At 71.9% G+C, this 102,289-nt stretch carries 81 protein-coding genes, 4 tRNA genes and 1 CRISPR repeat array (1 of these 86 running past the window's edge); of the genes, 41 read left to right on the top strand and 44 right to left on the bottom strand.

The window, feature by feature from the left end; all coding sequences use genetic code 11:
• The 3 genes from ABZX96_RS13330 to ABZX96_RS13340 form a co-directional block, all read left to right on the top strand.
• Window positions 1-606 carry the 3' portion of an ROK family transcriptional regulator gene (locus ABZX96_RS13330; protein ID WP_355542649.1) on the top strand. The gene continues 549 nt to the left of window position 1, outside the view, so 606 of the gene's 1,155 nt are visible here — the last part of the coding sequence; the start codon falls outside the window, past its left edge; the stop codon is at window positions 604-606.
• A gap of 435 nt (window positions 607-1,041) precedes the next feature.
• Window positions 1,042-2,007, top strand: coding sequence for a hypothetical protein (locus ABZX96_RS13335; protein ID WP_355542652.1), 966 nt, complete (start codon window positions 1,042-1,044; stop codon window positions 2,005-2,007).
• 124 nt (window positions 2,008-2,131) lie between these two features.
• The gene (locus tag ABZX96_RS13340; RefSeq protein WP_355542655.1) at window positions 2,132-2,920 is read left to right on the top strand and encodes a GntR family transcriptional regulator; all 789 of its coding nucleotides are present in this window, start codon (window positions 2,132-2,134) and stop codon (window positions 2,918-2,920) included.
• 165 nt (window positions 2,921-3,085) lie between these two features.
• Here the strand turns inward: ABZX96_RS13340 and ABZX96_RS13345 are convergent, their stop codons facing one another.
• Window positions 3,086-3,979 carry an aminoglycoside phosphotransferase family protein gene (locus ABZX96_RS13345; RefSeq protein ID WP_355542871.1) on the bottom strand — a complete coding sequence of 298 codons (894 nt, stop codon included), beginning with the start codon at window positions 3,977-3,979 and terminating at the stop codon, window positions 3,086-3,088.
• Window positions 3,980-4,256: 277 nt separating this feature from the next.
• On the opposite strand from ABZX96_RS13345, the gene ABZX96_RS13350 reads away from it, so the two are divergent.
• Genes ABZX96_RS13350 through ABZX96_RS13375 form a run of 6 tightly spaced genes read left to right on the top strand, consistent with a single transcriptional unit; the run spans window position 4,257 to window position 10,627 of the window.
• Complete coding sequence (locus ABZX96_RS13350; RefSeq protein WP_355542658.1) at window positions 4,257-5,378, top strand: TIGR03364 family FAD-dependent oxidoreductase; 1,122 nt, start codon at window positions 4,257-4,259, stop codon at window positions 5,376-5,378.
• Between the two features lie 41 nt (window positions 5,379-5,419).
• The gene (locus ABZX96_RS13355) at window positions 5,420-6,271 is read left to right on the top strand and encodes a phosphonatase-like hydrolase (protein WP_355542661.1); all 852 of its coding nucleotides are present in this window, start codon (window positions 5,420-5,422) and stop codon (window positions 6,269-6,271) included.
• Entirely contained in the window at window positions 6,268-7,593 is a 1,326-nt protein-coding gene (locus tag ABZX96_RS13360) for an ABC transporter ATP-binding protein (RefSeq protein WP_355542664.1), read from the top strand. Before ABZX96_RS13355 ends, ABZX96_RS13360 begins: the two co-directional genes overlap by 4 nt.
• Window positions 7,586-8,716 carry a 2-aminoethylphosphonate ABC transporter permease subunit gene (locus ABZX96_RS13365; protein ID WP_355542667.1) on the top strand — a complete coding sequence of 377 codons (1,131 nt, stop codon included), beginning with the start codon at window positions 7,586-7,588 and terminating at the stop codon, window positions 8,714-8,716. The genes ABZX96_RS13360 and ABZX96_RS13365 overlap by 8 nt, the downstream gene beginning before the upstream one ends.
• Window positions 8,703-9,500: an ABC transporter permease subunit gene (locus tag ABZX96_RS13370; RefSeq protein WP_355542670.1), complete on the top strand. Its 798-nt coding sequence runs from the start codon at window positions 8,703-8,705 to the stop codon at window positions 9,498-9,500. Before ABZX96_RS13365 ends, ABZX96_RS13370 begins: the two co-directional genes overlap by 14 nt.
• A gap of 44 nt (window positions 9,501-9,544) precedes the next feature.
• Window positions 9,545-10,627, top strand: coding sequence for a 2-aminoethylphosphonate ABC transporter substrate-binding protein (locus tag ABZX96_RS13375; protein ID WP_355542673.1), 1,083 nt, complete (start codon window positions 9,545-9,547; stop codon window positions 10,625-10,627).
• Between the two features lie 548 nt (window positions 10,628-11,175).
• Here the strand turns inward: ABZX96_RS13375 and ABZX96_RS13380 are convergent.
• Window positions 11,176-12,252 carry a hypothetical protein gene (locus tag ABZX96_RS13380; RefSeq protein ID WP_355542676.1) on the bottom strand — a complete coding sequence of 359 codons (1,077 nt, stop codon included), beginning with the start codon at window positions 12,250-12,252 and terminating at the stop codon, window positions 11,176-11,178.
• A 520-nt stretch (window positions 12,253-12,772) separates the two neighbouring features.
• Here ABZX96_RS13380 and ABZX96_RS13385 point away from each other — a divergent pair.
• From ABZX96_RS13385 to ABZX96_RS13400, 4 genes are all read left to right on the top strand, one after another.
• The gene (locus ABZX96_RS13385) at window positions 12,773-14,290 is read left to right on the top strand and encodes an alkaline phosphatase family protein (protein ID WP_355542679.1); all 1,518 of its coding nucleotides are present in this window, start codon (window positions 12,773-12,775) and stop codon (window positions 14,288-14,290) included.
• Between the two features lie 253 nt (window positions 14,291-14,543).
• On the top strand, window positions 14,544-15,323 hold the full coding sequence (locus ABZX96_RS13390) for an HAD-IIA family hydrolase (protein ID WP_355542682.1): 780 nt from the start codon (window positions 14,544-14,546) through the stop codon (window positions 15,321-15,323).
• Between the two features lie 724 nt (window positions 15,324-16,047).
• Window positions 16,048-16,413 (top strand): hypothetical protein, encoded by a 366-nt coding sequence (locus ABZX96_RS13395; protein ID WP_355542685.1) that lies wholly within the window; start codon window positions 16,048-16,050, stop codon window positions 16,411-16,413.
• Between the two features lie 398 nt (window positions 16,414-16,811).
• Entirely contained in the window at window positions 16,812-17,843 is a 1,032-nt protein-coding gene (locus ABZX96_RS13400) for a glycoside hydrolase family 6 protein (RefSeq protein ID WP_355542688.1), read from the top strand.
• Between the two features lie 297 nt (window positions 17,844-18,140).
• Here the strand turns inward: ABZX96_RS13400 and ABZX96_RS13405 are convergent, their stop codons facing one another.
• From ABZX96_RS13405 to ABZX96_RS13430, 6 genes are all read right to left on the bottom strand, one after another.
• Window positions 18,141-19,286, bottom strand: coding sequence for a DUF6596 domain-containing protein (locus ABZX96_RS13405; RefSeq protein ID WP_355542874.1), 1,146 nt, complete (start codon window positions 19,284-19,286; stop codon window positions 18,141-18,143).
• An 8-nt stretch (window positions 19,287-19,294) separates the two neighbouring features.
• Window positions 19,295-19,702 (bottom strand): YciI family protein, encoded by a 408-nt coding sequence (locus ABZX96_RS13410; RefSeq protein WP_355542876.1) that lies wholly within the window; start codon window positions 19,700-19,702, stop codon window positions 19,295-19,297.
• A gap of 184 nt (window positions 19,703-19,886) precedes the next feature.
• On the bottom strand, window positions 19,887-21,845 hold the full coding sequence (locus ABZX96_RS13415) for a kelch motif-containing protein (protein WP_355542691.1): 1,959 nt from the start codon (window positions 21,843-21,845) through the stop codon (window positions 19,887-19,889).
• Entirely contained in the window at window positions 21,842-23,878 is a 2,037-nt protein-coding gene (locus ABZX96_RS13420; protein ID WP_355542694.1) for a cellulose synthase catalytic subunit, read from the bottom strand. Before ABZX96_RS13420 ends, ABZX96_RS13415 begins: the two co-directional genes overlap by 4 nt.
• A 342-nt stretch (window positions 23,879-24,220) precedes the next feature.
• Window positions 24,221-24,901: a FadR/GntR family transcriptional regulator gene (locus tag ABZX96_RS13425; protein ID WP_355542697.1), complete on the bottom strand. Its 681-nt coding sequence runs from the start codon at window positions 24,899-24,901 to the stop codon at window positions 24,221-24,223.
• Between the two features lie 128 nt (window positions 24,902-25,029).
• Window positions 25,030-25,103, bottom strand: a tRNA-Lys gene (locus ABZX96_RS13430).
• Window positions 25,104-25,437: 334 nt separating this feature from the next.
• On the opposite strand from ABZX96_RS13430, the gene ABZX96_RS13435 reads away from it, so the two are divergent.
• The gene (locus ABZX96_RS13435; RefSeq protein WP_355542700.1) at window positions 25,438-26,031 is read left to right on the top strand and encodes a lytic polysaccharide monooxygenase auxiliary activity family 9 protein; all 594 of its coding nucleotides are present in this window, start codon (window positions 25,438-25,440) and stop codon (window positions 26,029-26,031) included.
• A 423-nt stretch (window positions 26,032-26,454) separates the two neighbouring features.
• The gene (locus ABZX96_RS13440; protein WP_355542703.1) at window positions 26,455-27,045 is read left to right on the top strand and encodes a lytic polysaccharide monooxygenase; all 591 of its coding nucleotides are present in this window, start codon (window positions 26,455-26,457) and stop codon (window positions 27,043-27,045) included.
• Between the two features lie 223 nt (window positions 27,046-27,268).
• On the opposite strand, the gene ABZX96_RS13445 is transcribed toward ABZX96_RS13440, so the two are convergent.
• Together ABZX96_RS13445 and ABZX96_RS13450 are read right to left on the bottom strand one after the other, a co-directional pair.
• A tRNA-Lys gene (locus ABZX96_RS13445) sits at window positions 27,269-27,342 on the bottom strand.
• A gap of 75 nt (window positions 27,343-27,417) precedes the next feature.
• Window positions 27,418-28,176, bottom strand: a complete 759-nt coding sequence (locus ABZX96_RS13450) for an IclR family transcriptional regulator C-terminal domain-containing protein (RefSeq protein ID WP_355542706.1) — start codon at window positions 28,174-28,176, stop codon at window positions 27,418-27,420.
• 356 nt (window positions 28,177-28,532) lie between these two features.
• Between ABZX96_RS13450 and ABZX96_RS13455 the strand changes: the two genes are divergently transcribed.
• The gene (locus ABZX96_RS13455) at window positions 28,533-29,627 is read left to right on the top strand and encodes an LLM class flavin-dependent oxidoreductase (protein ID WP_355542709.1); all 1,095 of its coding nucleotides are present in this window, start codon (window positions 28,533-28,535) and stop codon (window positions 29,625-29,627) included.
• Between the two features lie 172 nt (window positions 29,628-29,799).
• Here the strand turns inward: ABZX96_RS13455 and ABZX96_RS13460 are convergent, their stop codons facing one another.
• The gene (locus ABZX96_RS13460) at window positions 29,800-31,818 is read right to left on the bottom strand and encodes an EAL domain-containing protein (RefSeq protein WP_355542712.1); all 2,019 of its coding nucleotides are present in this window, start codon (window positions 31,816-31,818) and stop codon (window positions 29,800-29,802) included.
• A gap of 291 nt (window positions 31,819-32,109) precedes the next feature.
• On the opposite strand from ABZX96_RS13460, the gene ABZX96_RS13465 reads away from it, so the two are divergent.
• Entirely contained in the window at window positions 32,110-33,345 is a 1,236-nt protein-coding gene (locus tag ABZX96_RS13465; protein WP_355542715.1) for a M6 family metalloprotease domain-containing protein, read from the top strand.
• Window positions 33,346-33,440: 95 nt separating this feature from the next.
• Here the strand turns inward: ABZX96_RS13465 and ABZX96_RS13470 are convergent.
• From ABZX96_RS13470 to ABZX96_RS13500, 7 genes are all read right to left on the bottom strand, one after another.
• Window positions 33,441-33,514: transfer RNA gene (locus tag ABZX96_RS13470), tRNA-Lys, on the bottom strand.
• A gap of 325 nt (window positions 33,515-33,839) precedes the next feature.
• Complete coding sequence (locus ABZX96_RS13475; protein WP_355542718.1) at window positions 33,840-34,388, bottom strand: bifunctional DNA primase/polymerase; 549 nt, start codon at window positions 34,386-34,388, stop codon at window positions 33,840-33,842.
• A 365-nt stretch (window positions 34,389-34,753) separates the two neighbouring features.
• Window positions 34,754-35,137, bottom strand: a complete 384-nt coding sequence (locus ABZX96_RS13480; RefSeq protein WP_355542721.1) for a hypothetical protein — start codon at window positions 35,135-35,137, stop codon at window positions 34,754-34,756.
• Between the two features lie 392 nt (window positions 35,138-35,529).
• Window positions 35,530-36,897, bottom strand: a complete 1,368-nt coding sequence (locus ABZX96_RS13485; protein ID WP_355542879.1) for an AAA domain-containing protein — start codon at window positions 36,895-36,897, stop codon at window positions 35,530-35,532.
• A gap of 5 nt (window positions 36,898-36,902) precedes the next feature.
• Window positions 36,903-38,597: a hypothetical protein gene (locus ABZX96_RS13490; RefSeq protein WP_355542724.1), complete on the bottom strand. Its 1,695-nt coding sequence runs from the start codon at window positions 38,595-38,597 to the stop codon at window positions 36,903-36,905.
• Window positions 38,588-40,078, bottom strand: a complete 1,491-nt coding sequence (locus tag ABZX96_RS13495) for a hypothetical protein (protein WP_355542727.1) — start codon at window positions 40,076-40,078, stop codon at window positions 38,588-38,590. Before ABZX96_RS13495 ends, ABZX96_RS13490 begins: the two co-directional genes overlap by 10 nt.
• The gene (locus ABZX96_RS13500; RefSeq protein ID WP_355542730.1) at window positions 39,987-41,186 is read right to left on the bottom strand and encodes a phosphatase PAP2 family protein; all 1,200 of its coding nucleotides are present in this window, start codon (window positions 41,184-41,186) and stop codon (window positions 39,987-39,989) included. Before ABZX96_RS13500 ends, ABZX96_RS13495 begins: the two co-directional genes overlap by 92 nt.
• Before the next feature lie 232 nt (window positions 41,187-41,418).
• On the opposite strand from ABZX96_RS13500, the gene ABZX96_RS13505 reads away from it, so the two are divergent.
• Window positions 41,419-42,012 carry a histidine phosphatase family protein gene (locus tag ABZX96_RS13505; protein ID WP_355542733.1) on the top strand — a complete coding sequence of 198 codons (594 nt, stop codon included), beginning with the start codon at window positions 41,419-41,421 and terminating at the stop codon, window positions 42,010-42,012.
• Window positions 42,013-42,176: 164 nt separating this feature from the next.
• On the opposite strand, the gene ABZX96_RS13510 is transcribed toward ABZX96_RS13505, so the two are convergent.
• Complete coding sequence (locus ABZX96_RS13510) at window positions 42,177-43,865, bottom strand: tetratricopeptide repeat protein (protein WP_355542735.1); 1,689 nt, start codon at window positions 43,863-43,865, stop codon at window positions 42,177-42,179.
• A 231-nt stretch (window positions 43,866-44,096) separates the two neighbouring features.
• Between ABZX96_RS13510 and ABZX96_RS13515 the strand changes: the two genes are divergently transcribed.
• Together ABZX96_RS13515 and ABZX96_RS13520 are read left to right on the top strand one after the other, a co-directional pair.
• Window positions 44,097-44,654, top strand: coding sequence for a hypothetical protein (locus tag ABZX96_RS13515; RefSeq protein WP_355542738.1), 558 nt, complete (start codon window positions 44,097-44,099; stop codon window positions 44,652-44,654).
• Between the two features lie 56 nt (window positions 44,655-44,710).
• A complete protein-coding gene (locus ABZX96_RS13520; RefSeq protein WP_355542741.1) occupies window positions 44,711-45,571 on the top strand; it encodes a fused MFS/spermidine synthase in 861 nt (286 codons plus the stop codon).
• Between the two features lie 329 nt (window positions 45,572-45,900).
• Here ABZX96_RS13520 and ABZX96_RS13525 read toward each other — a convergent pair whose 3' ends face one another.
• Entirely contained in the window at window positions 45,901-46,491 is a 591-nt protein-coding gene (locus ABZX96_RS13525; protein WP_355542744.1) for a hypothetical protein, read from the bottom strand.
• A gap of 171 nt (window positions 46,492-46,662) precedes the next feature.
• Here ABZX96_RS13525 and ABZX96_RS13530 point away from each other — a divergent pair, with 171 nt between their 5' ends.
• On the top strand, window positions 46,663-47,355 hold the full coding sequence (locus ABZX96_RS13530; RefSeq protein WP_355542746.1) for a response regulator transcription factor: 693 nt from the start codon (window positions 46,663-46,665) through the stop codon (window positions 47,353-47,355).
• Entirely contained in the window at window positions 47,352-48,764 is a 1,413-nt protein-coding gene (locus tag ABZX96_RS13535) for a HAMP domain-containing sensor histidine kinase (protein WP_355542749.1), read from the top strand. The genes ABZX96_RS13530 and ABZX96_RS13535 overlap by 4 nt, the downstream gene beginning before the upstream one ends.
• Window positions 48,765-48,871: 107 nt before the next feature.
• On the opposite strand, the gene ABZX96_RS13540 is transcribed toward ABZX96_RS13535, so the two are convergent.
• The 4 genes from ABZX96_RS13540 to ABZX96_RS13555 form a co-directional block, all read right to left on the bottom strand.
• Window positions 48,872-50,314, bottom strand: coding sequence for a GH1 family beta-glucosidase (locus ABZX96_RS13540; RefSeq protein ID WP_355542882.1), 1,443 nt, complete (start codon window positions 50,312-50,314; stop codon window positions 48,872-48,874).
• Between the two features lie 483 nt (window positions 50,315-50,797).
• Window positions 50,798-51,610 carry a carbohydrate ABC transporter permease gene (locus ABZX96_RS13545; RefSeq protein ID WP_355542885.1) on the bottom strand — a complete coding sequence of 271 codons (813 nt, stop codon included), beginning with the start codon at window positions 51,608-51,610 and terminating at the stop codon, window positions 50,798-50,800.
• Window positions 51,611-51,931: 321 nt separating this feature from the next.
• Window positions 51,932-52,906 (bottom strand): sugar ABC transporter permease, encoded by a 975-nt coding sequence (locus ABZX96_RS13550; RefSeq protein WP_355542752.1) that lies wholly within the window; start codon window positions 52,904-52,906, stop codon window positions 51,932-51,934.
• Window positions 52,903-54,234 (bottom strand): extracellular solute-binding protein, encoded by a 1,332-nt coding sequence (locus ABZX96_RS13555; RefSeq protein WP_355542754.1) that lies wholly within the window; start codon window positions 54,232-54,234, stop codon window positions 52,903-52,905. Before ABZX96_RS13555 ends, ABZX96_RS13550 begins: the two co-directional genes overlap by 4 nt.
• Window positions 54,235-54,675: 441 nt before the next feature.
• Here ABZX96_RS13555 and ABZX96_RS13560 point away from each other — a divergent pair, with 441 nt between their 5' ends.
• Window positions 54,676-55,713, top strand: a complete 1,038-nt coding sequence (locus ABZX96_RS13560; RefSeq protein ID WP_355542757.1) for a LacI family DNA-binding transcriptional regulator — start codon at window positions 54,676-54,678, stop codon at window positions 55,711-55,713.
• Window positions 55,714-55,873: 160 nt separating this feature from the next.
• Here the strand turns inward: ABZX96_RS13560 and ABZX96_RS13565 are convergent, their stop codons facing one another.
• Entirely contained in the window at window positions 55,874-56,803 is a 930-nt protein-coding gene (locus ABZX96_RS13565; RefSeq protein ID WP_355542760.1) for an AraC family transcriptional regulator, read from the bottom strand.
• Between the two features lie 226 nt (window positions 56,804-57,029).
• Between ABZX96_RS13565 and ABZX96_RS13570 the strand changes: the two genes are divergently transcribed.
• Window positions 57,030-57,680: an NAD(P)H-binding protein gene (locus ABZX96_RS13570; protein WP_355542763.1), complete on the top strand. Its 651-nt coding sequence runs from the start codon at window positions 57,030-57,032 to the stop codon at window positions 57,678-57,680.
• A gap of 194 nt (window positions 57,681-57,874) precedes the next feature.
• On the opposite strand, the gene ABZX96_RS13575 is transcribed toward ABZX96_RS13570, so the two are convergent.
• From ABZX96_RS13575 to ABZX96_RS13590, 4 genes are all read right to left on the bottom strand, one after another.
• Window positions 57,875-57,947: transfer RNA gene (locus tag ABZX96_RS13575), tRNA-His, on the bottom strand.
• Window positions 57,948-58,057: 110 nt separating this feature from the next.
• Entirely contained in the window at window positions 58,058-58,675 is a 618-nt protein-coding gene (orn, locus tag ABZX96_RS13580) for an oligoribonuclease (RefSeq protein WP_355542766.1), read from the bottom strand.
• A 5-nt stretch (window positions 58,676-58,680) separates the two neighbouring features.
• A complete protein-coding gene (locus tag ABZX96_RS13585; RefSeq protein ID WP_355542769.1) occupies window positions 58,681-60,129 on the bottom strand; it encodes a helix-turn-helix domain-containing protein in 1,449 nt (482 codons plus the stop codon).
• Between the two features lie 348 nt (window positions 60,130-60,477).
• On the bottom strand, window positions 60,478-60,783 hold the full coding sequence (locus ABZX96_RS13590) for a hypothetical protein (RefSeq protein WP_355542772.1): 306 nt from the start codon (window positions 60,781-60,783) through the stop codon (window positions 60,478-60,480).
• A gap of 371 nt (window positions 60,784-61,154) precedes the next feature.
• Between ABZX96_RS13590 and ABZX96_RS13595 the strand changes: the two genes are divergently transcribed.
• Complete coding sequence (locus ABZX96_RS13595) at window positions 61,155-61,676, top strand: universal stress protein (protein ID WP_355542775.1); 522 nt, start codon at window positions 61,155-61,157, stop codon at window positions 61,674-61,676.
• Between the two features lie 520 nt (window positions 61,677-62,196).
• On the opposite strand, the gene glmS is transcribed toward ABZX96_RS13595, so the two are convergent.
• Both glmS and ABZX96_RS13605 read right to left on the bottom strand, forming a co-directional pair.
• The gene (gene glmS / locus ABZX96_RS13600; RefSeq protein ID WP_355542778.1) at window positions 62,197-64,026 is read right to left on the bottom strand and encodes a glutamine--fructose-6-phosphate transaminase (isomerizing); all 1,830 of its coding nucleotides are present in this window, start codon (window positions 64,024-64,026) and stop codon (window positions 62,197-62,199) included.
• A 255-nt stretch (window positions 64,027-64,281) separates the two neighbouring features.
• Window positions 64,282-64,581, bottom strand: coding sequence for a hypothetical protein (locus tag ABZX96_RS13605; protein WP_355542781.1), 300 nt, complete (start codon window positions 64,579-64,581; stop codon window positions 64,282-64,284).
• A gap of 220 nt (window positions 64,582-64,801) precedes the next feature.
• On the opposite strand from ABZX96_RS13605, the gene ABZX96_RS13610 reads away from it, so the two are divergent.
• Window positions 64,802-66,421: a beta-N-acetylhexosaminidase gene (locus ABZX96_RS13610; protein ID WP_355542784.1), complete on the top strand. Its 1,620-nt coding sequence runs from the start codon at window positions 64,802-64,804 to the stop codon at window positions 66,419-66,421.
• A 119-nt stretch (window positions 66,422-66,540) separates the two neighbouring features.
• Here the strand turns inward: ABZX96_RS13610 and ABZX96_RS13615 are convergent, their stop codons facing one another.
• The 4 genes from ABZX96_RS13615 to ABZX96_RS13630 form a co-directional block, all read right to left on the bottom strand.
• Window positions 66,541-67,701: an acyl-CoA dehydrogenase family protein gene (locus ABZX96_RS13615; RefSeq protein ID WP_355542787.1), complete on the bottom strand. Its 1,161-nt coding sequence runs from the start codon at window positions 67,699-67,701 to the stop codon at window positions 66,541-66,543.
• A 3-nt stretch (window positions 67,702-67,704) separates the two neighbouring features.
• Window positions 67,705-68,628, bottom strand: coding sequence for a hydroxymethylglutaryl-CoA lyase (locus tag ABZX96_RS13620; protein ID WP_355542888.1), 924 nt, complete (start codon window positions 68,626-68,628; stop codon window positions 67,705-67,707).
• Between the two features lie 122 nt (window positions 68,629-68,750).
• Window positions 68,751-70,907 (bottom strand): biotin carboxylase N-terminal domain-containing protein, encoded by a 2,157-nt coding sequence (locus tag ABZX96_RS13625; RefSeq protein WP_355542790.1) that lies wholly within the window; start codon window positions 70,905-70,907, stop codon window positions 68,751-68,753.
• 25 nt (window positions 70,908-70,932) lie between these two features.
• Complete coding sequence (locus tag ABZX96_RS13630) at window positions 70,933-72,594, bottom strand: carboxyl transferase domain-containing protein (RefSeq protein ID WP_355542793.1); 1,662 nt, start codon at window positions 72,592-72,594, stop codon at window positions 70,933-70,935.
• A 606-nt stretch (window positions 72,595-73,200) separates the two neighbouring features.
• On the opposite strand from ABZX96_RS13630, the gene ABZX96_RS13635 reads away from it, so the two are divergent.
• From ABZX96_RS13635 to ABZX96_RS13645, 3 genes are all read left to right on the top strand, one after another.
• Entirely contained in the window at window positions 73,201-73,803 is a 603-nt protein-coding gene (locus ABZX96_RS13635) for a TetR/AcrR family transcriptional regulator (protein ID WP_355542796.1), read from the top strand.
• A gap of 107 nt (window positions 73,804-73,910) precedes the next feature.
• Window positions 73,911-74,427: a CRISPR direct-repeat array (repeat unit 29 nt; unit sequence GTGAGCCCCGCGCGTGCGGGGGTGGTCCC).
• Between the two features lie 238 nt (window positions 74,428-74,665).
• Window positions 74,666-75,823: an acyl-CoA dehydrogenase family protein gene (locus ABZX96_RS13640; protein ID WP_355542799.1), complete on the top strand. Its 1,158-nt coding sequence runs from the start codon at window positions 74,666-74,668 to the stop codon at window positions 75,821-75,823.
• A 66-nt stretch (window positions 75,824-75,889) separates the two neighbouring features.
• A complete protein-coding gene (locus tag ABZX96_RS13645) occupies window positions 75,890-76,786 on the top strand; it encodes an acyl-CoA thioesterase II (protein ID WP_355542802.1) in 897 nt (298 codons plus the stop codon).
• Window positions 76,787-76,873: 87 nt separating this feature from the next.
• On the opposite strand, the gene ABZX96_RS13650 is transcribed toward ABZX96_RS13645, so the two are convergent.
• Both ABZX96_RS13650 and ABZX96_RS13655 read right to left on the bottom strand, forming a co-directional pair.
• Window positions 76,874-77,776 carry a DUF72 domain-containing protein gene (locus ABZX96_RS13650; protein WP_355542805.1) on the bottom strand — a complete coding sequence of 301 codons (903 nt, stop codon included), beginning with the start codon at window positions 77,774-77,776 and terminating at the stop codon, window positions 76,874-76,876.
• A gap of 273 nt (window positions 77,777-78,049) precedes the next feature.
• The gene (locus ABZX96_RS13655; RefSeq protein WP_355542808.1) at window positions 78,050-78,841 is read right to left on the bottom strand and encodes a phosphatase; all 792 of its coding nucleotides are present in this window, start codon (window positions 78,839-78,841) and stop codon (window positions 78,050-78,052) included.
• Between the two features lie 111 nt (window positions 78,842-78,952).
• Here ABZX96_RS13655 and speB point away from each other — a divergent pair, with 111 nt between their 5' ends.
• Window positions 78,953-79,954, top strand: a complete 1,002-nt coding sequence (gene speB / locus ABZX96_RS13660) for an agmatinase (protein WP_355542811.1) — start codon at window positions 78,953-78,955, stop codon at window positions 79,952-79,954.
• Window positions 79,955-80,554: 600 nt separating this feature from the next.
• Window positions 80,555-83,272: a M4 family metallopeptidase gene (locus tag ABZX96_RS13665; RefSeq protein WP_355542813.1), complete on the top strand. Its 2,718-nt coding sequence runs from the start codon at window positions 80,555-80,557 to the stop codon at window positions 83,270-83,272.
• A 152-nt stretch (window positions 83,273-83,424) separates the two neighbouring features.
• Here ABZX96_RS13665 and ABZX96_RS13670 read toward each other — a convergent pair whose 3' ends face one another.
• Entirely contained in the window at window positions 83,425-83,781 is a 357-nt protein-coding gene (locus ABZX96_RS13670) for a hypothetical protein (protein WP_355542897.1), read from the bottom strand.
• On the opposite strand from ABZX96_RS13670, the gene ABZX96_RS13675 reads away from it, so the two are divergent.
• A complete protein-coding gene (locus ABZX96_RS13675) occupies window positions 83,704-84,474 on the top strand; it encodes a phytanoyl-CoA dioxygenase family protein (protein ID WP_355542891.1) in 771 nt (256 codons plus the stop codon). The two genes, ABZX96_RS13670 and ABZX96_RS13675, sit on opposite strands and share 78 nt — an antisense overlap.
• 18 nt (window positions 84,475-84,492) lie before the next feature.
• On the opposite strand, the gene ABZX96_RS13680 is transcribed toward ABZX96_RS13675, so the two are convergent.
• Window positions 84,493-85,425: a methyltransferase domain-containing protein gene (locus ABZX96_RS13680; protein WP_355542816.1), complete on the bottom strand. Its 933-nt coding sequence runs from the start codon at window positions 85,423-85,425 to the stop codon at window positions 84,493-84,495.
• A gap of 39 nt (window positions 85,426-85,464) precedes the next feature.
• A complete protein-coding gene (locus ABZX96_RS13685; protein ID WP_355542819.1) occupies window positions 85,465-85,941 on the bottom strand; it encodes a hypothetical protein in 477 nt (158 codons plus the stop codon).
• Between the two features lie 270 nt (window positions 85,942-86,211).
• Between ABZX96_RS13685 and ABZX96_RS13690 the strand changes: the two genes are divergently transcribed.
• Window positions 86,212-86,829, top strand: a complete 618-nt coding sequence (locus ABZX96_RS13690; protein WP_355542822.1) for a DUF3995 domain-containing protein — start codon at window positions 86,212-86,214, stop codon at window positions 86,827-86,829.
• Between the two features lie 54 nt (window positions 86,830-86,883).
• Here the strand turns inward: ABZX96_RS13690 and ABZX96_RS13695 are convergent, their stop codons facing one another.
• On the bottom strand, window positions 86,884-87,324 hold the full coding sequence (locus tag ABZX96_RS13695) for an ATP-binding protein (RefSeq protein WP_355542825.1): 441 nt from the start codon (window positions 87,322-87,324) through the stop codon (window positions 86,884-86,886).
• 179 nt (window positions 87,325-87,503) lie between these two features.
• On the opposite strand from ABZX96_RS13695, the gene ABZX96_RS13700 reads away from it, so the two are divergent.
• Genes ABZX96_RS13700 through ABZX96_RS13715 form a run of 4 tightly spaced genes read left to right on the top strand, consistent with a single transcriptional unit; the run spans window position 87,504 to window position 89,018 of the window.
• Complete coding sequence (locus tag ABZX96_RS13700; RefSeq protein WP_355542828.1) at window positions 87,504-88,358, top strand: helix-turn-helix transcriptional regulator; 855 nt, start codon at window positions 87,504-87,506, stop codon at window positions 88,356-88,358.
• An 11-nt stretch (window positions 88,359-88,369) separates the two neighbouring features.
• Window positions 88,370-88,564: a DUF397 domain-containing protein gene (locus tag ABZX96_RS13705; protein ID WP_355542831.1), complete on the top strand. Its 195-nt coding sequence runs from the start codon at window positions 88,370-88,372 to the stop codon at window positions 88,562-88,564.
• Entirely contained in the window at window positions 88,552-88,800 is a 249-nt protein-coding gene (locus ABZX96_RS13710; RefSeq protein ID WP_355542834.1) for a DUF397 domain-containing protein, read from the top strand. Before ABZX96_RS13705 ends, ABZX96_RS13710 begins: the two co-directional genes overlap by 13 nt.
• An 8-nt stretch (window positions 88,801-88,808) precedes the next feature.
• Window positions 88,809-89,018, top strand: coding sequence for a DUF397 domain-containing protein (locus tag ABZX96_RS13715; protein ID WP_355542894.1), 210 nt, complete (start codon window positions 88,809-88,811; stop codon window positions 89,016-89,018).
• 63 nt (window positions 89,019-89,081) lie between these two features.
• Here the strand turns inward: ABZX96_RS13715 and ABZX96_RS13720 are convergent, their stop codons facing one another.
• Together ABZX96_RS13720 and ABZX96_RS13725 are read right to left on the bottom strand one after the other, a co-directional pair.
• Window positions 89,082-91,412 carry a YhgE/Pip domain-containing protein gene (locus ABZX96_RS13720; protein ID WP_355542837.1) on the bottom strand — a complete coding sequence of 777 codons (2,331 nt, stop codon included), beginning with the start codon at window positions 91,410-91,412 and terminating at the stop codon, window positions 89,082-89,084.
• Window positions 91,413-91,460: 48 nt separating this feature from the next.
• Window positions 91,461-92,258: an ATP-binding cassette domain-containing protein gene (locus tag ABZX96_RS13725; RefSeq protein ID WP_355542840.1), complete on the bottom strand. Its 798-nt coding sequence runs from the start codon at window positions 92,256-92,258 to the stop codon at window positions 91,461-91,463.
• Between the two features lie 499 nt (window positions 92,259-92,757).
• On the opposite strand from ABZX96_RS13725, the gene ABZX96_RS13730 reads away from it, so the two are divergent.
• A complete protein-coding gene (locus tag ABZX96_RS13730) occupies window positions 92,758-94,410 on the top strand; it encodes a penicillin-binding transpeptidase domain-containing protein (RefSeq protein WP_355542843.1) in 1,653 nt (550 codons plus the stop codon).
• 578 nt (window positions 94,411-94,988) lie between these two features.
• Window positions 94,989-96,275 (top strand): esterase-like activity of phytase family protein, encoded by a 1,287-nt coding sequence (locus ABZX96_RS13735; RefSeq protein WP_355542846.1) that lies wholly within the window; start codon window positions 94,989-94,991, stop codon window positions 96,273-96,275.
• Here the strand turns inward: ABZX96_RS13735 and ABZX96_RS13740 are convergent.
• Complete coding sequence (locus tag ABZX96_RS13740) at window positions 96,235-96,501, bottom strand: hypothetical protein (protein ID WP_355542848.1); 267 nt, start codon at window positions 96,499-96,501, stop codon at window positions 96,235-96,237. The genes ABZX96_RS13735 and ABZX96_RS13740 overlap by 41 nt on opposite strands.
• A 486-nt stretch (window positions 96,502-96,987) precedes the next feature.
• On the opposite strand from ABZX96_RS13740, the gene ABZX96_RS13745 reads away from it, so the two are divergent.
• Both ABZX96_RS13745 and ABZX96_RS13750 read left to right on the top strand, forming a co-directional pair.
• Complete coding sequence (locus ABZX96_RS13745) at window positions 96,988-97,593, top strand: TetR family transcriptional regulator (RefSeq protein WP_355542850.1); 606 nt, start codon at window positions 96,988-96,990, stop codon at window positions 97,591-97,593.
• A 358-nt stretch (window positions 97,594-97,951) separates the two neighbouring features.
• Window positions 97,952-102,097 carry an ABC transporter transmembrane domain-containing protein gene (locus tag ABZX96_RS13750; protein WP_355542853.1) on the top strand — a complete coding sequence of 1,382 codons (4,146 nt, stop codon included), beginning with the start codon at window positions 97,952-97,954 and terminating at the stop codon, window positions 102,095-102,097.
• Window positions 102,098-102,289: the final 192 nt, after the last annotated feature.

The following is a 102,289-nucleotide window of genomic DNA, read 5'->3' on the forward strand; positions in this document are numbered from 1 at the left end:
GCGGCCCTCGCCGAACGCCTCGCCCTCCCCGTCGTCCTCGACAAGGACACCAACGCGGCGGCCCTGGTCCCCGCCCGCGCCGCCGGCTCCTTCGCCTACCTGCACCTGGGAACGGGGCTCGGCGCCGGGCTGGTGCTCGACGGGACGCTGTACCGGGGCCCCCGGACGGGCGCGGGCGAGTTCGGCCATCAGGTCCTGCACCTGGACGGGCCGCCCTGCCACTGCGGCAAGCGCGGCTGCGTCGAGGCGTTGTGCCTGGCCGCGATGGACCGGGGCGCGCCGGACGAGGCCGCCCGCCTCCTCGGTGTCGCGGCGGCCAACCTGGTCGAACTGCTCGATATCGATCGGGTGCTGCTGGGGGGCCGGACCGTGCTGGGGCACCCGGAGGTGTTCCTGCGCGGGGTGTCGGACGCGTTGGACGCACGCATACGACTCCGCGGGGCTTCCGCGCCGGTCGGCCCGTCCGACCCGTCGTCCGAGGGGAGCGGCTCGGTGCCGGTGTCCCTGCTCCCGGGCGGGGCGCGCGCGGTGGCCGACGGGGCGGCGGAACTGGTACTGGGCGAGGTGTTCGGGGCGGGGAGGCTGGCGGCGGGGCGGAGCACGTAGGGAAGGCGGCGTCACGAACACGTAGGGAGGCGTGGGGCGGGCGCTGGTGGGGCTGCGGCGGATGGGCGCACGCATGCGTCCGGACGGGGGTGGTGCCCGGAGCGTCGCGCGGGCGGGGGCGCGCGGGCGTGGCAACGTGCGGTGCGTGTGTGCGTGCCCGTGTGCGTGCCCGTGTGCGGCGTGCGGGGTCGCGTGCGGTGTGCGGTGTACGAGGTTGTGTGCGGCGTACGGGGTTGAGCGCGGCGTGCGAGTGCGTGCGGTGCCTATGACTCCGCGTGCGGTGTACGGGCGCGGGCGTGCGTACGGATGCGCGGGGCCGCGAACCTGTGGAGCCCGTTATCGCGCGAGGCGTCACCGCGTCACGTCCGGGCGCCGTACGAGCCGGGAAGGCTCCGGCCGAGTGCGTCGGCCAAGCCGGGAAGGACTCAATCCGCCATGCGTCGTCGTCCGTACCGTGCCCTGACCCCACTCGTCGCCGCGGTCGGCCTGCTGTCCGGCGCGCCCGGCACCGGGCCCGCGGCAGCGGCCGGACCGGGAACCCCGCCCGCCCCCGCCTGCGGACGCCCCGACAGCAAGGACTTCCCGCTCGCGGCCCGGCTGCGCGGCGGCCCGGCCGACTTCGCCCCCGGCGGCGCCTGGCGCACGTGGTACCTCGACCTGCGCAACACCACCCAGGCCCCGTGCCGCGACGTGCACCCCGTCATGGTCCTGACCGACCAGCGGCACGCCCTGGCGCCCCGCCACATCCGGTTGCAGTACCGCGACCCGGAACGACGCACATGGAACCCCGTCCCGTTCGAATCGACCGACCACGACGAGCAGATCGGAGTCTTCGGCAAGGAGGAAGGCGGCGCGGAAGGCGGGGCGGAAGGCAGGGCGGAAGGCGGGGCGGAACGCAAGGAGGAAGGAAGGACGGATGAAAGCGGCACACACCCCGGAAAGGTCGGCACCGGCGGCCTGACCGTGCCCGCCGACCGCACGCTCACCGTGCCGCTGCGGATGCGCTTCACCGCCGACGCCCCACGGGACCGGGTCACCGCCGGCGTCACCACCGTCCAGCGCCGGGCCGCGGACGGCGAGTGGATCGGCCAGAGCGGCGACCACACCTTCGCCATCCGGGGCGGCGCCCCCACCCCCGCTCCCGCTCCCGCGGATACCGCCACCGCCATGCGACCGGACCCCGCCGGGCCCTGGCCGTCCTCAGGCCGCTCGTCCCCAGGCCGCTCGTCCGCACCCTCTCCCCGTACGACCGACCCCGGGACCGATCCCGGGACCGCCCCCTCCCCACCCCAACTGGCCGCGACGGGCGCCACCCCGCTGTACCCGCTCGGGTACGCGGCGGGGGCGCTCATCCTGGGTGGCGCGGCCCTGCTCCTGCTCTCGCGCCGTCTGACGCGCTGACCAGGCGACCGGCTCCGTCCGGCACCGCCAGGCCCCGCCCCCGACACCTTCCGTACGCCCTGTCGTTCCCTCCCCGCAGGCGCCGACCCCGTCCCCGGCCACCTCGTGGTGCGAGGATCGCGCCGTGGACTACCCGAACGACCGGACGACCCCGGGCGCGCCCGTCCGCGCCGGTATCCCCGAGCACGGACGCATCCCCAAGTACTACGCGGCGAAAGTCCGTCTCGCCGCCCTGATCGAGGAGTTGGGCGAGGGCGAGGTGCTGCCCGCCGAACGCGAGCTGGCCCTGCGCTTCGAAGTCTCCCGGGAGACGCTGCGCCAGGCGCTGCGCGAACTCGTCCTCGAAGGGCGGCTGCGGCGGCTTGGCCGCGGCACGGTCGTGGCGGGCCCCAAGCTGGAGCAGCCGCTCGCGCTGGCGAGCTACACCGAGGGCGTACGGAAACAGGGCCGGCGGCCGGGCCGCCACCTGGTCGGCCTCGAACGCTTTCCCTGCCCGCCGGTTCTCGCCGCCGAACTGGCCCTGAACGCGGGCGAACCCGTATGGCACATGGAACGCGTCCTGCTCGCCGACGACGAACGGGTCGGCCTGGAGAGCACCTATGTGGCGGTGGCCCGGGTGCCGCGGCTGGACACCGACTTCGAACCCGACTCGTCCTTCTACGCCTACCTCCACGACCGGTTGGGCATCGGCTTCGGCGACGCGGACGAACGCCTGGAAACCGTCCTGGCCACCCCGCGCGAGGGTCTGCTGATCGGCACACCGGGCGCCCTGCCGATGCTGCTGATCCACCGCCTGTCCCGGGACACCCGCGGCCGTCCCCTGGAACGCGTCCGCACCCTCTTCCGCGGCGACCGCTTCTCGTTCACGGCGCATCTGGGCGACGCGTCCGGACGGCGAGCGTCGGGACAGTAAGCGACCGGACGGCAACTGCTCGGACGGCGAGTGCCCAGTCGATCAGTCACCGATCAGCAACCGCCCGACCCGCCACCGCAGTTGTACGGTCCGCGACCGCGACCGCAACCACAGCCGCCCGACCCGCAACCACAACCGCAGCCGCAAACCCGCAACTGAGGCTGCTCACCCCGCAACCACACCGCTCCCAAGCACCTCCCGAAGGACGTACCGAGCATTAGCCGAAATAACCGGATTGGTCTCCCGGTAATACGGCAGCTGAATCACCGCCATGGACAGCGCCCACCCCCGCCCCCGGGCCCAGGTGGCGTCGTCCACCTCCACCGCCTCGCGGTACGCCCGCCGTGCCGAGGCGGGCAGCAGGTTCCAGGCGGGGATGAGGTCGGTGGCCGGTTCGCCCATGCCCACGGTGCCGAAGTCGAGGACCGCCGAGACTCGGTCGCCGTCGAGCAGCAGGTTGCTCGGCATGAGGTCGGAGTGCGTCCAGCAGGCCGGGCCCGTCCACGGCGGTACGGCGAGGGCTTCTTCCCAGGCCGCGGTGATCTCGTCGGCGTCGAAGGGTTCGTCGGTGCGGCGCAGCGCCTCGATCGCCGCCCGCACTTCCTCGTCTTCGGTGATCAGCGGCGCGCCCCGGTGGGCGGGCGGGCCGCCGGGGAGGTCGATCGCGCGCAGGGCGCCCGCGAACGCCGCGAGGTCCCGGGCCACGATCTCGGGCTCGGCCAGGTCGCCCTCGACCGGGGTGCGGCCTTCGATCCACCGGTGCACCGCCCAGGTCATGGGGTACCCCTCCCCGGGGACGCCGGTCGCGACCACCTCCGGGATCGGCAGCGGGAGCAGCGGCGCCAGCCGGGGGAGCAGGTCCGCCTCCATCGCGATGGCCTTGGCGCCACTGGGGCGCAGCGGCAGCCGGACGGTCAGGGCCTCGCCGAGCCGGTAGATCGCGTTGACCGTGCCTCCGGAGGCGAGCCGGGCGATCGGCAGGTCCGCCCACCGGGGGAACTGGGCGCGCAGCAGCCGCCGGACCAGTCCGGCGTCGGTCTCCGCCTCGTCCGCGTGCATCGTGCCCATGCGCCGCCCCCCGCCAGGTCTCCCGGTTCCTGCCGGGATCGTCGCACGACCGGTTCGCGGGCCCGAAGTCTTTTTCCACCGCGCCGCATTGACCGCAGCAACGACGGCGGTAGAACTCGGACCGGCACGAACGAAAGCAACGCATCCCCCCTCCCTGATCACAAAATCACGGAAACATAACGGGTCTAGGCCAACCTTGTCGGCCCGTTCACCATCCCGTAGCCGTCCGGACCGACCCGGTACACCCGTTCCGACGAGCGTTCGGGCCATGCGAGTCATAGTTGTCGGGGCCGGGGTGCTGGGGACCATGCACGCCTGGCAGGCCATCGAGCGCGGCCACGAGGTCGTGCACATCGAGCGCGAGACCGAGGCGCGCGGCGCCTCGGTGCGCAACTTCGGGCAGATCTGGGTCAGCGGCCGTGCGGGCGGCGAGGAGTTGACGACCGCGCTGCGCGCCCGGGAGCTGTGGGAGGGCATCGGCGCCCGGGTGCCCGGCATCGGCTTCCGCGCCATCGGCTCGCTCACCGTTGTCAAGAACCCGGCCGAGCGCGCCGTCGCCGAGGCCGCCACCCGCCGCCCCGACGCCGCCGCCCGCGGCTACAAGCTGCTGGACGCCGACGAGGCGCGCGCCGTGAACCCGGCGCTGCGCGGCGACTTCCTCGGCGCCCTGTGGTGCGAACGCGACGCCGCCGTGGAACCCCGCGTGGCCCAGCCCGCCCTGCGCCAGGCGCTGCTGGCGTCCGGCCGGTACACCTTCCTCGGCGGACGCGAGGTGCGCGAGGTCGTGGGGGAGCGCTCCGTACGCGACGACCACGGCGACGTGCACGAGGGCGACGCCGTCGTCCTGTGCACCGGCGCCTGGCTCGGCGGCCTGGTCCGCGAACTGGTCCCGGACCTGCCGGTGCGCCGCGTCCGCCTCCAGATGATGCAGACCGACCCGCTCGGCGAGCCGCTGACCACCTCCGTCGCCGACGCCGACAGCTTCCGCTACTACCCGGCGTACGCGAGCGAGGCCCTGGACGCGCTGGCCGCCGAGCAGCCGCAGACCCCGACCGCTGCCGCCCACAAGATGCAGCTCCTGATGGTGCAGCGGCTCGACGGCGGGCTGACGATCGGCGACACCCACGAGTACGAGACCCCGTTCGGCTTCGACGTCGTCGAGGACCCGTACGAGCACCTGACCGGCGTCGTGGAGTCGATCCTCGGCCGCCCGCTGCCCACCGTGCGCCGCCGCTGGGCGGGCGTGTACGCGCAGTGCGTCGACACCTCCCGGGTGGTGCACCGGCAGCGGGTCCGCGAGGGCGTCTGGCTGGTCACCGGCCCCGGCGGACGCGGCATGACCTGCTCCCCGGCGATCGCCGAGGACACCGCGAACGAACTGGGCTGGTGAGGAAGTTGACACAGCAGTTGACGCAACAGACGACGCACCGGATGACACAGCAGTCGACGCAACAGATGACGCAGCACGAACCGACCGCACCGACCGCACCGACTGCACCGACCCACCAGCCCCCCATCACCCTCGCCGTCCTCGACATGGCCGGCACCACCGTCGCCGACGGCGGCCTGGTGGAGCAGGCGTTCGACGCCGCCGCCCGGCGGATGGGCGTCGAGCCGGGCAGCGCCGACCACGCCGAGAAGCTGGCCTACGTCCGCGCCACCATGGGCGAGTCGAAGATCTCGGTCTTCCGCCACCTCTTCGGCGACGAGGACGCGGCCCAGCGCGCCAACACCGCCTTCGAGGAGGCGTACGGCGAGCTGGTGGACGGCGGGCGGATCGCCCCGGTGCCCGGCGCCCGGGAGGCCATCGAGGCACTCCAGTCGGCCGGGGTGACGGTGGTGCTGACCACCGGCTTCGCCCGCGTCACCCAGGACGCCATCCTCGACGCGCTCGGCTGGCGCGACCTGGTGACGCTCACCCTCTGCCCGGCCGACGCCGGCGGACGCGGGCGCCCCTACCCGGACATGGTGCTCGCCGCACTGCTGCGCACCGGCGCCGCCGACTCCGTCCAGAGCATCGCGGTCGCGGGCGACACCTCCTACGACATGCTCTCCGGCCGCCGCGCCGGCGCCTCCGTGGTGGCGGGCGTCCTGACCGGGGCGCACGATGACGCCGCCCTGCGCGGGGCGGGCGCCACGCACGTCCTGAACTCGGTGGCCGACCTGCCGAACCTGCTGACGACGGCGGGGGACCGGCCAGGCCTGCCGACGGTGGAGGACCGGCCGAACCTGTCGGCGGCGGGGGACCGGGACGCACCACTCCCTCCAGGACTCACCCGATGACCGCCCCCGCGAGCCGGAACCGGACGAATCCCCGGGCAGCGGCACGGACACAGACCCCCGACGCCCCCTCCCCCCACAGCGGCATCCGCTTCGAGAACGTCACCGTCGCCTACGACGGGAACGTCGTTCTGGACTCCCTCGACCTCACCGTTGAACCGGGCGAGGTGATGGCGCTGCTCGGCCCGTCCGGCTCCGGCAAGACCACCGCGCTGCGGGCGGTCGCCGGGTTCGTCCGGCCCGCCTCCGGACGCGTCCTGATCGGCGGCCGGGACATGACCGGCCTGCCGCCGTACCGGCGCGGCATCGGCATGGTCGTCCAGCAGTACGCGCTCTTCCCGCACCTGCGCGTCGAGGAGAACGTGGCGTTCGGGCTGCGTGCCCAGAAGGCGCCGCGCGGCGAGATCGCCGCACGGGTGGCCGAGGCGCTGGAGATGACCGGCATGGCCGGGTACGCCAAGCGCTACCCGCGCGAACTCTCCGGCGGCCAGCAGCAGCGCGTCGCCATCGCCCGGGCGCTGGCCATCCGGCCGGGCGTGCTCCTCCTGGACGAGCCGCTGTCCGCGCTCGACGCCCGCCTCCGCTCCGAAATGCTCTCCGAACTGGCGCGCCTGCACCGCGAACTCCCCGACGTCTCGATGCTGTACGTCACCCACGACCAGATCGAGGCCCTGACCCTGGCCGACCGGATCGCCGTCATGGACCGCGCCCGCCTCCAGGACTGCGGCACCCCGCAGGACCTCTACCGCCGCCCGCGCACGGAGTTCACCGCGTCCTTCGTCGGCAACGCCAACCTGCTGCCGGTGACCGTGGGCGCGCACCCGGGCGAGGTGGAGTTCGCCGGGACGCGCCTCACCGTCGCCGCGGACGGCCCCGCGGCACCCGGCGCGGGCGCCACCCTCTGCGTCCGGCCGCACCTGGTCGGCCTCGGCGAGGGCCCCAACGCCCTGCGCGGCAAGATCGCCGAGGTCCAGTGGCGCGGCGCCACCCACCGCCTGTACGTGGACGTGGCCGGCCACCGCGTCAAGGCCGACCTGCGCGAACTCCGGGTCACCCCGGCCCTCGGCGACGAGGTGACGCTGCACTTCGCGCCGCGGGACGCCGTGCTGCTCCCGGCGGGGACGCACGGGGACCCGGCGGCCCCTTCAGGCGCGGCCGGTGCGTACGGGAATACCGGCGCGTACGAGGACGACAGGGCGTACGAGGACAACAGGGCGTACGAGGACGACAGGGCGTACAAGGACGACAAGGCATACGAGGACGACAAGGCGTACGAGCACAACAAGGCAGCGTACGGAGGTTACGGAGGCGCGGCCGATGGCTAGCAGCGCGACACCTTCATCCGTCGGCACCGTCCATGCCGCGCCCACCCCCTCGAACACCACGCCCCGCCGCTCCCGTTCCGCGGCCCCCCGCCCGCTCTCCCGCCTCCTCTGGGCGCTGCCCCCCATCGCCGCCCTCGGCATCGTCTTCCTCTACCCCCTGGCCCTCGTCGTACGGCAGTCCTTCACCCCGGACGGGGAAGGCGGCCACTCGACCGCCCCGTACGCGGACGTCTTCGGACAGGCGGTCTTCCGGGACGCGCTGCTCAACACCGTCCTGATCGCCGTCGGCGCGACCGTCGGCGCCCTGCTGCTCGGCTTCGTCCTGGCGCTGATCATCGCCTTCGTGCCGTTCCCCGGCGGGCGGGCGCTGAGCCGGTTCATCGACATCTTCCTCGCCTTCCCGTCCTTCCTGATCACCCTCGCGCTGCTGTTCGTCTACGGCACGACGGGCATGGCCAACGGCCTGTGGACGGACCTGACGGGCGCGCGCGAGGGCCCCCTCGACTTCCTGCACACCCCGTGGGGCGTCCTCCTCGCCGAGATCACCTACTTCACCCCGTTCGTGATGCGCCCGCTGCTCGCCGCCTTCTCGCAGGTGGAGACCGGCCAGCTGGAAGCCGCCTCGTCCCTCGGCGCCCGCCCGGCGCGGATCGTCCGGCAGGTGATCCTGCCGGAGGCGCTGCCGGCGCTGGCGGCGGGCGGGGCGCTCGTCCTGGTCATGGGCCTGAACGAGTTCGGCATCGTCCTGTTCACCGGCGCCAAGGACGTGGTGACGCTGCCGATGCTCGTCTACACCAAGGCGATGCTGGACGGCGACTACACCGGCGCCTGCGTCGTCGCCGTCGTCAACATCGTCCTCTCCGTCCTCCTCTACGCCCTCTACCGGTCCGTCGTGGCCCGCACGGGCGCCGGACGAACGCGAACGAAGAGGGCCCCGGCGGCGACGAAACGAGCCCCCAGGCCAACGACCGGCACCGCAAAGGCACAGGCGCACCGTGCCGCGACCGGAAAGGCCCATCCCGCCGCGACCGGAAGGGCACAGGCGCACCGTGCCGCGACCGGAAAGGCAAAGGCCCACCCCGCCGCGACCGGAAAGGCACAGGCGAACCGTGCTGGTACATAGCAAAGCCGCCCGCTGGACGCTCTGGGCGCTCTTCTTCGTCCTCTTCCTCCCCCTCTTCGCGCTGCCGTTCGCGGTGATCGTGGCCGCGTCCTTCGCGACGAGCTGGAGCGGCGCCCTGCCCTCCGGTCCGACCCTCGCCCACTACCAGGACATCGCCCGGGGCGACTCACCGGACGCGCTGGTCACCAGCCTCGTCACCGCGCTCGCCGCGAGCCTCGTCGCGCTCGCGGCCGGCACGTGGGCGGCCCTCGCCGCCGAACGGCTGCGCGCCCGGGGCCGCCGCGTCGTCGACGCCCTGTTCATGCTCCCGGTGGCCGTCCCCTCCGTCGTCGTCGGCCTCTCCCTCCTCGTCGCCTTCTCGCAGCCGCCCCTGCTGCTCAACGGCACCCCGCAGATCGTCGTGATCGCGCACGCGATCCTGGTCACGGCGTTCGCGTACCAGTCCGTCACCGCCGCGTTGGCCCGCCTCGACCCGGCGTACGAACAGAGCGCCGCGAGCCTGGGCGCCCGCCCGGCCTACGTCCTGTGGCGGGTCAAACTCCCCCTCCTGCTGCCCTCGCTGACCGCGGCCGTGGGGCTGTGCTTCGCCCTGTCCATGGGCGAGGTGAGCGCCACGATGATGATCTACCCGCCCGACTGGATGCCGCTCCCGGTGCAGATCTTCGCGACCACCGACCGGGGTTCCCTCTTCGGCGGCGCCGCGCTCGCCGTCGCCCTGATGGTGGCGACGCTGATCGTCCTGCTCGGCGTCTCCCGCATCCGTACGAGGGCCTCCTACCGCTGACCCTCCCCACCGCCTGACCACCCCTCCAAGGAGACCGGCTCACCATGCCCGCTTCCCACCGCCTGCCCCGCCCCTTGCGCTCTCTCGCCGCCGGCGCCGGCGTCCTGGCGCTCGCCGCCCCGCTGACCGCCTGCGGCGGCACCGCGGGCGCCGACAGCGACGCCAAGGAACTCACCGTCTACAGCGCCGACGGCCTCAAGAGCGAAAAGGGCGACGGTTTCTACGACAAGGTCTTCAAGGACTTCCAGGCGCAGACCGGCATCAAGGTCAACCTCGTCGAAAGCGGCTCCGGCGCCGCCGTCCAGCGCCTCCAGCGCGAAAAGGCCAACACCAAGGCGGACGTCCTCGTCACCCTTCCGCCCTTCATCCAGCAGGCCGACGGAAAGAACCTCCTCGACACCTACCGCCCCAAGGGCTCGGAAAAGGTCCCCGCCAAGGACAAGGATCCCAACGGCAAATGGACGTCCATCGTCAACAACTACTTCTGCTTCATCTACAACAAGAAGGAACTGAAGCAGCCCCCCAAAACCTGGCAGGACCTGCTCGCCCCCACCTTCAAGAACAAAATCCAGTACTCCACCCCCGGCGTCGCCGGTGACGGCACCGCCGTCCTCATCAAGGCCATGCACGACCTCGGCGGCAAGCAACCCGCCCTCGACTACCTGAAGAAACTCCAGTCCAACAACGTCGGCCCCTCCTCCTCCACCGGCCAACTCGCCCCCAAAACCGACAAGGGCGAACTCCTCGTAGCCAACGGCGACGTCCAAATGAACTACGCCAACACCAAGTCCATGCCCAACCAAGGCATCTTCTTCCCCGCCCCCAAACCCGGCGCCAAACCCACCACCTTCGCCCTCCCCTACGCCGCCGCCCTGGTCAAGAACTCCCCCCACACCGAAAACGCCAAGAAGTTCCTGGACTTCCTCCTGAGCGAGGACGTACAAAAGCAGGTCTCCTCGGCAGGCGGCGGCTTCGCGGCCCGCACCGACATCAAGGCTGACGACGCCAACGCGAAGGCGCTGGCACACATCATGGCGGGCGTCGAAATCTTCGAGCCGGACTGGAAGGACATCGACGCCAACCTGAACACATACGTGAGCGCTTGGCGGGAGGCTACGGGGAGCTGAGCGCCGACTGCTGGGAGGGAGAGGAAGGCCGGGCGCGAACCCGGGGCTACCTACGAGAGGCGAGGCCCCTTTCGGGCCAGGTGCCTTCTAAGCACTTGGCCGAAGGCCCGAGTCCTGCCGGTGGGCTTCGTCTGTCCCCGTCTCCCTGGAGGAGTGTTTTCGGGTCAGGCAGGTAAGTCGCACGCAGGACAGCGCCGGACCATCCCTGGCTATCGCAGGGATGGTCCGGCGCTGTCCGATTCCTTGATCACTCGCGCCGAGCAGCTCCGACCCAAGTCACTCCGCCGACCTTACGCCGAGGGACGGATTCCGGTGCAGCCGCTATCGCGTTTTCTTTTGTCGTGAAGGTCCCGAGGAATCCGGCTCACAAAATGCGGACACTTGAAGAGACGCCACGAGTTCTCGGCAGAGCAGGGAACGCTCCTTTGATGGACAGCCGTCCATCATAGCTCGAATGTGGCGCACGATTATCACATCGCGAAAGAGTGAAAGGATAGGAGTCGATGAACGCAGAAGGACACCGAGAAGCAAACCGATAGTCAGCATCATCAGGTGTACCTCCCGCGAATCAACTCTCGGATATATTCTGCAGGGTTCTGTGGGATGTTGCACTTTGAAGGGTAAAGGCGCCGCACATGGGCTCGCCCTGATCCAAAGTAGATCGTATCGGCGTGCATGAAACCTGGTTCGGGGTTTACATCGAGACCCGGTGGCGGTGTCACCAGTCCACTTCTCAAGAGCTTCGATTTCACATACTGGGGATCTTCTCCGCAACACCACTCAATGACGACATCTTCGTAGCCGTGTGTATATGTATTGGCCCATCCGTGGGATGTTCCGGCCAGGTTGGCAATGGCAACTCTGCGCAGAATCCTGCTAAGTAGCCAATCTCGCTCAATGGCATTCCTTCTGCGCGAAGAGTCGCCCATGTTCCAGTATGTCAGTTCCTCTGCTTCCAATGCAGTCAGGTTTTTCTCTGACCGCCATAGTTGACGGACCTCCTGATCATCCTCTCCATTGTCGGTCCTGTCGCCAGGAGCCACGTCTTCAGGGAGTGTGGGCCGCCAGTCCGCCCTCTCGCTCATGAAGCGAATCCGTGCTTTTGTCCCGACCAGGCGGAGATCCAGGCCGCCCTCGGGAGGAAAGGAAGGGCGCATACCGGGAACTCCTTTAATGCCTCCGTGCGACGCTGAAAACCTGGGTAGGACTGCGGAGACGACCGCGTCGGCCATGTCAGGGTGGAGGTAGAAAACGGGGAATGACGGTAGGGGTACGAGACGAGTCATACCGAAGACAGCGCTGTCCAGTTGCACGTCCCTGAGTGCATTGGCCAGCACATGGACTACGAATGCCTCAAGGTGGCGCTGCTGTGCGCTCGACGCATCAGGAACCGGGAGAGCGGCCGAGATGAATCCCTGCTCCGCCCACTTTAGACAGTCTTCCTTCTGCCACCCAGTCGCATCCGCGCACAATTCGGCAACGCTCTTGGGGGAGTCGCCGCAGCGTTTCGGAAACGGGCGGCGGAGGGAGATGAATCCCTGTACGGCCCAACTGCGAGATGTCTTGTAGGGGGCGCCCGTAGCCTCCGAGTAAGCCTTGGCGGCCCGGCCGTGGTTGTCCCTCATGGACATACTCCACCCTCCTCCGTGCTGTTACCGGCCCCAGCGTTGAAAGAGAGTTCTGTACATCCATGGCGGTGCTACTGCACGCACGGGAACTACGGGAGAGTCCTTTGCCTCAACCAGGAAGACCGGTTCCCGGCTCTGAGGACATGCCGCCGTGACGACCCTCAAGAGGGTAGCGAGCAAGCTCGGACGCGGACAAGGCACCCCGCATAGGAGCCTGTGCGCTCGTGGGCTTGCAAGAGGAATCCGGCGAGGCTTCCGTTCTCACTCGCCCCCGCATCCGTGACCCCACCCCCACCCGTCCAACCCCCCGCCACCACCCCGCCCCCCTCAATTCACGCCACCCCCCTGGCTCCCCACCTCCGATCGCGAAAAGGTAACGGGTCTGGGCCAACGGCCGTGCGCGTCCAAGGGCGTTGGCCGCAGGCACCCGTTCGTACACGCGGAGACCGGCACGCATCCGCCCCAGCCGCCGCAGCTCTCCCCGTGTCCACCGCCCTCGCACCGGAGGAACGCCGAAATGACATCACCCTCCCCCCGCCTCACCCGCCGCCAACTCCTCGCCGCCGCCGCGGCCGGCACCGCGGGCGTCGCCCTCGCCGCCGGGCCGCTGGCGGGGATAGCCGCCGCTGCGCCCCGGACGCCCAAGGTGCTCGTCATCGGGCTCGACGGAGCCGGACTCCTCGACCGGATCAAGGACGCGGACGCGCCTCACCTCGACGCCCTCATGGCCGGTGGGGTCACCGCTCCCAGCAGCCTCTACACCAGCCCCATGGCCCGTACGGAGTCCGCGCCCGGCTGGTCGACGATCATCACGGGCGTGTGGCCGGACAAGCACGGCGTGAAGGACAACGGCTTCGCCGGGTCCAAGTACGGCGCCTACCCGGACTTCCTCACCCGCGTCGAGGCCGCCAGACCCGCCCTGAACACGTACGCCGTGTCATCCTGGGCCCCGATCACCGACCGGATCTTCTCCGCGAAGGTGGACGCGCGGGTCTCCACGCCCGGCGCCGAGTACGACACCGGCACCGCCGCCCGCGCCGTCGCGCAGCTCAGGGACCACGACCCGGACGCGCTCTTCCTCCAGCTCGACAACGTCGATCACGCGGGGCACTCCTCCGGGGCCGCCAGCCGCGCGTACCTGGACGCCATCCACGGCGTGGACGCGCAGGTCGGCGAGCTGCTCGCGGCGATCAAGGCCCGGCCGACCTACGACCGGGAGGACTGGCTGGTCCTGGTGACCGCCGATCACGGGCACACCGACGCGGGCGGGCACGGCGGGACGAGCTGGGCCGAGCGGCAGACGTTCGTCATCGCGTACGGGGGTGGGTTGCCGGCCGGTACGACGCGTCACGACGTGAAGATCGTGGACATCGTCCCCACCGCCCTCGCCCACCTGGGCGTGGCCATCGACCCGGCCTGGGGGCTGGACGGCCGGCCGCTCCAGCAGCCGGCCGGTGACGACTTCGACGCGCTGCGCCCCCAGCTCGCCCCGGCCGTCGACGAGACCGGCATCGGCGCGTCCGTCCTCGGCTTCACCCACACCCCGCCTCCGGGCTGGCGGGTGGACAACGCGCGGATGGGCGGCGGCGGGGTCACGGAGTGGCGCGGCTGGACCTTCACGACGGACGAGTTCTGGACGAAGACCGAACGCGGCCAGCAGCGCGAACTCAACGTGCGGGCGCGCGGCGTCTTCGCGGTGGCCGACGGGGACGAGTGGTCCGACAAGTCCGTCACCGGCGGCTTCGACTCCACGCTGATCAGCCCGGCCTGGCCGGTCACCGGCGGCACCACCGTCACGCTCGCCTTCACCTCCCACTACCGCCAGGAGGCGGCCCAGCGGGGCGAGGTGCTGGTCGCGTACGACGGCGGCGCTCCGACGGTCGTCAAGACGTACACCGCCGACGCGATCGCCGCCGTCGAGCGGATCGCGCTCAAGGTCCCGGCGGGGGCGCGCACCGCCGAGGTCCGTTTCCGGTACACCGCCGGGAACAACTGGTTCTGGGCGGTGGACGACGTCCGGATCGTCCGCCAGTGAGACGGTGACGAGGGCGGGGCGGCCCGTTACCCGGTCAGTCCCGATCGACCGGATACCGGCCGCCGCGCACCGAAAGCCGGACGGCGATGAGGCCGGGGCCATTGACGTGGGCATGAACACAACCAAGATCACGGATGGCTGATTAGGCTGGAGGCGTCGGCCGTACGTACGAGACACACGACACGCCTGTGGCGTGTGCGACGTAGGGAACGCGCCGGCGCCCCTGGCAAACACGCACGGCAGGAGTCCGGCAGTGGCAGAGCGCAAGCCGATCGAGTCATGGCTCACCGACATGGACGGGGTGCTGATGCACGAGGGCATCCCGGTCCCCGGGGCCGACACCTTCATCAAGCGCCTGCGCGAATCGGGCAAGCCCTTCCTCGTCCTGACCAACAACTCCATCTACACCCCGCGTGACCTGCAGGCACGGCTGTCCCGCATCGGCCTGGACGTGCCGACCGAGGCCATCTGGACCTCCGCGCTGGCCACCGCGCAGTTCCTGGACGACCAGCGGCCCGGCGGCACCGCCTACGTCATCGGCGAGGCGGGGCTGACCACCGCCCTGCACGACATCGGTTACGTTCTGACCGATCACGATCCGGATTACGTCGTTCTCGGCGAAACCCGGACGTACAGCTTCGAAGCGCTCACCAAGGCCATCCGGCTGATCAACAACGGCGCGCGCTTCATCGCCACCAACCCGGACGAGACCGGCCCCTCCGCGCAGGGCGCGCTGCCCGCCACCGGCTCGGTCGCCGCGCTGATCACCAAGGCCACCGGCGTGGACCCGTACTTCGTCGGCAAGCCCAACCCGCTGATGATGCGACACGGCCTGAACGTCATCGGCGCGCACTCCGAGACCTCCGCGATGATCGGCGACCGCATGGACACCGACGTGCTCGCCGGTCTGGAGGCGGGCATGGAGACCTTCCTCGTCCTGACCGGCCTGACCCGCCCGTCGGACATCGAACGGCACCCCTTCCGCCCGTCCCGCGTCGTGGACTCGATCGCGGATCTGGTGGATCTGGTGTAGTCATCTGGGCTTGGTGTTGTCATCTGGGTCTGGTGTAGTCGTCTGGGCCTGGTGCAGTCATATGGGGCTGGTGTAGCCACCGGTCCCTGCGGGCGCGCCGGGCGGAAACCGGGCATACGCCGACCCGGTGACGACGCCGAGACGGATCCCGCGCTCACCTGTACGGCGCAGCCGCCGCGCGGTCCCGGATGCGGGCGCCGCCCACCCGGCGGACCTTCGAAGGTGTTCGGAGGTGTCCGCCATGCACTCAGGAGGGCCGGCCGTCTGCGCCGCACTCGCGGCCTGCGCGCTGACGGCCACCCCCGCGCACGCCTACGGGCCCGCGCCGCCCGTACGGGCAGCGGTCCTGCGGGGTGGCGACGGACCCGTGCACGGGGACGGACCTCCGTACGGGAACAAACCTCCGTACGGGAACGGACCTCCGTACGCCGACAACGGACCTCCGTACGCCGACGCCAACGCCGCAGCCCGGCCCGGTGGATCTCCCGCCCCCTCGTCCCGCGCCCCGACCGGGACGGTGGCCGTCAGCCCGGCGGCCGTGGCCCCCGGCGGACGGGTGACCCTGCGGGTCACGCGCTGCCCGGGCGAGCCGGGGACAGCGGTGTCCGACGCGTTCGCCGGGGGAGCGGGGAGACCTGGGGGACCCGTGGAAGCTGGGAAACCCAGGAAAGCTGGGGAACCCGGGGAAGCCGGGGAACCCAGGAAAGCCGGGGAAACCGGGAACGTGACGGTGGGGAAGTCGGCCACCCCAACCACCGCGAAGACCGGCCGGCCGCCCGAGATCCCGCTCGCCGGCTCCGCCGCGGGTCCGGTCGGCGACGCCCAAGTCGGCCGGGCGGCTCCGCCGGGCCTGCACCGCGTCACCGTCCGGTGCGCCCACACGGGTACGCGCGCCACGGGCACCGTCAAGGTCACCCCCGCCACCCCGGCCGTCCCGGTACGGGCCGACGAAGGCCCCCCGGACGGCAGCGGCGAACTCGACCGCCCGGCGGCGGTAGGCCTGGTGCTGATGGGCGGCGCCGGACTGGCGCTCGCCGGCGGGCTCCTCCGTCTGCTGCGCCGGCACCGCACGCAGCCGAGAGACCGATAAGCGAGGGACGGATAAGCGAGGGACCAATAAGCGAGAGACCGATAAGCGAGGGGCCGATAAGGAATTAAGAAAAACCCTGACCCGCCGCCACGACGCCCCCGCCTCGACCGTGCCCGGTCGGCGACCCGCTCCCCCCTGGACCGCCGACCGGTCGGTCCTCGACCGCCGGCGTACCGGGCTGCGGGAGGGGCCCTACCACCGGCGGGAGGCGTTATATACGCGTTCCGTACCGTGGCCGGGGGCTGGGGCCAGTGCCCCTCACTGTAGGACGCCGGGGCGCCTTCGGATAGAGGGCTTGACGGGTGGCTGTAACGGCTTGTCGACACGGCGACCTCGGTCCGCGAGCCTGTGTCAGGATGGATCGACCGGTTTTGTCGCATGCTCCGAGGGGGGAGTGGATGTACGGCAGTCACACCGGCCAGAGGCGGAGGGTGTTCGGGGCGGCATCGGTGGTGGCGGCACTGCTGATGCTGACCGGGTGCTTCTCCTCGCCCGGCGACAGCAAGCCCGAGGACGAGGCCCCGCCCACACCACGCCAGCAGCCCAAGGCGATGGCCCCGTTCTGGGTCAACCCGGACGGCAAGGCGGCCCGGCAGGTCGCCACGTTCGGCAAGGACGGCAAGACCTCCGACGCCGACCTGTTGCGGAAGATCTCCGAGCAGCCCGTCGCCGAATGGATCGGCGTGGAGGACCCACGAGGAGAGGCGCGCGGATTCACCGAGGCGGCGGCGAAGGCCGACCGCGAGGCGCTGCTGGTGCTCTACAACATCCCGCACCGCGACTGCGGCAACTACTCCAAGGGCGGCGCGGCCGACGGCAACGCGTACCGCGCCTGGCTGGACGGCGTGATCGAGGGCATCGGCGACCGCGCCACCACGGTGATCCTGGAGCCGGACGCGCTGCCGCACATCGAGGACAAGTGCACTCCGCAGCAGTTCCACGAGGAGCGGTACGCGCTCCTGACGGAGGCGGTGGACAAGCTGAAGAAACTGCCGCGCACCAAAGTCTACTTGGACGCGGGCAACCCGCACTGGATCAAAGACCCGGGCCGCATGGTCGAGCCGTTGAAGCGGGCGGGCATCGACCGCGCGGACGGCTTCGCGCTGAACATCTCCAACTACCAGACGACAGAAGAGAACAAGAAGTACGGCAAGCAGTTGTCCGCGATGGTCGGCGGCAAGCACTTCGTGATCGACACCAGTCGCAACGGCAACGGCCCGGCGCCCGGTGGCGACGACCCGGAGAACTGGTGCAACCCACCCGGCCGCGCCCTCGGCACCCCGCCCACGGTCAAGACCGGCGACCCGCTGGTGGACGCGTACCTGTGGATCAAGCGCCCGGGGGAGTCGGACGGTACGTGCAAGGGCGGCCCGAAAGCGGGCGAATGGTGGCCGAAGTACGCCTTGGAGTTGGCGCGCAACGCCCAATAAGGGCAACCGTCGGCCGGAAGCGAAACCAAATCCGCCAGCCGAAAGCAAAACCAGAACGTCGACCGGAAGCGAAAGCGAAATCAAAAGCACCGGCCGGGAGCGAAAACAAAGCTCGGCTCGCCACCGAACCGCCACACACAACGAACAAGGCCGGGTGACGCGGACTCCGTCACCCGGCCTTCACCTCGCCCCAGCGCCGCAGGCTCACCCGATCGCCCCGCCCCCCGGCCTTTCCCGGGCGCCACCTCACCCCGTCACCCGGCCTCCACCTCACCCGGTCAACCCTCCGACCGGCATTCACCCCCTCCGACCGGCATTCAACCGCCCCGCCTGCCGCATCAGATGCTCACGCTCGGCCAGATTGGCCGCCTTCTGGGCCGCCTCCGCATACAGCCGGGCCGCCCTCGCCGAATCCCCGTCCCGCTCATGGAGGTACGCCGCAACCGCGGTGTAGCGCGGCAGCGAGGCGTCCAGCTCCGCCAATTCCGCCAGTCCGGCGCGCGGTCCGTCCGCCTCGCCGACGGCGACCGCGCGGTTGAGCCGGACGACGGGGCTGTCGGTCAGCCGCGTGAGCTCGTCGTACCACTCGACGATCTGCACCCAGTCGGTCTCCCCGGCGGTGGGCGCGTCGGCGTGCAGCGCCGCGATGGCGGCCTGGGCCTGGAACTCGCCCAGCCGGTCGCGGGCGAGGGCCGCCTGAAGGATGGCGACGCCCTCGGCGATCGCCGAGGTGTCCCACCGGCCGCGGTCCTGCTCGGCGAGCGGTACCAGGCTGCCGTCGGGCGCGGTCCGGGCGGCCCGCCGGGCGTGGTGGAGCAGCATGAGGGCGAGCAGGCCCGCCACCTCGGGGTGGTCGACCCGGGCCGCGAGCTGCCGGGTGAGCCGGATGGCCTCGGCGGCGAGGTCGACGTCGCCGGAGTAGCCCTCGTTGAAGACGAGGTAGAGGACGCGCAGCACGGTCGCGACATCCCCGGGCCGGTCGAACCGGACCTTGGACACCGTCCGCTTCGCCCGGCTGATCCTCTGCGCCATGGTCGCCTCGGGCACCAGATAGGCCCGGGCGATCTGGCGGGTGGTCAGCCCGCCCACCGCCCGCAGCGTGAGCGCGACGGCGGACGACGGGGTCAGCGACGGGTGGGCGCACAGGAAGTAGAGCTGGAGCGTGTCGTCCACCGCGGGCGCGGGCCCGGGCGCCGGCTCCTCCTCGACGAGGCCCTCGCGCCGGCGGCGGGCCGCGTCCGCCCGGGCCGCGTCGAGGAACTTGCGCCAGGCCACGGTGACCAGCCAGCCCTTGAGGTCCCGCGGTTGGCCGGTGGACGAGTGGCGGACCGCCTCGACCAGCGCCTCCTGCACCGCGTCCTCGGCCGCCGCGAAGTCGGCTCCGCGGCGGACGAGGATGGCGAGCACGTTCGGAGTGAGGCTCCGGATCAGGGCCTCGTCCATCAGAGAGGTCACTCCGTGATGGTGGGCGGTGTGGTCAGGAACGGGCGGACCTCAAGCCACTCGTGGATCGGCTTCCCGCCGGCGCCCGGGGCGGCGGACAGTTCCCCGGCCAGTTCGACGGCGCGCTCGTGGCTGTCGACGTCGATCACCATCCACCCGGCGATGAGGTCCTTCGTCTCGGCGAACGGGCCGTCGGTGACCGGCGGGCGCCCCTCGCCGTCGTACCGGACCCAGGACCCCTCGGGGGCGAGCGCCTGGGCGTCGACGAACTCGCCGGTCTTCTCCAGCCGGTCCGCGAAGTCCTGCATGTACTGCATGTGGGCCGAGATCTCCTCGGGCTTCCACTGCTCCATCGGCACGTTGTTGACCGGGTCAGGGGCGCCTCGGTAGTGCTTGAGCAGCAGGTACTTGGCCATGGTGTTCTCCTCGCTGATGCGGCCGTGCGGCCGTGCGTCCACGCGACCCCTTGTGGTCGCGTCCGGGGCGGGGACGGAGCCGGCCGCCGATTCTCGACATCGCCGGCCGCGTCATTTTCGGCCCCGCGGACGAGCCCCGCCCAGCCCCCGTCACCCATCCGCCCCGGTCACTCACCCGCCCCCGTCACTCACCCGCGCCCGCCGCCACCGGCACCTTCAGCCACACCGCCTCCGAAGGCGTCCCCTGGTCGTCCACGGCGGTCAGCATGTACCAGCCGGGGGGCACCAGCGACGGGTCCTTCGGCAGGGTGATCGTCACGCCGTCCTTGGCCTGCGTCACCGTGAAGTCCAAGGCGATCGAACGCTGTTCCACATTGGTCACGTGCGTGAACGAACCGGGCCGGATCAGCCGCATCTTCTTGATCGACGTGGCGTGCTCGGTCTTGTACGTGGCCTTGCCGCCCAGACGTACGGTCTTCCGCGCCCCGACGAGCACCGGGCGCGAGTCGTGGAAGAGGTACGGCGGCGTGTAGAGGTCGATCTGCTGCTCGAAGGTGCCCGGCTTGGTGTTGGCCTTGTCGCCGAAGAGGGAGTCCGAGCCGAAGGTCATGACCCGGCCGTCCGGCAGCAGCAGCGCCCCGGAGTGGTAGTTGCGGCCGACCAGGGGTTCGGCGACCTCGCGTGAGGTGTTGGTCCGCGGGTCGTACAACTCGGCCCGCAGGACGTTGCTGTCGCCGCGTCCCCGGTAGTCGCCGGAACCGTTCGTCGTCAGCACCGTGTCGTCCGGCATGATCACGCTGCTCGGGTAGCGGACCTTCTGGTAGAGGTCCGGTCCGTCCTTGAAACGCGGCCGGGGGTCGTGCAGGTCCACGATGCGGGTCTTGGCGGTGGCCTTGGGGTCCTCGCCGACCCCGCCGCCGCCCAGGACCATGTACCGCTGGTCCTGCGCCGGGGGCAGCAGGACGGACATCGAGGTCTCCAGGATGTCCGGGTCGCTCATCCCGGGGACGACCTGGAACTTGTTGGACTTCAGGTCCCAGATGCCGGGGGTGCGGCCGACGTCGGCGGGCCCGTACCCGGCGTTGGAACCGGTGTAGAAGATGCGGCCCTTGTCGGTCAGGAAGAGGGCCGGATAGGTCGGGAAGAAGCGCTGCTTGGGCAGGTACTTCCACTTCTTGGTCTTCGGGTCGTAGATCTCGTTCTTGCCCGGGACGACCTGCCCGATCTCGTCCAGCCCGGAGACCGACAGCACCTTGCCGTCCTCCAGGGTGGTCAGGGTCGGGTACCAGCGGGCCTCGTTCATCGGGTCGACCGGGATGTACCGCTCGGCCACCGGATCGAACTCGAAGCTGTCCTTGATGCCCTGGAAGTCCTTCTTGTCGAAGGAGAGCTTCTGCGCGATGCCGTAGAAGTTCCGCGCGTCGGTGCCCTTCAGGCCCTGGATGCGGTAGTTGTCCTGGGCACCGGTGGAGTACTTGGGGCCGTCCTTGAGCGCCTCGACGTACACCCGGGCCTCGCTGTGCGTGACGGTGACCTTGCCCGTCTTCGGATCGGCCCGCTTCTTGGCGCGCGGCACCACGATCGGGTCCTTGGACTCGAAGGTCTTGCCGTTCTCCTTGCCCGTGAACAGCGTCCCGGCCGGGAACGTCTTCGGCCCGTCCGGGTCCTCGTTGTAGACGATCATCAGGCCGCCGGCCTTCTTCACGTCCCCGCCGAGCTTCTCGTACCGCTGCGTGCCACCGGCCACCAGCAGCTTCCCGTCCGGGAGCTGGGTGTGGCCGGCGCAGAACAGGTCCTTGGGCGTGGGGATGTTCTTGAAGGTGTTCGCCTTCGGGTCCCACAGGACGGTGCGGAAGGTCTTCGCCCGGAACATGGCGGCGTTGTTGCCCGAACCGGCGACGAGCAGCACCTTGCCGGTGTGCAGCAGCGCGGCGTGGATGGTGTTGATCCGGTACTCGTCCGGAACGTCGACCACGTCCCAGTGGCCGTTGCGCGCTTTGTACTCGGGTCGGTTGATCTTGTACTGGTGGTACTTCTCCGAGGCGAAACCGAACAGCGCAGGACCGTTCATGCCGGCCAGCGCGAGCACCACCGCACTGCCGATCGCCAGTCTGCGGGTGCGACGGCTCGGACGGTATTTCATGACGAACGTCCCCCAAGGGCGATCTGCGCGGCACGGTCGGCTGCGGCGCGGTCGGAGAGGTCACGGGCACCCCGGCGGCCGGCGCCGCCCGCCGCCGCGTCGGGCCCGGCGGCGGAGCGCGCGGCGGTACGGCCGGCCGCCGTGCGGTCGGTGGCGGCCCAGCTCGGCCGCGACGTGCCGCCCGTCTCGCCCGCGATCACCGGCTCGTCCGGCCCGCCATCCGCCCCGGGCCCGCCGCCGTCCCGCCGGCGCTTCTCCTCACGCAGCGTCCAGCGCCAGGCGGCGATCGGCGAGGCGGTGATGAGCAGCGCCAGCGAGGCCCAGGTGATCATCGCGGGGTGGCTGTGCCCGAGGACGAACGACGCCGCCAGCGAGCCGCCGAAGACCAGGATGAAGAACAGGTGCACCCGGAACGTCCCGAAAAGCGTGTCCGGGCTGGAGGAGTCGCCCTTCGGCGTCACCACGAACTTGCTCTTGCGCCGCAGCGCCGCGTCGAACAGCGAGCGCGCGTAGATCGGCGCGGACAGCGCCGACATCACCATCCCGGCCACCCCGCCGGAGCCCTCCGGCTCGTGCGGCGAGACGTTGTGCCGCCGGTTCCACACGTACAGGCCGATCTGGAGCGCCGAGGCGTTGCCGTAGAGCATCATCCACACCGCCGGGTCGATCTGCACGCCGGAGGCGCCCAGGCCCAGGAACAACGCGCAGCTCAGCGCCGCGAGGATCCAGTTCAGGGCGGACATCGGGTAGAAGATGACCATCATGGTGTAGTTGAAGAACCGTCCCGGCGGAAGCGTGAACGGCGCCTTCCAGAACTGCTTGAGGATCGTCTCGTACGTCCCGCGCGACCAGCGCAGCTGCTGGGTGAAGAAGTCCGTCCACGCGGTCGGCCCCTCCCCGACGGCGAGCACGTCGGGGGTGTAGACCGAGCGCCATTTGCGTCCGGTGTCGGGGTTTCTGTGCCGGTGCATCTCGAACCCGGTCGCCATGTCCTCGGTGATCGAGTCGTACAGCCCGCCGATCTGCTTCAGCGCCTTGATCCGCACGGCGTTGGAGGTGCCGACGAACATGGGCGCGCCGTAGCGGTTCCCGGCCCGCTGGATCAGCGCGTGGAAGAGGAACTGCTGCGACTCGGCGGCCTTGGTGACGAACGTGTCGTAGTTGCCGTAGACCTGCGGTCCGATGACGAAGCCCACGTCCGGGTCGCGGAAGAAGCCGAGCATCCGCTCCAGGTAGTTGGGCAGCGGCACGTGGTCGGTGTCCACGGACGCGAAGTAGTCGTACGCGTCCCCGTGCGCCTGGAGCCAGGCGTTGTAGTTGCCGTGCTTGGTCTTCGCGCGGTGCGGGCCCTTCTTCCGGTTCCACTCCGGCACGCCCTTGCGGGTGAAGTGGTGGACGCCGAGCCGCCGGCAGACCTCCTTAACGGCCGGGTCGTCGCCCTCGTCCAGCAGCCAGACGTGCAGCAGGCCGCGGTGGCGCACCCTGACCGCGGCCTCCAGCGTCTTCGTCACCATCTCCAGCGGCTCCTTGCCGGGCACGAAGGAGGTGAGGAAGGCGACGCGGGTGCCGGTCTCCGGGACGACCGGGACGGGGTCGCGGGCGACGAGCGTGGCGTGCGCGTTGGAGAGCACGTTCATCGTGCGGAAGAACTCGATCAGCCCGATCGACACCAGCATGATCACGTCGAGCACCAGCAGGGTGTCCGACGCGTGGTCCCGCTTCGTCCAGTGCGCCGGCTGCATCAGCCAGGCCAGCAGGCCCAGCGAGACCAGCGGCGCGGCGCCGAGCAGCAGCGCCGCCCGGACGCGGTGCGGCTCGTCGGCGAGCAGGCTGCGGTAGCGGACCTTGTAGGGCCGCCGCGGGTCCGGCTGGGTGAGTGGTCCGGCGAGCCGGCTGTAGTGCTCGTAGTCGTAGCGGGGCAGCGGCTGGGTGCGCCGCTCCCGCCGCTGCCAGTGCTGCCGCGGCACGCGCAGGCGTGTCGTGGTCCGGTCGTACGGATGTTGCTGCCGGGCGCCAGTAGGCGGCGACGTCATGAGTCATCCCCCCGCACGCAAATGCTGGCTGCGTGTCCGTCATGGCCCGAGCCATGCGGTCCCCCTCGACCGGCCCGGGCGCAATCGTGTCGGCCGCCCGTGCCCTCAGGGCGAGGGACGACCGCTTCCTCTCCTGCGGTTCCCGCCTTCCTCACCGGGCGCCGAGGGTCCCCACCCCCCACGCGGCGCTACCGTCAAGTGGCTGAACTAACGCAGGACCAGGCCCTGTTGGGCTCCGGTCCCCCGTCAGGTTCCCGAACTTCACGTCTTGATCGCAAGGGTGAAACGAGGTGTTTACCGGACATGAAAGTGCATTGATGGACGGGATATACCGGAGGGGGACTACTTGGCCCTTGAACTACGCAACCTCTGTCGAATGTCGTCGAAGTGCTCCCGCACCGCCCGTTCCGCGCGCACCGTGTCCCCGTCCCGCACCGCCGCGACGATCTCCCGGTGCTGGCGGTGCGTGAGCCGCGGGTCGGGCCGCGCGTCCGCCAGGTCCGTCCGTACGCGGTGGAAGGCGTCCCAGAAGGCGTCCAGCACCTCGCTCAGCAGCAGGTTGTCCAGCCCGCCGTAGAGAGCGGCGTGAAACGCCCGGTCGGTCTCCGCCCGGACGGCGCCCCGCCCGGCCTCCTCCGCCATCCGCGCCACCAGCGCGTCCAGCTCGGCCAGCCGCTCCTCGGGCACCCGCCCCGCCACCCGGGCGATCAGCCCGGTCTCCACCGCCTCGCGCAGCTCCAGGAGCTGGAGCAGGCTGTCCTCGCCCCGGTAGTGCCCGGCCACCGTGCGGAAGGCCAGCCCCTCGATCATCGGCGCCATCGACATCGGCCCGACGTACGTCCCGAAACCGTGCCGAATCTCCACGATGCCCATCGCCTGCAACGCCTTCAGGGCCTCCCGCACGGAGTTGCGGCTCACCCCGAGCAACTCCATCAGCTCCGTCTCCGTGGGCAGCGGCGCCCCGGACGGCAGCCGCCCGTCGATGATCAGCCTCTTGATCCGCTCCTGGATGTCGCGCGTCATCCCGCGACTGTGCACCGCGACCTCGGGGTTTGGCCAGCGACGGGGGCGGACGGGGGAGGAGTGCTCGTTCGTCCGCGTGCCGGTACGACGAAGGCCCTCCACCGGAGTGGAGGGCCTTCGCCTGTCGGTGCGCCGCCAGGGACTCGAACCCCGGACCCGCTGATTAAGAGTCAGCTGCTCTAACCAACTGAGCTAGCGGCGCCTGCTGACGAAGAAAACTTTACACGAACTTCCGCGGTGCTCGTGACCACTCCTGGGGCTGGTGGGGTGGATGTGAGGCGGGTCACCGGGGAACGGCCTCCAGGGCGCGTTGTGCCTGGTAGGCGGCGTGGTGTGGCTCACAGGGGCGCCGCCCGGCGTGTTCCGGATCACCCCCCTTTCGCGCGTCCGGCGCGTGCCGGGCATCCCCCGGAAGCCGATCGTCCGCTTGTTATTGGTCTGGACATGTTCAATACGCGTTCACTACGCTGCCAACTGGTCTAGACCGCACGTCATTCGTCTCACGGAACACCCCCCTCGTTCTCCAGGAGCGAAGCATGCGTAAGAAGCTCAGCGCGGCCATCGTCGGACTCGGTATCGCGGGCGCCTCCGTACTCGCCACCGGCAGCGCCTCCAGCCACGGCTACAGCGACGCGCCCCCCAGTCGCCAGGTCCTGTGTCAGCAGGGCGTCGTCAAGAACTGCGGCTCCATCCAGTGGGAGCCCCAGAGCGTCGAGGGACCGAAGGGCTTCCCGGCCGCCGGTCCCGCCGACGGCAAGATCTGCTCGGCCGGCAACGCCGGGTTCGCCCAGCTCGACGACCCGCGCGGCGGCAACTGGCCCGCGACCAACCTCCGCGCCGGCCAGGGCTACACCTTCTCGTGGCGGATCACCGCCCGCCACGCCACCACGGACTTCAAGTACTACATCACCAAGGACAGCTACGACCCGAGCAAGCCGCTCACCCGTGCCGACCTTGAGCTGGAGCCGTTCATGACGGTCCCGATGAGCGGCCGGCAGCCGGCCTCGACGGTGCAGCACCAGGGCACCGTGCCGACCCAGAAGAAGGGGCACCACATCATCCTCGGTGTCTGGAACATCGCCGACACCGCGAACGCCTTCTACGCCTGCTCCGACGTCAACCTCTCGTAATTCCGGCACCGGTGCCGGAATGCCCCCGCCGGCGCACTGGCACCGGTGCCGCAAAGCCGCATCGGCACGCCGGCACCGGAATACCGCAAACGCCGGTGACGGAAACCGGCATCTGAACGCCCACGACCGCGCACCGGCACCGGAACACCGGCCGGGCCTCCCCGTCCTTCCTCCGGGGAGGCCCTCCGGTGCCGGGCGCTGTGCGATAGCCGGACGCTTCGGATGGGGCCCTCGGGAAAACCGAGGAACCGGAGGCGTTCGCGGGGCGCGGAGAATCACCGTGTACCGACCCCGGAGACTGGGCCGCGATTGGTTCGGCCACTGACCTAGGCATGCCCAAAATCCCGCAATATTCTGCTGGTTGGTCTGGACCGCAACGCACTTGGCTCACAGAACACCCCCCAAGTTCTCCGGGAGCGAAGCATGCGCAAGAAGATCAGCGCGGCCGTCATCGGATTCGGCGTCGTCGGAGCGTCGGTCCTCGCCACGGGCGGCGCCTCCAGTCACGGCTACACCGACTCGCCCGTCAGCCGTCAGGTGCTCTGCGCCAAGGGCACCGTCAAGAACTGCGGCGAGATCCAGTGGGAGCCCCAGAGCGTCGAGGGCCCCAAAGGCTTCCCGGCCCGCGGCCCCGCCGACGGCAAGATCTGCGCCGGCGGCAACAGCCGGTTCGCCCAGCTCGACGACCCGCGGGGCGGCAACTGGCCCGCGACGAAGGTGAGCGCCGGCAGCTCGTACACCTTCACCTGGCGGTTCACCGCCTCGCACGCGACCACCGACTTCAGGTACTACATCACCAAGGACGGCTGGAACCCGAGCAAGCCGCTCACCCGCGCCGACCTGAACCTCACGCCCTTCCTGACCGTCCCGTACAACGGCCAGCGGCCCCCGTACACCCTGTCCCACCCCGGCACCCTGCCGTCCGGGAAGACGGGCAAGCACCTGATCGTCGCGGTCTGGACGGTCGCCGACACGGCGAACGCCTTCTACGCCTGCTCGGATGTCGAATTCTGAGGGGGACGGAAAGCCGGCGGGGCCGGAAAAGCCACGCGCTGATTCCGTGTCCGCGGTGATCCGGATCACTCGGCGAAAAGACCCGGCAAGAAGATCCCGCCGGCACGAGAATCCGGCGTGACGGCCCTCACGTACACAACAGCGCCCTCGCACAGCACAGGCGAATGGGCGGCAAAAAGAAGGGGCCGTTTCCGATTTCTCGGAAACGGCCCCTTCGATCAGGTGCGCCGCCAGGGACTCGAACCCCGGACCCGCTGATTAAGAGTCAGCTGCTCTAACCAACTGAGCTAGCGGCGCCTGCTGACGAAGTAAATACTACCTGGTCTTCGGGGGTGCTCGTGACCACCCCGCGCGGGGGCGGGACCGGCGGGCTCAGATCGTCAGGGAAAGCAGCACCGGGGCGGCCTTGCGATTGAGGGCGTCGGCGGCCTGGCGCAGGCGGTGCGCGTTCTCCAGGGGCATGGACAAGGCCAGGCATCCGACCGTCGCCCCGGCCGTGATCGGTACGGCCGCGCAGACCGTGCCGACGGCGTACTCCTGGAGGTCCAGCATCGGGACCGTCGGGGGCTGGCTGTCGAGCTTGTGGAACAGCACCTTCTCGTTGGTGATCGTCCGGGAGGTCAGCCGGGCGGTCTTGTGGCGCGAGAGGTGGTCCATCCGGCCGTCGTAGTCGAGCTGGGCGAGCAGGCACTTGCCGACCGCGCTGGCGTGCGCCGTGCGGCGGAACTCGGCCCACTCGTTGACGCGCGGCGCCCGGGGCCCGTCGGCGTAGTGGAGGATCTTGACCTCGCCGTCGATGTACCGGCTGATGTAGACCGCGGCGCCGACCGAGTCGCGCAGCTCCACCAGCGTGCGCTGCAGCTTGTCGCGTAGCACTTCCTCGCGGTCACCGCCCGCGCCGAGCAGTATCAGCGCCTCGCCGACGACGTAGGCGCCGTCGGAGACCTGGTCGACGTAGCCCTCGCGGCTGAGCATCGCCAGCATGTGGGAGAGGTGGCCGGTGGGCAGGCCGGTCTCGCGGGCGATCTGGGCGTCGGTGACACCGCCGACGTGCCTGGAGATCGTTTCGAGTACACGAAGGGCGTATTGCACCGAGTGGAACGGCGTGGTCGGCTCGGGCTTCAGCGCCACGGTGTCCCCCTAGCAGGTTGTGACCGCTTGCGTGTCGCCGGCGCCGTGGTCGTGACCGGGGCGGTCACCGGTCGGTCGCGGACGGCGGGCTCGTACCACGATAGCGGTCAATGCCCGTGAGAGAAGGGGGGCTTGACTGAATCGACCGGTCCGTTCCCGGTCTGGGCAGGATGTCCGCCTCTGACATATGCCAAGGTCATCGACCAGTGCTCCGTCCCCCGGAGAAACCGCTGATCACCGGTCGGCGAGGGCCGGGCGCCGCTCGCGCCGACGGTTGCCGAGGAGACCCGGGAATAAACGGAGATCTACTCCGGTTGTCCATCGCGCACACCAGCGACGCGAGGAGGACCCGCACCGTGAGCGGCGACCACGACGAGATCCGGGGGACTGCCCGAGGCAGCGCACCCGTACCCCTGTCCGTACTCGACCTGGCGACGGTCGGCGCCGGGTACACGGCCTCCGACGCCATCCGGACCGGCGTGGACATCGCCAGGACCGCCGAGCGGCGCGGCTACCACCGGTACTGGGTCGCCGAGCACCACTCCATGCCCGGCGTCGCCTCGTCCTCGCCCGCCGTGCTGCTGGCCCACATCGCCGCGCACACCTCGTCCATACGGCTCGGCTCCGGCGGCGTCATGCTGCCCAACCACGCGCCACTGGTGATCGCCGAGCAGTTCGGCACCCTCGAAGCGATGGCCCCCGGCCGGGTGGACCTGGGCCTGGGCCGCGCGCCGGGGACCGACGGCGCCACCGCCGCCGCGCTGCGCCGCACCGACCGGCTGCACGAGGGCGCGGACGAGTTCCCCCAGCAGCTCGTCGAGCTGACCCGCTTCCTGGACGACGAGTTCCCCGACGGGCATCCGTACGGCCGTATCCACGCCGTGCCGGGCCCCTCGCAGGCCACCGCCCCTGGTGGCGTGCAGTCCCCGCACCGGCCGCCCATCTGGCTGCTCGGCTCCTCGGGCTTCAGCGCCCAGCTCGCCGGGCACCTCGGCCTGCCGTTCGCCTTCGCGCACCACTTCTCGGCCGCCAACACCGTCCCCGCGCTGGAGCTGTACCGCTCGTCCTTCCGGCCCTCGGAGGTGCTGGACGCGCCGTACGCCCTGATCGGCGTCTCCGCGCTCGCCGCCGAGGACGGCAAGGAGGCGCTCCGCCAGGCCCGCACCGGCGCGCTGTCCATGCTGCGGCTGCGCACCAACCGTCCGGGCCTGATCCCCACGGCCGAGGAGGCCGAGGCGTACCCGTACACCGAGATGGAGCGGGACTTCGCCGACAGCTGGCTCGCCAACGTGATCCACGGCACGCCCGCCGAGGTGCGCGACGGCCTCGACGACCTCGCCAAGCGCACCGGTGCCGACGAGCTGATGATCACCGGCACGGTGCACGACGCCGCCTTCCGGGTGCGTTCGTACGAGCTGATCGCCGACGCGTACGGCCTGCCGGAGGCGTAGGAGGCATCCACCCGGCTCGCGGCCCCGGGCACGGCGCACGGGGCCGCGCCCGAGCCGTCACGGCACGCCGTGTGCGGGGCGGGTGAGGAGCGCGGGGACGGTGAGCGGTGGCCCGCGCCGGCCCGATCCTGGCATCCGCCCGGGACCGCCGAGGGGCCGGGCGTCCCGCCCCTCACCCGTCCGCGCGTCCCCCCGCGCTGATCAAGGCGGAGACGCGGTCCGGGGAGACCGGGCGGGAGTACAGCCACCCCTGGCCGGTGTCGCAGCCGATCCGGCGCAGCCGTTCGGCCTGCTCGGCGCTCTCCACGCACTCGGCGGTGACGGTGAGCCCCAGCCGGTGCGCGAGCGCCACCAGGGCCTCGACGATCGTCTCGTCCGCCGGGTTGGGGTGCTCCTGGGAGCGGAAGCCGCGGACGAAGGTGCCGTCCAGCTTGAGGACGGAGACGGGCAGGCGGCTGAGGTAGGCGAGGTTGGAGTAGCCGGTCCCGAAGTCGTCGATGGCGATGCGGACGCCCATGTCGCTCAGCGACTGGAGGGCCTGGAGGGGCCGGCCCGCCGAGCCCATCACCGCCGACTCGGTGAGCTCCAGTTGCAGCAGCCGCGGCGGCAGCCCGGTCTCCGCCAGGATGCCGGCCACGTCCGCGACCAGGTCGGAGTCCCAGACCTGCCGGACGGCCACGTTGACGCTGACGAACAGGGACGTGTCGGGGCGCTCCAGTTGCCAGGCGCGCGCCTGGTGGCAGGCGCGTTCCAGGACCCAGCGGCCCAGCTCGACGATCGCGCCGTTCTCTTCCGCCAATCCGATGAACCGATTCGGCGACAACGTGCCGAACTGCGGGTGCCGCCAGCGCACCAGCGCCTCGACCCCCTGCGCCCGCCCGTCGCCCAGCCCCACCAGCGGCTGGTACTCCAGCGTGAACTCGCCCCGCTCGACGGCGGGCCGCAGGGTGCTGGAGAGCGCCTGCCGGGTCACCCGGTGGGCGTTGCGCTCGGGGTCGAAGAGGGTCCAGCGGGCCTTGCCGTCCTCCTTCGCCCAGTACAGCGTGGTGTCCGCGGCCTGCATCAGGCCCGTCGCGGTGGTGCCGGTGGCGGCGCGCTCGACGACGCCGATGCTCGCGGACACCGACAGCCGCTGCCCGGCCAGCTCGAAGGGCCGCTGCAGGGCGTCCAGGATGCGCTGCGCCAGTTCGGCGAGCTGTTCCGTCCCGTTGGAGTCCTCCACCAGGAGCGCGAACTCGTCGCCGCCGAGCCGCGCCACCAGGTGGCCGCCCCGGTCGTGCGGGCGGGAGCGGTCCGGCAGCCCCTCGGCGCAGTGCGACAGCCGCTGCGCCACCGCGCTCAGCAGCCGGTCGCCGATCCGGTGCCCGAGGGTGTCGTTCACCGCCTTGAAGCCGTCCAGGTCCAGGTAGCACAGGCCGATCCGGCCGGTGCCGCTCTCGTCCAGCGCCGCCGCCTCCAGCGCGCCGGAGAGCCGCTCGAAGAACAGCGCGCGGTTGGGCAGCCGGGTCACCGGATCGTGCATCTGGAGGTGGCGCAGCCGCGCGAGCAGGTCGTGCCGGTCGCTGATGTCGGCGACGGTCAGCAGGACGCGCCCCTCGTCCGCCAGCGGCTCGACGGTCACCTCCACCCACATCGAGCGCCCGTCGGGGTGCTTGAGGCGGCGGGTGCAGCGCAGCCGGTCGCTGCGCCCGGACAGGACCTCGCGGTACGCGGTCCAGATGCGCGGGTCGGTGCCGAGGTCGGTGAGGTCGGCGGCGGTGCTGGCGACCAGGTCGTCCGGCGCGCCGCCGATGAGGTCGGCGAAGGCGGGGTTGGCCGCCAGCACGAGGCCGTCCGGGTCGAGGACGGCCTGGGGGAGGCGGGCGGCGTTGAAGGCGGCACGGTAGTCGGCGAGCGCCGCCGCGCAGCGGCCGGGGGAGGCCGCCGGGGGTTGCGCGACGTCGGCCGGGAGGCGCGGGGCCTCGGGGCAGCCCGAGGGGGCCGGTGCCGCGTCGGCCGGGGCGCGCGGGGCGTCGGGGATGTCGGTGGGGGCGGGGGAGGGTGCGGGGGCGTCGGCGGGGGCGCTGTAGGCCACCGGGGAGCCGCCGTCGGTTTCTTTGGTCGTCTCGTTACCGTCTGTCACCGAGGGAAGCGTGAAACCGGGCGCGCGTCCCGTGCCGTCGGGGTATCCGCTCACTGCTCGCTCCCGCATGGCGCTTGTCTCGTGGTGGAGGTGAATCCGCGCTGGAAAGTGTGGCGATCATAGAGGCTGGCCCGCGGGCCTATCCAGCGACGCAACCGTGATCATCGGCACCCCTGGCGGAAGTTTGGCCTTTTCCGCCCGAGTCTGTTCACGTGTACTTCACGAACGATCGCTGGTAACTATCCGTAACACGTTATGGGTCCGATCCCGGTCACCCGTACGGCCCTCCGGAACAGGACGTAAGCCTATAAATCGCCACAGGGTGGTTGCGGTGTCCCGATTCCGTTCCGGGAGGTCGATATGCCGCGCGCGCAGCCACCCGACGGGGTGGACCGCCACCGGCTGCGCCGGGTCGCCGCCCTCGCCACGTCGCTCAGCGCCGTCATAGCGACATCCGTGGTGGCGGGGCCGGCGACGGCCGCCGAACTCGCCCGCTCCTGTGCCCTCACCCGCACCGGCGCCCACCATTCCGAAGGAGTGAACACCTGGAACCGCGCCTACCCGCGCCCCACGCGCGCCCTCAACGCCGTCATGGTGTTCCTGTCCTTCCCGGACTCCGCACCGATGTCCGACCCGCGTCGGCTGGCCGCCGACTACTTCCCGGCCACGTCCGGCTTCTTCCGGCGCGCCTCCTACGGCCGGTTCACGCTGCGCCCGCACGTCCAGCCGCGGTGGGTGCGGATGCCGCGCGACTCGGACGCGTACGGGATACGGCGCGACTGGGACGCCGCCCGCCGCACGGCCTACCTCAACGACGCGGTCGCCGCCGCGGACGCCTCGGTGGACTTCCACCGCTACGACGTCGTGTACTTCGTCGCCGACCCGGACGCGCCCGGGGTGGACTCCGACGCCACCAAGGTCGTCAACCTGGAACGGCCGCTCCGGGCCGACCGCGCCGAACTGAGCCGCTTCGTCACCGTCTTCGAACGCACCCCACCGGACCGCAACGTCCTCGCCCACGAGACCGGCCACGTCTTCGACCTGCCGGACCTCTACCACCGCCCGGAGGACGGCGAGGGCGACTGGGACACGCACGTCGGGGACTGGGACCTCATGGGCAGCCAGTTCGGCCTGGCCCCGGACCCCTTCGCCTGGCACAAGTGGAAGCTGGGCTGGCTCGGCACCCGCCAGGTGGGCTGCGTCACGCCGGGCTCCGGCGAACCGCACACCCTGCGCCCGCTGGGCGCACCCATGGACGCGGGGGACGAGCGGCGCTCGCGGCTCCTGGTGGTCCGCACGGGGCGGACCGGCGCGCTGGCCATCGAGGCGCGCGCCGCCGTCGGCAACGACCAGGGGCTGTGCACCGAGGGCGTGCTCGTCTACCGCGTGCACAGCGCGACGGCCTCCGGCGACGGCCCCATCCAGGTGCTGGACGGCCACCCCGCCACGGAGGCGTGCTGGGGCACCTCCGTCTACCCGGCGCTCGCCGACGCGCCTCTGGGGGTGGGGGAAGACCTGGAGGCGGACAGCGTACGGGTGCGGGTCACCGGGCGGACGGTGGCGGGGGACTGGACGGTGCGGGTGGATCGGGGGTGAGCGGGTGGGGACGTGGGGGCGTGGGGACACTCACGGTTTTGCGCGCCCTGCACGACGAAGGCCCTCCACCGGAGTGGAGGGCCTTCGTCTGTCGGTGCGCCGCCAGGGACTCGAACCCCGGACCCGCTGATTAAGAGTCAGCTGCTCTAACCAACTGAGCTAGCGGCGCCTGCTGACGTGGAAAACATTAGCATCCTGATCGGGGAGGACAAAAATCGACGGGTCCGGGGGCAAGATCGACCGGTGGGGTGGGCCCGGGAGGTGCCCGGCCTGGTGGGGCGGGTGAGGCGGTGCGGTGGCTGGGCGGGTCCGGCCCGTGGGTGGCGCGGGGCCGGTGGTTCGTTCTCCGTGGCCTCAGGCGGCGCGGGGCCTGGTGGGCCGGTGGCCGTGCCCTCGGGCGGCGCAGGGCCTGGTGGCCGTTCTCCGTGCCCTCGGGCGACGGGCGGCACGGAGAACGGGTCAGGGGGCCGGGGCCGGTGGAGAAGCCGCGGAGATCACCGGGGCCGCGTCCGGGCGGCTCGTATGCAGGCCCAGAGCAGGACGTCGGGGCCCGGCAACCAGGGGTCTCGGTCGCTCGGCGCCGACAGCCAGCGCGTGGGCGCGGGCCGCTCCGCGGTGCCCGGGCGTGAGCAGAACGGCGGGACGGTCACCGTGTCGCCGAGGCCGTGGCAGAGCAGCGGCGGGACCTGGGCCCGCCACTCCTCCCACCGCAGCAGGGCGGGCAGCCGCTGCGCGACCCCGGGAGCGGTGAACACCAGCAGCCGTTTGCGGTGCACGGCGACCGGCCCCGAGCCCGGCCCGTCGGCCCACAGGCGCTCCACCACCCGGTGGCCGAACTCCGCCGGGGCGCTGATCACGTCGAAGACGGTGCCGCACGGCAGCACGCTCGGCGCGAACGGGCACGCCGCCCAGAGCGCGTGCACGCTCCGGGGATGCGGACTCGCGGACGCCAGCCAGTCGGCGCCGCCGAGGGTGAGGTAGGCCGTTCGGGGGGTGGGTGGGGAGCCGGGGAAGCGGGGCGTGTCGGAGGGCCGGTCGCTCATGGGGACAGGACTAGTGGGAGGCGCGGCCCCACTGTCGTCGATTGACGAAAAACGGAACGGCGTGCCGGGGAACGGGGTATCTTCCGCCGAGCCGTACACATATGCCACCGGCGCCCCGTGAAGTACGGGACGCCGGGGTGGGGGCCTGGGGGCCGGGGTGCCCCTGAGGGCGCTCCAGTTGTGCCGGGCGCTCTTTAGGGTGCGCCGCTCGTAGTGGGTGCTCCTCAAGGCGCCACTCGTGGTGGGTGCTCCTTAGGGTGCGCCGTTCACGGTGGGTGCTCCTTAGGGTGCGCCGCTCACGCTGGGCGCCTATCAGGGCGCGTCGCTCACCCTGGGGGCCGGTCGCCGGGCCTCACCGGAGCCGGTCAGTCCGTCGGGTCCGGGTGCGTCCCGCCGTTGCGCAGGAGCCCGCGCCCGAACTCGACCATCTTCCGGGCGTAGTCCTCGGTCCAGTCCGCCTGCTCCGCGATCGCGGAGAGCGGCAGCCGGTCGAACCGCTTCGGGTCCGCGAGCTGGGCCGCCGCCATCGCCTGGAACTCCGTCGCCCGGTCGGCGGCCGTACGGAAGGCGAGGGTGAGTTCGGTGGAGCGGGAGAGCAGTTCGCGCGGGTCGTCGATCGACTCCAGGTCGAAGAAGTGTTCGCGGTCCGCGCCGGCCTCCGGCGGCTCGAAGAGCAGCGGGGCGGGTTTCAGGCGGCGCGGCGCGGAACCTGCCCCGCGCTGGTCGGGAGCCGGTCGCGGCTCGGACATGTAGGTACCTCCAGGATTGTCTGCCGCATTCCATTGTCCTGCCCCGCGCAAGTGGACAGGTGTGCGGTGATCCTGGAGGGAGGGGTGCGGTCGGCCTGGACGGGAGGGGCCTGGTCCCGGCCTTCGAGGGGCCGTACGGGCTGGGCGCGAACCCGGCTCCGTCAGCTTGTGGGGAGTGGACGCGAACCCGGCACCGTCGGCCCGTAGGGAATGGGCCCGGGCCCGGCTCCGGCGGTCCGTACGGGAGGGGGCGGAACCCGGGCACCGTCGGCTCGTCTCGTAAGGAATGGGCCCGAGCCCGGCTCCAGCGGCCCGTAGGGAGTGGGCGCGAACCCGGCTCCGACGGCCGTATGGGACGGGCCCCGAACGCGTCTCCGTCCGCCCCCCGGGTCTCAGCTCGGCCAGCGCACCCGGTGTTCCGCCAGGTGGGCGAGGACCGCGTGGTTGGCCTCCCAGCCGTCCGGGAACTTGATCGTGACGCCGAGCTGCACCGGCTCCGTGGACGGGTGGTCGTCCAGCAGCTCCGCCACCCCGGCCCGGCACACCACGACGCAGGCGTGGCGGTGCCGGGAGGCCAGGACGCACAGCCGGCCCGTCTCCAGGTGGAACGCCGTGGCGTCTGGCCGGCCGGAGAGCGGGTGCAGGACGACGGTGACGTCGTACTCGCGGCCCTGGAGGCGGTTGGCGGTGTCCACGATGACGCCGCTCACCCCGAGGCCGGTCAGGGCGGCCCGGACCGCCGCCGCCTGATCGCGGTGGGCGGTGCCCACGGCTATCCGGTCGGGGGACAGCGGCGCCGGGCCGTCCGCCCGTTCGCTGGTGGTCACGCCGCCGCGGTCCAGCAGCCGGCGCACCACCAGGGCGGTGGCGTGCACCGCCTCCGGGTCGGTGCGCGGCGTGTGGCGGGCGGGGAGTTCGAGCAGGCCCCAGCCGGACTCGGCCGCCTCGTCCAGGACGCGGTCCACGCCCGAACCGTCCCCGGCCACGCCGAAGGCCAGCCGCCGGTCCCCGTGGTCCGTGCCGCTGCGGAAGGGCGTGTACGGGTAGAACGCGCTGGACACCAGGGGCGCGGCGGAGGCGGGCAGCCGCCAGGAGACCGGCAGCCGGTGCTGCGGGAGGCCGGGGTTGTGGGCGAGGAGGGTGCTGACGGCGCTGGCCGCCGGGTCGTAGGACAGCCCGGCCCACTGCTCCGTGCCGACCAGGCTGAACGGGTCGAGCTGTCCGGGGTCGCCCACGAACAGGGCGCGTTCGAAGAGCCCGGCCACGGCGAGCAGCGCGTCCGAACGCATCTGGTAGGCCTCGTCCACGATCGCCTGTTCCCAGGGCTCGTCGACCTTGGTGTACGCCCATTTGGCGGCCGTGGAGACGACGACGGCCGTCTCGGTGAGATCGCCGGCCTTGGTGGACGTGCGGACGGCGGGCAGCTCGTTCAGTGCCGGGTCGTACGCCGCCGGGTCGCTGCTGTGCAGCCGTCCCACCGGCAGCTCCGGGTCCTTCTCGGCGAGGCGCAGCACCAGGTCGTCCACCTGGGCGTTGGTCTGGGCGACCACCATGAGCCGGCGCCCGGCCGCGGCCAGCTCGCGGGCGGCCCGCACCACGAGGGTGGACTTGCCGGCCCCGGGCGGGGAGTCCACGACCACGCCGCGCCCGGTGCCGTGCAGCGTGTCGTGCAGGATCGCGTCCGTCGCGGCGGTGGCCGCCGCGGACGGGTCGAAGGTGCGGGTGCCGCCGGGGCCCGTGGCCGGCCAGCCGTGCGCCAGAGGGGTCACAGGAAGTCCTCCGTGGTCACCGGGTCGGGGGCGTGGTCGGGGGACGCCGACCAGTCGGGGAGCCGCGCGGCGGACGGCGCGCCGGGAGCCGGTGCGCCCGGCGGGCCGGGCGGCGGGCCGCCGTGGGTCCAGGGCGTGTTCTCGGGGTCGGGGAGCTCGGGGCCGCCGCGCGGCGCATGCTCGAAGAGCGTCCAGCACACCCGCTCGCCCACCTCCGGGACCGAACCGGGCTCCGGCGTCTTCCCGCGCCCCATGCCGCCGGTCAGCCGTATGACCAGGGTGTTCGGCGCCGGGCGGCCGGGGCCGGGGGCGTCGGTGGCGTCCGCTCCGGGCGCACCCGCGCCGACGGGCTCCGGCATCCCCGCGCTGACGGGCTCCGGCACCCCCGCGCCGTACCCGACGAACTCGCCCGGCTGCGTCCTCCCGTCCCCCACCGGCCGGTAGAGCTTGGCGCGCTCGGAGAGCTGCGGCCGGTCGGCGGTGGTGAGGGTGACGAGCGGACGCGGCATCGGCCGCCGGCCCTCCGAGAACGCCATCTCCACCGCCGTCACCTCGCCCACCAGCGCCTCGCCCGCCAGTCGCCGGCCCGCCATCACCAGCGGGTCGTCCAGCGCCTCCTGGGCGTCGAGCTGGGCCTGCGCGGTCTCCCGGGAGGCGAGCTTGCGGGCGGCCGTGACCGCGTCGTCCCGGCGGGGCTGCGGCGGCTCGCCGGCCCGGATCCGGTCGCGGTGGGCGGTGTAGGACCAGCGGTCCCGCTTCCAGCGGTCGGGGACGTGGGCGCCCTCCGGGAGGGCGCGCAGCAGGTCGAGGCCGCGCCACACGGCGTCCCAGGTGGGCCGCAGCTGGCCTTCCAGGAGGTCGCGGATCTCCTGGGCGGCGTGTGGCTGCCCGGCGTCGTACCGCGCCATCGCGGGCGCCAGCCGCCGGTTGTCGAACGCCGGGTCGGTGGCCGGACCGGCCGGCGGGTGCCGCAGCTGACCGTCCGCGTCCCGCGCCGTCTCCGCCCTGCGGGCCGCGACGGCGCCCGACTCGCCCTCCGGAGGGTCGATCCACCCGAGCAGCGCTCCCAGGTGCTGATCCTCCAGACGGCTCTGGCCGGTGGCCCAGTGGCGGGCCAGCAGGTCCGTCATCGACAGCAGCAGGCAGGCCCCGGGCACCCGCGCCCGCTCCCCCATGTGGGTGAACCAGCGTCCCAGCAGAGGGACGTGCGGCGGCGCCGGGTGGGGCGTGTCCGGGTCCTGTTCGGCCGTCCGGCGGAACCGCATGGAACGGCCCAGCAGCCGGACGAACTCCACGCCCGCCGCGCTCGGCACGATCACCTGCGGCGCGTCCACGCACAGCTCCACCTCGACCGGGACCTTCTTGCCGGTCTCGGGGTCGGTTTCCTTGCGCTCCTCGTACTCGACGTCGTCGGCGTAGCCGTCCACGTACGGGAGCACCGCCTCCGCCAGCTCGGCGAGGAACGCGAACCGCAGATCGCGGTCGCGCGGCTGCGGGACCGTCAGGAGCAGCGGCTTCTCGCGGTCCGTGCCGACCATCGCCCCCAGTGGCGCGCCCGCCTCGCCCGAGGTGGTCAGCGGGACGAAGACCAGCGGCCGGTCCGACAGATGGCGGTGCCGCACCGTGGCGAGCGGCCGGGCCCGCCCCGCCGCCACGGCCTCCATCCTGGCCAGCGTGTCCATCAGCGACATGCCGCCTCCCTTCCGGGCCGCGCCGGGGGAAGCACCGCCGCGCCGTCCCCTCCCGGCCGAGTGCTGCCGAACGGGACCGGGTCACCGCCCGTCCCTCCCGGTACGGACCCCGGTCCGCCGTCCGTCACGCCCCCGGCACCGGCCAGCGCTTCGGCGCGCAGGGCCGCCGCCCGGCGCAGGTTCTCCACGGCCGGGTCGTCCCAGTAGGGGAGGCCGTCCGCGAGCGGGGAGGCCGGGGACATGACGGACTCCCGCGAGCCGATGGGACCCGGGGACGCGGCGGACTCCCGCGAGTCGACGGAACCCGGCTCGTCCTCGTCCTCACGGCACTCCGGGCCCACACCGGCCGTGCCGCCCTCCTCGCCGCCGCACGCCGCGGCCAGGACCTCCCCGATGGTCCGCAGGCCGCCCAGTTCCCCGCGCACGCCCCGGCCGAGCGCCTCCACGGCGCCCGCCTCGCGGGCCCGTTCGCGGCAGTGGAAGGCGAGCTCGCAGGCGGCCAGGCACTCGGGGGCGTAGGCGGCGCCGACCGACGCCACCGCCTCGGCCAGCTCCGCCGCCGGGCGGGTCGCCGTCCTGCCGTCGTCCGCGAGCCGCAGGTCGAAGGTGGTGTCCTCGGGGAGCTCGGCCACGATCTCCTCGACCCGGGCCAGCCGGGCGAGCTGCCGCCGGGTCGTCGCGCACTGCTTGCGGATGTCGACGGCCTCGGCGGTCGGAAGGTTGGAGAAGTCCTTCGGGCAGACCAGCAGGACCCGGTCGCGGACCTCCACCCGGCGCCCGGTGGCCGCGGCCACCTGACCCGCGACCCGCTCCAGGGCGAGCGCGTACACCGCCGCCTGGCGGGCCGCCGCGCCCACCTTGGCCGCGTCCGCCGCCCCGTCGATCATCGGGAACGACTTGATCTCCACGACCGTCCAGCCGCCGTCCGGGTGCACCACCACGGCGTCCGGCTCCAGGTACGCGGGGGACCCCGCCACCTCCAGGACGAGCATCGGATGGTCCAGCAGCGCCCAGCCACCCGCCGCCGTCGCCTCCCGCAGCGCCAGCGCCGTACGGGCGGCACGGCCCTCGGGGCCCGCGGCGGACAGATCCGGGACGGCCACCGCGTCCGGCTCGGGAACCGGCGCCGACGCGTCCAGCCGCTCGTGCACCAGCGCCATCAGCTCCGCGCCGCCGTCCGCCTTGACCCGCGCCTCGAAGCTGTGGCCGCGGACGAAGGCGAACTGGGAGCGGCCGGACGTCGCGGGCGACCCGAGCGCCTGGGCGAGGGCGCCCTTGTCGATCCCGGCGCCGTCCAGCAGCGCGCGGCGGCGGCAGCCCGGATTCGCGGCGAGCGCGGCCAGCGCGCGGGCGTCGAGCGCGCGCGGCCGGACGCCGGGGCCGCGCAGCTCAGTGAGCCGCCGACGCAGGCCCGTCGCCTGCTGAGGCTGCTCTGCCGACGGGGGCGCCGCCGCGGCTCGACTCTCGCGGAAAACGTTCACGCGCGGAAGTCTGGCATCCGGCACTGACATCCGCGGTGACCGGCCGTCCGACACCGGCGTCCGGCCGGTGCGCGGGGCCGGTGACGGGCGGGGCCATGGACCCGCCGACGGCGGCGATCCGTGGGTGCGGGACACGCCCCGGCACGCCGGAGACGCGATCGGCGGCGACGTGCGCGACGGCGACCGCGGGCCCCACGGCCCCGGCAACCGGCCCGTCCCCGAACACGGCACCGTCCCTGGACACAGCCCCGGCAACCACACCGCCCCCAGCCACGGCACCGTTCCCGACCACGGCACCGCCCCCAGCCACAGCCCCCTCCCCGACCGGCGCACCCCGCCCCGCACCGAACCGTCCGCGCACGCCCTCCGTCAGCCGCAGCGCCGGGCGCGTCAGCAGCAGCCCCACGCCCATGACGGCGGCGCCGGCCAGCGCGTCCAAGAGGTAGTGGTTCGCGGTGCCCATCACCACGAGGGCGACCAGCAGCGGGTAGGCGACCGCCGCGGCCTTGGCCGCTTTGGTGGTGCCGAACACCCACAGGGCGACCCCGCACCACAGCGCCCACCCGACGTGCAGGCTCGGCATCGCCGCGTATTCGTTGGTCAGCTTTCCCAGCCCGCGCGGCGCGCTCGCGTCCTCGCCCCACCAGCCGTACGACGAGAAGTGCGCCATGGTGTCGGTGAAACCGTGGCCGGACGGCAGCAGCCGGGGCGGCGCGGTGGGCAGGAGCGTGAAACCGACGAGGCCGATGAGGGTGGAAATCATCAGCCAGGTGCGCATGATCCGGTAACGGCCGGAATGCCGCCGCCACAGCCATACGAGGATCAGCGGCGTGAGGAGGTAATGCAGGGACGCGTAGACGAAATCGGCCGGTATCCCGAGAGCCGGGGTATCCGTGAAGACGCGGTTGAGCGCGCGTTCGGGGGCGATTCGCAGGAGTTCTTCGAGGCGGAGAATGGCCAGCCCGTGCCCGTCCGCGGTGTGCGCGTCACCCCGGGCGACCAGGCGGCCCGCCGAGTAGATCACGTAGACGAGGGCGATCAGCGGCAATTCGGTCCACCACCGCGGCCGGCCGCCGAATGCCGCGGTGCGGCGCGCTGCGGTGAGCATTTGGAACGTTCTCCATTGGTACGGGCGATACGCGGTGCCCAAAGCACCGACCTTCCACCGTACGCCGTATGGCCGCAAACGCCGGAACCGGGGCGCGGGACCCCGGCCTCTCCTTTCCCCCCTCGGTGGGACACCCGGCCGATGCGCGATGATGGAACGATCGGAAGGACGGACGGAAGCCGTCACCCACCATCGCGAGGAAAAGCCGGAACTCCGGCTAGAGGTAATTCCCATGGCACCGCGCATTCTGCTGGCCCGGCACGGGCAGACGGAGTGGTCCCTTTCCGGCAGGCACACCGGAAGGACCGACATTCCGCTTCTCGACGAGGGCCGCCGGGGCGCCGAATTGCTGGGCGAGCGGCTGCACAGCGCCCCGTGGAACGGCCTCCCGGACGTGGAGGTGCGCACCAGCCCCCTGATACGTGCCAAGGAAACCTGCGAACTGGCCGGCTTCGGTGACCGGGCCCAGGAGTGGGACGCCCTCATGGAGGTCGACTACGGCGCGTACGAGGGCCTGACGCCCGCCCAGATCAAGGCCGGCCGCCCGGACTGGCTCATCTGGCGCGACGGCGTCCCCGAGGGGGAGACGCTCGCCGAGGTCTCCGAGCGGGTCGACGAGGTCGTGCGCTGGGCGCGCTCGGCCGACCGCGACGTCCTGGTCTTCGCCCACGGCCACATCCTGCGCTCCCTGGGAGCCCGCTGGCTGGGCCTGGACATCTCCTTCGCCGCCCGCATCCGCCTGGAGCCGACCTCGCTGTCGGTGCTGGGCTGGGCCTACGGCGAACCGGCCATCGAGCGCTGGAACGACACCGGCCATCTGAACTGACGCAGCCGCCGCGCGGCCGATCGTCCGGACGGACACCGAGCGCCGCCCTGACGGGCCCCGGGACCGGCCGGCAGGCCCGCCCGGCGGCCCGTCCACAAGGCGGACTCCTCGCAGCCCGTCCGTATGGCGGACGCCCCGCAGCCCCTCAAGGCCGCGGGCTCCCGTCAGGCGGACTCCCGCATCACCGACGCGTGCCGGTCCAGGAAGGCCGTGACCTCCCCCGAGTGCCGGCGGTGCGGGTCCAGCAGGCGCGCCGTGGCGTTGAGCATCGACCGGATGCGCGGTGACTGCACCTGGTCCAGCAGGGACAGCACCTGTGACCCCGCGACGGCGGCCTCCTCGGGTGAGCCGCTGTGCGCGAGGTCGTCCGCCAGCTCCGCCGTGAACAGGGCGATGTTGCGCGTGAAGTGCGGGTCCTGGAGGTCCACCGCGCGGCGCGCGTGCTCCGCCGCGCGCCCCCGTTCCCCCAGGGCCGACCAGCACTGCGCCTCAAGGCCCTCCAGTTCCGCCTCTCCATAGAAGGTCATCCACTCCGGATCGGCATCGGACGGCCCACGGGCGAAGAGCTGGTGGGCCCGTACGAGCGCCTGCTCGCACGCCCGGCGGTCGCCCAGCCCCGCCCAGCCGCCCGCCTCGCGCAGCGCGAGCAGCGACAGCAGCCGGGGCGAGGACAGGTGCCGGGCGGCCTGCTGGCCCGCCTGGGCGGTGCGCAGGGCCTCGCGCGGCGTGCCCGCGTCCCGGGCGAGGAAGGCCGAGTTGCAGAACGCGTGGGCCTCCAGGCCGGGGTTCCCGGCGATCCGGGCGGTGGCGAGCGCCTCGGTGTAGTGCGCGCGGGCGTCCTCGAACCGGCCGGAGTCATGGGCCAGCCAGCCGATGGAGATGGCCAGCTCGCCGACGCCGGCCTGGAGGCGGTCGGTGAGGGTGCGGCGCTGCACACCGGCGTCCAGCAGCTCGTAGGCGGCCCGCAGCGGCTGCGCGGCGCGCTGGTAGACGCCCTCCGCGCCGTGCCGGTCGTCCAGGAGGCGGATGTGCCGGACCGCCTCTTCGACGTCGGCGGCCTCGGCCTCCCCACAGGTGCCGCCGAGCACCTCACCGGTGCGGGCGGCGGGGACGCCCGCACCGTGGGGGAGGGCGGTCGCCACCGAGGGTGGCAGTGCGATGAATCCAAGGGCGGCAGCCGGGCCGCCGGTGATGAACGCGCGACGCAGCACGTCGCTCTCCTTGCCGTTCTCGATACACGTATCGCTGGGGTCGGTTCCGGGCATCGGGTCGAGTCCGGGCCCGGTTCCGAGTTCGGGTACGCGTCCCGGGTCGGTCCCAAACCCGCACTCGGGTCCGGTTCCGGGCCCGTCTGCGGGCGTCGAGTCGGCCGTGGACCCGGACCCGGGTCTGGATCCGGAACCGGCCGGGGGCTCATCGCCACCCCGCGTCCCGGTTCCGAGCTCCGCCCCGAAGGAGCCTCCCGCGGCGAGCGCCGCCGCGCGCCGCGCCGCCGCACGGGCGCCCCGCCCGCGGACCGTCTCGCGCGGCGCGAAGCCCATGTCGGTGAGCGTGAGGCCGGGAAACATGTGCAGGAAGACCCGCTCGTAGGCGTAATTGGGGCAGCGGATCTCACCGGCCTCCACGCGTCCCACGTAGCGGGCGTCGCACGAGACCTGCTCGCCGATGTCGCGCGCGGCCCGGCGCACCGCCGCCGCGAACTCCCCTGGGGACAGCCGGCCGCGCAGCTGCCGGAAGGCGGCGTTGGGCCGGGCGGGTACGGTGGGCGGGGGCGGGGACGCCTTCGCCGCTGGGGGCGGTGCCGGCGACTGTGCGGGCGACTGCGCTGCTGACTTCGCGACTGGCGACGCCATGGGGACCTCCGAGCCATCTCCGTGGCGGTGCCGCGGCCTGGCGGTGCGGCGGGACGACCGTACCCTCTGTGACACGGCCAACACGCAGAGTTTGGCCCCAAGGCGGATATCTCAGTCGTGATCCGCCATGAAGTGCCATCCTTTGCAGTCTTACGCCGCCGTGGCGGATGCCCTTTGAGGACGTTGGTCTGGGTGTAAAGCCAGTGGTGTGCGTAACGAGGAGGGGTTTCCTTGTTGGAGACCGGCGTGTGCGAAGACGTCAATGGTGCCGTCGACGACGCCGTCAGCGGAGCCGTCACCGAGGCCGCCCGCGAAGCCGTCGCCGGGCCCGTCAACGGCCCGTCGGGCGGCGAGCGTTCGCCGTCCGTCGTCGCGGGCCCCTGGCCCGTCCGGGAGCGGCACGAGCCCGTGCCGGACCTCCCGCCGTGCGACCTGGTGACGGTGCCGGCCCGCCAGGGCCTGGAGGCGGTCGACATCCTGCGGCTGCGCGACAGGGTGGGGCCGGTCCTGCACGACGGGTCGTGCGACACCCTGGGGTTCCTGGTCCCGCCGGGCACCGCCGACGGCTGGGACGTGCCGGGCAGCGCGTGCACGCAGACCTACCGGCGCACGCCCGCGCAAGGGGGCGCGTCCGAGAGCCAAGACGCGCCCGCCGAGCCGCCCGTCACCGGAGCGGGCTGGCTGGTGCCCCCGGAGGGCGCGACCTCCCCGGCCACCGACCCCGCGTCACTGCGCGCGGCGCTCGGCCAGGCCGCCCGCACGATCGAGGCCGTCGACCGCTGCCAGTGAGCGGGGCGCCCTCCCCGCCCCGACGCTGACCAGCGCATACGAGCGATACTGAGGGCATGGCGAAGAGCAGGCGCGGGCGAGCGGCCCCCGAGTCCGTGAGCGAACCGGTCCAGGGCGGCACGGCCGAACTGCGCCCCGACCGGGACCGTCCCCGCGCCTGGACGCTGCTGATCGACGACGCCCCGCAGTCCCACGTGGACCTGGACGACCCGGCCCACCTGACCTTCGCCTACCAGCGGCGCCTCGGGCACATCGCCGACCTCGCCGCCCCGCCCGGCAAGCCGCTGAACGTCCTGCACCTGGGCGGTGGCGCGCTGACCCTGGCGCGCTACGTCGCGGCGACCCGTCCGCGGTCGACCCAGCAGGTCGTCGAGATCGACGGCCCTCTGGTGCAACTGGTGCGCCGCCACCTCCCCCTGGAGAGCGGCTGGCGCATCCGGGTGCGCGGCGGGGACGCCCGGGAGGGGCTCGCCAAGATCCCGGACGGCTGGGCCGACCTGATCATCGCCGACGTCTTCCACGCGGCACGCACGCCGGCACATCTGACCAGCGCGGAGTTCGTCACCGAGGCCGCCAGGGCGCTGCGGCCCGGAGGTTTCTACGCGGCGAACCTGGCGGACGGGCCCCCGCTGGCCTTCGTCAAGGCGCAGATCGCCACCGTCCGCACGGTCTTCCGCGAGCTGTGCCTGACGGCCGAACCCGCCGTCCTCAGGGGCAAGCGGTTCGGAAACGCCGTCCTGTTGGCCGCGGACCGCGAACTGCCCGTCGCGGAGCTGACCCGGCGGGCCGCGACCGATCCGCAGACGGCCCGGGTCGAACACGGCCGCGCGCTGCTGGACTTCACCGGGGGAGCGGCACCGGTCACGGACGCGACGGCGGTCGCCTCCCCGGCCCCGCCGGCGTCCGTGTTCGAGTAGAACGGCTGACGGAGGGGGCGGGCGTCAGGGGCACCGGTGATGGGTCGGCGTCCGTTCTGGGGACGCGACAACGTCAGGCGCGAGGCCGCCCGTACCGTCGGGTACGGGGCGTCCCTCAGGTGCGGAGCGTCAGGCCGCCCTGGAGTGCCAGAACAGGCACCGGGCGTCCCTCAGGCACGCAGCGTCCCTCAGGCACGCAGCGTCCCTCAGGTGCGCAGCGTCCGTACCCTCAGGCACGCAGCGTCCTTCAGGCGCGCAGCCTCCGTACCCTCAGGCGCGCAGCGTCCTTCAGGCACGCAGCCTCCGTGCCCTCAGGCACGCGGTGTCCCTCAGGTGGCGTGCTCGTCCGTCTCCACTGTGGGCGGGTGCCCGTTCCAGGTGCAGATGACGGACGTCCGTGAGGTGCCGTTGATGAAGTCCACCCGGATCCATCCGGTCTGCTTCCAGACCTGCATCCGCCAGCCCGCGTCGGGGGTGGCCGTGACCAACTGGGCCGACGTCGCGTCCAGGGCGAAGACCACCCGGCCGCCCGCCGTGGCGTAGCTCTTGATGGTGCCGCGCGGGGCGGGCGCCGTCCCGGCGACGGGCCGGGCGGCCGGGGCCGCGCTCGGCGAGGCGGGGTTCGCCGATGGTGCGGGCCGGGTCGGCGCGGCGGACGATGGGGTGGCGGTGGGCGTGGGTTCGGGGTGGTGGGTGGAGGACGTGAGGGGCGGGACCGTGGGGTCCGTGGCGGGGCGCGGCGACGGTGCGTGGTGGGAGAGGGGGAGCGCGCGTGGCGGGTCGTACATCGTCCCCGCCAGTACGGTCCGCACCCCCACCCACGAGAGGGTGACGGCCGCCCCCGTCGCCAGCGTCCAAGCCACCGCGTGCACCAGTCCTCGTCCGGAACTCCCTTTGAACACGCGCCTATAGCACCACATCGCGCGAGCCCGGTGCAGCAGCGTCGGGGCCGCGGAAGGGCGGCACAAGGGCCGCGGAAGGGCAGGGGGGAGGCGGTGGAAGGGTGCGCGGGGCCTGCGGGGCTCGGAGCCGGGGAAGCCGGGCGTCAACCTGGCGAAACGCCGCCACTCGTATGGCGTACGGTGCCGCCCATGGCAAGTGTGCTCGTGGTCGAGGACGACCCGTTTGTGCGCTCGGCGCTGATCCGGCACCTCACCGAGGCGTCCCACACCGTCCGGAGCGTCGGTACGGCGCTGGAGGCGCTGCGGGAAGTGGCCCAAGTGGGCTTCGATCTGGTCATTCTCGATCTCGGACTGCCCGATCTGGACGGCGCCGAGGCGCTCAAGATGCTGCGGGGCATCACGGACGTCCCGGTGATCGTCGCGACGGCCCGGGACGACGAGGCCGAGATCGTCCGCCTTCTGAACGACGGCGCGGACGACTACCTCACCAAGCCGTTCTCCGTGGCCCACCTCTCCGCCCGGATGGCCGCCGTGCTGCGCCGCGCGCGGGTCGGCGCGGCGGGCGGCGCGCCACCGTCCCGGGAGATCCGGGTGGGCGGACTGGCCATCGACCCGCTGCGGCGGCAGGCCGCGTTGGACGGCACCCTCCTGGACCTGACCCGCCGCGAGTTCGACCTGCTGGCTTTCCTCGCCGGGCGGCCCGGCGTCGTCGTGTCGCGCAAGGAACTGCTGGCCGAGGTGTGGCGGCAGTCCTACGGCGATGACCAGACCATCGACGTCCACCTGTCCTGGCTGCGCCGCAAGCTGGGGGAGACCGCCGCCCGCCCGCGCTACCTGCACACCCTGCGCGGCGTGGGCGTGAAGCTGGAGCCGCCGCGGTGAGGTGGGCGCTGGTCAAGGTGTGCCTGGCCGTCACCACCATGGTCGTGGTCGCCTTCGCCGTCCCCTTGGGGCTCGTCGTCAAGGAGATGGCGCGCGACCGCGCGTTCTCCAACGCCGAGCGCCAGGCGGCGGCCATCGGCCCCGTACTGGCCATCACCACCGACCGCGCCCAACTGGAGCGGGCCGTCGCCAGCGCCGAGACCGGGCCCGGCGGACGGATCGGCGTCCACGTGCCGGCGTCCGGCCGCGGGGCCGCGCCGGTCGAGGCCGGGGCGCGCCGGGCCGGACCGGAAGCGGTGGCCGGGGCGGTCGCCCTGGGCCGCGCCTCGATCGCGCCGGTGCCCGGAGGGTCGGTGCTGCTCCAGCCCACGGCGGTGGCCTCGGGGATCGCCGTCGTGGAGGTGTACGTGCCCGACGACGCGCTCACCAACGGGGTCGCCACCTCCTGGCTGATCCTGGCCGGGGTCGGGCTGGCCCTGGTGCTCGGCTCGGTGGCCGTCGCGGACCGCCTCGGCACCCGCCTGGTACGGCCCGCCGGACGGCTCGCGGGCGCCGCCCACGCGCTGGGCCAGGGCGACCTGGGCGTACGCGTCCGGGAGGACGGCCCGAAGGAACTGCGCTCGGCCGCCGTCGCCTTCAACTCCATGGCCGACCAGGTCGTCCAGCTCCTGGCCAACGAACGCGAGCTGGCGGCTGACCTCTCCCACCGGTTGCGCACGCCGCTGACCGTGCTGCGGCTGAACGCCGCCTCGCTCGGGGACGGACCCGCCGCCGAGCAGACCCGGGCCGCCGTCGCCCAACTGGAACGCGAGGTCGACCAGATCATCCACACCGCCCGCGAACAGAAGGCGCTCACGAAGCCCGCCGCCGCCCTGACCGGGTGCGACGCGGCCGAAGTGGTCCGGGAGCGGATGGACTTCTGGTCGGCGCTCGCCGAGGACGAGGGGCGCACGGTGCGGATGGCCGGCGTGGAACGCCCGGCGCGCGTCCCGGTCGCGCGCCCCGAGCTGGCCACGGCGCTGGACGCCCTGCTCGGCAACGTCTTCCGGCACACCCCCGAGGGCACGGCGTTCGCGGTGGACGTGCACCAGGCGGACGGCGCGGTGATCGTCCTGGTGTCGGACGCGGGCCCCGGGATCGCGGACCCGGACGCGGCGCTGCGGCGCGGCCATGGCGACGGCGGGGACGGCTCCACCGGGCTCGGCCTGGACATCGTGCGCCGCCTCGCGGAATCCACCGGCGGCGACGTCCGGATCGGGCGGTCCGTGCTGGGCGGCACGGAAGTACGGGTCTGGCTGGCCCTGCACGACGGCACCGGCGGGCCGGCCGACGCCCGCCGCCGCGACGGGGGACGCCGGCTGCGGCGCGGGCCGCACTCACGGAGGCGGCGGGGGGTGGGGACGGGGTGAGGGGGCGGGGCGAGGCATGGTGCACCGAGTTGGCCTCGTCCCCGTCCGCTCGCCTCCGCCCGTCCCGCCCGTCCCGCCCGTCCCGCCCGTCCCGCGCGACCGACGCCCTACGGTTCCGGCACCTCGTTCGTCCGGGCGACCCGGGCGTACCAATGGGCGCTGGACTTCGGCGTGCGTCGCTGCGTCGCGAAGTCCACGTACACCGCGCCGAACCGCTTGCTGTAGCCGTACGCCCACTCGAAGTTGTCCAGGAAGGACCACAGGAAGTAACCGCGCAGGTCGGCGCCGTCCTGCAGCGCGCGGTGCGCGGCGGCGAGGTGGGCGTGCAGGTAGGCGATGCGGTCGGGGTCGTGGACGTCCCCCTCCGCGTTCGGCCGGTCGTCGTACGCGGCGCCGTTCTCGGTGACGTAGAGGGGTAGGCCGGGCGCTTCGCGGTGGAACCGCGTCAGCAGGTCGTAGAGGCCGGACGCGTCGACCGACCAGCCCATTTCCGTGCGGGAGCCGGGCGGTTGGTGGAAGGCGACCCGGTCGGCGCCGACCCACGGGGAGCGCTCGGCGGCGCCGTGGCCGTCCTGCCGAGGCGGGGCGTTGTCAGTGGCGGCTGATACCACTGTCGGTGCGTAGTAATTGATTCCCAGCGCGTCGAGGGGGTGCTTGATGACGGCGAGATCGTGGTCGCGGACGAAGGACCAGTCGGTCAGCGAAGCGGTGTCCGCGAGGAGATCGGCGGGGTACGCGCCGTGCAGCAGGGGCCCGGTGAAGATACGCGTCGACAGGGCGTCCACCTGCCGCTGAGCGTCCAGATCCTGGGGCGAGCGGGTCCGGGCCCGGACGGCGGACGGGTTCAGGCTGATCATCACCTGACCGCGGGCCGGGAGCGCGGCGCGCAGCGCCTGCGCGCCGAGGCCGTGCGCGAGGTTGAGGTGGTGGGCGGCGCGGAGCGCGGCCACGGGCTCGGTGCGGCCGGGGGCGTGCACGCCCGAGGCGTAGCCGAGGAAGGCGCTGCACCACGGTTCGTTGAGGGTGGTCCACAGGTCCACGCGGTCACCCAGCGCCTCGGCCACGATGCCGGCGTAGTCGGCGAACCACCGCGCGGTGTCGCGCCGCGGCCATCCCCCGGCGTCCTCCAGCTCCTGGGGGAGGTCCCAGTGGTAGAGGGTGAGCAGCGGCCGGATGCCGTGGTCGAGGAGGTCGTCCACGAGCCGCCGGTAGACGTCCAGCCCCTGCTGGACGGCGGGCCCGCGCCCGGTGGGCTGCACCCGCGGCCAGGAGACGGAGAAGCGGTACGCGGTCACGCCGAGCCGCGCCATCAGCGCCACATCCTCGTGGAGGCGGTGCAGGTGGTCGACGGCGACGTCGCCGGTGTCGCCCCCGAGGACCTTCCCCGGGGTGCGGCTGAAGGTGTCCCAGATGGACGGGGTCCGCCCGCCTTCGTCGGCGGCGCCCTCCACCTGGTACGCGGAGGTGGCGGCCCCCCACAGGAAACCGGACGGGAAACGGAGGGGACGGGAATGCGGACGGGGACGGGCCTCCGGTCCGGTATCGGCGATCGAAGGCGCGGTGCCGTCTTGGCCGTCGGTCTGGGGGACGACGGTGCGGGGGGTGGCACGGGTGCTGATGTCGGCCTGTGGGCTGGTGCCGGCGCCGGGGCCGGTCCGGGTGTCGAGGTCGGTGTCGGAATCGGGCAGGAAGGCACGTTGCGGCGGGCGTTCGGCCACGGTGATCTCCTGATCAGGGGTCGTGGAAGACGGACAGGAAGGTGGAAGCGGAGCAGGATCACTCGGACGAAAGAGCGGGCACGGGCCGCGGCGAACACACGGGCCTCGGCGAACACGCGGGCCACGACGACGCCCGGGCGGCAGCGCCGGGGCCGCCGCTGGCACTGGCGCTGGTTCCGGGGAAGGCAACGGGACACGGAAGGCACCCCTGCCCCGGAGCGGCAGGGCCCCAAGTCCCCAGAGAGCCAGGGCCCCAAGCCCCCGGAGCCGCAGGGGCAGGGCCCAATCCTCCCGGACGGACCGCGGCCCCCGCACTCACCCCTTGACCGCCCCCTGCATGATCCCGCCCACGATCTGCTTCCCGAAGAGCGTGAAGGCGATCAGCAGCGGCAGCGTTCCGAGCAGCGCGCCGGCCATGATGACGGCCTGGTCGGGGACGTACCCCCGGCCGAGCCCGGTCAGCGCGACTTGGACGGTCGGGTTCTCCTGGGTCAGCGCGATGATCGGCCAGAAGAAGTCGTTCCACGCCTGGACGAACGTGAGCATTCCCAGGACGGCCATCGCGGGGCGCGCCGCCGGGAACACCACGTGCCAGACGACCCGCAGGCTGTTCGCGCCGTCCACCCGGGCCGCCTCCACGATCTCGGTCGGCAGCGCCTCGGACAGGTACTGCCGCATGAAGAAGACCCCGAAGGCGGTCACGAGCGTCGGCAGGATGACGGCCTGGAGGTGGTTGGTCCACTCCAGCTTCGCGATGGTCATGAACAGGGGGACGACGCTGAGCTGCGGCGGCACCATCATCGTGCCGACGACGAGCAGCAGCAGTGCGTTCTTCATCCGGAAGCGCAGCTTGGCGAACGCGAACCCGGCGATGGTCGAGAACAGCACGGTGCCCAGCGCGATGGTGCCCGCGACCACCGTGGTGTTGGCCAGCGCCAGCCCCATGTTGGCGTCGCTCCACGCCGTACCGAGGTTGTCGAACAGGCGCGAGCCGAACCAGAAGGGCGGCGGCGTCTGCGCCAGCCGCGTGTTGTCGCGCGAGGCGGCGACGGCCGTCCAGACGAGCGGGAAGAGCGAACCGGCGGTGAAAAGCAGCAGCACGGCGTAGGTGATCGGCCCCCCGCGCAGGTGCCGCCCGGCCCGCCGCCGTCGCCCGTCGCGCCCGGTGGCCTGCCGATCCCGGCCCCGATCCCGGCCCCGGGCTCGTCCTCGTCCGCCGCCCCCACCGTCCGCCACCGTCCGGCGACCGGAGGACGCCCCCGGCGCATCGGAAGGCACCGTCCCCGGAGCACCGGAAGCAGCCGACCCCCCGGCACCGGCGGCAGTTCCCCCACCCCCCTGCGCACCACCGACCACCCGGGCCGCGCCCTTCGCGCCGCCCCCGGTCTCGGAGCCTGCGTCCACCCGGCCCCTGCCCCGTCCTCGCGCCGAAACGCCCACGATTCCCCCTCACCGGCTCCTCCGCAGCCGTCGCGCGACCAGCAGGTACAGCACCGCGATCAGCAGCAGGATCAGGAACATCGCCCAGGCGACGGCGGACGCCCGGCCGAGATGGAAGTTGAACCAGCCCTGTTCGTACAGGTAGAGGCCCAGGGTCTGGAACTGGTGCGAGGCCCCGCCCTTCTGTCCCACCGCGCCGCCGAACAGCAGGGGCTCACCGAACAGCTGGGTCGCGCCGATCGTCGAGACGACGACCGTGAACAGGATCGTCGGCCGCAGCGAGGGCACGGTGACGTGCAGGAACTGCTGCCACCGCGAGGCGCCGTCGAGCGCCGCGGATTCGTACAGGTCCTTCGGGATCGCCTGCATCGCGGCCAGGTAGATCAGCGCGTTGTAGCCCGTCCACCGCCAGACGACGATCGAGGAGACCGCGAGCTGCGAGGTCAGCGTGCCGCTCTGCCAGTCGACGGGGTCGATCCCGAGGGTCCCCAGCGCCCAGTTGATCATCCCGTAGTCGCGGCCGTAGAGCAGGACGAAGACCAGCGCGGCGGCGGCGACGGACGTGGCGTACGGCGTCAGCATGGCCACGCGGAAGAAGGACGAGCCCCGAAGCCGGTAGTTGAGGAGGTGGGCGATACCGAGTGCCATCAGGAGCTGCGGCACGGTCGAGAGCACTCCGATGGTGAACGTGTTCCGCAACGCGTTCCAGAAGAACTCGTCGCTCAGCAGCCGGGCGTAGTTGTGCAGCCCCACCCACCGCATGTCGTCCGGGGCCGACAGCTCCACCCGGTGCAGCGAGGCCCACCCCGTGTAGAGCAGCGGGAACAGCCCGAAGGCGGCGAAGAACAGGAAGAACGGCGCGATGAACGCGTACGGGCTCCAGCGGGTGTCCCAGCGGTAGCGACGGCTGCGCCAGGCGCGGCGACGGGCCTCCCGCCGCTCCGCCACCGCGTCCGGCACGGCGGGCGTGGCGGTGCCGGTCATCCGTCCACCGCGTTCTCGATGTCCTTGAGCGCCGCGTTCCAGCCCTCGGCGGGGGACTTGCCCTGCTGTTCGACCTGGAGGATGCCGACGTCGGAGAAGGCGTTGCCGATCTGCTGGTCCTTCGGGCCGATGACGAGGGTCGGGATGCCCCGGGCGGCGGCCGAGAAGATCTTCCCGGTGGGTGCCCCGCCGAAGTACGGGTTCCTGGCGTCCTTGACCTCGGGCATGGCGTAGGCGCTCGGGGTGCTGGGGATGCTCGCCTGCTTGGCGAAGACCCGGGCCTGCTGTTCGGGTGCGGTCAGCCAGGCGGCGAGTTTGATCGCTTCGGCCTTGTTCTTGGCCGCCTTGGGGACGGCGATGAACGAACCGCCCCAGTTGGCGGGCCGCGGCGCGGGCGCCACGTCCCACTTGTCCTCACCCGCGGCCCCGGCCTTCTCCTTGATGTAGCCGAGCATCCAGGGCGCGCAGGCGACGGTGGCGAACCGCCCGTTGGCGAACGCCTGGTCCCAGGGCTTCTCGAACTGCTTGAGCCGGGCCGTCATCTTCCCCGTGGCGGCGCGCATCGCGAGGTTCCAGGCGGTCTTGACCGCCGGGCTGTCCCGGTAGATCAGCTTGCCGGCACGGTCGTAGAACCGCTCCGCGTAGCCATTGTTGACCGCGGCGAACAGCCCGGCTGCCGAGTCGGTGAAGGTGGTCCCCTTGGGGGCCCTCTTCATGTACGCGGTACCGACGTCCACGTACTTCCGCCAGTCGCCCGCCCACAGCTTGCCCACCTCGTCGCGCTGGGTCGGCAGACCGGCCTGGCGGAAGTAGTCCTTGCGGTAGCACATGGCGGTGGGGCCGATGTCCGTGCCGAGCCCGACGGTCCGCCCGTCCTTGGTGGTGGCCTGCGCCCACTTCCAGTCCAGCCATCGACTCTTGTCGACACCCGGAGCCTTGGACAGGTCCTCGAACTTGTCCGCCTGCGTGGTGACCACTTCGTTGATGTTGCCGACTTCGACGGCCTGGATGTCCGACAGACCGCTCCCGGCCGCCAGGTGGGTGAGGAGCTGCGGGTAGTAGGTGTCGTTCCGCTCGATGACGTTCTCTTTGATCCTCACATCGGGGTGCAGCCTCTCGTACTCCTTGTAGAGGCCCGCCTGTTGGTAGCCGAAGACGCCGAACGTGCCGACGGTGATGGTGGTCCGGCCGCCGTCGCGCCCGCCGCCCGCGGCCTTGGAACCGTCCTCGGAACCGTCGTCGGCGCACCCGGCGAGCAGCCCGGCCGCGAGGGCGGAGGCGGCCACGAGGGTCACCAACCGATGAGAGGTACGGGTGCCGCTGTGCATCGCTTCCTCCTGGTGCCCATGACGTACATACGGAAGATGTAGGGGTCCGGTACCTTGGGAGCGCTCCCAGCCGTGATGAAGTGAAGCGTCGTGGCATCCTCAGACGCTGTCAAGGGACCGGGCACCAAGTCGTTGTCAGTGTCTGGTTGTTCAATGGCAGGGCGCAGGGAGGATGACGGGGGGAACGGCGGGGGAACGACGGGGAGACGGCACCGCCCCGGGTAGAGGGGGATGACGCCCCGGGCGCAAGGATGCGCCCCCGGGGCCGGGGCATACGGCCCCGAGTGGTGCAACGCGCACGCCGGACGGGGGATCCACAGGTCCGGGCGACAGAGTGAGCCACAGATGAGACCAGGCCACCGGCGCCGCGCGAGCGCGCGGGCGAGGTGGCGGCAGGAACACGGGCACGGGCCGAGGACGGTCCCGGAAGGCGAGGCGGTCATGGCAGCGGCAGTGCACGGAAGGCGGCGCAGCGGGCGCCCCACCCTGGAGGAAGTCGCCGCACACGCGGGAGTCGGGCGCGGCACGGTCTCCCGGGTCATCAACGGTTCGCCGCGGGTGAGCCCCGCCACCCGGGCCGTCGTGGAACGCGCGGTGGCGGAGCTGGGCTACGTGCCCAACCGGGCCGCCCGCGCCCTGGCGGCCAACCGCAACGACGCCATCGCCCTGGTCATCCCCGAGGCGGAGACCCGGCTCTTCTGCGAGCCGTACTTCTCGGGCATCGTGCGCGGGGTCGGCGCCGCGCTGGCCGACACCGACCTGCAACTCCTGCTCACCCTCGTCCGTACGCCCAAGGAGCGGCAGCGCCTGGACACCTACCTCACCGCGCACCGGGTGGACGGCGTCCTGCTGGTCTCCGTCCACGCCGACGACCCGCTGCCCGACCTCCTCGAACGCATCGACATGCCCGCCGTCCTCAGCGGCCGGCGGGACGCCCGCGAATCCGTGCCCTACGTCGACTCCGACAACAGCGGCGGCGCCCGCGCCGCGACCGCGCACCTCCTGGCCCGGGGCCGGCGCGCCGTGGCCACCATCACCGGCCCGCTGGACATGTACGTCGCCCAATGCCGCCTGGACGGCTACCGCCAGGCGCTCACCGAGGCCGGCCACCACCCGGATCCCGCGCTGATCGCCGCCTGCGACTTCACCGAGGGAGGCGGCCGGCGGGCGATGGCCGCCCTCCTCGACCGCCGTCCCGACCTGGACGCGGTGTTCGCGGCATCCGACGTCATGGCCGCCGGCGCCCGCGCGGTCCTGCGCGAGCGGGGCCGCCGGGTGCCCGACGACGTCGCCCTCGTCGGCTTCGACGACTCCTCCGTGGCACGCCACATGGACCCGCCCCTGACCAGCGTCCGCCAGCCGATCGAGGAGATGGGCCGCGTGATGACCCGCGTCCTCCTGGAGGAGATATCCGAACGGAGGCGGGACCGGCCCCACCTCGTCCTGCCGACGGAACTGGTGGTGCGGGCGTCGTCGTGAGGGAGCGGGGTGACGGCCCCGGTTCCTGACCGATGTGCGGCCCGGCGGATGCGTGGACCCGCGTTCCCGGCGGATGCGTGGACCCGCGTTCCCGGCGGATGCGTGGACCCGAGGTCCCGACGGACCCGCGACCCCGCACCCCCCGGACGGGCACCCGCGACTACCCCCCACCCCCCGACACCCCAGCCCCCCGCACCTCCCCCCGGAAGGCCAGCGGCGTCACCCCCGTCCGCTGCCGGAAGAACTTGCCGAAGTTGGCGGCGTCGGCGAAGCCGAGGCGGTCGGCGATGCGGGCGGCGCTCTGGTCGCCGTGGGCGAGCAGCCGCTTGGCCTCCAGGACCACCCGGCGGTCGATGAACTCCTTGGCGCTCACCCCGGTGGCGGACGCGGTGGCCCGGGAGAGGGTGCGCGGCGAGTAGCCGAGCGCCCGCGCGTAGTCGGCGACCTGGCGGCTGTGGGCGAAGCCCCGCTCCACCGCGTCCCGGAACCGCAGGAAGGTCTCCCCGGCCTCACACTCGCCGTCGCCGCCCCGGCCGTCCCCGCCGCCCTCGCCCCCGGGACCGGACATCCGGGCGGCCCGCAGCACCAGGACGGCCAGCAGGTGGCGCAGCACCTCGACGTGCGCTTCCAGGGAGAGGCCGCGCAGCGCCCCGAACTCCTGGTGCAGGTGCTCCAGCGCGCGCCGCGCGGCCCGCGCCTCGACCGCGTCCCCGGGCTGCCGGACGGCCGGGCCGTACCAGTCCTCCACCCGGGCCAGGACCGCCGTGGTCGCGTCCAGGAAGCCGGACTCGAAGAGCACCAGCGTGCCCTCCGCCCCGGCCAGGTCACCGAAGTGGTGCACCTGCCCCGGCCGCACCCACATCCAGTCGCCCGCCGTCAGCTCGTACTCGCGGAAGTCGATGGTGTGCCGCAGCCGCCCGGTGTCCAGGACCAGGAGGTGGTGGAACCCGGGGCGGTGCGGGGTCGCCAGCCCGCAGGCGTCGGCGCGCTCGCGCAGCTCGGCGAGGGTCATCACCTCCACCCCGGCGGGCCGCCCGGCCGGCGCCGAGAAGGCGACCTCCGGAATGTTCTCCTGTCGGTTTTTCACCATCGCCGGTCCCGCGCCTACCCCGAAATGTGCCGTTGCTGCTCCTAGCGTAGAAGTCGTCAGCACCACTGATGACCGAAAACGGAAGCACGTCACAGGAAAGACGTCACCAGACGGCATCCCGCGGAGGACGCCACAGGAAGACGTCCCCCGAAGGACGCCACGTCACCGGAAGACGTCACCGGAAGACGCCGCCGGCAAACGTCACAAGGAACCAGGAGCACCCATCATGTCCAAGATCGCCGTCTACGGAGCCAACGGCACCATCGGCAGCCGCATCGTGAACGAGGCGCTGCGCCGCGGCCACCAGGTCACGGCCGTGGTCCGCGACCCGGCGAAGATCACCGCGACCGACCCGAACCTCACCGTGGCCACGGGCGACGTCCTCGACCCCGCCTCGGTCGCCGCCGTGGCCGACGGCCAGGACGTCGTGGTCAGCGCGGTCGGCGGGGGCGACGGCCCGGGGCACATCGCCACCATCAAGCCCTCGGCCGAGTCCCTGGTGGCGGGCCTGCGCACCCTGGGGGAGGCGGCGCCCCGCCTGATCGCGGTCGGCGGCGCGGGCTCGCTGCGCACGCCGAACGGCAACCGGGTCTGGGACGCGGAGGGGCTGCCGGAGTTCCTGCTGGAGATCATGCACGCGCACGGGGACGCGCTGGAGTACTACCGCACGGTCACCGACGTCCGCTGGACGAACCTCAGCCCGGCCGCCGTGATCGAGCCCGGCGAGCGCACCGGCACCTACCGCGTCGCCCTGGACGACCTGGTCAGCGCGGAGGACGGGACGAGCCGGATCTCGGCGGAGGACTACGCCGTCGCGATCGTGGACGAGATCGAGAAGCCGCGGCACATCGGCGAGCGGTTCACGGTCGGCTACTGACGGCGCCGCCCCCGTTCGCGCGCCCGCACCGCGCGCCACCCACCATCGAGGCCCGGCCCGCTCCCGCGACTCCGGGCCTCGATGCTCCTTTCCCCACGGCGCCCCCGTCCCCCGAAACGCCAGAAGGGCACCCAGCCCCCGCAACGCAGAAGGCCCCCGACCTGGTTCCCCAGGTCGGGGGCCTTCTGGCTCTGGGTGAGTAACGGGACTCGAACCCGCGACATCCTGGACCACAACCAGGTGCTCTACCAGCTGAGCTATACCCACCATGACCGGCGCTTTTTGTTGTGCTTTCCGCACCGGACGAGAAAAAGTGTACAGGGTCGGAAGGGGTGCTCGCTCCCGGCTTCCGGGGTTACCGGGAGCGAGCTGCGTCACTATGGCGACGCGGGGGACACCGCGGGCAGGACGTGCTTGGCCGCGATGGCCTTGGCGGTGTCGGAATCCGGGCCGGGCTGCGGCACGAAGACCGCCTCCCGGTAGTACCGGAGCTCGGCGATGGATTCGCGGATGTCGGCGAGCGCCCGGTGGTTGCCGTTCTTCTCCGGACTGTTGAAGTACGCGCGCGGGAACCAGCGCCGGGCCAGCTCCTTCACCGAGGACACGTCCACGATCCGGTAGTGCAGGTGGCCCTCAAGGGCCGGCATGTCCCGGAGCAGGAAGCCGCGGTCGGTACCGACCGAGTTTCCGCACAGCGGGGCCTTGCCGGGCTCCGGTACGTGCTGCTTGACGTACTCCAGTACCTGCCGTTCCGCGGCTTCCAGCGTCGTGCCGTGGTCCAGCTCGTCCAGCAGCCCGGAGGCGGTGTGCATCTGGCGCACGACCTCGGGCATGGAGGTGAGCGCCTGGGCCGGGGGGCGGATCACGATGTCCACCCCTTCGCCCAGGACGTTCAGCTCCGAGTCGGTGACCAGGGCGGCCACCTCGATAAGCGCGTCGTTCGCCAGCGAGAGCCCCGTCATCTCGCAGTCGATCCACACCATGCGATCGTTCATACGCCTCACCCTACGGGGCGTTCCCGCTGGCTGGGCAGCACCGGGCGACCGCCCGTCCGGCCGAGGGACGGCTCGGCGAGGCGGGAGCCGAAGGTCTCGGGCGCCGGTTTGGCGGCGTCCGAGGAGGCGAGGACGGCGGCGTGCCCGGCCTGGCTCCGGTATCCACCCTGAGTGAGGCCGTTCTGCGCGTGGCTGCCCTGGGGGTGACCCTGGGCAGGCCCGCCCTGGCTGGGGACGCCCGGAGTGTGTCCGGTCTGCCCCAGGTGTCCGAGGTGCCCTGTTCCGTAGGCGAGCTGGCCGTGGCCCGCGGAGGCCGCGGCGAACCGGTCGGCGCCGCCCGGCCCGGTGCGCTCGCCGCGATCGGGCCGTTCGGTGCGGTCCGCGCGTTCGGGGCGCTCCGGTCGCAGCGACGGCTCCGGGGTGCCGTTCTGCGGCCGGCGGGCCCGGTAGGCGGCCCGGTAGGCAGCGGGGGAGGCCCCGAGCTGCCGCCGGAAGTGACCGCGCAGCGCCACCGGCGAACGGAAGCCGCAGCGGCCCGCGACCTCGTCCACCGAGTAGTCGGACGTCTCCAGCAGCCGCTGGGCCTGGAGGACCCGCTGGGTGATCAGCCACTGGAGTGGAGCGCTCCCAGTGAGGGAACGGAACCGCCGGTCGAAGGTGCGCCGGCTCATGTAGGCCCGGGCGGCCAGCGTCTCCACGTCGAACTGCTCGTGCAGGTGCTCCAGCGCCCAGGCGACGACCTCGGCGAGCGGGTCGGCGCCGATCTCCTCAGGTAATGACCTGTCGAGGTAGCGCTGGTGCCCCAAGTCCGACGCGGTGCGCCGGGGCGGTACGACCAGGCGGCGGGCGAGCGCGTTGGCCGCGTCCGCGCCGTGGTCCGTACGGACGATGTGCAGGCACAGGTCGATGCCCGCGGCGGTGCCCGCCGAGGTCAGCACGTCGCCGTCGTCCACGAAGAGCTCACGGGGATCGACGTGGACGGACGGATAGCGCTTGGCGAGCGTCGGCGCGTACATCCAGTGCGTGGTCGCCGGCCGCCCGTCGAGCAGTCCGGCGGCGGCGAGCACGAACGCGCCCGTGCACAGGCCCACGATGCGGGCCCCTTCTTCGTGTGCCCGGCGCAGCGCGTCCAGCGCGGCCGGTGGTGGTGCCTGTGTGATGGACCGCCAGGCCGGTACGACGACGGTGCCCGCGCGGGCGATCGCCTCCAGCCCGTAGGGGGCTGAGAGTTCCAGCCCCCCGGTCGTGCGCAAAGGCGCGTCTTCGCCCGCGCACACAAGTAGTCGGTAGCGGGGAACCCCCGCGTCCTGGCGGTCGATGCCGAAGACCGAGAGCGGAATAGAGCTCTCGAAAATAGGGCCGCCACTGAAGAGAAGCACCGCGACTATTTCGCGGCGTCGTCGGGCGGCGAGCTTGCGTGCGGCATCTGGTACGGCAGCGGAGTCCTGGCTCATGGCGCTTAAGCCCCCCTCGGTCGTCTCGCCCTCTCGGTCCTGCACTGTTCCCCCGCCGTGATTGCCAAGATCGAATCTACTGCGTCCCGTGAGGATGGAGTGCCAAGTTCACCACCCACTGCTAAGTCGATATGGCAACTTGGCGCGAAGCATTCGATCACGAAGGGTTCCACTCGTTGGGCTTGCTGGGAAGTACGCCTCACGCCTCTGCCCATAAGCAGTAGGCCACAACCATGCCGTGCGGTCCTTTCCCCGCAGCTCACGGCGGGGTTAGGGGTCGCTTTTGCCAAGGGATGGGGTTCGGCCTGAAGTTGGCTGAAAACGAACCCGTGCAGGCTTGCGGGCGGGTCATTCCTCCGACGTACGGCCCTCGCCATGGCGTCCGCCGCGGTGTGCTCCGGTGCCCGTCCGGCCGTGCCGGCCGCGGTGCGGGGCCGCCTCCTCGGCGGCCGTCCGGGCCGCGGCGCGCTCGGACTGGCGCAGCAGGGCCCGGCAGGCGCACGTCACCGTCACCAGCCCGACGGCGGTGCCCGTCGCGCCGGCGAAGGAGGAGCCGCAGACGACCAGGACGAGGGGAACCAGGACGCAGCTGAACAGTCCCCAGCGGACGAGATCGCTCACCGCGTCGGCTGGCGTGTTTGACGGACGGCGCACGGCGTCCTCCCTCCGGGCCGGCAGGTACTACAACGCCGGCGGCGGGCAACAGTCACCGGAAGGGGTACGTACGGGGGCAGGCCGGGGCATTGCCATACCGGCCCGGCTCCGGCATGCTCCGGGGAACGTTCGAGGGGTGCCCGTTCCCCTCCGGTCGTTCGCCGTCGTGGCGGACCCTGGGCACCGGGGTGCGGGCGCCGTACTCTTGGCGTTGAGGCTTGGGAAGGGGATTCCCGGTCGTATCGTTCTTCGTTGAACTATGGCTGCCGTCCGCTCGATCAAGCCAGCTCAGTCAACTGTCGGATCAAGTCAATCGCCGCTCCCTGTCCGCATCCTCCTCCCTAAAAGAGGACGTCCTCGCCGAGACATCGATGGCCGGTCACGAATTTCCCGAACCCGCGGACCGCAAGCAGGTCGCCGATCCCCTGGCCGGCCTCCGAGCGGCGGAACAGACACGAAACTCCTGCGACCCCGCCTTCCTGCACGGCGTCGTGGTCGGATTCGACGGCTCGGTGTCGAGCGAACGGGCCCTGGCGTACGCCATCGGCATGGCCCGGCGCTCCGGCTCCGGCCTGATCATCGTGCACGTGGCCAACCGGCTGCCGACCACCGTCTGGGCGGGCTGCGAACCCCCGGTCTTCGTGGACGTGCCGGACCACCGCACCGAAGTCCTCGGGCTGGAGCTGGCCTGCGCCGACTACCTCTCCGAGGTCCCGTGGATCCTCGTCGAGCGCGGTGGGGACATCTGCCACGAGCTGGAGGAGGTCGGCCGGGAGTACGAGGCCGACGCCATCGTGGTGGGGTCCACGCACGGGTTCGTCGGCCGGATCTTCGGCTCGGTGGCGGGGCGGCTGGCGCGGCGGGCCCGGCGGCCGGTGGTCGTCATCCCGTGACGCCGGGGCCGGCGGAGGGCCGGTCTTGAAGGCGGCGGGGCCGGGCGCGTTTTTCCCTGCCGTCCGCGTTCGGGTTTCCGGTGCCGTCCGCGTTGGGTTTCCGGTGCCGCCCGTGTTCGGGACGGCCCCCGCATTTCCGGCGGGCGCGTTTCCCCGGGTGCCTTTGTTTGGGAAAGCAAAGTGTTCGCGGGGTGCCCGTGCGCAAGCGGAGTCACCGGGCGGACGCCCCGTCAGAAAGGGCCCACGCACCCCCTCCTCCCCGCCTGACGCAGCATCACGTCACAGGACGGGCGCACGGGAGCACGCGGCATATCTACCGGAGCGTAGAGGTGGAATGCGGGTTTGCGGAGGGTACAAACCGATCAAGCACGCCGCACGTGCTGCCGGTCGGGAGGTGACGGTTCCCGTTGAGGCGGCATCACCGCCGGTGCCAGGGCGACACCGGCGACGAGGAGGCGGGCCCCCCGCGCGCTTGGTGGCACGCACGGGAGGCCCGCCTTCTCACTGCGTTCGCGGCGGGTTATTCCACCGTCACGGACTTGGCGAGGTTGCGCGGCTTGTCGATGTCGCGGCCCATCGCCAGAGCCGTGTGGTAGGCGAGGAGCTGGAGCGGGATGCCCATGAGGATCGGGTCGAGCTCCACCTCGTTCTTCGGCACGACGATGGTGTGGTCGGCCTTTTCCTGCTCCTGGTGGGCCACGGCGAGGATGCGCCCGCTGCGGGCCTTGATCTCCTCCAGCGTCGCCCGGTTCTTGTCCAGCAGGTCGTCGTCCGGGACGATCGCCACGGACGGGACGTCCGGCTCGATCAGGGCGAGCGGACCGTGCTTGAGCTCGGAGGCGGGGTAGGCCTCGGCGTGGATGTAGGAGACCTCCTTGAGCTTGAGGGAGGCTTCCAGCGCCACCGGGTAGCCGCGCACCCGGCCGACGAACATCATGCTCCGCGCCTTGGCGTACTCCGCGGCCAGCGCCTTGATCTCGTCCTCGCGGCCCAGGACCTCGGCGATCTGCTCGGGCAGCTTGCGCAGGCCCGCGATGATCCGCTTGCCGTCGGCCACCGACAGGTCGCGGATGCGGCCCAGGTGCAGGGCGAGCAGCGCGAAGGCGACCGCCGTGTTGGTGAAGCACTTGGTGGAGACGACGCAGACCTCGGGGCCGGCGTGCACGTACATGCCGCCGTCGGTCTCGCGGGCGATGGCACTGCCGACGACGTTCACGACGCCCAGGACGCGGGCGCCCTTGCGCTTGAGCTCCTGGACGGCGGCCAGGGTGTCGTAGGTCTCGCCGGACTGGCTGACCGCGATGTAGAGGGTGTCGGGGTCCACCACCGCGTTGCGGTAGCGGAACTCGCTCGCGGGCTCGGCGTCGGCGGGGATGCGGGCCAGCTCCTCGATGAGCTGGGCGCCGATCAGGCCCGTGTGGTAAGCGGAGCCGCAGCCCAGGATCTTGACCCGGCGGAAGCCGCGGGCCTCGCGGGCGTCCAGGTTCAGGCCGCCCAGCCGGACGGTGGAGAAGCGGTCGTCGATCCGGCCGCGCAGCACCCGGTCGACCGCCTCGGCCTGCTCGGCGATCTCCTTGTGCATGTAGGTGTCGTGGCCGCCCATGTCGTAGGACTCGGCCTCCCACTCCACCGTGGTCGGCGCGGCGGAGGTGCGCGAGCCCTCGGTGGTGTAGGTGCGGTAGTCGTCGGCCTTCAGGGTGGCCATCTCGCCGTCGTCCAGGGTGATGACCTGGCGGGTGTGCGAGACCAGCGCGGCGACGTCGGAGGAGACGAACATCTCCTTCTCGCCGATGCCCAGGACGACGGGGGAGCCGTTGCGGGCGACGACGATGCGGTCGGCGAAGTCGGCGTGCAGGACGGCGATGCCGTAGGTGCCCTCGATGACGCGCAGCGCCTCGCGGACCTTCTCCTCCAGGGTCGGCGCCTGGGAACGGCCGATGAGGTGGGCCAGGACCTCGGTGTCGGTGTCGGAGGCGAAGACGACGCCGTCGGCGGTGAGCTTGGCGCGCAGCTCGGAGGCGTTGTCGATGATGCCGTTGTGGACGACGGCGACCTTGCCCTCGGCGTCCAGGTGCGGGTGGGCGTTCTCGTCGTTCGGGGCGCCGTGGGTGGCCCAGCGGGTGTGCGCGATGCCGGTGGTGCCCGCGAACCGCTTGGGCAGCCGGGACTCCAGCTCGCGGACCCGGCCCTTGGCCTTGGCGGTCTTCAGGCCGCCGGGCGTCTTGCCGGTGCCCTTGGCGTGGATGGCGATGCCGGCCGAGTCGTACCCCCGGTACTCCAGGCGCTGGAGCCCTTCCAGGAGCAGCGGAGCGACGTCACGCTTCCCGATATATCCCACGATGCCGCACATGTGACCCTCCGAGTGAGCGGTTGATGGAGAACGGTGATGGTTGGTGCTGTGGCGCTGATGGGTGCCCGACGGCCCGGTGGCCCGGTGGCCGCCGTTCCCGGGGCTGGGTCCCGTCGTCACAGTGGCGCCTGACAGGCGGCGCCACTGTGGCGGCGGGACCCAGACGGCGGGGCCGGGGCCGGGCACCGGCCGGGTGCCACGGTTCGTACGATCCCCTCGCTCCGTACGACGCGTGCGACCGGCCGGTGCCGTCCGTCAGCCGTAGACCAGGCGCCGGAGCTGCCGCAGGGACAGCTCGGGCGGCGCCACCGCGCGGTGCGGCAGCTCCTCGGCGATCCGGTCGAAGATCGCGTCGTTGCGCAGTCCGCGGGCCTGGAGCTCGCGGTGGCGTCTGCGGACGTACCCCTCGGTGGACTCGTCGAAGTACGCGAGCACGTCCAGCACCACCCGGGCGGCCTCGCCGCGTTGCAGCGACGTGGTGCGCACCAGGTGGTCGACGAGGTCGTCGTGGGACGTGTGGCAGTTGCCATCACTGCGGTTACGGCGGTCGAGCACCCGTTGATACTGCGGGGTCCCCAGGGGTTTCGCAAGAAATCTGCCCGATATCGGGCAGGCGACACGGAAGCGGCGGTGGTGACCGGTCGGCACCTTGACCGCTCGCAGGGCGCAAGGTAGGCAGAGTGACGTTCCGTCTCGGTTGCTCCACGCCCTGTACGACGTCATCGCAGTCATCGCACGGCACCGCACCGCACGAGGCTCGTCGAAGGGAAGCTCTGTGAGACAACGCAGACTGTTCTGCTCGCTGCTGCTGGTCGCCGCGGCCGGCCTGGGCACCTCCGGGGTCGCCGCCCCGGCCGCACCCGCCGCCCCGCAGGCCCGCGAGCACCGGCCCACCGCTCTCGACCAGGTCATCCCCGCGCCCGCGTCCGTACGGACCGGCAAAGAGACGTACACCATCGGCGAACGGACCCCCATCCGCGTCCCGCACGGCTCGCACGAGGTCCGGCGGGTGGGCCGCTACCTCGCGGACCTGCTGCGCCCACCCACCGGCTACGACCTGCCGGTGACCACCAAGGGCGGCCGGGGCGGCATCGTCCTGCGGCTCGTCGACGGCAAGGGCGCCCACGGCCTGGGGGCCGAGGGCTACCGGCTGCACTCCGACCGCCACGGGGTGACCATCGCGGCGGCCAGACCCGCGGGCCTCTTCCACGGCGTCCAGACGCTGCGGCAACTGCTGCCCCCGTCCGTCGAGAAGCGCACCGAGCAGCCCGGCCCGTGGAAGGTGGCGGGCGGCACGATCACCGACACGCCGCGCTACGGCTACCGGGGCGCCATGCTCGACGTCTCACGGCACTTCTTCACCGTCGAGCAGGTCAAGCGCTACATCGACCAGCTCGCGCTCTACAAGGTCAACCGGCTGCACCTGCACCTCTCCGACGACCAGGGCTGGCGGATCGCCATCAAGTCCTGGCCCCGGCTGGCCGCGCACGGCGGCAGCACGCAGGTCGGCGGCGGGCCCGGCGGCTACTACACCAAGGACGACTACCGGGAGATCGTCCGGTACGCCGCCAGCCGCTACCAGACGGTCGTCCCCGAGATCGACATGCCCGGCCACACCAACGCCGCGCTCGCCTCGTACGCCGAACTCAACTGCAACGGCGTCGCGCCCCCGCTGTACACCGGCACGGCGGTCGGGTTCAGCTCGCTGTGCGTCCCGAAGAAGGTCACGTACGACTTCGTGGACGACGTGATCCGCGAGGTGGCGGCCCTCACCCCCGGCAAGTACCTGCACATCGGCGGGGACGAGGCGCACTCCACCAGCCACGAGGACTACGTGAAGTTCATGGACCGGGTCCAGCCGGTCGTCGCCAAGTACGGCAAGAAGGTGATCGGCTGGCACCAGCTCACCGGCGCGCACCCGATCAAGGGCGCCGTGGCGCAGTACTGGGGCTACGACAAGACCAGTGCCAAGGAACGGCAGCAGGTGGCCGACGCCGCCAAGAAGGGCACCGGGCTCATCCTCTCGCCCGCCGACCGCTCCTACCTCGACATGAAGTACGACAAGAACACCAAGCTCGGCAAGTCGTGGGCCGGCTACGTGGAGGTCCAGCGCTCCTACGACTGGAACCCGGCCACCTACCTTGAGGGCGCCCCGCAGGACGCGATCCGCGGGGTCGAGGCGCCGCTGTGGACGGAGACCCTGTCCACGTCCGCGCAGCTTGAGTACATGGCCTTCCCGAGGCTCCCCGGTGTCGCGGAGCTGGGCTGGTCGCCGGCGTCCACGCACGACTGGAACACGTACAAGCACCGGCTGGCCGCGCAGGCGCCGCGCTGGGAGGCGCTCGGCATCGACTACTACCAGTCGCCGCAGGTGCCGTGGCCGGGGAAGAAGTGAGCCGAGAACCTTTCCGGGCACGTCTGGGCAGCGGACGCTGACCGACGCTGACCAGGCCCCCGGGTGGCGGGTGATCCGCCGCCCGGGGGTACACGCGGACGAAGGGCCGCGTCGCACGCTCAGCTCGTCAGGCCCAGCTCCCGCGCGATGAGCATCCGCTGCACCTCGCTCGTGCCCTCGCCGATCTCCAGGATCTTGGAATCCCGCCACATGCGGGCGACGGGGTACTCGTTCATGAAGCCGTAGCCGCCGTGCACCTGCGTGGCCTCGCGGGCGTTGGTCACCGCGATCTCGGACGAGTACAGCTTGGCGAGCGCCGCCTCCTTCTTGAACGGCTCGCCGTGCACCAGGCGCGAGGCGGCGTCCCGCCAGGCGAGCCGGGCGGTGTGGGCGCGCATCTCCATGTCGGCCAGCTTGAACTGGATCGCCTGGTTGGTGCCGATGGGACGGCCGAAGGCGTGCCGGGTGCGGGCGTAGCCGACCGACTCGTCCACGCAGCCCTGCGCGAGGCCGGTGGCCAGGGCGGCGATCGCGATCCGGCCCTCGTCCAGTATCCGCAGGAACTGCGCGTACCCCCGGCCCTCCTCGCCCAGCAGGTTGCCGACCGGGACGCGGACGTCGCTGAAGGACAGTTCGCGGGTGTCCGAGGCGTTCCACCCGACCTTGGAGTACGGGGCGCCGACCGTGAACCCGTCGGTGCCCGACGGCACGATGATCGTGGAGACCCGCGGGCGGCCGTCCTCGTCGCGGCCGGTGACGGCGGTGACGGTGACCAGGCCGGTGATGTCGGTACCGGAGTTGGTGATGAAGCACTTGCTGCCGTTGATCACCCACTCGTCACCGTCCCGGACGGCCGTCGTCCGGGTGGACCCGGCGTCCGAACCGCCGTCCGGCTCGGTGAGGCCGAACGCGCCCAGCATCTCGCCCGTGCACAGGCGGGGCAGCCACGCGCGCTTCTGCTCCTTCGTGCCGAAGCGGTAGATCGGCATCGCGCCCAGGGAGACCCCGGCCTCCAGGGTGATGGCCACGGAGGAGTCCACGCGGGCCAGCTCCTCCAGGGCGACGCCGAGCGCCAGGTAGTCGCCGCCCATGCCCCCGTACTCCTCCGGGAAGGGCAGCCCGAACAGGCCCATCCGGCCCATCTCGCGGACGATCTCGTACGGGAACTCGTGGCGCTCGTAGAAGTCGCCGATCTTGGGGGCCACGACGTCGTGTGCGAAGGCCTCGACCGTGCGGCGCAGTTCTTCCAGCTCTGGCGAGAGCCGGTGGTCCAGGGTCATGGGTCACTCCTTGTGGGAGAGGGCGCGGAGGGTGCGGGAGGGGCTGGGGCGGCCCAGCCGTTCGGCCATCCACACGCTCGTGGCGGTCAGAAGGCCCAGGTCGACGCCGGTCTCGATGCCCAGGCCGTGGAGCATCCAGACGAGGTCTTCGGTGGCGAGGTTGCCGGTGGCGCTCTTGGCGTACGGGCAGCCGCCCAGGCCGCCCGCCGAGGCGTCCACGGTGGTGACGCCGTGCTGGAGGGCGGCCAGGGTGTTGGCCAGCGCCTGCCCGTAGGTGTCGTGGAAGTGCACGCCGACGCGATTGGTGGGCACGCCCGCCTCGTTGAGGGCGGAGAGCAGCTCCTGGACGTGGCCGGGCGTGGCGACGCCGATGGTGTCGCCGAGGCTCAGCTCGTCGCAGCCCATCTCCAGCAGCGCGCGGCACACCCGGACGACCGCGGCCACCGGCACCGGGCCCTCCCACGGGTCGCCGAAGCACATGGACAGGTAGCCCCGGACGTGCGCGTCCGCCGCCTTGGCCCGCGCCACCACGGGCGCGAACATGGCCAGCGACTCGTCCACCGTGCGGTTCAGGTTGGCGCGGGCGAAGGACTCGGTGGCGCTGCCGAAGACGGCGATCCGGTCCGCGCCCAGCGCCAGCGCGCGGTCCAGCCCGCGTTCGTTGGGGACGAGGACGGGCAGCCGGACGCCCTCCGGCAGGCCGCCCAGCAGCGGATACAGGGCTTCCGCGTCGGCGAGCTGCGGCACCCATTTGGGGTGCACGAAGCTCGTCGCCTCGATGGTGGTCAGCCCGGCCGCCGCCAGCCGGCGGATGAACTCCGCCTTGACCTCTGTGGGGACCACCGTCTTCTCGTTCTGGAGGCCGTCCCGCGCGCCCACCTCGTGGATGCGGACGCGGGGCGGCAGGTTCGGCGCGGGGACGGCCATGGGGAGGCCGGTGGGGAGTGTGCCGGTGGTGCTGGTGGTGTTGGCCGTGCCGGTGGTGTTGGTCGGGCTCGTGTCGCTCGGGCCGGTGGCGCCGTTGGTGCCGGTCGATTCGGGGGACGCGGTCATGAGGCTGCCTCCTCACCGGGGGCCGGGTGCGGGGTGACGACGGCCAGCACCTGGTCCATGGCGACCGTACTGCCGGGCGTCACATCCAGCTCGCTGACGACTCCGTCGTGCGGGGCGGCGATGACGTGTTCCATCTTCATCGCCTCCACGACCAGCAGGCTCTGCCCCGCCGTCACCTCGTCGCCCACCGCCGCCTTGACGACGGTGACGGTGCCGGGCATCGGCGCGGTCAGCGCGTCCGCGCCGTGCGCGCCCGCGCCGCCGGTGAGCGCGGCGGCGACCGGATCGTGCTCGGTCAGGTGCCAGGCCTCGCCGTCGCGGCCGAGCCAGGTGCCGCGCGGGTCGGTGGCGTGGTGGAAGGTGTGGGTGAGGCCGTCGCGGATGAGGGTGACGGTGTTGTCGTTCCCGTTCGCCCCGTTCGCCCTGTTCGCCCCGTCGGTCAGGAGGCGGGCGGGGGTGCCCTCGCCGTCCTCGTCCTCGCCGATCCGCACCCGGGCGTCGGTGGCGCGGCCCCGGACGTGGACGGTCACCGGGTCGTGGCCGGGCACCCGGAAGTGGTGCGCCGTCCAGGCGGGCGTGCCGCCCAGCCGCCAGCCGGAGGGCACGGAGAACGGGTCGGTCCAGCCAGTGCCACTGCCGGTGGGCGCGGGCTCCAGGGCCGCGTGCCGGATGAGGGCCGCCGCGGCGTACACCTCGGCGGGCACCTCGTCCCGGACCAGCCCGGCCGCGTCCCGGTCGATCAGACCGGTGTCCAGGTCGCCGGAGACCACGTCCGGGTGCGCGAGCAGCGCCCGCAGGAAGCCGGTGTTGGTGTCCACGCCCAGGACGGTGGTCCCGGCCAGCGCGGCCCGCAGCCGGCGCAGCGCGGCGGGGCGGTCCGGGCCGTAGGCGATGACCTTGGCGACCATGGGGTCGTACGACGTGCCGACCTCGGTGCCCTCCAGCAGGCCGGAGTCCACCCGTATGCCGTCCCCGGCGGGCTCGCGCAGGGCGATGACCGTACCGGCGGACGGGAGGAAGTCCACCCGGGCGCCTTTCTCGGAGCCGGTTTCCCGGGAGCCCTGGCCGTCCCCGTCGGTGGTGCCGGGCGTCACCCGTGCCGTCTCCGCGCAGACCCGGGCCTCGATGGCGTGCCCCGTCAGCCGGACGCCCTCCTGCCCGTACGGCAGGGGCTCGCCCGCCGCCACCCGGAGCTGCCACTCCACCAGGTCGAGCCCGCTGATCAGCTCGGTGACCGGGTGCTCCACCTGGAGGCGGGTGTTCATCTCCATGAAGTAGAAGGGGCGGGCGCCGTTCCCCTCCGCTTCGGCGGCTCCGGGCACGATGAACTCGACCGTGCCCGCGCCCCGGTACCCGCACGAGCGCGCCGCCTGCACGGCCGCCTCACCCATCGCGGCGCGGGTGGCCTCGTCCAGCAGGACCGAGGGCGCCTCCTCGACGACCTTCTGGTGACGGCGCTGGAGCGAGCACTCCCGCTCGCCCAGATGGATCACCTGGCCGTGACCGTCCGCCAGCACCTGGATCTCGATGTGGCGCGGCCGGTCGATCCACCGCTCCACCAGCAGCGTGTCGTCCCCGAAGGAACCCCGGGCCTCGCGCCGGGCGGCGGCGATCTCCTCGTCCAGCCGCGCGGCGTCCCGCACCAGGCGCATGCCCTTGCCGCCGCCGCCCGCGGACGGCTTGAGCAGCACCGGCATCCCGATCTCGCGGGCGGCCTCGGCGAGCTGCGCGTCCGTCAGTCCGCTGCCCGAGGAGCCGGGGACGACGGGCACGCCGGCCGCCCGCACGGTCTCCTTGGCACGGATCTTGTCGCCCATGAGGTCGATCGCCTCGGCGGACGGGCCGATGAACACCAGCCCCGCGTCCGTCACCGCGCGCGCGAACGCGGCGTTCTCGGCGAGGAACCCGTACCCCGGGTGCACGGCCCGCGCGCCCGTACGGGCGGCGGCCTCCAGGAGGCGGTCGGTGCGCAGGTAGCTCTCGGTCGCGGCGGCCGGGCCGATGCGCACGGCGGTGTCGGCCTCGCGCACGTGCCGGGCGTCCGCGTCCGCGTCGCTGAACACCGCGACGGACCGGACGCCGAGCGCGCGCAACGTCCGGATGACGCGGACCGCGATCTCGCCGCGGTTGGCGACCAGGACGGTGTCGAACATGGTGGCGTGTCCTCTCACAGTCCCCTCACATCCGGAAGACGCCGAAGCCGGGCTCGCCCAGCGGCGCGTTGGCACAGGCGGTCAGGGCGAGCCCCAGCACCTGGCGGGTCTCCAAGGGGTCGATCACCCCGTCGTCCCACAGCCGGGCGGTGGCGTAGTAGGCGCTGCCCTGGGTCTCGTACTGCTCCCGGACCGGCGCCTTGAACGCCTCTTCCTCCTCGGCGCTCCACTCCTCGCCGCGCGCCTCCATCTGGTCGCGCTTGACGGTCGCCAGCACGGACGCGGCCTGCTCGCCGCCCATGACGGAGATCTTGGCGTTCGGCCACATCCACAGGAAGCGGGGCGAGTACGCCCGGCCGCACATGGAGTAGTTGCCCGCGCCGTACGAGCCGCCGATGACGACGGTCAGCTTCGGCACCCGCGTGCAGGCCACGGCCGTCACCATCTTGGCGCCGTGCTTGGCGATGCCACCCGCCTCGTAGTCCCGGCCGACCATGAAGCCGGAGATGTTCTGGAGGAAGACCAGGGGGATGCCGCGCTGATCGCACAGCTCGATGAAGTGCGCGCCCTTCTGGGCCGACTCGGAGAACAGGATGCCGTTGTTGGCGACGATGCCCACCGGGTGCCCGTGCAGGTGCGCGAAGCCGGTGACCAGCGTCGGCCCGTACTCCGCCTTGAACTCCGCGAACCGCGAACCGTCCACGATCCGCGCGATCACCTCGCGCACGTCGTAGGGGGTGCGGGAGTCGGCGGGCACCGCCCCGTACAGCCCCGCCGGGTCCACCGCGGGCTCCTCGGAGGGCCGTACGGTCCAGGGGAGCGGGGCCCGCTCGCCCAGGGAGGAGACGATGGTCCGCACGATGCGCAGCGCGTGCGCGTCGTCCTCGGCGAGGTGGTCGGTGACGCCGGAGGTCTTGCTGTGCACCTCGCCGCCGCCCAGCTCCTCGGCCGTGACGACCTCACCGGTCGCGGCCTTCACCAGTGGCGGCCCGCCCAGGAAGATCGTCCCCTGGTTCCGGACGATCACGGCCTCGTCGCTCATCGCCGGGACGTACGCGCCGCCGGCCGTGCACGACCCCAGGACGGCCGCGATCTGCGGGATGCCCGCGCCCGACATCCGGGCCTGGTTGTAGAAGATCCGCCCGAAGTGCTCGCGGTCGGGGAAGACCTCGTCCTGCATCGGCAGGAAGGCCCCGCCCGAGTCGACCAGGTACAGGCACGGCAGCCGGTTCTCCAGCGCCACTTCCTGGGCCCGCAGGTGCTTCTTGACCGTCATCGGGTAGTACGTGCCGCCCTTGACGGTGGCGTCGTTGGCGACGATCACCACCTCGCGGCCGGAGACCCGCCCGACGCCCGCGATCACCCCGGCGGCCGGCGCGGCCCCTCCGTACAGCCCGTCCGCCGCCAGCGGCGCCAGCTCCAGGAACGGCGAACCCGGGTCCAGCAACGCGTCCACCCGGTCCCGCGGCAGCAGCTTGCCGCGCGCCGTGTGCCGGGCCCGCGCCTTCTCGCCGCCGCCCAGCCGCGCCCCGGCCAGCTTCTCGCGCAACTCGGCGGCCAGCTCGCGGTGCGCGGCCTCGTTGGCCTGCCAGGTCTCGGAGGTGGGGTCGGCGGTGGACTTGAGGACGGGTGCGGGCTGGGTGGCGCGGACGGTTTCGGTCCGCCGGGTGGGCGTGGCGGGCGTCATCGGGTCCCCACGTACGTCATCGGTACGAGCCCCTTTGCATCGGTACGAGCCCCTTCGCTCGGTCGTGCGGTCGCGTTTGCTCGGTCGTGCGGTCGCGGTGATGGCCGCGCGGTGTGGTGGCCGCGCGGGCCGTTGTGGTGGCCGGGTACCCCGGGGTGGTGGGGTGTGGCCGGTGGTGCGGTGGTGGGTGGGGGGCGGGTTTGGGCGGGGTGGGGTGGTGCGCGGGGGGCCTTGTGGGTGCGTCCCCTGGGGGTGCTTTACGGGCGTTCGCCGTTCCGGGAGCGCGCGGCGGGGGACCCGTCCGGTTGGGCGTCCGGTCGGTGCCTCCGGTCAGTGCCTCCGGTCGGTGCGCCCGGGTGGGTGGCGCCTTGCCGGATGGCTTGTGCCGGATGGCTTGTTCCGGTACGTCGCCCCCGTGCGTTGTTCCCGTCCGTCGTCCTTGCCGGTCGTCCCTGTCCGTCGTCCCTGTCCGCTGTCCCCGTGCGTCGTCCCCGTGGTTCGTCCCAGTGCCGGAAGCCCGTCCCCTGGGCCACCGCTGTTAATGGTCGTTAACTTCTTCTTCGGTCAGGTTAACGACTACTAACCCCGCTGTCTAGAATTGATCGCATGAGTAGCGCATCCGCACCGACCAGCCGCCGCGAGCAGATCCTCAGAGAGGCCGCCCGCCTTTTCGCCGAGCGCGGCTTCCACGGGGTCGGAGTGGACGAGATCGGGGCAGCCGTGGGCATTTCGGGCCCAGGTCTGTACCGCCACTTCGCCGGCAAGGATGCGATGCTCGCCGAACTGCTGGTCGGAATCAGCGAACGGCTGCTTGAGGGCGGCCGGGCCCGGGTGGCGGCCGGCGGCGCCGGACCCGAAGCCGTCCTGGACGCGCTGATCGCCGGCCACATCGACTTCGCACTGGACGACCGCCCGCTGATCACCCTCCACGACCGTGAGCTCGACCGCCTGCGGGACGAGGACCGCAAGCAGGTCCGCCGCCTCCAGCGCGAGTACGTTGAACTGTGGGTCGAGGTCGTCCGGGAGGTCCACCCCAAGTGCCCTGAGCCGGAGGTGCGGGCTTGCGTGCACGCGGTGTTCGGTTTGCTCAACTCGACCCCGCACCTGAGTCGGCCGGGGGCGTTGCCGGGAAGGGCGGCTACGGCGGGGTTGCTGCATCGGGTGGCGCGGGGGGCGTTTGGGGCGTTGGGGGATGCGGGGGAGGGGTGAGGGGGTGTTGTTCGCGGGCCGTTGCGCCTGTTATGACGGTCATGTCGGAGTTCTTGGAAGTGAGTAAAAACGGGGGTTGGGCGCTGTAAAGGTGCAGGTCGCGGCCTGTGAGCCCCGCGCGTGCGGGGGTGGTCCCGGTGTCCTCGTATGGGAGCGCGCCGTTCATGAGTGAGCCCCGCGCGTGCGGGGGTGGTCCCCGTTGCGCCCGGAACCGGCTGCGTGGCCGCCAGTGAGCCCCGCGCGTGCGGGGGTGGTCCCGTCGAGCGGATTCCGGCGGAGTAAAGGGCGTCGTGAGCCCCGCGCGTGCGGGGGTGGTCCCCACCCCCGGTCTGCACCACTGCCAGGTGGTCGGTGAGCCCCGCGCGTGCGGGGGTGGCCCCGCCCGTACGTCCTCCGGCCGTCCCTTCCGCATGTGAGCCCCGCGCGTGCGGGGGTGGTCCCGACTGGTACAGCATCCCGTTGACGTGTTTGGCGTGAGCCCCGCGCGTGCGGGGGTGGTCCCCCGTGGCGATCACTGCGCGGGTGACCGACATCGTGAGCCCCGCGCGTGCGGGGGTGGTCCCTGAGATCACACACACAACGCACATGTCAGGGAGTCAGCCCCGCGCGTGCGGGGGTGGCCCCAGGACGTTCGGGCGCCATTTGAGCATGGGCAGGTGGTCCCCGCGCATGCAGGGCTCCCCAACCAGGAGCGGCAATTCCGTTTTCGTCGGCAGCCCGACCCCAACCCCCACCCCATCCGATCTGGACATCCCCAACAACCCCCCGGTAGCTTTCCACCGGCTGAGCAAGCGCTTAATCGGCCGCTGGGTCGGTCCGGTCGGTCGGCCCCATGGATTCCGGTTTCCGGAGGAGGCGAACCGTGCGTCGTACGGTCTACAACGAGGACCACGAGGCGTTCCGCGCGACCATCCGCGATTTCATCGCCGCCGAGGTCGTCCCCGTGTACGACGAGTGGATGGCGGCCGGTCAGGTGCCCCGCGAGTTCTACAAGAAGCTCGGTGAGCTGGGGATCTTCGGTATCGAGGTGCCGGAGGAGTACGGCGGGGCGGGCGAGACCAGTTTCAAGTTCAGCGCCGTCATCAGCGAGGAGTGCGCGCGGGCGGGCGTCAGCTTCGGTGGGTCGAGCGTGCACACCGCACTCTGCCTCCCGTACCTCCTCGCGTACGGCACCGAGGAGCAGAAGCGGCGCTGGCTGCCGCCGTTCGTCTCCGGCGACATGATGATGGCCATCGCCATGACGGAACCCGGCACGGGCTCGGACCTGGCCGGCATGAAGACCACCGCCAAGCTCTCCGAGGACGGCACGCACTACGTCCTCAACGGGGCCAAGACGTTCATCACGGGCGGCGTCCTGGCCGACCGCGTCATCGTCTGCGCCCGGACCGCGCCGCCGTCGCCGGAGGACCGCCGGGCCGGGATCACGCTGCTCGTCGTGGACACCACGTCCGAGGGCTACACGGTCGGCCGCAAGCTCGAAAAGCTGGGTCTGAAGACGTCCGACACCGCCGAGTTGGCGTTCTCCGACGTGAAGGTGCCCGTCGAGGACCGCCTCGGCGAGGAGGGGAAGGCGTTCTCCTACCTGGGCCAGAACCTCCCGCAGGAGCGGCTGAGCATCGCGGTCGGCGCGTACGCCCAGTCCGCCGCCGCGCTGGAGTTCGCCAAGGCGTACGTCCAAGAGCGCGAGATCTTCGGCAAGGCGGTGGCGACCTTCCAGAACACCAAGTTCGTGCTGGCCGACTGCAAGGCCGAGGTGGACGCGATGGAGGCGGTCGTCGACCGGGCGCTGGAGGCCCACGACGCGGGCGAGTTGACGGCGGCCGACGCCGCGTCCGCCAAGCTGTTCACCACCGAGCGCGCGGCCGTCGTCATCGACAAGTGCCTTCAACTGCACGGTGGTTACGGGTACATGTCGGAGTATCCGATCTCCCGGCTGTACGCCGACACGCGCGTGTCGCGCATCTACGGCGGCACGAGCGAGGTCATGCGCTCGATCATCGCCAAGTCGATGGGCCTGTAGGCCGGCGCGGACCGATCACCCGTGAACGACACCCCGCCACCAGGGCGCGCCGCCCCGGTAAACCCCGTGAACGACGCGCTGCGCTCCCTCCTCGATCTGCTCGACCTGGAGCGGATCGAGGAGGACATCTTCCGCGGCCTGTCCCGCCCGTCCCTCGTCCCGCGCGTCTTCGGTGGGCAGGTCGCCGCACAGGCGCTGGTCGCGGCCGGGCGGACGGTTCCCGACGACCGTCCGCCGCACTCCCTGCACGCGTACTTCCTGTGGCCCGGCGACCCCGGCGCGCCCATCGTCTACACCGTCGACCGGCTCCGCGACGGCCGGTCCTTCACCACCCGCCGGGTCGTCGCCGTCCAGCACGGCCGCGCGATCTTCCACCTGACGGCCTCCTTCCACGCGTACGAGGAAGGGCTGGCGGACCAGGAGCCGATGCCCCACGCGCCGGACCCACTGACGCTTCCCACCGCCGAGGAACTGCTGCCCCGGTACGCCCACCGCTTCCGCGGCCCGGACGTCCTGCGGCGGATGCTGGAGGCGCGTGCCGCCGTGGACCTGCGGTACGTGGACGCCCCGCCGTTCGGCAGCGTGGGCGAGCCGCGCGCACCGCGTTCGCAGGTCTGGTTCCGCACACAGGGCAAGCTCGACGGCGATCTCGACCGGCCGTTGCTGCACCTGGGCCTGGTCACGTACGTCTCCGACATGACGTTGCTGGACTCGGTGCTGCTCGCCCACGGCCGGGGCGGCTGGACGGTCGGCGACGTGGTCGGGGCGAGTTTGGATCACGCGATGTGGTTCCACCGCCCGCTGCGTGCCGACGAGTGGCTGCTGTACGACCAGGAGTCGCCGACCGCCCAGGGCGGTCGCGCGCTCGGCCAGGGACGGATCTTCACGGCCGATGGGCGGTTGGTGGTGTCCGTGGTCCAGGAGGGCGTCGTCCGGGCGCCTCGGAACCGGGCGACGAGCTGAGAGCGGGCGTCACAAGGACGCAAGGACGCAAGGACGCAAGGACACAGGGGCACAGGGGCACAGGGGCTCAAAGACACAGGAGCACCCTCACCCGTCCTCCTCCGTCCCCACCAGCCCCGCCATCCTCTCCGCCGCCCGGGCCGCCGCGTCCGCGCAGCAGTTGTTGAACAGCAGGTGCACCTCGCGCGCCCGGTCCGCCAGCAGGCGGACGCGCGGCAGCCATTCGGTGAGTTCGTCGGCGGTGTAGTCGTGCCGGAAGCGTTCCTCCTTGGTGCCGGTGGCCCACGCGGGGTTGCGGCCGTGGAAGCGGACCACCGCCAATTCGGCGGAGGACACCGGCGTGACGGGCGGCAGGGACGAGGGCAGGCCCTGGACGGTGTCCACGGCCGTGAACGTGGCGTCGAGGTCGTCCAGCAGATCCACGGTGCGCGCCAGCCGCTCGGGGGCGAACCACCCCGGGTGCCGGAACTCCACCGCGACCCGTAGCCCCGCGCAGCGGGCGCGGCACGCGGCCACCGTCTTCTCCGCCGCCCGGCCCGGCGCCAGCCAGGGCGGGAACTGGAGCTGCACCGCGCCCAACCGCCCGGCAGTGTGGAGCGGTTGCAGCGCGCCCACGAACCGGCCCCATAGTTCGTCCGCCACCTCGTCGGGCACCCCGCCGGGCCGCACGTGCGTGGTCCGCCGCCCGTTCCTCGGCACCGCTTCCCGCAGCTCGCGCGGCAGCGCGGACACCGGTGTGGGATGCCCGGTGAGCAGCGAGAACGTCTTGACGTCGAAGACGAAGCCGTCCGGCGTGCGCTGCACCCACAGACGGCTGTTGCGTTCGCTGGGCAGGGCGTAATAGGTGGCGTCCACCTCGACGAGCGGCAGCCGCGAGGCGTAGTGCCGCAGCCGCGCCGCGGCGTCGGACGCCACGGTCCTCGGGTACCAGGCGGAGGAGGTCAGACGGGGGTCGGTCCACGAACAGGTTCCGGTGAGGATGCGTGCCATGGGGGCGCGGCTACCCGGTATGCGGCGGTTATCCGTGTCCGGTGGTTGTCCGTGTGCGGCGGCGGCGATCTGTGCGGCGGGGCTCGTACGGAGGAAGGACGGCCGACCGACCCCGAAACACGAGCCCGGCCACCCACCGCCCTCAAAAGAGCCACCGCCCTCAGAAGAGCCCCACCGCCCCTCTCAGAAGAGCCACCGCCCTCCCCTTAGAAGAGCCCCGCAGCCCTCAGCCCTCAGAAGCGCCCCGCAGCCCTCATCGAAGCCTCAGGCCCCTCATCTCAGCCCCGCCGCCCCCAGCAGATAAGCCGTCAGCGGGTCGTAGTAACGCGGGCTCAGGACATGGTCGTCCAACGGAATCGTCACCTGCACCGTCCCCTCCGCCTCGGCGAGGAACAGGGCCGGGTCGTTGCAGTCGGCGAACCCGATGGCGTCGATGCCGCGTTGGCCCGCGCAGCCCGCCCAGCCGTGGTCGGCCATGACGAGATCGGGGAGCGGCTGGCCGCTGCCCTCCAGGGCGTCCAGGATGGCGGCCATCGGCGCGGGGGAGTGGGTGTGCCACAGTGTGGCGCCGCGTTCCTGCACGGCCACGTCGGCGATCTGGTAGACCATGCCCTCGTCCGCGCGGAGCCCGTCCGGCACGACGACGATGTCGCAGCCCGCCGCGCGCAGCGCCTCGGCGACGGCCCGGTGGACGTCCATCAGGCCGCCCGGGTGGCCGGTGGCGAACAGGACCCGCTGCCGCCCGGCGGCGGCCTTGCGCAGCACCATCGCGGCGCGGTCGAGGGCGTCGATGGTCAGCATCGGGTCGATGGTGTCCTGGCCCTGCCGGTGGTCCGGGTCGTCGCTGACGCCGCAGCGCTCCGCCATGACGGCGAGCACGTCCTGTTCGTCCGTCCAGCGGTCGCCGAATTCCAGACCGAACCAGTAGTGGCGGTTGCCGTTGGCGAGTTTCCGGTAGTGGTCGAGGTTGTTCTCGCGGGGGGTGGCGACCTCGCCGGCGATCCGGGTCCGTACGAGGTGGTCGACCAGTTCGGCGCGGCTCGGGGCCGGCGGCAGTATCGGCATGGGGTCATTGTCCCTGACACACCTCGGGGTGGACGGGATGTCCAGCTCCCTCCGGCGTGGTGGCGGAAATGTCCATGGGCCAGGCCGCCCGCCTTCCCTACCCTCACCCCCATGACCGCTGCTTCCGCTGCTTCCGCCGCTGCCCAGCCCGCCCGCGAGCCCGTGGGCCCCGTCGACTCCTCCCGCATCCCGCGCTACGCGGGCCCGGCCACCTTCGCCCGGCTGCCCCGCCTCGACGAGGTGGGCACGGCGGACGTGGCCGTCGTCGGCGTCCCGTTCGACACCGGCGTCTCCTACCGGCCCGGCGCCCGCTTCGGCGGCAACGCCATCCGCGAGGCGTCCCGCCTGCTGCGCCCGTACAACCCGGCGCAGGACGCGTCCCCCTTCGCGCTCGCGCAGGTCGCGGACGCCGGCGACATCGCCGCCAACCCGTTCAACATCAACGAGGCCGTCGAGACCATCGAGGCCGGCGCGGACGCCCTCCTGGACACCGGCGCGCGCCTGATGACGCTCGGCGGCGACCACACCATCGCCCTGCCCCTCCTGCGCTCGCTCGCCAAGAAGCACGGCCCGGTGGCGCTGCTCCACTTCGACGCGCACCTGGACACCTGGGACACCTACTTCGGCGCCGAGTACACCCACGGCACGCCGTTCCGCCGGGCCGTCGAGGAGGGCATCCTCGACACCTCCGCCCTCTCGCACGTCGGCACGCGCGGTCCGCTGTACGGCAAGAAGGATCTGGACGACGACGCGAAGATGGGCTTCGGCATCGTCACCTCCGCCGACGTGATGCGGCGCGGCGTGGACGAGGTCGCCGACCAGCTCCGGCAGCGCATCGGCGACCGGCCGCTGTACATCTCCATCGACATCGACGTCCTGGACCCGGCGCACGCCCCCGGCACCGGCACCCCCGAGGCCGGCGGCCTCACCTCCCGCGAACTGCTGGAGATCGTGCGCGGCCTGTCCTCCTGCAACCTGGTCTCCGCCGACCTGGTGGAGGTCGCCCCGGCGTACGACCACGCGGAGATCACCTCGGTGGCGGCCTCCCACACGGCGTACGAGCTGACGACGATCATGGCCCGGCAGATCGCGGCGGGGCGCGGGGAGGGCTGAGGCTTCGGGGGATCGGGGGCCTGTCGGGCGGGGGTCCTGGCGGGCCGGGGTTCCGTTGGGCGGGGGTCCCGTCGGGTCGGGGACCCGTCAGGCTGGGGTCTCGTCGGCTCGGGGGCCCGTCGGCTCGGGGTTCCGTCAGACCGGGACTCCGGCCTGACGGGGCTTCCTCCGAGCGGGCCGAACCTGACGAAAAACCTCCCCAGGTCCAGACCAGAATCCGTCAGGTACCGCACAACAAGGTGCGTACCGCCCGCCGCCCTTCGGTCATTTCCGTTCACGCCCCTTCTGGCTCAGTCACCCCACGGACGATGCTGACGTGGCTCGCCGTGACCCATCGGTCACGGCCGTCACTCTCGTTCGGGAGGTTCGGTGGCCAGGCGTTCCGCACCACGTAGCAGACGTTCCGCACGATCCGCACGATCCGCACGTTCGCCGCGTTCCGCACGTTCACCGCATGCCGCACGTTCCGCGGATTCCGCACCACGTACGGGCACACCCCCAAGGGCCGCCGCGGCGATCGCCGCCGCGGCCCTCCTCGCCGGGCTGGCCGCCCCGCAGGCGTTCGCGGCATCACCGTCCGCCGAAGCCGCCCCCGACCCGGTGCCGGGCATCGTCGCCGGGGACGGCACCGCCACCCCGCGCCTGGTCACGGGCCTCGCCGAGAAGGCGGCGGGCGGCAGCGCGGAGGCCGCGGCCCGCCGGCACCTCGCCGCGCACCCCGACCGGTACCACGTCGCCACCGCCCCCGCCGACCTCGCCGCCGTACGGACCGAGGGCCGCACCGTCCGCTTCCAGCAGCGGCACCACGGCATACCGGTGCTCGGCGCCCAGTACCTCGTCCACTTCGCGGGCAGCGGGGACGAGCGCCGGGTCACCGGCACCGGCGGCGCCTTCTACACGGGCCTGGCGGCGCCGACCACCGCCACCGTCCCCGCCGCCGCCTCGCGCGGCATGGCGCTGGCCACCCTCACCGACCCCCGCACCCGCGCGGACGCCTCCGTCACCGAGCACGGGCTCGTCGTCCTCCCCGGCGGCACGGGCCGCCTGACCCGCCACTACACGCTGCGCGCCGTCGAAGCGGCCTCCGGCGAGCCGGTGCTGCGCGAGGTGTACGTGGACGCCACCGTGGGCGGCGTCGCACTGACCTACGACAGCGCACAGCGCGGAGAGGCCCCGGCCACCGCCGGAAGAGCGGAAGCCCGCAGCGCGCAGCGCGGCGAGAGCCCGGCCACCGCCGGAAGAGCGGAGGTCCGCAGCGGGCAGCGCGGCGAGGCCCCGTCCGCCTCCGGGAGAACGGAAGCCCGCAGTGGTCAGCGCGGCGAGAGCCCGGCCACCGCCACCGGCACGGACGTCCACGGCAAGCCCGCCACGTTCGACGCCGCCAAGCAGGACGACGGCTCGTACCGCATGACGGACCTCACGCGCGGCGCCCGCATCGACACCTACGACGCCGACGGACGCGACTACGGCGACTTCCTGGGCGAGATGCCCGCCGGGCTCACCCCCGTCACCAGCCCGGCCCCCGCCTTCCCGGAGGCGGCCGGGACCTCCGGGGCCGTCAACGCGCACATCAACGCCGCGAAGGTCCACGACTTCTACAAGTCCCGCTTCGGGCGCGACGGCCTGGACGGCAAGGGCGGGACGATCACCTCGGTCGTCAACGTGACCAGCCGGGGCCGTCCGTACGCCAACGCCTTCTGGGACGGGACGAAGATGGTCTACGGCGGCGGGGGCACCTACCTGCCCTTCTCCGCCTCCCTGGACGTGGCGGGCCACGAGATGACCCACGGCGTGATCACGCACACCGCCAACCTGCTCTACCTCAACCAGTCCGGCGCCCTCAACGAAGCGCTCGCCGACTACTTCGGCAACGCCATCGAGGTCGAGTCCAAGGGCCTGGCCATGTCCGACCCGCGCGCCGGGCTCCTCGGCGAGGACCTGTGCCGCACCGGCACGCCGGAGAAGTGCGCGATACGCGACCTCAACGACGGCCGTAGCACCACCAAGGACTACCTCGGCGTCACCGTAGACAACGACAACGGCGGTGTACACCTCAACTCCACGATCTTCTCCGGTGCCCTGTGGGACGTGCGCGAGAAACTGTCCCCGCGCACCGCCGACCAGGTCGTCTACACCGCCCTGAGCGAGTACCTGACCCCGCTGGACGACTTCGTGGACGGCCGCAACGCGGTGCTCGCCGCCGCCGAGGCCAACGGCCTGTCCCGCGCCGAACTGCGCACCATCGCCCGCGCCTTCGACGCGCACGGCATCCGCGAGGGCTGGCAGCGCCACATCGGCATCGACAGCCGCACGGTCCTGCCGAACATCACCGACACCATGGGCGCCCCCTCCGCCGCCCACGGCCGGTGGGTGATGTCCAACTCCGACGCCACCGGCAACACCCTCCCCGCCGTCTACACCGGCCGCACCGACGGCAAGGGCAAGGTCCGCCGCCTGAGCCCGGACGACGGGCGCTGGCACGCCTGGGCGGCCACCGACGGCAAACGGGCCGTGTGGATGGCGTACGGCGCGGTGGCGGGCGGTGAGTGGGGCATGGAGGTGCTGACCCGCGAGCTGGCCGGCGGCCCGATCCGCAGCGTCTTCCGCACCGCCACCGGCCAGCCCGGCGAACTGCGGATCTCCGGCGACGACATCGCCTTCCAGCTCCTGGACTACGCGACCGGCCAGGCCACCGTCCGGCTCTCGCGCGCGGGCGCGCCCGCGACCGCCGTCCCGCTGCCGGACGGCCACCAGGCGTGGGGAGTCACCCTGCGGAACGGGAAACTCGCCTGGTCGGAGTACTGGAGGGCCGAAAAGGGCACCCTCTTCGTCCCCACCGTCTACGACATCGCCCGCGGCAAGGTCACCGCCCAGCACCTGCCGCAGGACACCACCGGCGCCACCTCCCCGCTCGCCGCGTACACCGTCCTCGCGGGCGGCGAACTCCTGTGGATCGAACGGGGCCGGGCCGCCACCGACCGCAGTGCCATACGGGCGGGCGCGCTGGACAGCACCCGCGTCCGCGACGTGCTGCCCGCCACCTCCCCGCAGGCGCCGCGCAGCACCCTCGTCACCGCATCCGACCAGGCCGTGACCTACGTCGAGGTGCCGGAGGGCACGGGCATGTCCAACGCCAATCTCACCAAGCTCCACCAACTCCCCCTCAAGGGCGGCCAACCCGCCCGCCTCTCCTGCGACCGCGGAACCCAGATCCGCGCGACCGCCGACACCGGGCGGGCCGTGCTGTGGCTGGACGGGACGGGTGGCCAGACCGACCTGGTGACGCGCTCCGGGCCGGTGCGGGGCGGGTGCCGGTGAGACGTCGGCTCTGATCGTTACGGACGAACCCGGGCCCGGGGGAGATACCTCGGGCCCGCGTCGCGTGGGGAGATACGTCGAGCCCGCGTCGTTGGGGATACCTCGGGCCCGCGTCGTTGGCGGGTACCTCGGGCCCGTGCCGCCACATCCGCTCACATCCGGGAATTCCCGCCCCACGAGCTCCGGCAGGCGTAAGTTGCCGCACTGTGAAACACGCGGCCACGCACGATCACGATTCCCCCAACCAGAGCGCTGACCAGAGTGCCCACCGGAATGCCGACCAAAGCACCCACCGGAGTGCCGGCCAAAGCGCCGACCAGAGTGCCCAGCGGAATGCCGACCGAAGTGCCGAATGCACCGACCGGAATGCGGGTGCGGCCCTCCTGCGGGACGGTTACGCCCACCTGCCGGGACGCCTGCGAGCCGACCTGATCGCCACCTTCCGCCAACTGGCCGACGAGGCAATCAACAGCCTGACGACGGAACACCTGCGCCGTTACGCCCACCACGGCAGCATGATCGCCCTCGATTACCGCGACCCGCGCGTGGCGGATTCCCTCATCCACCCCGATATCCGATCCGCTTTCACGCGATTGGGGCTCGCCGACGTCCGCTGGCTCAGTGGTTACGTCATCGGGAAACCCGCGCATTCCCCCGCCCTGTGGTGGCACCAGGACTGGTGGGCCTGGAACGAGGACGTCTCCCACGCCCCGCTCGCCCCGCAGATCTTCCTCATGGTCTATCTGGACGACACCTCACCGGAAAACGGCTGCCTGCGCGTCATCCCGGGCAGCCACCGGCGCGGCCATTTCCTGCACGGCGTCCTCCCCCCGGCCCACGGCGAGGAAATGGAGCGCCTCGAAGCGGACCATCCCGCATACGCCCACCAGAACGGAGAACGCGACGTGCCGGTACGGGCCGGCGACCTCGTCGTCGGCGACGCCCGCCTCCTGCACGCCACCCACCCCAATCGCACCGACAAACCCCGCCGGTGCGTCACGCTCTGGTACCTCCCGGACTTCTCCCGCCTCCCCGCCGGATTCCGCCACTTCTACAGCCAACACCCCAGCCAGCCACCCGCCGGAGCCTGCGGAAAGGACGCCCCGAGCGCCGCCCTGATCCCCTGGCTGCCCGATTACCAAGGGCCCCCGGCCCCGGCACCGGAATTCAACCGGTCCCCATCACCACGCGCAGGCGCTTGACCGGCATCCGCGATGGCCTCACTCTTCCGGCTTTCGTACGAGAATCCGCCGGTAGGTGAGGCACCGCCGCGCGTACAACCGCAGCGTCACGTTCACCGCCGCCACGAAATGCTCGACGAGTAGGTCCCCGCGTATCGGCGGCGCCGGGTCGCCCTCCTTGCCCACGGGCCAGTCGCCTTCCACCCGCCCGGCGAAATGCTCCCGCATGACCCGCTCGAAGTGACGGGTCATGCTCAGCCGTCCGACCCGGCCGAAGTCGTGCACCAGCTCCAGCGGCAGGAAACCCGCCGCCAGCAGTTCGGTCTCCACCCGGTCGGTCCGGGCGAACGACGCGAACTGGAAGTGCTCGGCCAGCTCCGTCAGCTCCGCTCCACCCGCCAACGGCGTGAGCATCCAATCGTCGAGTACCAGGCAACCGCCGTGCCGCAGGGCCCGGAAGACGCTCCCGTACATGGCCCGGTGATCGGCCACCTGGTACAGCATGTTGATGCTCACGGCCGCGTCGAATTCCGCGGTGCCGAGACCCAGTTGGCAATCCGCCAGGCGAATGGAAACGGTCCCGGGCATTGAGGGCTTGGCCTCGCTCCCCAGCGCGTTCAATTCCACCGCACTCGCCACATGAACCGCCGACGTGCTGACGCCGCTCACCACCGCCCCGTACTCCCGCGCGAGCAGCCGCGCCGGACCGCAGATTCCACACCCGATGTCCAGCACACGGTCACCGGGTTTCAGCCCCGCCATCCGCCCCACGGCCCGCACGTGTTCGGCGGCGCCGTCGTACCAGCGGTTTCCGTCCGCCCACATGGCGTCGTCGTCCACCATCGGCGGATGCAGCATGTCCCGCGTCAGATACGCGAGAATTCCGGCACCCGGACAACCCACCCGGGACCCGATCGGATCGGCGCCGTAATGCCCCGGGTCGACGGCGCCGTTGACCATTCCCCCTGCCATGGTGCGCACCGCTCACGATCCGCGCCGCATGATCCGCGCCTACGCGCGGAACCCCAGCGACGCGACGTACACGAAGTTCTCCGACTGGTTCGACAGCCGCACGAAGACGAAATCGTCGTACAGCCCCGGCGGCACTTCGGTGTCCACGGTGATGCGGACACTCACCCGGTGCGGCGCCTGGTGTCCGGTGAAATCCACCGGCACTTCCTGGTGGTTGTTGTCCGCCGTCGTCAGGCGACGGCTCGCCAGCACCGTCCGCTGGAAATGCCCCGGCTTGTTGGGCTCCGGCTCGAACAGGAACACCTGCACCAGGTGTCCCGGATATCCCGCGAAGGTCCGCACGTCCTGCGTGTCCACGGTCAGTGTGGTGGTGTTCGGCCCGGAGGGCACCGTACGGATCACCGTCACCGGGATTTCCACGGCCAGTCCGCTGTATGCGGCATCCGCGTACACACCGGGTTCGTCACCCAAATGGACACGGCCCTGCCAGATCAGTTCCGATTCGGTGGTCTGCATGGCACGACTCCTTTCCCGAGTCGGCGCGGTGGTGGGGGGATGGTCCCACCGCCGTGCCGAGTCGGCCAGGAGTCGGCCGGGTTCCGCATCTCGTACGTGACGTTCCTCCCGGCCACGCGAGCAGTTGAGCGGTCAGTCACCGCACCTGCCCCATGGACGGGTGCGTGGCCCAGGGATACGGGCGAAGCCGTTCCCCTGGGCCACGCCAACGGAGAGAAGATCGTCCATCGGGACGACGCCCCTCCATATCGCTGCTGCCACGATGAAGAAATGCCGTCCAAGCGTCATGCCCTCATCACGCAGCTCGCCCCGATTCCGCACCTGACGTTCCGGCAACCGCCGGGTAAATGGCCGGGCTATGCCGTGGCCGTATGGGGAGTCTTGTTCGCGATCCCCAGTTTCGTCTGGGCGATGGGCAGCACCTTCGGCGCGGAGTCGACGGTGTCGCCCTCGCTGGTGAAACTCGCCCGGGACGGCGTGCCGTGGTTCATGGCCGTCCTGTGGGTGACGGGTTTCCTCAAGCTCGTCGGCGCCCTGATAGGCATCGGCCTGACGCGGGTGCGCGGCCTTCGGATGAGCCGTCTGCTGGTGTTCTGCGGAGGCGGCGCGGCCGTCCTGCTCGCCTGGCACGGCGGGCTTTTTGTCGTTCACGGTGTGCAGGTGGAGGCCGGGTTCGTCGCCGTCGAGCCTGGCCTGCTCGGGCTGACCCGTTGGTACCTCTACCTGTGGGGCCCGTGGTTCGTCGCCGGCGGCCTGGCCTTCGCCGCCGCCACGGTGCGGTACGTCCGCCGGTACGACGACCACCGCGCGCTGCGGATCTACGGAGCCGTGGGCGCGCTCGGCGCCCTGCTCCTCTCGTTGGCGTCGTCGATTACCGGGATCGGCTGACGGCGGTTGCCGGGCGCCGGTTGGCAGCGGTTGCCGGGCGTCGGTTGGCGGCCGTCACGGGTGAGGCCGTGGTCCGTCTTCCTCGGGCTCGTCCCGCAACTCGAACCAGACGCACTTGCTCGTCGGGCAGACCCCGCCGTGCCAGACGGTGCCCCAGGCGGCGGCGAGTTCTTCGACGAGGAGCAGGCCGCGCCCGCGCTCGGAGTCCCCGAGGGCGGTGTGGCGGGCGGTGGGGATGCCGCGCGGGTCGTCGTCCCGTACGGATACCAGGAGTTGATCGCCGCGCACGGTGGCCTCCAGCAGGAGAAGCGGGACCGTGGTGTGCATACAGACGTTGGCGACGATCTCTGAGACGAGCAGGCGCGCGGTGTCGATGAGCGACGGATGGTCGGTGGCCATCAGGACGCCGGCCACCAATTCGCGGGCGACCTTGGCGGTTTCGGGGGTGTTGGGGGCCCGCATCTTGTAGGTGCGGGTGGGCGTTGAGTCTGGCATGGAGACTCCCGGTGGGATCGCGTGGGAACGCAACTTCCGACACCGCCGTGTGTGACGGTGCGATCACAGAACGTACGGTACAGTCGTGTACCGGTACATGGTTCGGTGCGTAATTCCCCCGGAAGAGTGGGCTGTTGAGATAGATAAGCGATTGGCTTGTTGCAGCTTCGGAGGAAGCCATGCCACCCAGGGACACACCGACTGCCCGGCAAGCTCGCCTGGGCGCGGAACTGAGGAAGCTCCGCGAGAAAGCGGGCCGCACTGCCCGAGAGACCGCAGGGCTTCTCGGCGTTGATCAAGCGCGGGTGAGCAATATCGAGTCAGGCCGCATGGGTATCGGCGAGGAGCGGATCAGGCGACTCGCGGCGTTCTACTCCTGCGGGGATGGAGCGCTGATCGACGCCTTGTGCGCCATTGCCAGGGAGCGCCGTGGTGAGCACTGGTGGGACGAGTATCGGGGAATCCTGCCGCCCGCGTTCTTGGACCTGGCGGAGCTGGAGCACCACGCCACGTACTTGCGCTCGTCGCAGATCGTTTGCGTTCCGGGGATCTTGCAGACCGAGGGCTACGCACGGGTGCTCTTCAGCGAGGCGGTGCCACTCCTTCCGCCGGAGGAAGTCGATGCTCGGGTCGGACACCGCATGCGCCGCCGAGTGATCTTGGAGCGCGATGATCCTCCGCCGTTTGTGGCGATCGTGCACGAAGCCGCCTTGCGCATGCGTTTTGGCGGTCGCAAGGTAATCGGAGAACAGCTTGAGTGGCTAATGGAAGTGAGCTGCTGGCCGAAGGTGACGCTACTCATCATTCCTTTCGCCACCGAAGAGTTCGTGGAGGTAACGCAACCGGCTCTCTACGCGGGGGGTGTCGTACCGCAATTGGACACAGTTCAGTTGGACCTACCGTTCGGCGGAGTGCACCTGAACGCGGAAGCCGAACTGGACCGGCATCGGAAGCTGCTCGACAACGCGGAGGCGGTCGCGTTGCTTCCCGAGGCGTCCCGGCAGCTCATCCATCACATCGCACGGGAACTATGAGGTGACGAAGCATGAGTGATGCCTTGTGCTGGCAGAAGTCCTCCTACTCGGGTGGCAATGGGCCGAACTGCCTTGAGATCGCGTGCCGGGATGGCTTCTTCCTGGTGCGGGAGAGCGATGAGCCCGCAACGGTGCTCATTGTGGGGCTGTCGAGTCTTTACGCGCTTGTGCACTTCGTGAAAGGTCACTCACCATGCGAAGGCTGACCCAGGAGTCTCTACGGTGGCAGAAGTCGTATTTTTCCGGCGCGGCAGGGGAGAACTGCGTCGAAATGGCGAACTGGGAACGGTCCTCCCTGTCTGATGCCGGAGAGGAAGGTGGCGTTGGGGTCGGCCCGGCAGTCGTGCTGCGTGAAAGTGATGAGCCAGGCGTAATCCTCGTTGTCTCAGTAGCGAGTACGCGAGAGCTTGTGAAGAGCCTGAAATCCGGTATGAACCAATGACCTACGCGATGGTGAGGGAAAGTGAGGGAGGCGGCGCATGGCGGAAGTCCTCGTTCTCGGGATGTGAAGGTCCAAATTGCGTGGAGGCGGCGCGCCAAGGCGGTGTCGTTCAGCTGCGGGAGGGCGACGCGCCGGCCACCATCCTCCATGTCTCTCCCGAAAGCTTTGAGGGCTTTGTCGGCAGCTTGAAGAACGGGCGAATCGTGGTCCGGTCATAACAAGCAGGAAAGCGATGAGGGCGGTACCGATCGGTACCGCCCTCATCATGTTTCAGCCCTACCTCACAGGCTCAGCTCCGGGTGCAGGTCCTTCATCCGGACGACCTGACGGCCACGAGCCGCCAGCGAGGTCAGGACCAGGGCGCCGACCGTGAAGGCGCCCAGGACCGCGAAGCCCTGCCAGACGATGGCCAGGTCACCACCGGTGATCAGGCGGCGCAGGCCGTCGACCACGTAGCTCATCGGCAGGAACGGGTGCAGCGCAGAGAAGAAACCGGGGCTCGTCTCGACCGGGTAGGTGCCGCCCGCCGAGGTGAGCTGGAGCATCAGCACCACCAGTGTCAGCACGCGGCCCGCCGGGCCGAACACGGCGCCCAGGAGCTGGATGATCGCCGTGAAGCAGGCGGTGGCCAGGATCAGGAAGCCGATGACCAGCGCCGGGCGCTCCATCTCCAGGCCGAGGGCCCAGTGCAGCACCGCCATCAGGGCCAGCACCTGCACGATGCCGATGGCGAAGGCGGGGAGCCAACCGCCGAGGGCGATCCGGCGGCCCGGGGCGCCCGCGGCCAGCGCGCGCTTGCCCAGCGGCTGGAGCAGCATGAAGGCGACCATCGCGCCGACCCACAGGGACAGCGGGATGAAGTACGGGGCCAGACCGGTGCCGTAGTTGGGCGCCTTGTGCAGGGACTGGGAGGCCAGCTCGACCGGGTTGGCCATGACCTCGGTCCGGGCGTCGCGGTCCTTCTTGTCGAGGTCGGGGATCTTGTCGACGCCGCCGCTCAGGCTGGTGGCGAGCTGGTTGGTGCCGTCCTTGAGCTTGTAGAGGCCGCCGTCGAGGTTGAGGACGCCTTCCTTGGCGCTGCCGATGCCGGTGTGGACTTCGTTGGCACCGTTGGCGACCTTTCCGGCACCGGATGCCAGGTCACCGGCGCCACCGGCGATCTTGCCCGCTCCGTCGGCGATCTTTCCTACGCCGCCGGCGACCTTACCCGTGCCATCGGCCACCTGGCCGGCACCACCGGCGAGCGTGTCGATGCCCTGGGCGAACTGAGCCGCTCCCTTGGATATCTGCTGCGCGCCGTTGTTGAGTTCATTGATCTTGCGGACGGCGTTGTCCGCATCGCTTGCAATGGTCGGCGCACGCTCGGCGACCAGCGTGGCGTCCTTCTGGAGGTCGCGCAGCTTGCCCTGAAGCGCGGTGATGTCCCCCGTGTTGGCGGCGACGATGTCGTTCGTCTTCTTGGCCACGTCGGCGACGGTCTCGGCGGCGTCGACAGCCTTCTTTAGCGTCGGGCAGTTCGCCGCTGCCGCATCGCCGCATTGCTGCTGATACGCGCTCTTCAGCTCGTCGGCGGAACGACGGGCCTCCTGCGCCACCTGGCCGGCGTCCTTGGGAAGTTCGCCCAGGATCGCGGCGAACGCCTGCGCGCCGTCTGCGACAACCTTCGCCTGGTCGCCGATCTCCTTGCTGTGCTTCTTGAGGAAAGGCAGCGCTTTGTCACCGATGTCGTTGACCTGCTCGGCGAGCTGCTGGGTTCCAGCTGCGATCTTGTCGGTGCCCTCGCTGATCTGCCGTGCCTTGCTGGCGGCTACGGAGGCGCCATTGCTGACGTCCCCTGCCCCCTTGTTGACCTTGTCGGCTCCGTTGCTCAGGTCACCTGCGCCCTTGCTGAGTTCTCCAGCTTTTTCGCTCAGCTTCCCAGCGCCGTTGCTGACATCCCCGGCCCCCTTGCTGACCTTCCCGGAGCCCTCGTCCAGCTTGCCGAGCCCGTCGACGAGCTTTTCCGAGCCGTCCTTGGCCTTGCCGACGCCGTTGTCGATCTCCCCGGCCCCGTCCGCCGCCTTCTTCGTCTGGTCGTGCAGGTTGGAGAAGGAGACGAAGATCTTGTCGTAGAAGCGGCGGGACGCCTTCGTGGAGGTCTTGGAGCGGATCTCCGCGAACACCGTCTTGGAGATCGAGCCGACGATGTAGCTGTTGGCGTCGTTCGTGCGGACCTTGAGGGCGCCGGTTTCCGGGTTGTCGCCGGAGCTGGAGGTGACGCGCTTGCTGAAGTCCGCGGGGGCGGTCAGGGTCAGGTAGTACTTGCCGTCCTCCAGGCCGTCGGCGGCCTCCTTGGCGTCGACTTCCTGCCAGTCGAAGGTCTTGCTGTCCTGGAGGTTCTTGACCAGGTCGTCGCCGACCGTGATCTTTTCGCCCCCGACCTCGGCGCCCTTGTCCTCGTTGACCAGCGCGACCGGGATGCGGTCCAGCTTGGAGTACGGGTCCCAGAACGAGCAGAGGTACAGCGCGCCGTACAGCAGGGGTATCAGCATCAGGGCGACGAGGCCCAGCCGGGGCAGTTTGCCCCTGCCGAAGCGCTTGAGCTCAAGCGCGGCGAGCTTGGGCGAACGCATGGATGGTGTCCTTCTCGTGAGTGGCCGGGGGAAAGAGGGGGTGCCGGGTCACCGGGCGGAGGCGTCGGCGTGCTCGGGGGCGCCGACACCCGCGCCGGACGCGGCGAAGTGCGGGGCCGGAACCTTGTGAAGGTCCACCGGACGCTCGTCCGGCCCCGTGGTCACCCGCAGGGCGTCGGCGGGTGCGGACGAGGCGACGGCCACCACGGTCGTGCCGTTCAGGGCGATGTCGCGCAGGAGCTGCCACACCTCGGTGCGCTCGCTCTCGGAAAGCTTGAGGTCCAGGTCGTCGACGGCCACCAGGCGCGGGCCGTGCATGACGGCGAGGGCGAGGGAGAGGCGCAGGGCCTCCAGCCGTTCCAGGTCCCGGACGGTCGTCCGCAGGCCCTTGGGGAGGGTGGCCGGGTCGAGTCCGACGGCCTGGAGCGCGGCGTCCGTGCGGGCGCGCACGGCGTCCTTGTGGCGGCGGCTCCAGGGGAGGGCGGTGCCCAGGGAGGCGGTCAGGCGGCTGTTCAGCAGCGCCTGTTCCTTGAGGTGTTCGCCGACGGTCAGCGCCGGTTCGAGCTCGGCGACGCCGGGGACGTGGGCGATGGCGGTGAGGCTGCGCACCGTCCCCATGCGCTTGGGGAGTGGGAAGCCGGCGACCGTGGCGTGTCCCTCGGTGAGCTTCATGCGCCCGGTCAGTGCCAGCAGGAGGCAGGTGCGGCCGGAACCGGAGGGGCCCTCGATGGCGATCAGCGAACCCGGTTCGGCCGCGATGTGCACGTCCTTGAACGCCCAGCCGCGCGGGCCCTTGACTCCGATTCCCCTGGCGTTGACCGCCGCCGCCTGGCGGGTGGTGTCCACGACCCCTCCTTTTGATCTGACTAGTCAGTCTAAAAGTGTGCCGCATGGGATTCCGGAACACCGAATCGGGGTGGGGGTTTCGGGCAGGGGGCGGCCGGGTTCGTCGCGCGGGTGTGTGCGCTGGCGGGGGGAGAGGGCAAGGCGCCACTTTGGCGCCAGCGGGCGAGACCGGCGGGCGACGGCTCCAAGAAGTTGGCTGGTTCGGATCGGTCGAGGTGCGGAAGTGAATGGCCGATCTCGGCCAAAAGTGACCAATCCGTCGCAGTGATGAGGCGCGCGTGATCGTTTGTGCCCCATAGTGTCCTTCCTTGCGTGTTCATGACGCGGTGATGCACGGCCATGCCGTTGTGATGAACGGCCATGTCGCGCCATGACACGTCATGGCATGGCCATGGCGCGGTGACGAACGGGTTACCGGGCACGGTGAGGATTTGCACGGGGATGGCGGCCCGCAGGGGTGAGGGAGCGCGCCGCCGGCCCGGGGGAGGGAAGGACGACGGTGCGTACGGGCGCGAAGGTCGTGGTGGGGGCGGTGGCCGCCGCCGTGGTGGGGGTCGCCGGAGTCGGCGGCTACAACATCTTCGAGGCGCTGGCCGACGGCAACACCGGCAGCGGGAACGTGAACGGCCCGGAACCCGTCAGAACCGGCCCACCGACCGCCGAAGAGATACGCACGACCACGCGGGACTTCCTCGCCGCCTGGGCGAAGGGCGACGCGTCGGGCGCCGCCGCGCTCACGGACAACGCGGAAGGCGCAACGCAGGCCCTGACCACCTTCCGGGAAGAGGCGCGCGTCGCCCGCTTGAGGCTGACGCCGGGCAAGCCGACCGGGAACCGCGTCCCCTTCCACGTCACCGCGGAGTTCGAGATGGAGGTGGAGAAGGACGGGGGCGGCGTCTCCGTGCGGCACTCCACCTGGTCGTACGATTCCTCGCTGGCCGTCGTCCGCGGCCGGACGACAGGTAACGCGCTGGTCGACTGGCAGGCCGCGATCCTGCACCCCAAGCTCCGGCGCGGCGAGAACCTGCGGACCGGCGCGGGGGGCGCGCCGCCGATACGCGCGGTCGATCGCGACGGCGCGCCCCTGGACGCCGGCGCGTATCCGTCGCTGAGCGCCGTCCTGCCCGCCCTGCGCGAGAAGTACGGGGAGAAGGCGGGCGGCGTGGCGGGCGTGGAGGTGCGGATCACCGACGAGAACGGCCTGCCGGGGGAGACGCTGCACACCGTCGCCGAGGGCCGGAAGGCCGTTCTGCGCACGACGCTGGACGCGCGGGTGCAGCGGGCCGCCGAGGCGGCGGTCAAGGACTACCCGGAGGCGTCGGTGGTCGCCGTCAAACCGACGACCGGGGAGATCCTGGCGGTGGCCAACCATAGGGCGGACGGTTTCAACGCCGCCTTCGAGGGTCGGATGGCGCCCGGCTCGACCATGAAGGTCGTCAGTGCCGCGCTCCTGATGGAGAAGGGGTTGGTCTCGGCGGGCAAGGTGGTGGAGTGCCCGAAGTTCGTCACTGGGGGCGGGCGGCGGTTCCACAACCTGGATTACCTCAGCATTCGGGGCGGCACCTTCGCGGAGAGCTTCGCCCGTTCTTGCAACACCGCCTTCATCGGGTTCGCGGACGGGCTCACGGGTGAGGACCTGGCCGAGGAGGCGAACGAGGTGTTCGGGCTCGGCCGCGACTGGCAGGCCGGGGTGCCGACCTTCGACGGCAGCGTGCCGCCGAGCGAGGGCGCCGACACCCCCGCGGCCCTGATCGGCCAGGGCCGCATCGAGGTCAACCCGCTGAACATGGCGTCGGTGGCGGCCACGGCCAAGGCGGGGTACTTCGTCCAGCCCAGGCTGGTGCCCGCCGGCCTGGACGACCGGCCCCGCATCCAGGCGGAACGGGCGCTGTCGCCGTCGGTCGCCCGGCAACTGCGGGCGATGATGCGGCGGACGGCGGTGAGCGGCACCGCCCGGCACGTGATGGCCGGGCTCCCCGGCAACATCGGGGCGAAGACCGGGTCCGCGGAGGCCGATGGCCAGGGCGACGCCAACAGTTGGTTCCTCGGTTACCGGAACGACGCCGCCGCGGCGGCCGTCGTGCAGCAGGGTGGACACGGCGGGGACGCGGCCGGGCCCATCGTGCGGCGGGTACTGGGAGCGAGCCGCTGAGAGAGCGGGGGCGGGACGGTCGCGGGGGCGGACCGGTGGGGCGTGGCCCCTTGTAGGGGAGGCGTGCGGGTGCGGCGTATGGCGTGCCGTGCGGGTGAGTCCTGAGGGCGCGCCGAGACGGTGCCGCCCCGCTGGGTACCGCGTGGGTCCGGGCGCGCCCCACCGCCGTACTCCGGGCGCCCCGCCGCCGTAGAGAGACCGGGAGGAAGACCGTGGTGGACGCAGTGCACGCAGTGGACGGGCCGGAGGAGTCCGGGGGCGGGCGGAATGAGACCGGGCGGAATGGGGCCGGGGGGAATGAGGCTGCGGGGAGTCGGGCCGGGTGGAATGAGGCTGCGGGGAGTCGGGCCGGGTGGAATGAGGCCGCGGAGAGTGGGGCCGGGCGGAGTGGGATCGCGCGTGACAGGGGCGATGGTCCGGTGCCGGTGCCGGTTGCCGGGCCGTTCGCAGCCGGGCCGTTCGCCGGGCCGTCCGCCCGGCCGTTCGCAGTCGGGCCGTCTGCCGGGCCGTCCGCAGCCGGGAAGGTGAAGCCCGGGCGGAGGCGCCGGACCGCCGGGGTCGCCGCCGCCGTCGCCGGGATGCTGACGGTGACGGCGCTGAGCGCGGGACCGGTCGCGGCGGCGCCGGGCGCGGGCGCGCGAACCGGCGCGTACGAGGTGACGAGCGCGGTTGCGCACGAGGTGGTGAGCGAGGCCGTGCACGCCGGAGCGGGGCACGCCTGCTCCCCCTCCCTCTCCATCCGTGGTTACTCCGACCACCTCGACAAGGCCACCTTCCAGAACACCTACGTCGGCAACCTCTCCGCCCTCGCGGTCGACACCGACGGTACCCTGGCCGCCCTCTCGGACCGCTCGAAGCTGTTCTCCCTGGACCAGGCGAGCCGTCGGCCCGTACGGGTGAGGTCGCTCGCCGACGAGAAGGGCGGCGAACTGGACGCCGAGGGGCTGGTGGTCGAGCGTTCCGGCCGGTACCTCGTCACCTCGGAGACCGAACCCTCCGTACGGCGCTACGAGAGGGACGGCCGGCTGCTCGGCCGACTGCCCGTCCCCGACATGCTGCGGGTGGCCCCGGCGGGCCGGGCGCGGGACAACCAGACCTTCGAGGGGCTGACCCGGCGCGGCCGGACCGTGATCGCCTCCATGGAGGGCGCGCTGACGGGGGACGGGGCCGACGGCGCGGGGCGTCCGCTCGTACGGTTCCAGACCTGGCAGCAGCGGACAGGGCACGGGGGCCACGGCGTTCACCGGGTCGGGGGCGGGGCCCGTGCCCATGGACACGGCCTCGGCGGACGGGCCGGGGGGCGCGCCACGCCGACCGCCGGTGATCACGACCGGGTGGCCGACCGCGACCGGGAGGCTGCGGGCTACCGCCTGGGCGCCCAGTACGCCTACCCCGTCGACAAGGGCCTCGGCGTCGTCGAGCTCGCCGCTGTGCCGGACGGGTGGCTGCTCGTCCTGGAACGCGGCTTCACGGCGGGGGTCGGCAACACGGTGCGGCTCTACCTGGCCGACACCCGCCGCGCGAGCGACGTCAGCGGTGTCGAGCGGCTGCCGGGCGCGGTGGGCGCGGCGAGCGCGTCCGACCGGAAAGGCCGAGAAGGTCGGGAAGCCCGGGAAGGTCGGGAAGGCCGGGATCGCGTCCGGCCGGTGACCAAGCGGCTGCTCGGCGACCTCGGCCGGTGCCCGTCCCTGGGCGCCCCCGCCAAGCAGCCGCAGACCAACCCGCTGCTCGACAACATCGAGGGGATGACCGTGCTCGGCCGCGCGCCCGGCGGACGGCTGCGCCTCCTGCTCGTCAGCGACGACAACGAGCGGGCGACACAGATCACCCGGCTCTACGAGATGACCGTGCGCGTCGGCCGATGAGGCGCAGGCGCACGCGCTGGTAGCGGGGCATCAGCACGTAGACCACCGTCAGCACCACCAGCACGGTCAGGATCAGCGTCTGGACGACCGAGGGCAGGCCGCCGATCCAGCGGTGCAGCAGGAGTTGCAGCACGGTGAGCGTCGGGAAGACGGCGAGCCAGATCATCAGCGCCATGTGGTGCTTGGGCGGTGGGGTAGGCGCGGACGCGGGGGCGGGGGCGGACACGGTGTTCCTCCTGTCGTGGTGGGCGGGGCCCGGGCGGCGGCCGGGATGCTGCCTTCGGGACGGCTGACCCGAGACGGCTGTCGGCTGTCCCGGGGCGGCTGATCCAGGGCTGTGGAGCCCCAGGCCTGGGGAGCCGGGGCTGTGCTGTGGGTCCGTAAGGCCGCGGGGCTGGGGATGTGGCCGGACGGGAATGGGCGTTCCGGCCCCCGGGCCTCCGTGGCCGTCGCCCGTCGGGGAGCAATGGGCCGGGCCACGTCCGGAGTCGTGGGGGCGGGTCTTGGGCCGGGTCGCGGTCCGTCCCCCTGCCCGGTTGCGCACTCCGGCGTACGGACGAAGCGCACGCCGGTGCACACGCCCGCGGGCATGGGTGTGCGCCCGCGGCCGTGCGGTTCCGCGGGCCACACAAACTCCAAACGTTTGGTTGGAAGCTAACACGGGGCCCACCGATTCCCAAACGACTGGTTGGAGATGGCGTAGGCTGCGCCCATGGCCTGGGACACCGCACGCACCCGACAAGCGCTCCTCGACGCCGCCGTGCACGAATTCGCCGACCGCGGCTTCGACGGCGCCCGCATCGACGCCATCGCGACCCGGGCCGGGGTGAACAAAGAGCGCATCTACCAGTACTTCGGCAACAAGCAGCAGCTCTTCGGGCACGTCCTGGAGACCGAGCTGGAACGAATCTCCACCACCATCCCCGTCACCGTCGAGCAGGCCGCCGACCTCGGCGACTACGCCGCACGGCTGTACGACTACCACCGCGCCCGCCCCCAGTTCATCCGCCTGCTCCACTGGGAGGGTCTGCGGAACGGCAACGAACCGGCGCTCAAGGAGGCCGAGCGCACCGCCACGTACAGCTCCCGCGTCCGGGCACTCGCCGAGGCCCAGGCGAACGGCACCCTCGACCCGGGCCTCGAACCCGACACCCTCTTCTACGCGGTCCTCGCCCTGGCGTCGTGGTGGTTCAGCGTTCCCCAGGCCGTACGCATGATCTACGGCGGCGCGCCCGGGCCCGAGGCGGAACGGGCGGGGCTGGTCCGCCTGGTCCGGAGGCTGGCGGGCCAGGAGGGGCGAGAGGGACGAGAGGGGTAGCCGGGGACCGAGGCGGAGCCCGTCCGAGGGGCCTCGGCGGGCCCGCGCCCGTCCCGTCACCGCCCATTCACCGCGAACCGGTCCGGCGGTAGCCCCCGGCCCCGCCGCGCGCCAGGGTCCGGCGGCAGCCGCCCGGCCCCGCCGCGCGCCCGCAGCCGTGTGGCCGTGCGGCCTTGCGTCCACAGCCCCGCAACACCGGGGCCCCTCGCACCCACACCGGGCGCCCCCCCCACGCGCCCCCTGCGCCTCCCCCCACCCCACTCCTTTTGTTGCGATGGGATGAAAATCGCACGCCAGGGCGTTGGAGCCTCCGGAGAAGCGGCCGATACGGAGCCGTGGTGGACGCGGGAGGCGACGGGTGGCGGGCACGGACACGGCACGGCAAGGCTGGGCGCGAAGGCTGACCCGGCACTGCCTACAGCACCGGAAGGACGTGGTGCTGGCGCTCGGCTCGTCACTGGCGGGCATGGCCGTCATGGCGCTCGTCCCGCTCGTCCCGAAGTTGATCATCGACGACGTCATCGTCGCCCACGAGCGGTCGCTCGCCCCCTGGGCGACGCTGCTGATCGTCTCGGCGCTCGTCGTCTACGCGCTGACCTACATACGCCGCTACTACGGCGGCAAACTCGCCCTGGACGTGCAGCACGACCTGCGCGTCCGCATGTTCCGTTCGATAGCCCGGATGGACGGGCGCCGGCAGGACGAGCTGAGTACAGGGCAGGTGGTCGGCCGGGCCACCAGTGACCTGCAACTGGTCCAAGGGCTGCTGTTCATGCTCCCGATGATGATCGGGAACGTTCTGCTCTTCGTCATCTCGCTGGTCGTGATGGCGGTGCTGTCGCCGCTGCTCACCCTGATCGCGCTGGCCGTGGCGCCCGCCCTGTGGTTCATCGCCAAGCGGAGCCGGACCCGCCTCTTCCCCGCCACCTGGTACGCCCAGCAGCAGGCCGCGGCAGTGGCGGGCGTCGTGGACGGCGCCGTGTCCGGCGTCCGCGTCGTCAAGGGGTTCGGGCAGGAGGAGCAGGAGACCGGCAAGCTGCGCGAGGTGAGCCGCCGGCTGTTCGCCGGGCGGCTGCGCACCGTACGGCTGAACTCCCGCTACACCCCCGCGCTCCAGGCGGTGCCCGCGCTCGGACAGGTCGCGATGCTCGCGCTGGGCGGCTGGATGGCGACTCGGGGCCAGATCACGCTGGGCACGTTCGTCGCCTTCTCCACCTACCTGGCGCAGCTCGTCGGGCCGGTGCGGATGCTGGCGATGATGCTGACCGTCGGGCAGCAGGCGCGCGCGGGCGTCGAGCGGGTCTACGAGCTGATCGACACCGAGCCGGTGATCGAGGAGCGCCCGGACGCCCACGAACTCCTTCCCGCCGAGCTGCACCGGCCCTCGAACCGGTCCGGAACAGAGGGGCGGACGAAGGACGATGCCTCTTCGGCTGACGTCCTTTCGGCCGATGGCTCCGAGGCCCCTTCGGCCGACATCCCTTCGGCCGAGGCCCCTCCGGCCGACGTCCCCGCCATCGAATTCGACCGCGTCACCTTCGGCTACACCGAGGGCCACCCCGTCCTCAAGGACTTCTCGCTGCGCGTCGAGCCGGGGGAGACGGTCGCCGTCGTCGGCACGTCCGGCAGCGGCAAGTCCACCGTCTCGCTGCTGCTGCCGCGCTTCTACGACCCGTCCGAGGGACGCGTCCTGGTCGGCGGCCACGACCTGCGCGAGCTGACGCTCGACTCGCTGCGCGCCGCCATCGGCCTCGTACCGGAAAGCAGCTTCCTCTTCTCCGACTCCGTACGGGACAACATCACCTACGGGAATCCGGACGCCACCGACGAACAGGTCCGCGCCGCCGCCCGCGCCGCGCAGGCCGACGACTTCATACGCGCCCTGCCCCAGGGGTACGACACCAAGGTCGGCGAGCAGGGCCTGACGCTCTCCGGCGGGCAGCGGCAGCGCGTCGCGCTGGCGCGCGCCATCCTCACCGACCCCGCGTTGCTGGTCCTGGACGACGCCACCTCCGCCGTGGACGCCCGGGTGGAGCACGAGATCCACGAGGCGCTGCGCGGGGTGATGTCCGGCCGGACGACGCTCCTCATAGCCCACCGCGCCTCCACTCTGGCGCTCGCCGACCGCGTCGCCGTTCTGGATGGCGGCCGGCTGGTGGACGTCGGGACGCGGGAGGAACTGGAGGAGCGCTGCGAGCTGTACCGGCGGCTGCTCAACGATCCGGACGAGCTCGGCAGCGTCGAACGCGATCCTGCGGGCGCCCTGGCACGCACCCTGCCCGGTACGTCGGGCAAGGCCGCCAAGCCCGGTACGGCGGGCAAGACCGGCAAGCCCGGCACGTCAGCCAAGGCCACCGACTCCGCTCACTCCGCCACGCTCGGTTCCGCCACGATCGGCGCCTTCAGCGGCGAGGCCGCCGCGACCGGCCTGCTGCTCCCCGGGACGGAGGCCGAGCCCGAGGTCGAGGCCGGGGCCGAGACCGACCGTCCGGACGCCACGGACACCGGCCACCAGGCCCTCACCACGTCCCACGGCATCACCCCCGCCCTATGGCCCCGCACCACCGAGACCGACGGTCAGGACGCCCCCGCCAAGGCCACCTCCACCGCGTCCAAGGCCGCCCAGCCCGCCGCCACCGGCCCCGGCCACGGCATGGCCGGCATGGCGTCCGGGCTCCCCGCCACGCCCGAACTGCTGGCCCAGGTCGCCGCGCTGCCGCCCGCCACGGACACCCCGGACATCGACGAGGAGCAGGCCGCCCGCCCGGAGGAGTCCTACGGCCTGCGGCGGCTGCTGCGCGGCTTCGGCGGCCCGCTGCTGATCGCCCTGGCGCTGGTCGCCGTGGACGCGGTCGCCGGTCTGCTGGTGCCCGTCCTCATCCGGCAGGGCATCGACGAGGGCGTGCGGCGTGCCGCGCTCTCCGGCGTGTGGACGGCCGCCGTCCTCGCGCTGGTCGTGGTGCTGGCCCAGTGGGTGGCGCAGGTCGGTTCGAACCGCGTGACGGGCCGTACGGGCGAACGCGTCCTGTACTCCCTGCGCGTCAAGATCTTCGCGCAGCTCCAGCGCCTCGGCCTGGACTACTACGAGCGCGAGCTGACCGGCAAGATCATGACGCGGATGACCACGGACGTGGACGCGCTGTCCACCTTCCTCCAGACCGGCCTGGTCACCGCCGTCGTCTCCGTCCTCACCTTCTTCGGCATCCTGGTCGCCCTCTTCGTCATCGACGTCGAACTCGCCCTCGTCGTCTTCGCCACCCTCCCGCCGCTGGTCATCGGCACGTACGTGTTCCGCAAGAAGAGCGTGAAGGCGTACGAACTGGCGCGTGAGCGCATCAGCGGCGTCAACGGCGACCTTCAGGAGAACGTGGCCGGGCTGCGCATCGTGCAGGCGTTCCGCCGCCAAGCCGACGGGGCGCGCCGGTTCACCGAGCGGAGCGACGGCTACCGGCAGGCCCGGATCCGGGGCCAGTTCCTGATATCCGTCTATTTCCCCTTCGTCCAGCTCCTGTCCTCCGTGGCGGCGGCGCTGGTGCTGATCGTGGGCGCGGGACGGGTCGGCGCGGGGACGCTGACGGCGGGCGCGCTGGTCGCGTACCTGCTGTACATCGACCTGTTCTTCGCCCCGGTCCAGCAGCTCTCCCAGGTCTTCGACGGTTACCAGCAGGCCGCCGTCTCCCTCGGCCGCATCCAGGAACTGCTGCGCGAGCCGACCACCACGCCGCGCGCCGACCGGCCGCGCGAGGTCCGCGAACTGAAGGGCGAGATCCGCTTCGACGGCGTCCACTTCCGTTACGGGGACGACGAGGAGGCGCTGACCGGCATCGACCTGACCATTCCGGCGGGCCAGACCGTGGCGTTCGTCGGCCAGACCGGCGCGGGCAAGTCCACGCTGGTCAAGCTGGTCGCGCGGTTCTACGACCCGAGCGCGGGCGCGGTCCGCGTGGACGGCGTGGACCTGCGCGAACTCGACCTGACGGGCTACCGCCACCGGCTGGGCGTCGTCCCGCAGGAGTCGTACCTGTTCGCCGGGACGGTGCGGGACGCCATCGCGTACGGCCGTCCGGACGCCACCGACGCCGAGGTGGAGGCCGCCGCCCGGGCCGTCGGCGCGCACGAGATGATCGCGACGCTGGACGGCGGCTACCTCCACGAGGTCGCCGAGCGCGGACGCAACCTCTCCGCCGGACAGCGCCAGCTCCTGGCCCTGGCGCGCGCCGAACTCGTCGACCCGGACGTGCTGCTGCTCGACGAGGCCACGGCCGCCCTGGACCTGGCCACCGAGGCCGTCGTCAACCACGCCACGGACCGGCTGGCGGGACGCCGTACGACGCTGGTCGTCGCGCACCGCCTGACGACGGCGGCGCGCGCGGACCGGGTGATCGTGATGGACCACGGCCGGGTCGTCGAGGACGGCACGCACGCCCAGCTCCTGGCCCGGGACGGGCGGTATGCCGGGCTGTGGCGCGCGTTCACGGGGGAGGACGAGCCCCTGGCGGCGTGAGGCCGCTCAGGGAGGGCGAGCCGGTGGCGACGTGATGCCGTTCAGGGAGGGCGAGTCGGTGGCGGCGTGAGGCGGTGGCGGCGTGAGGCGGTGGGCTGAGGCCACCCCGAGCGCGCGCCGCCCGAGCGCACCGCGTGCACGCCGCCCGAGCACGCCGAGTGCGCGCCCGGCGCGGGAGCCCGGAAAAGCGGG

Source organism: Streptomyces sp. NPDC003077, from assembly GCF_040611095.1.
GTDB lineage: Bacteria > Actinomycetota > Actinomycetes > Streptomycetales > Streptomycetaceae > Streptomyces.

Bases quoted from the DNA above. Each gene is read 5' to 3' on its own strand.
- ABZX96_RS13335 (WP_355542652.1), top strand. From the start codon at position 1,042: ATGCGTCGTCGTCCGTACCGTGCCCTGACCCCACTCGTCGCCGCGGTC.
- ABZX96_RS13345 (WP_355542871.1), bottom strand. From the start codon at position 3,979: ATGCACGCGGACGAGGCGGAGACCGACGCCGGACTGGTCCGGCGGCTG.
- ABZX96_RS13350 (WP_355542658.1), top strand. From the start codon at position 4,257: ATGCGAGTCATAGTTGTCGGGGCCGGGGTGCTGGGGACCATGCACGCC.
- ABZX96_RS13355 (WP_355542661.1), top strand. From the start codon at position 5,420: ATGACACAGCAGTCGACGCAACAGATGACGCAGCACGAACCGACCGCA.
- ABZX96_RS13360 (WP_355542664.1), top strand. From the start codon at position 6,268: ATGACCGCCCCCGCGAGCCGGAACCGGACGAATCCCCGGGCAGCGGCA.
- ABZX96_RS13365 (WP_355542667.1), top strand. From the start codon at position 7,586: ATGGCTAGCAGCGCGACACCTTCATCCGTCGGCACCGTCCATGCCGCG.
- ABZX96_RS13375 (WP_355542673.1), top strand. From the start codon at position 9,545: ATGCCCGCTTCCCACCGCCTGCCCCGCCCCTTGCGCTCTCTCGCCGCC.
- ABZX96_RS13380 (WP_355542676.1), bottom strand. From the start codon at position 12,252: ATGAGGGACAACCACGGCCGGGCCGCCAAGGCTTACTCGGAGGCTACG.
- ABZX96_RS13385 (WP_355542679.1), top strand. From the start codon at position 12,773: ATGACATCACCCTCCCCCCGCCTCACCCGCCGCCAACTCCTCGCCGCC.
- ABZX96_RS13400 (WP_355542688.1), top strand. From the start codon at position 16,812: ATGTACGGCAGTCACACCGGCCAGAGGCGGAGGGTGTTCGGGGCGGCA.
- ABZX96_RS13405 (WP_355542874.1), bottom strand. From the start codon at position 19,286: ATGGACGAGGCCCTGATCCGGAGCCTCACTCCGAACGTGCTCGCCATC.
- ABZX96_RS13410 (WP_355542876.1), bottom strand. From the start codon at position 19,702: ATGGCCAAGTACCTGCTGCTCAAGCACTACCGAGGCGCCCCTGACCCG.
- ABZX96_RS13415 (WP_355542691.1), bottom strand. From the start codon at position 21,845: ATGAAATACCGTCCGAGCCGTCGCACCCGCAGACTGGCGATCGGCAGT.
- ABZX96_RS13420 (WP_355542694.1), bottom strand. From the start codon at position 23,878: ATGACGTCGCCGCCTACTGGCGCCCGGCAGCAACATCCGTACGACCGG.
- ABZX96_RS13425 (WP_355542697.1), bottom strand. From the start codon at position 24,901: ATGACGCGCGACATCCAGGAGCGGATCAAGAGGCTGATCATCGACGGG.
- ABZX96_RS13435 (WP_355542700.1), top strand. From the start codon at position 25,438: ATGCGTAAGAAGCTCAGCGCGGCCATCGTCGGACTCGGTATCGCGGGC.
- ABZX96_RS13440 (WP_355542703.1), top strand. From the start codon at position 26,455: ATGCGCAAGAAGATCAGCGCGGCCGTCATCGGATTCGGCGTCGTCGGA.
- ABZX96_RS13460 (WP_355542712.1), bottom strand. From the start codon at position 31,818: ATGCGGGAGCGAGCAGTGAGCGGATACCCCGACGGCACGGGACGCGCG.
- ABZX96_RS13465 (WP_355542715.1), top strand. From the start codon at position 32,110: ATGCCGCGCGCGCAGCCACCCGACGGGGTGGACCGCCACCGGCTGCGC.
- ABZX96_RS13475 (WP_355542718.1), bottom strand. From the start codon at position 34,388: ATGAGCGACCGGCCCTCCGACACGCCCCGCTTCCCCGGCTCCCCACCC.
- ABZX96_RS13480 (WP_355542721.1), bottom strand. From the start codon at position 35,137: ATGTCCGAGCCGCGACCGGCTCCCGACCAGCGCGGGGCAGGTTCCGCG.
- ABZX96_RS13490 (WP_355542724.1), bottom strand. From the start codon at position 38,597: ATGTCGCTGATGGACACGCTGGCCAGGATGGAGGCCGTGGCGGCGGGG.
- ABZX96_RS13500 (WP_355542730.1), bottom strand. From the start codon at position 41,186: ATGCTCACCGCAGCGCGCCGCACCGCGGCATTCGGCGGCCGGCCGCGG.
- ABZX96_RS13505 (WP_355542733.1), top strand. From the start codon at position 41,419: ATGGCACCGCGCATTCTGCTGGCCCGGCACGGGCAGACGGAGTGGTCC.
- ABZX96_RS13510 (WP_355542735.1), bottom strand. From the start codon at position 43,865: ATGGCGTCGCCAGTCGCGAAGTCAGCAGCGCAGTCGCCCGCACAGTCG.
- ABZX96_RS13520 (WP_355542741.1), top strand. From the start codon at position 44,711: ATGGCGAAGAGCAGGCGCGGGCGAGCGGCCCCCGAGTCCGTGAGCGAA.
- ABZX96_RS13525 (WP_355542744.1), bottom strand. From the start codon at position 46,491: ATGTGGTGCTATAGGCGCGTGTTCAAAGGGAGTTCCGGACGAGGACTG.
- ABZX96_RS13530 (WP_355542746.1), top strand. From the start codon at position 46,663: ATGGCAAGTGTGCTCGTGGTCGAGGACGACCCGTTTGTGCGCTCGGCG.
- ABZX96_RS13550 (WP_355542752.1), bottom strand. From the start codon at position 52,906: ATGACCGGCACCGCCACGCCCGCCGTGCCGGACGCGGTGGCGGAGCGG.
- ABZX96_RS13555 (WP_355542754.1), bottom strand. From the start codon at position 54,234: ATGCACAGCGGCACCCGTACCTCTCATCGGTTGGTGACCCTCGTGGCC.
- ABZX96_RS13560 (WP_355542757.1), top strand. From the start codon at position 54,676: ATGGCAGCGGCAGTGCACGGAAGGCGGCGCAGCGGGCGCCCCACCCTG.
- ABZX96_RS13565 (WP_355542760.1), bottom strand. From the start codon at position 56,803: ATGGTGAAAAACCGACAGGAGAACATTCCGGAGGTCGCCTTCTCGGCG.
- ABZX96_RS13570 (WP_355542763.1), top strand. From the start codon at position 57,030: ATGTCCAAGATCGCCGTCTACGGAGCCAACGGCACCATCGGCAGCCGC.
- orn (WP_355542766.1), bottom strand. From the start codon at position 58,675: ATGAACGATCGCATGGTGTGGATCGACTGCGAGATGACGGGGCTCTCG.
- ABZX96_RS13585 (WP_355542769.1), bottom strand. From the start codon at position 60,129: ATGAGCCAGGACTCCGCTGCCGTACCAGATGCCGCACGCAAGCTCGCC.
- ABZX96_RS13595 (WP_355542775.1), top strand. From the start codon at position 61,155: ATGGCCGGTCACGAATTTCCCGAACCCGCGGACCGCAAGCAGGTCGCC.
- glmS (WP_355542778.1), bottom strand. From the start codon at position 64,026: ATGTGCGGCATCGTGGGATATATCGGGAAGCGTGACGTCGCTCCGCTG.
- ABZX96_RS13615 (WP_355542787.1), bottom strand. From the start codon at position 67,701: ATGACCCTGGACCACCGGCTCTCGCCAGAGCTGGAAGAACTGCGCCGC.
- ABZX96_RS13620 (WP_355542888.1), bottom strand. From the start codon at position 68,628: ATGGCCGTCCCCGCGCCGAACCTGCCGCCCCGCGTCCGCATCCACGAG.
- ABZX96_RS13625 (WP_355542790.1), bottom strand. From the start codon at position 70,907: ATGTTCGACACCGTCCTGGTCGCCAACCGCGGCGAGATCGCGGTCCGC.
- ABZX96_RS13630 (WP_355542793.1), bottom strand. From the start codon at position 72,594: ATGACGCCCGCCACGCCCACCCGGCGGACCGAAACCGTCCGCGCCACC.
- ABZX96_RS13635 (WP_355542796.1), top strand. From the start codon at position 73,201: ATGAGTAGCGCATCCGCACCGACCAGCCGCCGCGAGCAGATCCTCAGA.
- ABZX96_RS13650 (WP_355542805.1), bottom strand. From the start codon at position 77,776: ATGGCACGCATCCTCACCGGAACCTGTTCGTGGACCGACCCCCGTCTG.
- ABZX96_RS13655 (WP_355542808.1), bottom strand. From the start codon at position 78,841: ATGCCGATACTGCCGCCGGCCCCGAGCCGCGCCGAACTGGTCGACCAC.
- speB (WP_355542811.1), top strand. From the start codon at position 78,953: ATGACCGCTGCTTCCGCTGCTTCCGCCGCTGCCCAGCCCGCCCGCGAG.
- ABZX96_RS13680 (WP_355542816.1), bottom strand. From the start codon at position 85,425: ATGGCAGGGGGAATGGTCAACGGCGCCGTCGACCCGGGGCATTACGGC.
- ABZX96_RS13685 (WP_355542819.1), bottom strand. From the start codon at position 85,941: ATGCAGACCACCGAATCGGAACTGATCTGGCAGGGCCGTGTCCATTTG.
- ABZX96_RS13690 (WP_355542822.1), top strand. From the start codon at position 86,212: ATGCCGTCCAAGCGTCATGCCCTCATCACGCAGCTCGCCCCGATTCCG.
- ABZX96_RS13695 (WP_355542825.1), bottom strand. From the start codon at position 87,324: ATGCCAGACTCAACGCCCACCCGCACCTACAAGATGCGGGCCCCCAAC.
- ABZX96_RS13700 (WP_355542828.1), top strand. From the start codon at position 87,504: ATGCCACCCAGGGACACACCGACTGCCCGGCAAGCTCGCCTGGGCGCG.
- ABZX96_RS13705 (WP_355542831.1), top strand. From the start codon at position 88,370: ATGAGTGATGCCTTGTGCTGGCAGAAGTCCTCCTACTCGGGTGGCAAT.
- ABZX96_RS13710 (WP_355542834.1), top strand. From the start codon at position 88,552: ATGCGAAGGCTGACCCAGGAGTCTCTACGGTGGCAGAAGTCGTATTTT.
- ABZX96_RS13715 (WP_355542894.1), top strand. From the start codon at position 88,809: ATGGTGAGGGAAAGTGAGGGAGGCGGCGCATGGCGGAAGTCCTCGTTC.
- ABZX96_RS13720 (WP_355542837.1), bottom strand. From the start codon at position 91,412: ATGCGTTCGCCCAAGCTCGCCGCGCTTGAGCTCAAGCGCTTCGGCAGG.
- ABZX96_RS13735 (WP_355542846.1), top strand. From the start codon at position 94,989: ATGCTGACGGTGACGGCGCTGAGCGCGGGACCGGTCGCGGCGGCGCCG.
- ABZX96_RS13745 (WP_355542850.1), top strand. From the start codon at position 96,988: ATGGCCTGGGACACCGCACGCACCCGACAAGCGCTCCTCGACGCCGCC.